Raw genomic sequence first — 94015 nt, 5'->3', positions numbered from 1 at the left:
GGGAACGACTGCTGCACTGCAAAAAACCGTCTTGCCTCCGGGCGGCCGAATCAGCTAAAGGAATGTCAGCGAGTTAGCGCCGTCCACCGTAGGACGATTTCAGCGCCTTGCTTCAGATTTACAGACGCGTGGCAATGAAGCCGCCCGTGCCTTTCCTTCAAGGAACAGGCTCGAGGCGGGTTTTTTGTATGCGCGTCACGAATGGAGACGTGACGTGAATGCACCGATGAACTTCGAGAAGGGCGACCTTCCCGGCCAGAGCAAGGAAAGGCTCGTGGTGATCGGCAACGGCATGGCCGGCTGCCGCGCTGTCGAGGAAATCCTGGCCCGCGATCCCGGCCGTTTCGACGTCACCATCTTCGGCGCCGAGCCGCGCGTGAATTACAACCGCATCATGCTCTCCCCGGTCCTCGCGGGCGAGAAGACTTTCGACGAAATCGTCATCAATACGCAGGCGTGGTACGAAGAGAACGGCATCACGCTGGTCTCAGGCGACAGGGTCGATCACATCGACCGCACTTCACAGACAGTGATTTCCGCCTCGGGTCGCGTCGAGCCTTATGACCGCCTGCTGATCGCCACCGGCTCCGATCCCTTCATCATTCCCGTTCCCGGCAACAACCTGCAAGGCGTCGTCACTTTCCGCGATCTGGATGACGTGGACAGGATGCTTGAAGCGGCCGGGAAGGGCGGCAACGCGGTCGTCATCGGCGGCGGGCTGCTGGGGCTGGAGGCGGCGCACGGCCTTTCGCTGAGGGGCATGAAAGTCACCGTAATCCACCTCATGCCCACGTTGATGGAACGCCAGCTTGACGAAGCGGCGGGCTGGCTGCTCAAGCATGAACTGGAGCGGCGGGGCCAGACCGTGCTGACCGGGGCGAACACCAAGGAAATCGTCGGGCGCGACGGCAGTGTCGCCGCCGTGCGCCTGGAGGACGGAACGGAAATCCCGGCTGACATCGTGGTCATGGCGGTCGGTATCCGTCCGGCCACCGGCCTTGCCAAGGCAGCGGGCCTCGAGGTCGAGCGCGGGATCATGGTCGATGACCACATGGTCACTTCGGACCCGGCGATCCTGTCGGTCGGTGAATGCGTCCAGCATCGTGGCCTGTGCTACGGCCTCGTCGCCCCGCTCTGGGAAATGTGCCGGGCGTTGGCCGATTTCGTGACCGAAAGTCCGACTGGCTACGAGGGCTCCGTCACCTCCACCAAGCTGAAGGTCTCGGGCATCGACGTATTCTCCGCCGGTGACTTCTCGGGCGGGGAAGGCTGCGAAGACATCGTCATGCGCGACGCTGCCCGCGGCGTGTACAAGCGGGTGATCGTCAAGGACAACAAGCTGCTGGGCGCCGTGCTTTACGGCGATACCGCGGACGGGTCCTGGTACTTCGACCTCATGAAAAAGGGAGAGGATGTCTCCGACATCCGTGAGGCGCTGATCTTCGGTCAGGCTTTCGCGTCCGGAGGTGCGCTCGCGGACCCTAATGCCGCCGTTGCCGCCCTCTCGGACGAAGCCGAGATCTGTGGCTGCAACGGCGTTTCCAAGGGCACGGTGGTCAAGACGATCTGCGATGGCGCGCATTCGTTGGATGCGGTGCGTTCGCAATGCAAGGCTTCGGCCTCCTGCGGCTCGTGCACCGGGTTGGTCGAGCGTCTGCTGGCGCTGACGCTCGGCGGCGAGGTCGAGAGCGGCCCCAAGACGATGTGCAAGTGCACCAGCTTCACGCATGACGATGTGCGCCGCCTGATCGTGGAGAAGCAGCTGAAGGAAATCCCGGAGGTGATGCAGGAACTGCACTGGACGACGCCTGACGGCTGCGCCTCGTGCCGTCCGGCGCTCAATTACTATCTGCTCTGCGCCTGGCCCGGCGAATATGTCGACGACCAAAAGAGCCGCTTCGTCAATGAGCGCATGCACGCCAACATTCAGAAGGACGGCACGTATTCCGTCGTCCCCCGCATGTGGGGCGGCCTCACCAACCCGCGCGAGTTGCGCGCGATCGCGGACGTGGTGGAGAAGTACAACGCGCCGATGGTCAAGGTGACCGGTGGCCAGAGGCTCGACATCTTCGGCATCAAGAAGGAAGATCTGCCCGCCGTCTGGGCCGATCTCAACGCCGCCGGCATGGTCTCGGGCCATGCTTACGGCAAGTCGCTGCGGACCGTGAAAACTTGCGTTGGCTCCGAATGGTGCCGCTTCGGCACGCAGGATTCGACCGGCTTGGGCGTCAAGCTGGAGCAGATGACCTGGGGCAGCTGGATGCCGCACAAGTTCAAGATCGCGGTCAGCGGCTGCCCGCGCAATTGTGCCGAGGCGACGATCAAGGACTTTGGCGTGATCTGCGTCGACTCCGGCTACGAACTGCACATCGCCGGCAATGGCGGCATCAAAGTGCGCGCCACGGATCTGCTGTGCAAGGTGGAGACCGAGCAGGAGGTGCTGGATGTCTGCGCCGCCTTCACCCAGCTCTATCGCGAGGAAGCGCATTACCTGGAGCGGACCGCGCCGTGGGTGGAGCGCGTCGGCCTGCAGTACGTCAAGGACCGGCTTGCGCAGGAGGGCGCGGTTCAGCACTACGCCGCCCGCTTCCGCTATTCGCAGCAGTTCATGCAGGACGATCCTTGGGCCAGGCGTGTGGCGGGCGAGGATGAGAAGCTGCACCAGCACCTCGCCGAGGTGCGCCCCTTCCCGCAATTTCAGATGGAGAACGCGTGATGATCGGCAACTGGCTTGATGTCGGCCCGGTGACTCAGATCGAACCGGGCACCGCCCGCACGCTGCCGGTCGCGGGCGGCGAGGAGATCGCCGTATTCCATACCATGCGGAACGAGTTCTTCGCGATCGTCAACAAGTGCCCGCACAAGCAGGGCCCGCTCAGCCAAGGCATCGTCCACGGAGATGTAGTCACTTGCCCGCTGCACAATTGGAACATCTCGCTGCGGAGCGGCAAGGCGCTGGGCGATGACGAGGGCTGCGTTCCCACCATCCCGCTGAAGGTCGATGCCGGGCGCATTTATTTGCTGCGCTCCGCCGTTGTGGGCGGCGGCGTTACGGTGGCGGCGGCCTGAAGGTTATGGGGGCGATCCGCACGACTTGCGCCTATTGCGGAGTGGGCTGCGGTATTCGCGCCGAAGTTTCCGGCGGCAACGGGATCGAGGCCGCCGGATCCGGTGATGGCGATCGGGGGGTCGCCATCACCGGTGATCCCGATCACCCGGCGAACAGGGGCCGTCTCTGTTCCAAGGGCACGCATCTGGGCGAAACGGTCGGGCTGGAAGGGCGGCTGCTTTATCCCGAGATCAATGGAAAGCGCGTTTCCTGGGACAAGGCGATCGATCGCGTTGCCCGCAAGTTTGCCGATACCATAGAGCGCCACGGCCCGAACAGCGTTGCCTTCTATGTCTCGGGCCAGCTCCTCACCGAGGACTATTACGTCGCCAATAAGCTGATGAAGGGCTTCATCGGCTCGGCCAATATCGACACCAATTCACGCCTCTGCATGTCCAGCGCCGTCGCCGGCCACACTCGCGCCTTCGGTGAGGACGTGGTGCCTGCGACGTATGAGGACCTCGATCAGGCGGATCTGATCGTGCTGGTCGGCTCGAACACCGCCTGGTGCCACCCGATCGTCTATCAGCGGATCATGGCCGCGCGAGCCGAGCGCGGCGCCAAGCTGGTCGTCATCGATCCGCGCAGGACGGAAACCTGCGAGGAGGCGGACCTGCATCTGCCCCTGCGGCCAGGCAGCGACGTGGCGCTGATGAGGGGCCTGCTCGCGCATTGCCGCGAAGCGGGGGTGATCGACGAGGCATTCCTGGCCCGGCGTGTCGCCACGCCGGAGGGTTTCTGGGAAGCGCTGGGGGAGGGGGCCGATCTCTGGTCGACCGCCGCCACTTGCGATGTGCCGCCGGCGGACTTGCGCGCCTTTTATGAGCTTTTCGCAAAGACGCCGCGCACGGTCACGCTGTTCAGCCAGGGCATCAACCAGTCGATCCGCGGCACGGACCAGGTCAATGCGATCATCAACGTCCACCTTGCCACGGGCCGGATCGGCAAGCCGGGCGCGGCGCCGTTCTCCATCACCGGCCAGCCCAACGCCATGGGCGGGCGTGAAGTAGGCGGCCTTGCCTCGACCCTGGCCGCGCACATGGATTTCGCTGCCGAGAACGTCGCCACCGTCAAGCGCTTCTGGGCCGCGTCGCATATGGCGACGCAGCCGGGGCTGAAGGCGGTCGATCTGTTTCGCCAGGTGCGCGAAGGGCGGGTAAAGGCGCTTTGGATCATGGCGACCAATCCGGCCGTTTCGCTGCCCGATGCGGGTCTGGTCCGCGAGGCTTTGGACACCTGCCCCTTCGTGGTCGTCTCCGATTGCATTGCCGATACGGATACGAACCGCTTTGCAGATGTGAAGCTGCCCGCCGCAGGCTGGGGGGAGAAGGACGGCACAGTCACTAACAGTGAACGCCTCATCAGCCGCCAGCGCGCGCTGTTCCCCTTGGCGGGAGAGGCCAGGCCCGACTGGTGGATCATCACCCGCGTGGCTCAGGCGATGGGCTGGGCCGGGCACTTTGCCTATGACAGGCCGGCAGATATCTATCGCGAGCACGCCCGTCTTTCCGCTTATCAGAATGACGGCAAGCGCGTGTTCGACCTCAAGTCTCAAGCCGCGATTTCGAACGCCGATTACGAGGCAATGGAACCGTTCCGCTGGGGCGGCGCACCGTTCGCGGACGGGCGTTTCTCGACGCCCGACGGCAAGGCGCGACTGGTGCCCGTCACGCAGATGGTGCTGGAGAACCCGCTCGCCAAATGGCCGCTGACGCTCAACACCGGGCGCTATCGCGACCAGTGGCACACGATGACCCGCACCGGTCTTTCGCCCAGGCTTTCGCAGCATCGTCGCGAGCCCATGGTGGAAATCCACCCGGAGGATGCAGCCGAGCTTGGGATCGCCGCCGACGATCTGGTGCGGGTGGCGACACCGCAGGGCGAAAGCCTGTTTCGCGCGCTGTTGTCCGAAGGGCAGCGGCGGGGCGAGGTCTTCACGCCGATCCACTGGACGGATCGCCAATCCACAGGCGGCCGCACTGGCCTGCTGCCGCGTCCGCTGGTCGATCCGATCTCCGGCCAGCCCGGCTTCAAGTCCACGCCCGTCCGGATCGAGAAAGTCATACCCGAATGGCGCGGCTTTGCGATCGCGCGTACGCTGCCTGATGTGATCCCGGCGGCCTATGCGACGCGCATTCGCGTGCCCCAAGGGTGGCTGGTCGAAGTTGCCGGAGAAGGGGATCCGGCGTCAGTAGCCAAGGCGGTGCTTCCGCGGGGCGAGAAGATCGAGATCGTGGACAGCGCGCGCGGCGGTTTGCGTGCCGCGGTGCTGGCGGAAGGTCAACTCATCGCCGCGCTGTTCATCACCCGTGACGGCCGCCTGCCTTCGCGCGAATGGTTGATCGCGCAATTGGCTTCGGCCGACACTGCATCGTCGATAGAACTGCTTGCCGGGCGGCCCGCTACGCCGCAGGTCGATCGCGGGCCAATCGTCTGCGTCTGTTTCGATGTCGGGATGAAGACGATCGTTGAAGCCATCGCCACGCAAGGTCTGATCTCGGTCGACGCGGTGGGCGCGGCGCTCTCCGCCGGTACGAACTGCGGCTCGTGTCGCCCCGCCATCCAGCGCCTGATCGTGGAGCACAAGGAGGAGGCCGTTCATGCCTGATCGCGCAAGCATCGCTGCCGGTGAAGTCTGGCTAGTCGGCGCAGGTCCGGGTGATCCGGAGCTGCTGACGCGTAAGGCTGAGCGGCTGCTGGGCCAGGCAAGCGTGGTCTTCTATGACGCGCTAGTGGGGGAGGGCGTGCTCGACCTTGCCGCGCCCGGCGCGCGGCTCGTCCATGTCGGCAAGCGGTCCGGCCGCCATTCGAAGGATCAGGGGACGATCGACAAGCTGATCGTGCTGGCCGCATTGGCTGGCGAGAAAGTCGTGCGGCTCAAGGGCGGCGATCCGGCGATCTTCGGACGCGCGACTGAGGAGCTGGACGCCTGCCGGGCCATGGGCATTCCCGTGCGCATCTGTCCCGGTGTCACGGCTGCCAGCGCCGCCGCCGCCAGCCTGGGCGCGTCACTGACGTTGCGGGGTCTCGCCCGCAAGCTGACTTTCGTGACGGCGCATGCACGGGCGGGCGAGGAACTGAACCTTGACTGGCAACGCCTCGCCGATCCGGAAGCGACGCTCGCGGTCTACATGGGCAAGGCCGCCGCGCCGGAGGTGTCGGCCAGGCTGATCGAAGCGGGGCTTCCCGCCGATACGCCGGTTGCTCTTGTCGAAAGCGCCAGCCTGCCGACTGAGCGCCACTTCCACACCCGGCTGGATTTGCTACCCTTGGCCGCACGCACGGCCCTGGGTGATGGACCCGCGCTGCTGCTGATCGGTGCGGCGATGGCGCGGCCGGAGGGGGTGAGCGAGATGATGGAGGCGGCTTGCGCGGGCGGTGCGGCTGTTACGCAATAACCGTCCCCAGCATTCGCCGGCATGAAAAAGGTTAAACTGATTTCGGGCCGTTGCCGTCTTACTTCCAACCCTTCGCCACGGCCGCCTTCTCCTGCCCTGCATCCAGCGGCTCTCCCTTCGCCATGTTCTGCGCGGCGACCATAAGCTCGCTGTCCGCAGAGCCCGCCTGCCGGTAATCGCTCGCCTGCCGGGCGCCGCTGGCCATCGTGCGTTCCAGCACCCAGCCGCCCTGATCCTTGCAGGCGATGCCGGAGGTCGAGGCGGCTTCGAACACGCGGCAGTAATCGCCGCCCTCGCGCTGGAAGCTGGTGAGAATGCGCAGCGATCCGGCCTGGCCCTGTGCCGAGGCGAGTTGGGTGTCGAGGCCCTTCGCCAATGCTCCCGAGGCCACCAAGGCGCCGTTCCTTTCGCGGATCGCCCCGCCCGATTGAAGCTGCGTGCCCAGCATCAGGCCCAGCACCAGCGAGGCGGCGATGGCCAGGCCGCCCCAGCGCTGCAGGAGCGGGCGCGACGGTGCTTTCGCCTCACGCTCGGCACGGGCAGCGGCAAGGCTGACCACGTTGGGCTCATCCTCCTGCGCTGCGGCGGCGATCATCGCCGCCAGCGCATCGGGCACCGGCTCTTCCGCCACAGGATCGAGATGGTCTTTCAACGCCGCGCGCAGCCGCTGCTCTGCGGCCAGTCGCTCGGCCAACGCGGGGTCCGCGGCCACCGCGGCTTCCACTCGCGCGGCATCGGCGGGAGAAAGTTCCCCGTCGGCATAGGCCAGGAGTTCGTCGCTCGACACGCTCATGCGGCTTCTCCCAATTCCTTGAGCAGGGCCTCGCGTCCGCGCCCCAGACGAGAGGTCAGAGTGCCCTGCGGCACGCCCACGATTTCCGCCGCCTCCTTATAGGAAAAACCCTCCACCAGCACGAGCACGACAGCCTCGCGCTGCTCCTCCGGCAAGCGGGCGAGGGCGCGGCCGACATTGCCAAGCTCCACCAGGTTCTCGGCCGCCTGGTGCCCAGCCACGCCTACCTTCAATCCCTCGTCCTCGTGAACGAAGGTCTGCGACCGTCGCGTCCTGGCCCTTGCTTCATCAATCCACTGGTTGCGCATGATCCTGTATATCCAAGCATCGAGCCGCGTCCCGTCCTGCCACTGCTGGCGGGCCTTGAGCGCGCGCTCCACGGTTTGTTGGCACAAGTCGTCAGCATCGGCCGCATCATGCGTCAGGCCGCGCGCGAAACGCCGCAGGCGCGGCAGCAGCGCGGTGAGTTCCTGGCAGAAGCGGTTCGTGTCCATCAACTTGTCTTGCCTGGGGATGAAACGGATGGTCAGTGACGTTTCATCCCTGAGTGCTACGAAATTTGCTATCGGACAAGACGATGCGCGGAAAAGTGAGGAAAGGACTGGCGATTGCGGCGGCGCTGATCGTGCTGGCGGCCGGGCCAGCGCGCGCGCAGCTTGGCGGCGTGCTTTCTTCGCCCACCCTCCCAATCGATCCGCTCGGCACTGTCGGCAAAGTGCGCGATACGGTGAGTGATGTCGCCGATTCCGCGCTGCAGCCGGTGGAGCGTGTGGTCCGCGATGCGGGTGCGCTGGCGAGCGAGCGCTTGCGCCGGCTTTCCGATTACGTTTCCAGACACAGGGCGTCTGTGGAATGGGACGATCGGCAGCAGCCGGCCGTACGCGGCGAGGTCCTGTTTCTCGATCCCGACGCCGCGGCGCTGGGCCTTGCGCGCCGGGCGGGATATGCCGTGCTGGAGCAGGGCACGATTGATGGCCTGGACGTGCATTACGCGCGGCTGCAAGTGCCGCAAGGAACCTCGCTCGCGGCCGGGCTCAAGACCTTGCGCAAGGTGCTGCCGGGGCGAGAGATCAGCGCGGACCAGCTTCATTTTCCCTCGGGGCGCGCGGCGAACGGCGCCAGTGGCGGCGGGCTTGCTTCGGACCTGCCGCGTGGCGGAACCGTGGGTGTGATCGATGGCGCGATCACCGGGTCCGATCGGCTTGCGGCCCAGCGGGGCTTTGCGAACGGTGCGCCCAAGCCGAGCGATCACGCCTCGGCGATTGCTTCGCTGTTGGCGGGGGCAGGCACCGCGCATGTCTATGGCGCGGATGTCTACGGATCGGACCCCACGGGCGGCAATGCGCTTGCCATCGCCAGAGCGCTTGGCTGGATGCGGGGAGAGGGGGTTCCGGTTGTCTCCATCAGCCTTGTCGGCCCAGCCAATCCGCTGCTGGCCCGCGCGGTCGCGTCGGCACAGGGCAAGGGCATGATGATCGTCGCCGCGGTGGGCAATGACGGCCCGGCCGCTCCTCCTGCCTATCCCGCATCCTATCCTGGCGTAATCGCGGTGACCGGCGTCGACGGAGCAGGCCGCGTGTTGATAGAGGCGGGCAGGGCCACGCATCTCGACTATGCGGCCCCCGGCGCGGACTTGTCCGCGCTGGTGCCGGGCAAAGCCCGGGTGAATCTGCGAGGCACGTCCTACGCCGCGCCTCTCGCCGCCTCGCGCATCGCCGCTCGCAGACTTGCCTTTCCCGCCGCCGGGCAAGCGCTCAAGGCCGTTGATGCCGAAGCGGTCGGCCCTTCCCGCCGGACCGGGCGCGGCGTGCTGTGCAACATCTGCCGGTCGGGGCTCTGAAAAAATTTTGCGCCCGCAAGGATGAAAGCGAAAGCGCCACTCGTTCCTTCCACCAGATACCCTCGAGGCAAGGCCCGGAGGGAAATGAAGGAAGGAGCAGTACCATGAACAAGCTTACTCTCACGACCGCTATCGCCACTGTCGCCCTTGTCGTCATGCCCGGCGCGGCGAATGCCCAACTGCTGGGTGGCGGGGGCGGCCTTGGCGGCATGGTTGGCGGCACTTTGGGTGGAACCCTCGGTGGCGGCATGGGCGATGTCGGCAGCACGATTGGCGGCGCGGTGAACGGCGCGGGCGACATTGGTGTTTCGCACGCGCAGCGCAGCGTCAACTCGACTGTCAATGGGGCGGCCAATGCCTCCGCACATGTCAGGAAGCGGGGTCACCAGCCCGCGACGCCTGACAGCTCGTCAGCGAGCAACACCGCTTCCGGGGCGCACTCGGCCGCCGGAAACCTGGTTGGCTCGGCGACTGGCAGCGTCAACGGCACGCTTGGTTCGGTGACGAACGGAGCTACCGCCGCCGGCAATAGCGCTGCTGCCGGTTCCGGTTCGGCCAGCGGATCGGGCAGCCATGGTTCGGCTTCGGGATCCGGTTCAGGCAGTCTGACAGGCGCTGCGAACCTTCCGGTCAATGCTGGTGACGCCACTTCCCAGCTCACCGGCACTGCGACCGGCGCTGTTCATGCGGTGAAAAATGCCGCGGGCGAACAGGTCTCGGCGGCGCGCGGGAAGGTCGACAATGCCGCCAGCGGTGCCTCGAACGCCAACGCCAGCGGCTCGGGCGATGGTTCGGCCAGCGCCAATGCGGGCGGGAAGAAAGCCTCCGCCAATGGCGCGGCATCGGGCTCGGCAGCCGGTTCGGCCTCGAAGAGCGGCGGCAGCGGCTCCGCCAATGTGGGCCTCAATGCCGGCGCTAATGCGGGCGCTGATGTGAACTGATCGCTTCCTATACCGTCGCACTTATTTCCACCGAGTATGCGACGGCGCGGGACGCCTCTGAAGAGCCAAGCTCTTCAGAGGCGTTTCCTTATGGGGAATTGCGTGAACGGCGCAAACCGCCGCGCATTCAGAACTCGGACCAATCCTGCGCATCGGCGTTCGCCGCGAGCGCGACATTGCCCAGCGTGGGCATTGCAACACTCCGCGCCGGACGACTCGTTTCCGGGCGCGGTGATGATCGGCCCACGGATTGGCGGTGAGAGCGCCCCAACTGGAAGCGCGCGATCTGCTTGGTGAGCGCGTCGGCTTCAGAGGCCAGGTTGCGGGCGGCGGCGGTGGTTTCCTCGACCATGGCCGCGTTCTGCTGCGTGAAGCCGTCGATCTCTGAAACGGATGCGTTGACCTGCTGCAGACCCGTCGCCTGCCGCTGCGCCGAAGCGCTGATCGAGGAGACGATATCGTTGATTTCGCCCACGCGCGTACTGATGCGATCCAGCGCGTCGCCGGTCTCGCCCACGTAACGCGAACCGGCCTGGACATGCTCCGTAGAGGCGAGGATGCGCGTCTTGATGTCCTGTGCCGCCTCGGCGCACCGTTGAGCCAGCGCTCGCACTTCCGAGGCGACTACGGCAAAACCCTTGCCGGCGTCACCGGCGCGGGCGGCTTCGACACCGGCGTTAAGGGCCAGCAAATTGGTCTGAAAGGCAATGCCATCGATCACCGTGATGATCTCGGAAATTTCCGCAGAGGAGCTTTCGATGCCGCTCATCGCCGCAATCGCCCGGCGCACGATTTCACCGGACTCATGCGCCTCGACCTGAGCTTCCGACACCGCCGTGTGGGCGCGCGCCGCATCATGGGCGGCCGCCTGCACAGTGCCGGTGATTTCATCCAGCGTGGTCGCGGCCTGTTGCAGCCCTGCCACTTGCCGTTCGGTCCGTTGCGCCAAATCGTTCGAGGCCGAACTGATCTCGACAGAGCCGGTATGTACGCTTTCCGAAGTGTGGACCACTTGGCCCAGCGTGGTTTCCAGTTCCGAAACCGCGCGGTTGAAATCGTCCTTGAGCTTGGCGAACATGCCATCCAGGTTCTGTTCGACACGCACGCCAAGGTCGCCCATCGCCAGGCGTTCCAGCGCGCTGCCGATGCTGGATACCAGCATGTCCATCTGCTCATGCTTGGCGCGATCCGCTTCGGCAAGCTGATCGCGAAAGCTGGCCATGGCGGCGGCAAGCTGCGCCAGCTCGTTGGCTCCGCTGGCGACAGGGATGGCGACGTCGCGGTGCCCTTGAGTCAGCTTCTCCAGGATCTCGGTCATCGCGGGGAGCTTGCGCATGTCGCTTGTCGCCCACCAGATCGCGAGGCCGCCGATGGCAAGGCTGGCCGTGCACAGCAACGCGATCAGCAGGGTGAAGCCGCCAGTCTTGTCGCGCGTGTCAGTGCCGATTTCCTTGTTGTGCGCCTCTTCCAGGTCGATGAATTGATTGATGACTTTCAGCCATTGGACGAACTGTGGCCGGGCCTTAGCAAGCACCGCTCTAGCGCCTGCGGCGTCGCCGCTTTGCCGATGGGCGATCAGGCTTTCGACGAGGGGGTTGGTCTTGCTTTCCACATCCTTGATGCTGGCTAGAATGCGGACTTCCTCAGATAATGGCGACGGGTCGTCCGCCAACATCTTGTCGAGCGGCCCGGCGGAATCGCGGTATTTGGCCTCGCGATCGGCAATGGTGTCGAGCGCTTCCTTCAACTCGTCCGGCGTGGTCGAAAGAACTACGTCGCGAATGGCGATCGAACGGTCGTGAACGCTGCCGCGAAAGTTGATCGCATAGCGCTGTTTCACCGAGTTCAGGTCATTAATGGTCCTGAGGTTCCGATCGACATCCCCGACACGAAAAATGGCTATGGCGGCAAGCATGACCATGAGGACGATTATCACGCTGAAGGCGGCCGCGACCCGGCCGGTCATCTTCATATCACGCACGATTGCTTCTCCAGGCTTGGTAAACGCTTGTTAGCGATGCGGCATGTGCGAAATAGATATCAGGCGGCTAGGTACATTTCCGGGGCAGCAAAGCTAAAGAGAGCAAAGGCGTGGCATCCTTCATCGGACTTGACTAAGGCGCGTGCAGTCATGCGCTATCGGAGGTGTTCCGGTTGGTCGGTTTTCAGTTGTTGCCCAGTTATTCGCCCAAAACCGCGTGGATTTTTCGGATCGTCATTCGTCCCGCTCGGAATCCCGTGTTTGGCGGAATAGTGCGGGCCGCATCGGTCGAAACAGACGTTCGGTAAATGTCGATGCGCAAAGTTGCCCGCGAATATCTTCTGGATGTCAGCCGGTTGATCTGGCGGCAGTGGGTTGGTGGCTTGCCGACAGGGATAGACAGGGTGTGCCATGCTTATCTGGCCCACTTCGGCGCGCGGTCTCAACTGGTTATCCAGCGGGGCACCAGGCGCCGCATTCTCACGCCCGCACAGTCGGATGATCTGGCCGATATTATTCTCGCCAACGGTTCCGATTTCCGTCGCCGGCTTTTGCAGGGTGGGGCAAAAGCCATCTTCAGTCGCGAGGCAGACCAAGGGGGGCATGAGCGGATTTATCTGAATGTCGGGCACACCGGGCTTGACGCGCCGGATCTGCCGCGGTGGGTCGGGGGATCGGCGATCCGGGCCGCGTTCATGATCCACGATCTTATTCCCTTGACGCACCCGGAACACTGCCGCGCCCCGGAATTTAGCAAGCACCGGTTGCGAATGGAGAATGCCCTCCGCTGTGCATCAGGCATTATCAGTGTGTCGTCCGCAACGGTGAATGATCTCGCCCGGTTTGCTTCGCAGCGCGACATCCCCCTGCCTCCGACATTGGCGGCGCTCATCGCGATGCAGACGGATCGGGATATCGTGACGCCCAAAGCTCTCGACCGCCCTTATTTCGTTACGGTCGGAACCATAGAGAGCCGAAAAAATCACATCCTGCTGTTGCAATTGTGGAAGCGCCTTGCCGAAACGCTGGGCGAGAACACACCGCAATTGGTCATTATCGGCCAGCGTGGATGGGAAGCGCAGAGCGCCTTTGCGATGCTGGATCGTTGCCAGGCTTTGAAGCCGCACGTGCTTGAACTCAATCACTGTGGTGATGATGAGAAGTTCGAGTATCTCGCCGGCGCTCGCGCGATGCTGATGCCCTCCTTCGTGGAAGGCTATGGCATACCCGTGGTGGAGGCGCTCCAATATGGAACGCCGGTGATCGTCAGTGATTTGCCGGTGTACCGGGAAATCGCCGGCGATATCCCGCTGTACCTGGACCCTTGCGACCTATCGGCCTGGCAGCTGGCGGTGCTGGATTACCTGGGGGGGCAGGGTGACCGGAGACGTCAGACCGAAATGATCTCGCGGTTCGAACCTGTGACCTGGCCAGCCCATTTCATGCAAGTAGAAGATTGGCTCAGGCAATTATAATAAGAAACGCAGTGTGCCGCGAACACGGACGCACTGCGGCGTACGATCAGAGGGAGGCGAGGCTGGATTTCTGATCCAGACGAAGGCTTCCAAGGTATCTCTATCGTTCCCGGCCCACCTGCTAGATTGGACTTGTAACGGTTTTGCGCCGGTCACCTATCTCATTATGCCACCTTGGCCTCAAACGCGAGCGGGCTGATGCCGCCCAGATAAGAATGGCGGCGCTGGCCAATCAGACACGTCCACAGATGAACGGGGGACGCTCACGGATCTTTGGCAATCCAATCGATATATTCCGCCATGGCCTGATCAATTCCAAAGCGCGGCTCGTAGCCCAGTTCGGCGCGCGCGCGATCAATGGCCATCCACCTTCCTTCCATGGCCCCAGGCATCTCACCGGCAGGACGCGAAGGCAGATCAAGCGTGAAACCGGGCACAGCCTTGCGCGCGGCTGCTACAAATTCCCCGTAGCGCGGAGCCCGGCCCGCGCCGATATTGTAGACCGGGTGCTGCAACTGCCCGGCCAGCATCACCAGGCCGATGCCGCGCGCCATGTCTTTAACGTAGACTTGATCATAGCCGTCCTCGTCAAAAGCCGGTGGGCCCGAGAACTGGCCGCCACCCGCGGCGGCGCGGGCTATGCGGCTGGGAACATTGAGCCAGGTGCGATAATGCGGGCCGTAGATACCGCTGGCCCGGACGAAGACGATGTTCATTCCGTGCTGGCGGCGATAGAGATTACCGATCACCTCCAGCGATTTCTTGACCCATGACTGAACGATGAAATGATCGTCCTGTTCAAGAAGCGGAACCGGATCATCCTCCCGAAAGGGGCAATCGGCGGTATCAATACCCCAATAGGCATCCATTGAACTCATGAGGACAACACGTTCGACCTCGTGAATGCGCGCCGCTTCCAGCATGTTGAGCAGCGCTGAGGTGCGGAACTGGACGTCGCGGACTGGCGAAAGCGCCTTGGGATGATAGCCGGTGATATCCATCACCACCTTGGGGCGCACTTTGCCGACCAGTTCCATCACCGCAAAGGGATCAGTGATGTCTACCTGCGCGCTGCATGCCTGGCCGCACGCCAGCGCTTCAGCCAGCAGCGGCGAGCCAAGGGGACGGGAAAAGCCGGTGACCGTAACTCTTTCGCCCTGGTCGACCAGTTCACGCGTCACGTGTTGGCCGACAAAGCCGTTACCGCCGAAAATCAGTATCATGAACAAAGCTCTTTCTGTCTGATGGGGATAATAAAGCCGGCGGCCGCGGGGAATATCCGGCTCAGGTAAGTTTAAGGATCATCTTGCCTTCGTTCGTTCCTTCGAACAGGCGCAGGAACGCGGGCAGAAAATTTTCCAGTCCCTGCTCGATATGTTCGTCAACGCGCAATTTACCTTGCCCGACCCACGCGGTGAGATCGGGAAGCGCCTCTGCCCCGCGGTGAAAAAAATGCGTCATGATGAAGCCTTCCATTCGCGCGCCCTTGGCGATGAGTTGCCAAACATTGCGCAGTGGATAGGGCTCTGAATTATACTGACTGATGAGACCGCACAGGACGATCCGGCCATACGGATTGAGCGTTACCAGTCCCGCATCGAGAATTGCGCCGCCGACATTTTCGAATTGGAGATCAACACCGTCGGGCGCCGCCTCCCCGATCGCCGCGATCAGCTCAGGGTAGGACTTGCCGCGATAATCGATCGCCACGTCATAGCCATAGTCGCGCAGCAGCCGCGCACATTTGGCCGCCCCGCCCGCGATGCCGATAGTGCGGCAGCCTTTCATTTTCGCAATCTGCCCGACCAGCGAGCCAACGGCGCCAGCGGCGCCGGATACCAGTACGGTCTCGCCGGCCTTGGGTCGGCCAACGTCGAGTAGGCCGAAATATGCCGTCATGCCGACCGTGCCTATCGCCGAAAGATAATTCGTCACCGATGGCACCCCATCGGGATCGACAAGCCGCGTACGCCCGCCGCCGTCACACAGCGAATAGTCTTCGATGGCGTTGTGGCTGGAAACCCACCGCCCCACCGGAAAATCGGCATTTCGCGATTTTTCTATCACGCCGATCGTTCCCGCGCGCATCGAAGCGCCAAGCGGAATCGGCGGCAGATAGGACGGCCGGTCGTCCATCCAGCCCCGCATCGCCGGATCGAGCGAGGCATAATGGTTGCGCACAAGAAATTGACCCTCCGCAGGCTCGGGAACCGCCTCCTCGACCAACCGGAAATCCTGAGCCGCCGGCATGCCCTGCGGACGACGCACAAGCTTGTAGCTTCTGTTCAACCGGTCAACAGCCATTAAATTCTCCCTCGTGCGCCGCGTGGATACCCCCGAAATCGGACCCGTACGGCGCTATGCTTTCTGCTTCACTGTGCCCAGCCCGCAAGGCCGCCGCAAGCAATGTGATCACGGTCGAGCTGGCGGAATAGCCGCCGCCATGAAGAATGCAGAAAGCTTGACCAATATCAGGATGAAGCGGCTGATGAATGCCGGCCGATGATCGTGTTCCTACCTGTATATGTATCAACTGGCCAAGCCCCCCTGATCTGATCGACAAGCGCAAGCGGATCGGACGGCAGCGTATCTCCCGACCAAGCTATCTGGTGGTCCGGGCGGATGAGGACGAGAGCGCGGTGATAATCGGCCGGGTAATCGGTAAGCCGAACGACTGTCAAAGGAACGCCGCGCGCCAATGCTGCCTGCTCGAGCGGTTCCGATCCTTCTCCCCCGAACGCCAGGAGAATGAAGCCCTCACCCAGCGCATCATAAAGCGAGCGGCCATCGGGCAAGTAGAAATGGGGCGCCCGCCCGCCTGCTTGATCCGAAGGGATATAACGATCCCACAGATCGGCCAATTGTATGTCGCCGGCGTTGGCTGCGATGACGGGTGAAACGTAGCGCTCTCCGAGCTGCACGCCGATCGTGGCGTATTCCTGAAGATCATCCACCTCCACATGCGCGCCGAGCGCCTTGCGCTTCGCTTCGGCCTGGGGGGTATCCTCTTCGATATCCTGTGGTATTTCCCAACCGTCCTTGCGTGCCGCACAAGCAACGCCAAGGCGCGTGTTGCGCCAACCGATAGGCTGCCGTTCATCATGGTAAGTGGCGAGCAATCCGGGACCGGCCCATCCATCGTAGGCCGCCGCCAATTTCCAACCGAGATTGATGACGTCACCCACGCCCGTGTTCAGGCCGAAGCCGCCCAGCGGTGTAAACAGGTGGGCCGCATCGCCCGCGATGAAGATGTCTCCCTTGGCATAATATTCAGCCACGCGCGCGAGACCGCCGGTCCAGGGGCCCTGCGAAATAATTTCGTAGTTGATGCCCGGCCCAAGCATGCGTTCAAGCACATCGGCGCTTTCAACCGTCTGCCAGTCGATATCGCCGGGCACTTGGAAGTGCGCGACGAACCGGTTTCCTCCGCTCTGCGTCATGACATAGCCGCGCGCGTCGTGATTCATGATCCAGGTCATCAGCGCCGGTTCGTGCCCGGCCCGCTGAAGCAGATTGTCGGATCGAAAATAGTAGGCGATCATCGTCCCGGAGACAAACTTACGGATAGCGGTTCCATCCTCTCCCACCATGCCGGTGCCGATGAGATCACGCACCGTAGAACGCGCACCATCGCACCCGACAGCATAGCGTGCGCGTACCGTCCGCCGCTCACCGCTGGCCGCTTCCTCGATCGCCGCCTCGACGCCCTCGTCGGTCTGGCGCAGGGAAGTCGCTTTCCATCCGAAGCGCACGCTAATCGCAGGCTGCCTTTCGGCTGCCTCCTTCAGCACCGGCTCAATGTCGATCTGCGAAACATGGCATGGATTTTCGGGGCCGGGCCATCCCGCCTGAGCTAGAAACGACAGGTCGATGCGGCCGATCTCGAAACCGCAAAAACGTGTGCGATAGGCAACGGCCCGCGGAAAGTCGCTTGCATGACCAACTGCGCGGATAGCGTCGGCAACGCCGAGGCGGCGATAGTGCTCCATCGTCCGCCCGTTGACCATGTTGCATTTGGGATGGCGCGCCGTACCCGGATGCTCGTTGACAACGATCGTGGGAACGCCGCGTTTCCCAAGATCAATGGCAAGCGTCAGTCCGACCGGACCGCCGCCGATGATCAGAACATAAGTTTCGTCAATCATTGTGGCTTTGATCCCTGCCGTTTTGGGAAGAGATGCGGTGACCGGTTCATCAGAACTGAACGCCCAGTGTGAGCGCGCCATCGATGGTGAGCGTCGCGCCGGAGGTGAATGAGGATCGGGGGCTAGCGAGGAAGACCGCGGCGTTGGCGATCTCTTCCACGGCAGCCATGCGGCCAGTGGGGCTGCGGGCAATGGCGGATGCGTAACGATCGGGCATTGCCGTCTTGAGCTTTTCCCAGATCCCGCCCTCGAAATAGACGAGGCCCGGCGACACTGTGTTGATCCGCACTTTCTTGGGGGCCAGCTCGCGCGCCTTGGCCTTGCACAGATTGGCTATCGCGGCTTTGACCGGACCGTAGGCGGCGCTGGTGATCGCCTCGCGCGCGGCAGTAGTGGAGATGTGGATGAGAGCCGCGTCGCCGTTCATCGCGGCGGCTTCGGTGAGTGCCGGGACGAGCGCCTCCATTGTGCGGACAGTCGCGAGCAGGTCGACATCGATCGATTTGCGCCAGTCCTCCTCGCTCCCGCCGGTCACCAGCGCGCTCACGCACAGCACAGCGGCATCGATGCCGCCACCCGCCACCAGGTGGGCGATCCAGGTCGCGACAGCGTGCGCGTCAGTAACATCGAGCGCGCGCCCCTCAATGCTTGCGCCATCGGTCTTGAGGCAGGCAACCAGATTTGCGATATCATCGGGATTGCGGGCACATACCGCGACATGCGCCCCTTCAGCTGCGAAGGCCTTGACGATCGCCAGGCCGATGCCACGCGATCCGCCGAACACGGCGATGCGCTTTCCCTTCAGTTGCAGATCCATGTTTATCCCCGTTCATTCCTTGAGGTTGGCGTAATAGGGCATGATCACTTCGCCGGTGATGGCGGTGATCATGGCTTCGGTGCGCGGTGACATGACCTGCGCGTTGGTTTCCATCACCACGTTGACGCAGGCGGGCCTGCCCGACGCCAAGGCGCGTTCATAGGCGGGCATAAGCTCGACGGGGTCGGTGACAAGCTCGCCATGGCCACCACATGCCTCGGCGATAAGGTCGTAGCGTGTCGCCGTGTTCAGGCGCGCGGCGATGTCGCGGCCCTTCCACATCACGTGCTGGCCGGAAATGCTCATGCCCCAGGCCGAATTGTTCAGCACCACGGTCACGATCGGGAGGTTGTGGCGGACATAAGTATCGAACTCCATCGCCTGGAAGCCGATCGATCCGTCGCCGGTCACGCACACCACACGTTTGCGAGGGAAGGCAAGCTGCGCCGCGAGCGCCCAGCCCTGATGCATGCCCAGGTTGCCGAGATACCCGACTGAGGCATAGCTGCCCGGTTCGCCGGCGAGGTCGGACAGGCCGATCTCGCACCAGCCGCTGGTATCCCCGCCATCGCTGATGACCAGCACGTCATCCCGGATCACGTCGCGCAGGCGATGGACCGCCTGCCAGGGGTGTACAGGGCTGCCCACCTTTTCGGAGAGGTTGCCGAAGCGCTCGGCGATCCAGCCGCGCGCTTGCCGTGCTTCAGCAAGAAAGGAGGAACGGTCGGGCCAGCGGGTGGTGGCGGTGGCGGAAAGCAGGGCTTCCGCCGTCGCCTTGCAATCCGCGACGATGCCGACGTCGGCATTGCGTTCGCGCCCCATCTCGCGTTCGTCGATGTCGATCTGAATCAGCTTGGCGGCAGCCGGGATCACGCCGTTGGCGCCGCCCGTGTACATACCAATCCGCGCACCGATCAGCAATGCGGCGTCGGGCGCGAGCGAGGCACGCGTAATATCTGCGAACGTACCGCAGGCATTGGGATGCCCCCGCCCAAGGACGCCTGCCGCCTTCACGTTTGTGAAAACAGGAATGCCCGCGGCCTGCGCGAACTGCCCTAGGAGCTCTCCGGCCCGCGACAGGACAACGCCAGTTCCCGCCATGATGACCGGGCGTTCAGCCTTGGCGAGAATCGCGATCGCTTGCTTGATCGCGTCGGCGTCTGGAGCGGGCGGGGCGGCGCGCTGGATTTCCGGCACCTTGTCCTTGATGTCCTGGGCATCGCCGAACAATATGTCGATCGGTAGTTCGAGATAGACCGGACCGGGCACGCCAGACTGCGCGGTGCGGATGGCATGGGCGGTCAGCCGCATCGCAGTCTCGGCGCTGGTCGCGCGGCCTGCCCATTTGGTCACAGGCCCGGCCATAGCGACTTGATCGATCCCGCCCTGAAGGACGTTGGTTTCAATGTCGCGCAACGGCGGTGCGCCGGCGATGAACAAGACTGGAATACGATCGAGCCAGGCGCTGGTGATTGCGGTGATGACGTTGGTGAAGCCTGGCCCCGCGGTCGTCAGGCTGACCCCCAATTTACCCGTCATGCGCGTGGTGGCGTCGGCTGCATAGCCGGTCACGGCTTCGTGCCGGGTATCGATCAGGCGGATACCTTCGTTCTCGGCCGCCAGAATGATCGGATCGATATGCCCGCCGTGCAGCAGAAAGATTGTCTCAACGCCCGCTGCCTTAAGCACGTCTACAACCGCGGCGCCGCCATCATAGCGTGCGGCAGGGGAGGGCTGCGTCCGCCCTTGTGCAACTGCTGCTTCCTTCAAGCCCGATATTGTCACGTCATTTCTCCGATCTCGCGGGTCCGGCTGATCAGCCGATGTATGCGGTCTTGACGATGGTGTAGAATTGACGGGCATAGCTGCCCTGCTCGCGCGGCCCGATCGAAGAGCCTTTGCGTCCCCCGAATGGCACATGATAGTCGACGCCTGCTGTCGGCAGGTTCACCATCACCATTCCCGCGGCAAGATCGCGCCGAAAGCGCCGCGCTCGGCTGAGCGAGGTCGTGCAAACCCCAGCCGAAAGGCCGAACTCGGTGTCGTTGGCGGCGGCCAAGGCCTCGTCATCGGTTTCGACCCTGACCACCGAGGCGATGGGCCCGAAAATCTCCTCGCGGTTGACCCGCATGGTGTTGCTGGTGCCCACCAACAGTGCGGGCTGCATGAAGAAGCCCTCGGTGGCCCGATCCAGCCGCTCGCCGCCGACCACCTCTGCGCCTTCTTCGCGCGCGATAGCGACATAAGAGAGATTCTGCGCGAGCTGCTTTTCGTCAACCACTGGCCCGATCTGGGTCTCGGGCTCCAGCGCATGCCCGACCTTGAGCGCCAGCATTGCCTGGCTCAGCTTCTCGACGAACGCATCGTGAATGCCTGCAGTGACGATGAGCCGCGAGGATGCGGTGCAGCGTTGGCCGGTAGAGAAGAAGGCACCGTTAAGCGCCACATTCACTGCCACATCGAGATCCGCGTCGTCGAGGATAACCAGCGGGTTCTTACCGCCCATCTCACACTGGATGCGCTTGCCTATCTCCACGCATCGTGCGGCGATCGACCGACCGGTGGGAACAGATCCGGTGAAGCTGATTGCATCGACTTCGCGCGATTCCACCAGGACATTGCCCACCACCGATCCGCGCCCCATAACGAGGTTGACCACACCGGCGGGCGCGCCAGCCTCGTGCAGGATGGACACCAGCGCATGCGCGCAACCCGGTGTCAGGTCGGCGGGCTTGATCACGCAGGTATTACCGAAGGCTAGGGCAGGGGCGAGCTTCCACGCCGGAATGGCGATCGGAAAGTTCCACGGCGTGATGAGGCCCACCACGCCGACCGGCTCCAAGCTGATCTCGACATCGACACCTGGCCGCACTGATGACAGAACGTCACCCGCACCGCGCAGCGCCTCGCCTGCGAAAAATTTGAAAATCTGCCCGGCACGAACAACTTCGCCAATTCCTTCGGCCAGGGTCTTACCTTCCTCACGGCTGAGCAGTTCGCCAAGCTGCTGGCGCCGCTCAAGGATCAAAGCGCCTGTCCGATCGAGCAGGTCGAAGCGTTGCTGCGGCGTGGTCCTGCTCCAGGTGAAAAAGGCAGCCCGCGCGGCCGCTATCGCTTCCTCTGCTTGAGCTATATCTGCCTGCACATAGTCGCCCACGACGTCAGCCAGGTCAGAAGGGTTGATGTTCGCCTTTGCCGCCGTGCCGAAAATCTCGCGCCCGCCAATCCAGTTTAGATGCATGTCGCCCATCGTGCTTCAAACCTTGCCGCGCGCCATGCTGACGACTGCCGTCTGCGAAAATTCCGCGAGCCCCTCTTGTCCGAATTCAACGCCAAGACCGGACTGCTTGGCGCCGGGAAAGGGAACATGCGGCGCGAAGTGGAGATGATGATTGATCCAGGTCGTGCCTGCGGTCATGCGCCCGGCGAGCGCGAAAGCTCTCGCCTCGTCGCCCGACCAGATCGAACCGCCCAGGCCATACTCGCCTGCGTTCACCTGATCGACCACACTATCCAGATCGTCGAACGGGAGGACCGGCAAGATCGGCGCAAACTGCTCCTCAGTCACCAGCGGACTGTCGGGAGCGATATCGCGCACGATGGTCGGTTCCACGAAATAGCCGCCTCCGTCCGGAAAGCCCCCACCAGCGACAATGGCACCGTCCCGCTGCGCAACATCTATGTAATGGCGCGCCTTGGCGTACTGCTGGGCGTTTTGCAGAGGGCCGAGCGTCACGCCTTGCTCCAGGCCATCTCCCACCACTGCCTCGCGCGCCAGCGCGGCCAACTGCTCCACCAGCGCGTCATATATGCTGCGATGCGCATAGACGCGCTTCACCGCGATGCAGACCTGCCCGGCATTGAAGAAGGCCCCGCCGAAAATGCCGGGAGCCACTTTGGCGACATCAGCATCGTCCAGAACGATGGCGGCGTCGTTTCCGCCAAGTTCCAGTGTCAGACGCTTCAGCGTATTCGCTGCAGCCGCCATCACCTTGCGCCCGGTTACCGTCGATCCTGTGAAGGATACTTTCTGAACGTCCGGATGCCCCGAGAGCAACGCTCCGAGGTCGTTATCATCGACAAGGACGTTGACGATTCCCGGCGGCACCAGATCGGCGACCGCCTCGGCCAGCATCAGCGCGGAAACGGGCGTCGTCGGGGCGGGCTTCAGGATGAAGGCATTGCCCAGCAGCAGCGCCGGCGCAAGCTTGTAGGATGCGATCAGCAGCGGGAAGTTCCACGGCGTAATGCCGACCACGATCCCGAGCGGGCGATGATGTACCTCGATCAGATAGTCGGCGTCGTCCTGCACGACTTCCGCTTCCAGGGACATTTCCGCGAACGCGCGCAGGAAGCCGCTGGCATGAACAACTTCAAGGCTTGCCTCGGCCAAAGGCTTGCCCTGTTCCTGAACCATCGCGCGCGCGAATGCCTCGCCATTCGTTTCAATACGATCAGCCAAAGCCCGCAGCACTTTACGGCGCTCATCTATCGGCCGGGCCGCCCATGACGGCTGTGCCCGCTTGGCTGCAGCAATGGCCACCTCCGCCTGCATCGCGGACGCTCGCGGTACGGAGGTCCAGGGCTTGCCGGTTGCGGGGTTCACCACTTCCAGCCGCAGGTCGCTGTCGGTCAACTCGCCGTCAATCAAGAGTTTGTAAGCCATCACATCACCCCTCGCTCGCAGCGCGGACAGCGGCGGCAACCATCGGCTCGAGCTCCGGCCGGACAGCCTGGGCAAATCCGGCAAACGTCTCTGCCAACGCCGCCGGCATCCATTTGGTATAGGCTTGGGCATAACTCGGCCGCGCACGGCACCGCGCCAGCCAGTCACTGACGCGCGGCCCATTTCCTTCATCCCACAGACCGCCAAGACCGATCGCTTCGAACCGGTCGAGATAAGGCAAGACCCCAGCGTCAGCGATGCCGAAAGCCCGGCCCGCGAGCCAGTCGCCAAGGGCAAGGTCCGTGTCGACACGGCGGACAAATCGCGCGAGCGTGATCAGTGCTTCACACATCTCCGGCGCGTGAATGCCGTTCCTGATCAAGCTGGTGCGCAGCGCGCGCTCATCCGGATCAGGAATCGCCGCCAGATATGCATCGATCTCGGGGTCCGTACGGCTTGACAGCATCCCGCGGGTGAGGATCGCGTGGGCCGGCACTCCGCTCACTTTTCCATGAACGCGCGTATCGGTGAAGCGGGTGATTGCTGCAGCCCGGTAACGCTCCACGCTATCCGCCGGGCGAAGCGGAGGTCCATCGTAATGATCGTCGATAAACTCGCAGATCAGCGTCGATTCGAGCACAACTTCCTCATCCGCCACCAGCGTCGGCACCAGATGATCGGGGTTCAGTTTTACATATCCGGGCGCATGCTGTTCGCCGGCCAACAGGTTCACCACCCGCGATTCGAACTCAACACCCTTTTCAGCGAGAACCTGACGCACTTTCTGCGAGCAAGTCGATGCGCCGAAGTGATAGAGAATGGGCTGTGCCATCGCGAAATGCTCCTGGATTACGATGCCCGATTGGGCGGGTTGAGGCTCAAGCAGGCTCGATCAAGTCGAGCTCGACTTTGTGACCCCAATCGCTCAATTGCGGATAAGTCTTGGGCACCCAGGTCGCGTCATCGATCTCGTGAGTGCCCCAGCTGAATTCGAAATCGAGCCCCGACGGTGTGCGCCCGTAGAATGAGAAACTGTCGCAGTTCGGATGATGCCCGAGAGTCATCGCGACAGGCGTGCCTGCAGCCAAAATCCGATCATAGGCCAGGCCCACATCGGACATCGATGCTACTTGAAGCGCGAAATGTTGCATCTTGCGTTTCGGTTGGAAAGGAATCTCGGCAAAGGCGAGTGAGTGATGGCGCGGATTGGCGTGCATGAAAGTTACTAACAGCTGCGGCCGATCCGGATCCTCCGACCGAATATAGTCCGACAGCTTGAGGCCCAGAATATCGCGGTAGAACGCCAGGGTCTTCTCGCGATCGCGCACCAACAGCACATGATGGCCGGCGCCATTAGGCGCACCGACAAATCCGCTTGGCACCAGCGACGAGACGAAGGCGCGCGCGGCGATCTCCGGTCCCCAGAAAATTTCCGTCCGCACGCCGTCGGGATCATCCACGACGATTACCCCTTCTGCACAGCGGGCCTTGGCCAGGGCTGCATCACCCGGTTGGACGTTGTATCCGCCTTGCTGCAGGGCCTGCGCCATCGCTTCAAGCTCCGCAGGCCCGGAAACCTCCCAGCCTATGAAGGCGATATCGTCTGCCGCCCCTTCATAGACACGCAGGCGCGACTGATACCGGTCAATACGGTAGACGTATGCGCCATCGCTGCCGTTCTCTGCGCGCATCAGGCCCATCTGATCGACAAGAAGTTGCTGCCAAGCAGAACGGTCGGAAACTTCAAAACCCCAATAGCCAAGACTGCGAACCGCCATCTCTCTCTCCCAGCGCTGACGCTTCCGTTGTGACGGACTCTATAGGCCCCCATATTTGTTGATTCAACATAAATTTGAAGATATCGTCATATTTGTCGATAGCGGGATACCGCCTGTTTTCCGGTGAGAGATCAATGGGTTCTGAACACGCGCGCGGGCAGTCGTTGTCGCTTCTTTTGCGGAGGTCGGCCCGGCGACATCGCAGCAAGACAGCGCTGATCTGCGGCTCGGAACAGCTCAGCTATTCTGACTTGGATCGCCTGGCCGACTCGCTGGCGAATGGACTGTTGCGCGAAGGGGTGAAGCCCGGCGACAGGGTCGCGATCCTGGCGCGTAATAGCCACGCCTTTGTTACGATTCGCTTTGCCGTGGCACGAGCTGGGGCAGTTCTCGTGCCGATAAACTTCATGCTCGGCGAAGAGGAGGCCCGTTACATTCTGGACCATTCCGGCGCGTTCATGCCCTTCGTTGATGCTTCAACATCAACGATAGGTCGCGTGGCGGCTTCGCCGAACCTCCTCATTTTCGGCCTGCCCGGGGGAGCACACCGCCGGTCCTGATGAGCACGGCATCCGTTCGTGGAAAGCGCTGATGATCACCGGTGACCCCGTGGAAGATCCTGTAAATCCGCGGGATCTGCTTCAGATCATCTATACGAGCGGGACGGAATCGCGCCCGAACGGACCACGCCGCTTATGGTGCGTCATGGCGTGACCTCGTTCTTTGCACCGCCCACCGTTTGGATCGCGCTGTTGGGCGCCCCCATGTTCACCCAGCACGATCTTTCCAGGTTGGAGAAGGGTTATTACGGGGCATCGATCATGCCGGTGGGGGTGCTGCAGGACATTCGCCGCAAGCTGCCTCGCATCAGATTGTGGAACCTGTACGGCCAGACCGAAATCGCGTCGGTAGCGACGGTCTTGTTTCCGGAGGAACATGAGGAACGCCTCGGTTCGGTCGGACGGCGACCCTCCACGTCGAAACTCGGATAGTCGATGAGGCCATGCACGACGTAGCGGTTGGTCAGGTCCGCGAAATCATCCATTGCTCACCGCAACTACTGACCGGTTACTGGCGTGATGAGGAGCGGACGGCGCAAGCCTTCGAGGGCGGCTGGTTTCACAGCGGCGACCTGGGCATGATGAATGCAGAGGACTATATCACCGTCGTTGACCGCAAAAAGGACATGATCAAATCTGGCGGCGAGAATGTGGCGTCCCGCGAGGTTGAAGAAGTCATCTACGCCCATCCAGCGGTGTTCGAAGCTGCAGTCGTCGGCCTGCCGCATCCGAAATGGATCGAGATGGTCACCGCTTTCGTGGCCGTGAAGCCGGATCATAACCTCGATGAAGAGGCATTATTCGCCCATTGCAGGGAAAAACTCGTAGGCTTCAAATGCCCCAAGCGTGTCCTGTTCCTAGATCGGCTGCCGCGCAGCGCCAGCGGCAAGATATTAAAGCGAGAGTTGCGAGAATTGGCGCCTGACATGGCAGCGCCGCCCAGCCATTGATCCAATGAAAGTCCCAGGCGCAGCAACACAATCGCGCGAACCGCCGCCGGCACTAGGCTGTCCCGTCGGAACTCCGCCCATCCCACGAAATATCAACAGCGGTAATCGGCCGAAGCGAGGCTTCACGAGCCCTCTCAATGCCCACGCCAAGCACGCGCAACTGCATTTCAGCCACACGCTCACCTGTCTCAGGGCCTGTCGCGCCAGCCAATCGTGAACGAACCGCACCAAACAGCATGGAGCACAGCATGTGCAGGGTGAACTCGTCCTCATCGCTGAATTGACCAAGTTCATGGCCGATGTGGACGGTGTTGCCGATGTAGCGATAGATTTGCGGCCGTAGATTTGGCAGGTAGTCCACGGCCCGCAAAACGGCCCAGGCCCATGTCGGATGATTATAACAAATGTCAACGAAGCGACGCGTGCCTGCCGCCAGACGAACAACTATATCTTCCTCAGATTGTCCCTTCAAATTGATCTTGGAAGAGAGCTGCTCGATAATCCGAATGGCCGTTTCAGCAATAATTTCCGATCTATCATTGAAATAATTATAGAACGTCCCGCTAGCCAGACCTGCCGTATTGGTAATCTCCAACACTGTCGCGCTGTCCGCACCGCCTTTGGCGATCAGTTCTGCCGTTGCGTCGATCAATTGCGCACGTGTGCGCTCACGTTTGCCCCGGCCCCTAGCCTGAGTGGTGAAGTTCGGAGGTGGTGTCAGCGGAACTGCCGGAGGTCGGGGCGTTTCCGTTTTCGGTTCCCATCCTTCGGAGATTTCGTTTCGTTGGTTCCTCATAGGCGGATACTATCGACAAATGTGTTGCTTACAAAGACCCTTGGGCGGCCACAAAGCGAAAAGCCGTCGACCAGTCACTCAGTGTGCTCTGGTTGGGCTGGCCGCCGAGTCCGCCATGTTGAGCGTGATCCAGCGCAACTCGGTGAATTCGTCGATCCCGGCCCGACCGCCGAAGCGGCCATAGCCCGAGTTCTTCGTTCCACCAAAGGGCACCTGTGGTTCGTCTTGCGCGGTCGGACTGTTGATATGGCAGGCGCCGGACTTGATCCGCTGCGCCACTTTGAGCCCGCGAATACCGTCCCGCGTAAAGACAGACGCTGACAGGCCAAACTCGGTGTCATTGGCCAACTCGATCGCGTGCTCATCATCGCGCGCCCTGATTATCGCTACGATCGGGCCGAAGCTTTCTTCACGGAACAGGCGCATCGCAGGCGTGACGTGATCGATAACGATCGGCTGGATAATTACGCCCTCACACCTTTCCCCGGCGACCATCACCGCTCCGTCACCTACCGCCGCTTCTGCCAGCGCATTGATCCTGGGCGCAACATCAGCATCGACAACCGCACCCAGCATGGACGTCCTGGCGCGTGGATCCTGTGCTTTCATCATCGCAGTCCTGGCCTTCAGCAACCCGGTGAAACGGTCCGCGACAGCCTCCGCCACGATGATGCGTTCGGTCGACATGCAGATCTGACCCTGATTCATGAAGGCGCCGATAGCTGCCGTTTGCGCAGCGTCTTCCAGGTCGGCATCGTCAAGCACCAGCAGGGGCGCCTTGCCGCCCAATTCGAGCAGGCACGGCTTCAACTGTTCGGCGGCGCGGCGCGCTATGATGCGGCCGACATGGGTAGATCCGGTGAAGTTGATCCGGCGAACCGCCGGATGATCGATCAGTGCGCCCACCACGTCAGCCGCATCGCCGGGTGCGTGGGTAACGAGATTTACCACGCCTTCCGGAAAGCCTGCATCGATGAACAACTCGGCCAGCATACCCTGCACGCCGGGACAGATTTCCGATGCCTTGAACAGCACGGTGTTCCCACAGGCGAGCGGTGTCGCCACCGCACGCAGGCCAAGGACAATAGGCGCGTTCCATGGCGCAATGCCCAGAACCACACCAGCCGGCTCCCGCACCGCCATGGAAAGGCGCTCCGGCCGGTCGGAAGGGATGACCTCACCTGTAACCTGGGTGGTCAGCGAGGCCGCTTCCTGAAGCATAACGACGCCGTGATCCACGTTGATGCGCGCCCAGACCTCGGTCGCGCCAAGCTCTTCGATCATCATGTCGACAAAAGCGTCGCTCCGCTCGGCCAGATACCCGGCGGCTTTAAGCAGGAGCGCGCGCCGCTCAGCGGGCCCCTTTGCCGCCCAGGCCGGTAAAGCAGCAGCGGCGCGGTCGGCCAAAGCACAGGCTTGTCCCACTGTCATCGCTTCACCGCGCGTGACGACCTCGCCGGTGGTGGGGCTGACCCGCTCAAAATAAACTTTGCTGTCGTCCGGCAGCACAGCGTTCGGCATTGCAACTTCTCTCACGCTGCTGTCCCCTGACACGTGACGGTTTCATATCTCATGACGCCGCACCTTTTTCGTAGGCACCGAGGCCCGGCTTGTAAGTCTTGTCGTCGACAAACTGCTTGATGCCCTCGGTCTTGGCCTCGTCGTTGTAGTAGAATGCCGCTTCCTGGGCACGCAGCAGATAGTCCTCCGCATCATCATAGCTCATCAGGCCGACCCTGCGGATCGCGTCCTTTGTGGCCTTGAGAGCGGTCGCGTTCTTCTTGAGCAGCTCATTTGCGATCTCGGTCACACGCGCATGCAGTTCCGCCGCTGGCACGGCTTCGTTGACCAGGCCCCATTCGGCTGCCATTTTACCGTCGATCGCTTCGCCCAGCATGGCGTGGAACATGGCACGGCGGAAGGATAGAAGCTCCACCGCTACCTTCGCCGCGCCGCCGCCGGGCAATATGCCCCAGTTGATCTCGGATAGACCGAACTGCGCGTCGTCCGCGGCAAAGGCTAGGTCGCAGCCGAACAGCGGGCCATAGGCGCCACCGAAACACCAGCCGTTGACCATCGCGATCGTCGGTTTCTGATACCAGCGCAGGCGCCTCCACCAGCCATAGGATTCACGCTGCGCCTCGCGCACTCCGCCAAGGCCGCGCGATGCCGGCTCGCGGATATATTCCTTCAGGTCCATGCCCGCCGAAAAAGCACTTCCTTCTCCCGTCAGGACGAGGACGCCCACATTGTCGTCGAACTCCAGTTCGTTCAGTACCTGCATCATGCGGCGATTGAGGGCAGGGCTCATGCTGTTGCGCTTATCAGGCCGGTTGAAACGGACCCAAGCGATCTTGTTTTCGACGGTATAGCTGACGACGGCATCAGTATTCATTGCAGGTCTCCGGAAAAGCGATGAGTGAAGAGATGCTGCGGCATCAGGCCGGTACGCGCGCCAGAGCGTCCGTTTCCGTCGCGGCATCCGCGCCGAGCGCAATCAAGGCATCAAGGGCGATTACACCGCTGCCCTTTCCAAAGGCTACAAGTGGATTGATGTCGATCTCGCTGATCTGCGGGCAACTCGCCATAAGGCAGCCAATGGCGGACACGACCTGGGCCACGGCGGCAAGGTCAGGAACATTGCCTCCGCGAAAGCCATCGAACAGGCCCGCGCCTTTCAGCTGCCTCAGCTCCGCCTCGATCTCCTCAGGCGTCAGATCGACCGGCAAGAGACGCACGTCGCGCAGCAATTCGACATAGATGCCGCCAAGACCCACCAGCAGGGCGGGCCCCCATTGCGGATCGCGCTTCGCGCCAACCACGAATTCAAGCCCCTTGGACGCCATGCCTTCCACCAGTACGCCGTCGATGACGATATCGGGATGATGGCGCCGCACGCGGTCCACAAGATCGGCATGGACTCGGCATAGCGATTTTTCATCGGCAATATCGAGCGCAACCGCGCCCGCTTCGGTCTTGTGGGCAAGCTGGGCCGATTGGACCTTCAACACCACCGGATAGCCAATGTCGGCGGCGATGCGGGTTGCTTCGTCCGCCGATGCCGCCAGCTTGCCTAGCGGGACATCGATTCCAAGTGAACGCAACAGCGCTTTGCCTTTCCACTCCGGCAGGATAGCGGATGCCCCTTCCAAGTGATCGCCGAGGTCAGCGGGCACCAGATGACTGCGTGAGCGGGTGAGCAATCTGCCATAGCCCGTGACTGCAGCGATCGCCCGCAGCGAACGCTCCGGCGAGCGGGTGAGCAGCAATCCCTTAGCGCGGATCAGGGCCATGAAATCGTCGGGAAGCGGTTCCTCTTCACCCAGAACGGAGATGAAAACCGGTTTATCCAGCGTCGGCAGTATCTCTGTGAGTGGCCGTAGCCAGCCGATCGCCATGTTCCCGCCACCCGCTGGAACCGCAATGAGCACCGATCCGACCGCCGGATCGTCGGCCAGAGCCTTGGTAGCATCTGCGATCAGGCGCAGATCAGGAAGAGATGTCAAGTCCACCGGATTCTGGACCGGGGGTGAGAAGGGCGGCAGGCGCGTCATGATCGCACTTTGCGCCTGAGCGGAAATGACCGGCAGGTCGAGGCCTACGTCGTCGCAAGCATCGAGCGTAACCGCGCACATCGCGCCTGATGTCGTTACGACAGCGGGGGCCAGAGAGGGCGGAACCGGGTAACGGTGCAGTACCTCTGCACAGTCGACCAGTTCTTCCACGGTGCGGACCAGAAGGACACCCGCATCACTTACAAGCGCCGCCATAACGGCGTAGTCACCGGCGATCGCGCCGGTGTGTGAGGCTGCCGCCTGCTGCGCGCGCTGGCCTCTGCCGGCATGCAGCATAACCACGTTCTTATTCGCATCCTGCGCCAGCGCGACGGCATCGAGAAATTGGCGTGGCCGCCGGATATGCTCTGCATAGAGCGCGATGGTGCCGACCGCCGCATCGCCGGCCAGATAGGCTACATAGTCGGCCAGATCGAGATCGGCTTCGTTGCCTGCCGACAGCCGGTATGAGATCGGAACGCTGCGTGCCGCCAATGCAGACTGCGCATGCACCAGCATAGCCCCGCTCTGGGCAATGATAGCCACGCCGGGCAGACGATCTGCCGCCAACGGTTCAAGCCGGCGACCGGGGATGAAACCGATATCGATCGCATCGACATAGTTGGTGAGGCCGAAAGAATTTGGCCCGGCGATGCCGAATTCGGCGCCGGCGACCGCATCAGTCAGCGCCTCCTGCGCCGACTTGGCATCCCCGCCGGCCTCGGCAAAGCCCGATGCGAATACGACTGCTCCGCCTATTTCCCGCGCCACACATTCGCGGACCGCGTCGGCCACACCGACTGCAGGCATGGCAAGCACGGCAAGGTCTATCCCCTTTGGAAGATCGCCGATGTTTGTGATGGTTTGCCGCTTGCCGACTTCCGTCACATTGCGCCCGACCAAATGGACTGGCCCGGAAAAGCCATCCCGTTCCAGCAGCGCAGCGCAGACCTGCCCCGGAGCGCCGGGTTTGGACGACACGCCGATCACTGCGATCGATCTCGGCTTTAGCAGCCTTTTTACTAGATGAGGCCGCAGATCGGGCCTGCTATTGTTCGTCATAAATTCCTCGTCCAATTCTTCGCCAGTCAGGCATCGATCAGGTCACTGTTTCGCCGGACCACCTCGATCCCCGCAATTTCCGGTAAACCGCTGCGGATGCGGGCATGATGAAGGCGACCGCGATCCGCCAAATCCCCAAGCCAGAAGCGCGCCGCCGCCTGAATCGTCTCCGTAGCGGGCGAGTTCGCGGGCTTGGCGAGAAGGCCTGCCGCAATCCATCCGGTCGCGCCCAGAATGGCCAGCTGGAGAAAGTCCATAGCCACCCGCCCGACGATCGGCGACTTCGGCTCCAGCCCCCGCAGGAACGCCACGGCATCCTCCAGCAGATCCAGACATGCGGACAGCCCGTCGCCACCCTCGACGGCACGCGCCTGTGCGAGAAAGGCCTCGAAGCTCTGCGTGCGCAGCACGCGGCGATGGACCAGATCGAGCGCCTGGATACCGCTCGTGCCCTCAAAGATCGCATGGATGCGGCTATCGCGCAGCATTTGCTCGACCGGCCATTCAGCAGTGTAGCCCGCCCCGCCCAGCACCTGGATCGCCCCGCTGGCGCTATCGAAACCGCATTCGGCACCGAACGTCTTGGCGATCGGCAAGAGCCACGCCAGTTGATCGGCCGCCGACGTCCGGGCAGCCTCATCCGGCTCCGCTTCGGCCAGATCCGCCAGATTGCCTGCCGCAAAGCACAATCCGCGCAACACGTGCGTCCGAGCGGTGATTGTCATAATCTGGCGTTGCACGTCAGTATGTTCGATAATGAGCAGCGGCTGGTGCGACGGTCCGCCCTGTCTGCGTTGCCCAGCGTAGGACAGGGCAACATCGGCGGCTGCGCTTGTCACCGCAAGCCCGCCGACCGCGACCGCCAGTCTCATGCTGGTGATCATCACGAACATCTGGGAAAGACCCCGCCCGCGGGCTCCCAGCAAGGTTCCTTTTGCATCCTCAAAACGCAGTTCGCAGGTCGGCGATCCGTGCAAACCCATCTTTTCCTCGATGCGGACCACCTTCACGGCACCTGGCTGCGCGGCGCCACCCTCGACCAGAATGATGGAAAACTCGGGCGGCTCTCCGGGAGGCGCGGTATTTGCAAGCACGCAGTGGACGATGCGATCACACAGCTGATGGTCGCCGAAGCTGATCCACATCTTGCCGCCGTTGACCAGCCAGCCGTCACCTGTCTCGCTGGCGCGGGTACGTAGCTGAGAGACGTCAGAGCCTACCGAAGGCTCCGAAACGCAGATCGTCGCCGCCAGCGAGCCGTCAACCAGCCCTTCAAGCCAGACCGCTTTCTGCTCCTCGTTTGCGAAAGCGCTTATAAGTCTTGCAGCTGTGCGCTGGAGTACCGGCAGCATGCCAAAGGCAGGATTGGCCCTGTCGAACAGTTCCTGTACCGCCAGCATCACGGACAGGGGCAGACCGGTTCCCCCCAGGCTCTCGTCATGGGGCAGGCGCGGCCAACCCAGTTCCTTCCATTCTTCCCAGGCACCGGGGTGACTCGGCGCCCTGCAAGTCACACGGCCGTTTTCGATCGAGCAACCGTGCCGGTCCATCTCCGCATTCAGGGAAGAAAGAACCTCGTCGGCGAACCGGCCGGCCTCACGCAGGACAGAATCCACCATGTCAGCGGTCGCCGCCGCAAAGGATGGGCGCAAGGCGCGCACCCGCTCGTAACCCGGTGCGCCTTCGAGATGTTCAAGAATGACCGCCAGATCGGCCGATGGGACCGTCGCTCTCAACGCCCTGCTCCCTTCAACGCTTTGGGATCGGGCGCGACCACATAGTTGCTGAAGCCACCGTGACGGCAGCCCATGCCATCCAGCACGTCGTTGATGGCATCGAGCGCAAAGACCTCGTGCTCGAACATATCCAACTTCACCGTGCCGGTCTCGACCAGATCCGCCATATCCTGGCCCTGGCCAGTGGTGAACCACAGCGAGCCCACCAGAGTCTTGTGATCGTTCATCAACTGAAGGAAGTTGATGCCCACCTCCTCGCTTACGCCGCCGATGTTGACATGCCGCCCCCCGCGCGCGAGTCCGGCCAAAGCCGAGCGAAATGCCATCGGATCGCCGCCCGTTGGCAAGGCATCGATCACCACGTCAGCGCCATCACCATCAGTGAGCGAACGCGCCCATGCTCGCACCTCGTCGCCGCCGGAAAGCGAAGCGACGTGAATCCGCTCCGGGCACAGCGCCCGCACGCATTCGAGCAGGTCGGCATTGCGGCCAAGACCCAGCACCTTTCGGGCGCCCAATGCGAGCGCGAAAATCGCCGCGCCCAAGCCCAAGGTGCCGGTGATGCCGTTGATCAGCACCGTGCTGCTCATGTCCACCCCGCCGCGCCTGAGCGCCGCGTAGGCGGTACCAAGATAGCCCCAGCGCGCAGCCATCTCGAAGCTGAGATTGTCGGGGATTTTGACGATGCCGTACTGCGGGGCCGACATGAAATCGGCGAAGCCGCCATAAACATAATCGTCGTACAGCGTCTGTGACGCTTCACCCGAGCCAAAATAGCCATTGAGCATGAAGTACTTGCAGGCAGTGGGATTGTCCGAGCGGCAAGCCCGGCAGGAACCGCAGTACCGGGCAGGATTGACGTAGACCCTGTCACCCACAGAGAGACTGTGGACCTGCGATCCGACCTCCTCGATCACGCCGGAAACGTCCAACCCATAGATCGCCGGCAGTGCCGGCTGGTGCATGTCCGGCCATTTCGCCAGATGGTGCAATACGTTGATCATGTTCGGTACGACGCCACAGGCCATGACTTTGACGATCACATCGGTTGGCCGTGCAGATGGACGCTCGATCATTTCGATGCGCAACTTTTCGCCCGGACCGTGCAACCGGGCGGCACGCATCATGGGCTGTCCGGCAACGTCCTTCACGCTCTTCATCGCTTGTGCACCGCGGTCGGATTCGGCAGTTAATTGGGGCATTACAGCTATTTCTCCTCCGCTTCGGTCCGCTTGCAGATTTCCTTCGGCCATAGGTGAATCACGCGGCGATCAGGCGCATGGGCAGCGCATCGATGCCGAACAGGCCGCGATTGGTTCCTAGGGTCGGCTCATCCGCCTCGATCCGGTCGACGTGCTGCACAAGGGCTTCCAGCAACGTTTCCATTTCCATTCTCGCCAGGTTCATGCCGGCGCAAAGATGCGGGCCAGCACCCCAGCCCAGTTGATCTCTGGGGCTGCGCCGTACATCGAAACGATCAGGATTTTCGTATTTGCGGGGATCGCGGTTTGCCGATCCATAGAGGATCATGACCCGCGCGCCCTTCGGAATGAAAACGTCGCCCTCTGCATAGTCCTCTACGGCAACGCGCGCGAACCAGCGCACCGTCGCACTATGACGCACGCCTTCAAACACGGCGCCCGGGATTAGCGAGGGATCCTGACGCAGCAATTGATACTGATCCGGATGACGCGCAAGATTGTACAGAAGATTGCCGGTGGCGTAGATCGTCGTATCCAAGCTCGGAATCACGAAGGCACGGATGCTCGATCTGGCGTCGCCAATCGTCATCCCTCGCGATCTGACCTGATCGAACTGCGCGGCGGCCCAAGAGCCAGGCCTAAATGTGTCCGGATTAAGGTTCGTCAGATAGTCTCTGACTTCGGATGCGGTGGCCAGATCGTCGCGCATTTCCGGCATGATCTCCCCATCGCGTTCGATCACCCCCACCGTGTTGAAGCTGGCTGACGCCCAGCGCAGCATTTTTGCCCGGTCTTGCTCCGGCAGCCCGACCAGTTCCGAAACAGCGCTCAACGGAAGATGCATGGCGATTTCGGTCACGCCGTCGAAAGTGCCCGTGTCGACGATATGCCGAATCTGCTGATCGATCATGTCTTTGAGCATCTGCCGCAGCGGCGAAAGCGCGGCGGGCGAAAGCTGCTTCATCAAGGCCGATCGCAATGCCTTGTGCCGCTCGCCGTCCGAGTTCAGAATCCCAGGCTCGGGTATCGGCTGGTTGACGAAATCGTTGAAGCCCACGCCCTTCCCCGAAACCAGGATGGTTGGAGATTGCAGAGCCTTGACCACATCCTGATACCGCCCAATCACTAGGACATCCGGGGTCTTCAAACGGACGACGGCGCCCAAGTCCCGGATGGCGGCATAATGGGGGAATGGGTTGCGAAGAGCTTCCGGCGCAAACAGATCCGCCCCGAAAAGGGGATATTGTTCAGATTGCGCCACTAATTCAGACATCAAATTTCTCCCTCGGCTTACACCGATAATGAGACATCAATTCCGGCGTTCGGCACCCACCATAAAAACCGACCGTCCGTTTTTGTGGCCTGTTACGACGCAGCGCTGCATGCCGTCATCTTCACCTCAACGGTCTAGCGTGATCCGATGGAGGCGGCACCTCCGTTGCAATCTGGCCGATACGCCCGGTAAGGTGCCACGTCCGCATGATCAGTACTTGAAGCTCAATGTCGCTCCGTAGGTAGCAGGCCTGCCGGTCGTTCGGGTTATGGTGTCAATCACGTGGGCGGCATTGGTCAGATAGAACTTGTTGAATATGTTGCGCCCCCAGACCTGCAGATGCCACCGGGCGTTCTCGCTGCCGATTCCGGCGCGCAGGTCAACCAACGTGTATGCCGGCAAGATGTATTGCGATCCTCCGCCGAAAGTCGCCGGCGTGCTGCTGCGATAGGTGAGGTTGGCCCCAAAATCGGCCGTCAGGCTTTCTGAAACCGGAAAGCCATAGTCGATGCCGCCTGACGCCTGCCAACGCGCCGTGATCGGAAAACGGTAGCCCTGGATGTTGATGTTTTGCCCATTGGGATCGCGCGTGTTGTACAGAGCCGCGTTAGCCAAGTCGTGATTGACCTTGGCATCGACGTACGTGACGCCCCCGTTTATCGTCAGTCCGTTGACGGGACGCCAGTTTGCGTTCAATTCGCCGCCGGTGACATGCGATTTCGGGATGGTGACCAGAGCCGGCAGATTGCCGAATAGCGGAACCTGGAGATAGCCCAGAATCTGCTTATCCTTGTAATCATAATAGAAGACTGCTCCTGACAGATCGAGCGTACGGTTCAGAGCAGAGACTTTGAAACCCGTCTCATAAGCCAGAACCGATTCCTGCGGCACCGGAGCATAAATGCTCTGGAAAACGTCGGGCAGGCGTGGAAACGAGCCCGACTTATAGCCCTTGGTGACGTTGACATAGAGATGGACGTCGGAGTTGGGCTTCCAGCTTAAGTTGACGCGCCACGAAGTGTTATTTTCGGACAGCGTCTTGTGAACCAGCCCTCCGAGCGGTGTGAAAGGCGGAAAATCGGTGGGGTCGGTGTTGGCGAAAGTCACGCATTGGCCTGCGCTGAACGGCGCGGTCGAAAGCACGCTGAACGCCGTGGCGATCGTGCCGTTTCCACCGTCCGCCAGGCAACCGGATCCCTTTTGCTTCTGATCGGTATAGCGCGCTGAAACCTGTGCCAGCAGCGTTTCGGTCAGTTTGTAGTCCAGACCGCCGAACACAGCATAGGCATTGCTGACAACGTCGTCGATATTCACGATATGTGTATAGCGGAAGGGGCCGACCCCGGCGTTGCTCGCAATAAAATCAAGGAACGAATGGTCGACGGAATTGCTGTAGGCGTAATTTCCGCCAAGCATCCACGACAGCTTGTCATTGAGAAGCTTGCCCGAAAAACGGACTTCCTGGTTGAACGTGTCGATCTTGCCGATAACGGTGTCATACATATTCTGGAAACTTGTGCCGTCGGCGTCGTAGGGGCTGAATTCCTTCAAGTGGGAGTACGCCGTGATCGTGTTCATGGTGACACTATCCGACAAGTCAAATTGGCCGGTTAGCGCAAACTGGTAGAAGGAGCTGTCCCTCCGCAGATTGGTGTCAGCGTCCCAATTCGCCAGTCGTGGGTTTTCGCCAGGAACCGGCTCTGCCTGTATCGGCGCCGCCTGCGCCGTGCCGCCAATAGGCGGCGGCACGGTAGCCGCGTAGGCCAGATATTGGGCAGCCTGCGTCTCGCTTTTGTCAACCCAGCCATTCACGCTAAGCTCGAGATGGACTGCACTGCTGGGATCCCAGTCGAGCAACAGCCGTCCGGTCGTGAAATCGCGATCACCCAGCTTATCGCCCGGCCGCGTAGTGCTCCGCTGCCAGGCGCCGCCCTGTTCAGTCCGGCCTGAAAGCCGCGCCTGCAAGGTGCCCGAGAGCGAGCCACTAATATAGCCCTCGGCGTTGAACTGGCCGAATCTCGCATATTCCAGACTACCACCGGCAGATAGTGCGGCGGTAGGCTTCGCGGCAATGAAGTTGATGGCACCGCCTGTCGCGTTTTGGCCGAACAGCGTTCCCTGCGGCCCTTTGAGCACTTCAACGCGCTCCAAATCCAGCGTCGCGCCTCCAACCATCGCAAGATAGGGAAGCGGAATCTGGTCGACATAAACCGACACAGTTGGCGATGCGGCGAGCGTGTTGTCAAAGAACCCGATGCCGCGCAGCGAGAACACCGGCGGCCCGTAGTTGCTGGGCTGATAAGTGAAGCCGGTGACGATTTTGCCCAGATCGGCAGCCGTAACCACTCCGGCTTTAACGAGTTGCGGGCCTGTCGCCGCTGCGACCGAAAGTGGCACGTCACTTAGCCGTTCGGAACGCTTTTGGGCCGTTACGATAATATCACCGATACCAACCGCATCTGTGCCTGCTCGTTCATTTACGGGTTTGGGGGCGACAGTTTGTGCGATGGCCTGAGGGGCTATCAATGCTCCTGCAGCCACGCAGATCAGCAGAAACGCTTTAGGCGAAGCATTCATTATTTCTCTCCCTAGCGCCGACCTAAATCTTATGAACTTGAGCGCTCCCTCAAGCTTCCAGAGCCTCGTGCGGGCTTATGGGCCGTACACCGAAATCGGTTGCCTCCAGCCAATACCAAGGAAAAATGCCTTTGCAAGTCATTTTTGATGATATAGTCATATTTGAAGGTATGACAGCATTGCTGTGCGCTGCGGGCGTCGGACAGGATCTCGTGGAAGGAATGAGAGGATGTTGATGGCCGTACCTTGCAATCGCAAGCCTATACCCCCGCAGAATTCTAATCTTCGGGCTGGGGATCAAGGTCGGCAAGTCGCGCAAGCAGTGGCGCACAGCTATGCAGATGCACGCAGATCTCGTGGCTTTAGGCTATGATGGTTCCGCAACCGCGTTGCGGCCTTCGCGCGGGCCTGAAAGGCCGACCGTCGCTGCGCGCTTCGCCCCACGATCTGTCGCGCGTGTGAAATCCATCGATTACGAAGGTTTCCCCCCGCGGGACAAGCTCTCCACGAGTTGCGTGATATGGCCGCCATTGTGCCGACATGCCGGGGGCATGGTCGCCTTGAGATGGAGACGCAGTCGCGTTTCGCTTGAAGGATCGTCGAAGCTGACTTCGAATTCCTCGCGCGGTGCGATCATCTTGACACGCACGCCATTGGCGTAAGTGCAGTCGGTTATGTCCTCCGGCATAGGCATGACCATGCGATAGTCGGTGTAGGCGGCCGCGATCTGGTTGTCGTTCACACCGCGCCAGATGGAAATGCCGCCATATGCCACTTTAAACGTTGGATGCATCCAGAAATAGACGATCGCGTCAATGCCGTGCTCGGGAATATTGAACCCGAACATGCTTGTTTCGGTCCATTCGAAGGAGGCGGCCGACGGAACCGGCTGAAGCTTTTCCTCGCCCGGCTTCATTTCGGAAAAGAAAGACTGGGTCGGCACAAAAGTCGGTACAGTCCCGGCACATCTTCGTGCGCTTCAGATTCCATGATTTGCGCCACCTTTTTGCGGTCAGATTCCTGCAAAATGGCGGCTCAATCTACGCACTTCAGGGGATAATGGGGCGCACCAGCGTCAAGACCACGGAGATATATCTGGCCCACCTGACGCCGGATCAGCAGCTCAAGTCCAAGATGGGGTAGGCACAAAAGTCGGCACAGCGCCAACGGTTTTACGCCGGGTGGTGCCAAGAGCGAGGAAAGAGGCTGATGGAAAAATGGCCTAAATCAACGATCTTGGCGGAGACGCCGGGATTCGAACCCGGGGTGCCCCCTTAAGAGCACGACGGTTTAGCAAACCGCTGGTTTCAGCCACTCACCCACGTCTCCGGATGCGGCTCAGGGCGGTCCCTATAGCGGCGGCCTACGGGGGCAGCAAGGGGGCGATGTGTGCTTAATGCCGAATTTTACTGCAAACCTGCCGGAAGACGCCGCGCCCGATTCGGTCCACCGCAAAACCGACTCGGTCCATCGCCCGTTCATTGCGGGCTAAGGCGCTGTGGATTCTTCTGGTGTTCGCCGTTCGTGCCGCTTCGGATAAAGGGGATCCCGAACGTCATTGGACGTGATTCATTGGACCAGACACGCGAGGGGAGGGTCACCACATGCCGGGCAACACAACTGAGGCGCGTAAACAGCATTGTCGCCTCCGCCGACCGCTTACGGCTTTGACGACCGCCTTTCTGGCTTTGGCGGCGCCGCTAACACCCGTCTTGGGACAGGTTTCCACGGTTGATCCCGACGCGGCGATCGATGCGGATATCAAGCATGGTTCCACCAGTTCACCCGCCTCCGCGCCGCAACCGTCAAGCGTGCCTTCGGGGCCCGCTACGGGCAACGGCACCCCGATGGACACCGGCACCGGCGCTGCCGGGAATGCCGGGCAAGCCGCGAGTCCGGCCGCCACGCCCACCGCGCCGGGCGCCACCACCGGCGAAACCTATCATGAGGACGATCTGATCGGTGCGGCGGAGGGTGTGTTCGGCAAAGGCGCCAAGGGCCTTGCCGGGCTGATAAAGGACCTGCTGGCCAAACAAGGCGAACCCAACGCCTATATTGTGGGCCGCGAGGCGGGCGGCGCCATCGCCGTGGGCCTGCGATACGGCTCCGGCACGCTTTACCACAAGGTGGAGGGGCAGCAGCCGGTCTATTGGACGGGCCCTTCGATCGGTTTTGATGCGGGCGCCAATGCCGGAAGCGCTTTCGTGCTGGTTTATAATCTCTACGATACCGAGGATCTTTTCCATCGCTTCGGCGCCGGTGAAGGGCAGGCATATCTCGTGGGCGGGTTCACCGTCAGTTACCTGCGGCGTGGCAATGTCGTGCTGATTCCGGTTCGTTCCGGCGCCGGGCTGCGGCTGGGCGCGAACATTGGTTACATGAAATTCTCGCATAAGCAGCGGTGGTTGCCGTTCTGACCCGATCGCGGCACTCCGCTGTTGCGCCTCGCGGCGGGCGGGGCTAAGGCGCGGCCCGCCATGCTTATCGACCTTCAGCAACAGCCCGCCGATGCGCTGCTCGCGCTCATCAAGCTTCACAACACGGACCCGCGTGCCGACAAGATCGACCTTGGCGTCGGCGTTTATAAGACCGGGCAGGGCGATACACCTGTGTTCGGCGCCATCAAGGCCGCGGAGAGGAAGCTTGTCGAGGAACAGGATTCCAAGGCGTACCTTGGCCCCGAAGGCGACATGGGTTTCGTTGCGGCGCTGATGCCTTACATCTTCGGCAAGGAAACCCCGGATATGGGCGGCCGAATCGAAGGCATGCAGACGCCCGGCGGCACCGGGTCGCTGCGCCTTGCGCTCGCGATGGCGAAGCGCGCGGGTTATGAGCGGATCATTGTTGGCAAGCCGAGCTGGCCGAATCACGCGCAGATCTGCGCAGACCTTGGCTTGGGGGTCGTCGAGTTCAATCATGCGGCTTCGGACGGCACGACGGATATGGATGCTCTGCGCGTCGCCGTCGCTGACGCCCGGCCTCGTGATGCGATCCTGCTTCATGGCTGTTGCCACAACCCGACCGGCATCGATTACTCCAACGCCGAGTGGGATGAGATCGCCGGTCTGCTGGCGGATAGCGCTCTGCTGCCGATCCTCGATCTGGCTTATCAGGGCCTTGGCGCGGGCATGGAAGAGGACGCTTACGGCTTGCGCCGCGTCCTGGCTGCCGTACCGGAAGCGCTGATCTGCTACTCCTGCGACAAGAACTTCGGTCTCTATCGCGATCGTGTCGGTGCTCTTTACGCCATGGTTGCCGACCCGGCGGATTTGCCCAAAGTGATGTCCAATGGCCACTCGCTGGCCCGCGCCAATTGGTCTCAGCCGCCAGACCATGGCGGTGCGGCGGTTCGCCTGGTGCTGGAAGATGAGAAGCTTACTGTGCAGTGGCTTGACGAGCTTGACCAGATGCGAGACCGCATGCGCCAGGTCCGCGCGAAACTGGCCGCGGCGGGCAAGACTGGTGGCGTCGATCTTACGCCGATCGGCAATCAGAACGGCCTGTTCTCGATCATTCCGTTCACCCCCGAACAAGTGCAGGCGATGCGGGCCAAACACGGCATCTATTTCGCCGGGTCGGGCCGTATCAATGTGGCCGGGCTGACGCTGGGCAATATCGATCAGTTCATCGCCGCCGTCGCGGATGTGACGGCCTGATGTTCGATCGTCAGCCGGTCCTGGACGGGGATCGGCTGACGCTTCGCCCCCTTCGCACTGACGACTGGCGCGCCCTTTACGCGGTCGCTCGCGACCCTCAACTGTGGGCCTTGCATCCCGCACATGAACGTTGGCAAAAACCGGTATTCCGCCAGTTTTTTGCCGATGCGCTGGCGCGTGGCGGTGCGCTCGCAATTTTGGAAAAGCACACCGGCGAGATTATCGGTTCGAGCCAATTCGCCCAGCCCGATCCGGATCATCCGGATGAGGTCGAGATCGGCTGGTCCTTCCTCGCGCAGCCGTACTGGGGCCGGGGCTACAACGCCGAGTTCAAGCGGCTGATGCTGAACCATGCATTCGCGCATTTCGAACGTGCGATCTTCCAGGTTGGTGAGGACAACGTGATCTCCCGCAAGGCGATGGCGAACATCGGCGGGATGTTGACACAACGCACTCGCTTATCCGAGCGGGCAGGAGTGATGGTAAGGCACGTCATTTACGAGATCGCGCGAAAGGGCTTGGGGCGCTAAGCATCGTTCGACCCATAGGCCGCACTATACTGTATTTCGCCAAAGAGCCTTAGCGTTCAAAGTCGCAGCATTATTTGCGGCCGAGCCCTTGTTTGGGCTAGGCAATCGCTGCTTTGCCAGAGGGACCGGTAATTTAACCGGCCGGACGTGATAACTCTCCGTTGGATATGTAGGCACTTGGCCGTGGGGGGCTGTGGCGCCTGATAAGACGCTTGCAAGTATGTTGCTCTTCACATGTCTCGAAATGTAATTACAGCAGACATTCCTCATATGTCTGTGAAAAATTTTTATTGCAATTTTGTTTGTTAACTCATTAACTGCCAAATAGCCAAACAAGCTCCTGCCCCGTTGATGTTTTCACTTGAGGTAAAAACTCATGGCGTCAAACGAATTGCCCGCAGAGCCGTATAATGGACAAGGCATAGAAGTTCCGCTCGCATCATCGGCGGAGCGCCGAATCGAAAATTTGTTTGAACATTGGGCCAGGGCAACGCCTTTGGCGCCTGCAGTTCAGCATCGTGGCGTGACCTTAAGTTATGGGGATCTTGATCGGCGCGCCAACCAGATTGCTCAAGGCTTGCAAGCGCTGGGCGCAGGGCCAGGGCAACTCGTTGGGCTGTGCCTTCAGCGGTCGATCGATCTGATCGCCTCCGTACTTGGCATTTTGAAGGCCGGAGCAGCTTACTTGCCGCTCGATCCAAGTTATCCTGCCGACCGGCTTGCCTATATGCTGGAAGACAGCGGCGCCCAATTCTTGGTCACGTGCAATGAACTTACCGAGCATTTGAAATTTTCGGGCAAGATATTCGATCTAGCTCCCGACACGGGGGTATTCAAACTTGGTTGTGACAACGCACCCAGCCATTCGGGCACGGCGCAGGATCTCGCCTATGTCATTTACACCTCCGGCTCGACGGGAAGGCCGAAAGGGGTAGAGATTCGCCACACTCCAGTAGCACTGGCTGAGTGGATGGGTTCACTTCTGCCTGAGGGGGTGCCGCTGCGCGTTCCGTTCGGTGGTTCTATATGTTTCGACATTTCGGTGATGGAGGTCTTGTGCACGCTCTGCAACGGCGGCGTCGTGATTGTGAAGCAGAACATTCTCGAACCGTTTTCGCCGGACGAACGGCCGACGCTGCTCCTAACGGTGCCTTCGCTTGCGCGTGAGCTGTTGCATCTGCATCATGTTCCCGAGAGCGTTCAGACGATCATGTGTGGGGGGGAGGTCCTGAAGAACGATCTCGTGCGCGACTTGTATGCGTTGCCGCATGTGGAACGGCTTTACAACGCCTATGGGCCCACCGAGGCGACCGTGACAACCACTGCTGCATTGGTTCCCCGCGTCGCGGATGACGCAGAAGGCGATCCCTGTATCGGGCGGCCCATCTGCGGAGCAAGAGTTTACGTGCTGGATGAAGACCGGCAACCCGTGGGCCCCGGTGTGGAGGGGGAGCTGTATATTGCGGGTCCGCTACTAGCGTGCGGTTACCGCAACGATCCTGAAAGAACCGCCGCATCCTTTTTGCCGAACCCGTTCGGGCAAGAAGGAGAACGAATGTATCGGACAGGCGATTTGGTACGGGTTCGACCCAACGGTGAGATTGAATATCGTGGACGCCTGGGTGAACAGGTCAAGCTTCGTGGCTTGCGCATCGAATTGGGCGAAATCGAGACTGCGCTGTTGCGATTGCCGAATATTACGGCCGCCGCGGCGCTAGTGAAACCTGACGAGCAGGGGCGGGATCGATTGCGTGCCTACATCGCGGTCGACGGTGCGTTTGAGCCGAAAGAGGCGCACGAGAAACTCTGTGAATGGCTGCCCAAATACATGGTGCCGGCATCATTGACGCTGTTGCCAGCCATGCCACTAAATCTATCCGGCAAGATTGATCGCGGCGTCCTGCGCGCAATCGTCGATAAGGTGGAAGGGCGAAAAAATGAACGCGAATGGTTGTTGCCGGTAGAAGACATCATAGCCGACATATTCGAAGACGTACTTGGGGTTTACGTCACGACCGCTGATGATGACTTTTTTGAACTGGGTGGCGATTCGCTGCTTGCCATTCAGGTCGCCGTTCAGCTTGAGCAGGTGCTTGGAAGGCCGATCCCTCCCGTCCTTATGGCGCATGGCGCCAGCCCGCGCCAACTTGCAGCAGCTATTGATGAGCTTCCTGAGAGTCAGGCCGAGTACCTTACTGACGTACAACCTCTTGGCGATGCGCCTGCGCTTTTTTGTGCGCCTGACGTCTATGGTCGCTCGCTCAGTTTTACTTCTCTGGCACGCCGATTTAGACCCCATGTTCCTATTTTTGGTCTCTCAACCGGGCCGCAGGATTTTGGGACGGACAAAAAGCTGAGCATCGAGGACCTCCTCTCGCAATGGGCGCACGTGATTCGCGAGAAACAGCCGGAAGGACCTTATCATCTCTGCGGCTTTTCATTTGGAGGGCCAATTGCCTGCGCCCTGGCCAGCTTCATGGAACGCGAGGGCGACGAGGTGTTGCTATGCATCATTGACTCACCTTTGTTTCGTCATTTCCCGTCATTTGGCTATTTCAGCCGATGGGCAATCCGAGAATGGCGAAAATCAGTAGCGCGGTTCGGCGTTCTCGATACCTTGCGCGCGATCGGGCGAACGCGCCATACTTGGCTGCGTTGGTTCTTTCCCGGAAAACCTTTTGGAAAGAACGATGTGGCGAACTGGATTCCCAAGGCATATTTCAAAACCTCGCTCGCTTTGATCGAAGCTGTGGCGCGCCATGATCTTTGTCCTTTTGGCGGCAAGGCTCTCTTGATTCAGTGCCGTGAGCAACCGGCGCTCAGTTCCATTACCAATGAAGACGGTGTATTCGGCTGGCGGGGTTTGCTCGCAGGTGATAGCGAATGCATCACCGTTGACACCACGCACTACAGATTGATGCAGGAGCCAGCTATCGAAGGCGTGGCGTCAGCCCTGTTTTGGCAACGAGCGTCGGCGAGTACCCGAACCCCTGGTTTCTCCGGAAACGCCTGTGCCGGACAAGAAGGGGCGGTTGGGTGGATTTCGGTACGGCAACAAACTTCAGGTTAATTGACTTCTTTCGACCCGTGGTTGTTTCAGCGCACGTCCGCTCGACTAAGCAGCTTCCCGCTCCACTGATGTCGCGGTTTCTGAATTGACTATGTCAACCTGTTCAAGGCGCTCTGCTGCTTCGTAGCGGAGGCAGTCGAGGATTTTGGCTCCGGCCATGAACACCGTTCCGGTGCAGGCCAGAAACAATAGTTTGCCGCCCAGGCCGGGAAAGCGGGTCAGATAGGCGCTGCCGCGCTCGACCGCCCCGGTCGCGAGGGCATAGATAATCATGAACGCTTCCCAGCGCGTCTTTATCTTGAACAGGCGACCGATCTTGCGGAGCATGCCATCCCTCTGGTTACGGTTCTGTTACAGCAATGATCGTGCCAATGGCCCGTTCCCGCCGATTCCCATGCTTAACGACGGATCGAATGTAAGCGATTCCGACGCCGAGTGTAAGTTACGCCAACATACCGGTTCGGGGTGCTGGGCTTGGTTGCTGTTGCCTTAGGTGCGGTCTTGCGCCATAGCTTGGCTTCTTCCCCAGAGCCGTTTCAGGGCAGTTTTGGTTATTGTCATGACAGCACATCCTGACAGGGTGCGCGCTTGAATCAGTGCGAGGAAAGATGACTGACAGGGTTGAACGTTCGGGCCTCCAAGTTGACGCCGGATTGGCGAAGTTTCTTGAGGAAGATGTGTTGCCGCCTATCGGGCAGGATGCGGCTGCGTTCTGGAGTGGATTTGCCGCGCTGGTGGCGGAAATGGCGCCGAAAAACCGGGCGCTGCTTGCCAAGCGTGATGACTTGCAGGCAAAAATCGATGCCTGGCATCTCGGGCGCGCCGGCAAGCCGATCGACCAGGACGAATATCGGGCGTTCCTGACCGAGATCGGTTATCTCGTGCCTGAGCCGGAGTCGTTCACGATCGGTACTGAGAATGTCGATCCTGAAATCGCGACAATGGCCGGGCCGCAGTTGGTGGTGCCTGTGCTTAATGCCCGCTTCTTGCTTAACGCAGCCAATGCGCGCTGGGGCAGCCTCTATGACGCCTATTACGGCACGGATGCGCTCGAAGCGGCGCCGGCGCAAGGTAAAGGCTACGATCCGGTGCGTGGAGCGGCGGTGATCGCCGCAGGCCGCAAGTTCCTTGACCAGGCAGTCCCGCTCGCTTCGGGCAGTTGGGCCGACGTGACCGGTGTTGACGTCGCACTGGCCGACTCTTCGCAATTGGTCGGGACGACGGAGAAGGGGCGTCTGTTCAAGTCGAACGGCTTGCACATCGAAGTCGTGGTTGATCCCGCCAGTCCGGTCGGAGCGACTGACAAAGCAGGTATTGCCGACATCGTCCTGGAGGCGGCGATCACCACGATCGTCGATCTGGAGGATTCGATTGCCGCCGTCGATGCCGAGGACAAGGTGCGCGCCTATGCCAATTGGCTGGGGGTGATCCGCGGCGATTTGAATGACACGTTCGAGAAGGGCGGCCGGACGGTGACTCGCGCCCTCGCCGATGACAAGGTGGTGACGCTGCCAAGCGGCGAAGAGGTCGAATTGCCAGGACGCAGCCTGCTGTTTGTCCGCAATGTAGGCCATCTGATGACTAATCCGGCGATCCTGCTGCCCGATGGCGGCGAAATCCCGGAAGGGATCATGGATGCGGTCGTCACCAGCGCCATCTCCACGCAGGACGTGCAGGGCCTGACCAAGTACGGCAACAGCCGCGAAGGCTCGATCTATATCGTCAAGCCGAAGATGCACGGTCCTGAAGAATGCGCTTTTGCCAATGCGTTGTTCGACGCCGTTGAAGATCTGCTTCAACTGCAGCGCAACACGCTGAAGGTCGGCGTAATGGACGAAGAGCGCCGCACCTCCGCCAATCTTGCGGCCTGTATCCATGCCGTGAAGGACCGCATTGTCTTCATCAATACGGGCTTCCTTGACCGCACGGGGGACGAGATTCACACCTCGATGCGCGCCGGCCCGATTATCCGCAAGAATGACATGAAAGGCAGCGCCTGGATCGCCGCTTACGAAAAGCGCAATGTCGCCATCGGTCTTCGCCACGGCCTGTCCGGCAAGGCGCAGATCGGCAAGGGCATGTGGGCCGCCCCCGATAAGATGGCGGATATGATGGTGCAGAAGATCGGCCATCCCAAAACCGGCGCCAACACTGCCTGGGTGCCTTCTCCGACAGCTGCTACGCTGCACGCTACGCATTATCATCTGGTTGACGTGTTCGGCCTGCGCGAGGCGATCGTTGGCGAACCGGTGCCCGGTCTCGAACAATTGCTGGCGGTGCCGCTGGCGTTAGGCGTAAACTGGTCGGACGAAGAAGTGCGCGAAGAACTGGACAACAATGCGCAAGGGTTGCTCGGCTATGTGGTGCGTTGGATCGACCAGGGCGTCGGTTGCTCGAAAGTTCCCGACATCAATGACGTGGGCCTGATGGAAGACCGCGCGACATTGCGTATTTCCAGCCAACACATGGCGAACTGGTTGCTTCACGGCGTCTGTACGCGGGAGCAAGTGATGGATTCGCTGAAGCGCATGGCCGCGAAAGTCGATGCTCAGAACGCCGACGATCCGCTTTATGAACCGATGACGGGCAATTGGGACTCCAGCTTTGCGTTCCAGGCGGCTTGCGACCTGGTGTTCAAGGGCGTGGAGCAACCTAGCGGCTATACCGAGCCGCTGCTTCACGCATGGCGCCGGAAGAAGAAGGCGGCGCTGGTTCCTGCCTGAAGCGGTCGTTCATTTCGTCAGGACTTTGGCAATCGTCACAAATTCCCCAACGCTGAGTGTCTCGGCTCGGCGTTGGGGATCTATCCCGAGCGTTTCCAGCGCCGCAAGTGCGCCGGGCATACCCTTGAGGCTTTGACGAAGCATCTTGCGCCGTTGCCCGAAAGCGGCTTCGGTCAGACGTTCCAGGATTCGGATCGAAACCCTTTCCGGCGCCTCGGTTGGAGTGACATAGACAATGGCGGACATGACCTTGGGCGGCGGGGTGAAAGCGCTGCGATGGACCTTCATCGCCAGCTTCGCCTGCGCGCGCCACTGCGCCAGCACGGCTAGGCGACCATAAGCGGATGTGTTCGGCGCGGCGATAATGCGGCGCGCGACTTCCTCCTGGAACATCAGTGTCAATGAGCGCCATTGCGGCGGCCAGTGCTCGCTAGAAAGCCAGCCCGTGAAAAGCGCCGTACCCACGTTGTACGGCAGGTTAGCGACAATGTGATATGGCCCATCGAAGAGGGATGCAGGTGCGATCTTCATCGCATCGCCTTCAATCACCGTGAGCCGTCCTGGGAATGCGGCTTCAAGCTCAGCCAGCGCCGGCAGGCAGCGGCGGTCCATCTCGATGGCGGTGACCTTGGCCCCAGCCCGCAGCAGCGCACGGGTCAGCCCGCCGGGGCCGGGGCCGACTTCCAGCACTTGCTCGCCCTCCAACGGTCCTGGAATGGCGGCGATGCGATCAAGCAAGTGCTCATCGAACAGGAAGTTCTGGCCCAGCGCCTTGCTGGCGGACAGGCCATGTCTTGCGATGATTTCGCGCAAGGGTGGGAGGATGGAAGTGGGACTATTCACCCGATTTTCCCTAGCCGTTCGTGCTGCGCGAAGTCGAGAGACCTTTGGGGTCGACGGGGTCAGCCGCTCATGCTTCTCCGCACGGCGCATTCACCGGCCATGCGCAAGGCCGCGATCATCGCCCCGGCGCTTGCCACGCCCTTTCCGGCAATGGCGAAGGCCGTGCCATGATCGGGCGAGGTGCGGACGATCGGCAGGCCCAGAGTGACGTTCACGCCCTGGTCGAAATCCAGCGTCTTGATGGGGATCAGCGCCTGATCGTGATACATGCACAAGGCCACGTCATATTTTTTGCGTTCATGCGCGGCGAACAGGGCATCCGCCGGATGTGGGCCGCTGATGGTCAGCCCTTCGGTCTGCAGAGCGGCGACGGCGGGGCCGATCACTTCGGCGTCTTCCCGCCCGATCCGGCCGCTTTCCCCGGCGTGCGGATTGAGGCCGGTCACCGCGATGCGCGCGGCAGGCAGATCGAAGTCGCGGGCCAGTGCGCGGGCGACGACGCGCGCCTTGTGCTCGATCAGTTCGCGCGTGATGAGGCCGGGCACGGCCGCGAGCGGTTCATGGACTGTAAGCGGTACGGTGCGCAGCGAAGGTCCGGCGAGCATCATGACCGCATCCTCATGCGGAAGGCCGCAAGCATCGGCGAGGAACTCGGTCTGGCCCGGCTGCGTGAAACCCGCATCGGCCAGGTTGGCCTTGGCTATGGGGCCGGTAACAACCCCTGCCGCTTCGCCGGACAACGCCAGCGCCGCGGCGCGCGCCAGCGAGTGCAGGGCCAGCGTGGCGCCTTCGATGGAAGGCGAACCGGGGGAAGGCGCACAATCCATGTCGCCAAGGACCGGAAGCCCGGATGAGAAGGCGGCGGCCGCCTCGTCCGGGGCGGAGATCGCGATAAGGTCCAACTTGATCCCGCGCGACGCGCCGGCTGCCGAAAGGACACTGGCGCCGCCAATGACGAAGAACGGCGTCAGGCCCATTTCGCCTCGCCGCGTCCATGCCTCCGCAATCAACTCGGGCGCGACGCCTGCGGGGTCGCCCAGCGATACGGCAAGGGCTTGCGCTTTCCTCACGTCAAGCGCTGCCCCGCCGTTCAGTTGTATTCGATGACAGCGTCACGTCGAAGGTCGCGCAAGTACATTTGCGCGCGCTTATTGATGCGGTCGTCTTCCATCTGGGCCTGAAGCTCCTCAAAGCTGGGACCGGAGCCGACTTGCGGATCGTCGCGCCCGCACAGCATGAGAATGCGCACTCCATCTTCCAGGGACCCGAACGGGGGCATCGTTTCGCCCGGCGAAAGCTGGAGCACGGCGTTCTGGATCTGCCCCGGCAGATCGCGGGCCTTGACCTGGTCATTGGCGACGACTTGCGCGCCAAGACCGCCGGCCACCTTGTCCACGTCGCCGCAGCCTTTGGCAGACTTGATCGCTTTGGCGAAAGCTTCGGCTTTCTGGCTGGCCTGCGTCTCCGAGATGCCTTTCGGGAAGCTGAGCGAAATCTGCTTGAGTGACAGCACCGCGTCGCGTGGATCGGCGGTCAGGACTTGCCGCTTGTCGATCAGGTAGAGGATATCGAAGCCGCCGGGAACCTCAATGGGCCCCACAAGCTGGCCCGGCTGCATTTCCCGCGCGGCGGTGGCGAGTTCGCCGGGAAGCTGAGCCAGGCGAATCCAGCCCAAGTCGCCGCCGACCGCGGCTGTTGATGCCTGTGAATATTGCCGGGCATAGGCGACGAAACTGCCCCCCTGCTTGAGCTGCTGCACGATCTGAGTGGCGTTTTGGTAGACTTGCTGCCGAGCGTCAGCGGTGGCGGCCAGATAGATTTCGCCCAGGCGGTATTCATCAGTGCCCTTCGCCGCCTTGAGGCGCGACAGCATCTCATTCACTTCGTCATCCGAGATGTTGATGAAGGGCGCGACGTTGCGCTGCAGCAGTCGCTGCCATGAAAGCTCGCCGAGAATCTGGCGTTTCAGGGAGGCCGGGGAAGAGCCAATGCGCTTCAGATAAGCATCCATCGCGCCGGTATTCTGATTGAAATTCTGGGATGCGACGCGGGCGTAGGACTGGTCCACCTCTGCCTGGGAAATATCGATCTTGGATGCTTTCGCTTCCTGGATTTCCAGCGTTTCATCGATCAGGTTGCGCAGCACTTGCAGGCGCAGGCGCTTCATTTCGTCATCGCTGATCTTGCCCTGATTTGCGGCAACGATCAGAGCGAGGCGTTGGTCCACGTCAGTGCCCGTGACCACATCGCCATTGACCACTGCGGTGGCGCGGCGGACGTTGGGATTGTCGTTGCCGAAAATCTTGACGTTGTCGGGAATGACGATTTCGCCCTGCGGAGCTTGTTGCGCCATGGACGCCGGCGCGACCAGCGCTCCCGCAAGCGCTGCCAGGCTGCCGATATGCATGAACGAGCGCCTGATAAACCTGCTGCGATTGAATGCTTGCACCGTGATTTCGATCCCGTCTTCAACCGGCCGAGGCCGGATCGTTCAAGGGCAGGAACCCGTTGCGGAAGCCTGCCTCACCCATCCCGCGCTTCTGCCCGGCTGCGGGTTAACTGAAAATGAGCACACCCGATAGCGGCTTTGAGCCCGCCTGCCAACGGGCGCGGCCATGGCGTGAGCTAAGCAATCCACGGGATTGGTCGGTCTTATCGCCGTCCGATGTTTTTGAGGCTAAAGTGTATCTGGAAAGAACTTCCCTTTTTTGCGTCGCCCGTGGTCTGGTAATCGCGCCGCCAGGTCACGGCGATCTCCAGGCAATCGTCTTCGTAGGCCGCGCCAAGGCGTGTGCGTAGCGGCTGGAAGCCATTGGAGCCGAAGACCGGGTCTTCAGTGCGATCGGTAAGGTTGACGACTGCCGATCCGAAGAGAGACCAATATTTGGCAAAGGCGATACGGCCGGCGGTGCGCACTTCCTCGCGGTCCTGAAGATCCTCTATAGTGGACGAGATGCCGCGGTTGAGCTTGGTGTAGCCGATCTCGAAATATGTCTTCGTATTGCCGACCACCGCGTCGAATTCGTTGCGACGCACCGCCAGGGTGTCCTTGTCGATCCGGAAGCGGTGGACCAGGTTGAGGAAGTCGCGATAGCGGACCTCTACTCGACCGACGATGTCGGACACCTTGTCTGTCAGACCCGTCCCTTGGGGGAACAGGGAAGGCTTGTCGCTCAGGCGGATCGACTGGCCGACGGTGGCCTTGATCCGCCACCGAGGCGCCTCGAACTGCCAGTCGAAGCCATAAGTAAAACGCGCGCCGTCCTCTACGCGGTCATAGCCGGGGAAGCGGTTGAGGGCGAAGATATTGCCGGTCTCCAACTCGATCGCTCGCGAATCCTCATTAGGAACCTGCAGATTGCGAATTGGTGGGGAGGCTACGAACTGTATGCGCGGCGTTAGCACTTGCGTGCCACCGAAAACCTGGCCCACCAGTGGCCACTTCACATCGACGGCCGCGAGGGCGATGCCGCGCGTTTGCCAGCCGGGATCGCCGCGATAAATGATCGTGCTGGTGGCAGCGTTATCGTCCGAGTGATAGAGGTCGCCGCGCAGGAGCCCCGTCACCGTGATTTCTTGGCCAAACCCGGTCAGCCGTCGCAATGACCATTGAGCACTGGCAAAAGCGCGCTGCGTATCCTGTCCGTCCGTGCGCGAGATGCCGAGCGTGTTGAGCTGCGTCTCTATCCGGCCGCCGAGAAGCGGTTCGTCGAAACGGCGGCGATAGTCGATCACCGGGAATGCCACCGGAATCATTCCCTGATCGCGACCCGCCTGCATGGTCTGTGTGGCGTAGCCCGCGAAGGAAAAGTAGCTGTCCTGATCGATCCGCTCGACATCGACCAGGGAGCGAAGGCGGTCGTCGCGGCTGATGTAGTAACGACGCAGGAACGTGCGGTCAGTGGCGCGCCTCAGTGAGAAGGTCACGCTCCAGTTGTCGTCGAGCTGAAACTTGCCGTTGGTGAAAATATAGCCGCGAAAGGCGCTGACGCTGTCGTTGGAGATATTGGAACTGGAGCCGAAGACCGGTATCTTGTTGCTGGCCGTGGCATAGCCGGTGACCTGATAAGCGCCCTTGTCCGTCAGTGCCCGATATTCGACCGACGCCATTGGCGGCGCTTTGGTATAGGCTGAAAGGCTGGCGGTAAGGTCGCGGTTTTCCCCGATCTTCCAGTAATAGGATTCGCCTATTTCCAACCCGTTGGAGGGGCTGGAGCTCAAATCCGGCACCAGAAAGCCGGACACCGCATGGCCGTCCGTGCTGACAGTCAGACCCAGAAGCGGCAACTGGACGATGCCGAACAGTTCGAGGCGAGCGGATTTGAACCGCACCCGCTTTTGCGCTTCGCTGTAGATCACCTGCTTCGCCAAAACGCGCCACGTGGGCTTCTTGGGGCAGCCGTCTTCGTCCACGACGTCGCAGCCGGTGTAAGCCGCCTGCTGAAGGATGACGTCGCCGTTGGCGATCCGTTCGCCTTTCAGCGCCGCGAGGCGGCCGCCTTCGCGCATGACCAGCAGGAGATTTTGCATCATCCCGGTCTTGAGCTCGTCGGTCAGTTCCACGCTTTCGGTGAAGACCTGGTTGCCGTCCTCATCGACCATGCGGACATTGCCGCTAGCGACGATTTGGCCGGTCTTTCTGTTCCAGGTGACCGTATCGGCCCGGACCGACTGCTTGAGACGTCGCAACACGACGTTGCCGGTTGCGGTCACTTGCTCCGCATTCTGGTCATAATCGACCGTGTCGGCTTCGAACGCGACATGCTCGTCACCATTGGTCGAAGCCGGTGGAGCGGACGGCTGGCCGCCTATCGGGTTGGAGGTGGTAGGCCGCGTCGCATCCTGGGCCAATGCCGCATGCGGCATCGCGCCGGCCGCAAAGCCCAGGGCGAGGGCGCTCAGGAAGGCGGGGCGCAGACGGCCGGCCGGGGCTTGCAATGGGATCTGCGCGGCAGGGAGCATGGCTTGCCTATCGCATCGCCCGTGCCTAACTGCAATCCAGTCATGCGGTGAAGCGCACAGGTTCGGCGTCTCACCGGGAAACTCCAGGAGAATCCATGCAGATCCAATTCCTTGACGCCTCGGCCTCCCCCGCAGCGCGCCTTGTCGCCCGCCTCGTCAATCAGGACGCGGTGCCTGCCGACTTGGAACCGATGCTGGCCGAAGCGGCGAAGATAGCCCGCTTTTCCGGCAAAAGCGGCCAGACTTTCGAAGGATTCGTGGAACGTAACGGCAAGGTCGTGCGCGTTGCCCTTGCCGGCATCGGCGCATCGGACGCGCAGGACCGGATGGCCGCGATCGAGAAGGCCGGCGCGGCACTCGTAGCCAAATACCTCACCTCGGGCGAAACGACGCTTACTTTCGACCTTACCGGCGCTGGCCTTTCCGCCGAGGAAGCCGCCGGCGCGCTGCTGGGCGCGGAACTGCGTTCGTGGCGGCATGATGCCTATCGCACGAAGCTGACCGATGACAAGAAGCCGAGCTTGCGCGAAATTTTTGTGATGGGTGCTCCCGAAGGCACAACTAAGCAATGGGGAAGCGCACAGGCGGTGGCCGCCGGCGTCGCCCTCACGCGTGAACTGGTGACGGAACCGGCCAATGCAATCTATCCCGAAACCTTCGTGGCGCGTTGCCGGGAACGGATGGAGGGCACTGGCCTCAACATCCGGGTGCTGGACGAAACCGAAATGGCCGCGCTCGGCATGGGCTCCCTGCTCGGTGTCGCGCGCGGTTCGGCGCGGCCGCCTCGTCTGCTGGTCCTGGAATGGAACGGGGGAGCCAAAGGGACAAAGCCGGTTGCGTTCGTCGGCAAAGGCGTCACTTTCGATACCGGTGGCATCAGCCTCAAGCCGCCGGCCGGAATGGAGGACATGAAGTGGGACATGGGCGGCGCCGGGGCGGTCGCGGGGGCCATGCTGACACTCGCGTTGCGCAAGGCAAAGGCCAATGTCGTCGGTCTTTGCGGCCTTGTCGAAAACATGCCCGATGGGGATGCCCAGCGACCGGGCGATGTAGTCACCTCGCTTTCCGGCCAGACCATCGAAGTCATCAACACCGACGCCGAAGGCCGGCTGGTGCTGTGTGACGTGCTGACGTGGGTGCAGCGCGAATATGCACCGGTAAAGATCGTCGATCTCGCCACCTTGACCGGCGCGATCATCGCTTCGCTGGCGCACGAATATGCCGGAATGTTCTCGAACAATGACGATCTTGCGGCCTCACTAGCCGCCGCCGGCGAAGCGACGGGCGACCGGCTGTGGCGCTTCCCGATGGGGCCGGTCTATGACAAGCAACTCGAAAGCGCGATCGCTGACATGAAGAACGTCGGCTCGCGTTTCGGCGGGTCGATCACCGCCGCACAGTTCCTCAAGCGTTTCATCGAGAACGATACGCCCTGGGCGCATCTTGATATTGCCGGCACCGTCTGGGCGGACAAGCCCGGCGCGACGTGGGACAAGGGGGCGACCGGCTTCGGCGTGCGCCTGCTGGACCGCTTCGTGCGCGATACGCTCGAAAGCTGAGGGCAGGGCGGGCCACCGGTGCGCGCAGACTTCTATCAACTCAGCCGCGACCCGGCGGAGGCTGCTTTGCCGTTGATCGCGCGCAAGGTGCTTTCGGATGGGGAGCGGCTGTTGATCGTCTCCGGCGATCCGCTGCAACGCCAGCGCATCAGCCAGGCGCTCTGGTCGCTGAACGAGGAGAGCTTTCTGGCCAACGGCATGGCGGGTGAAGGGCATGAGGATCGGCAGCCAATCCTCCTTTCCGAAATGCCCGAACCGGTGAACGGCGCCCGGTTCATGGCCATTGCCGATGGCCTATGGCGCGAGGGCGCATCCTCCTTCACGCGCATCTTCTTCCTGTTTGACGATCGCACCCTGCAACACGCGCGCGAAACCTGGCGAATGCTGCGTGGGCGCGAAGAGGTGGAGCACTATTACTGGAAACAGGATGGAGGACGCTGGGTGCAGGCGGGTTGACATCACCCCGAAGCAAGTCCGGGGTAGCGCAATCTTGCGATGCAGCACAAACCTCGCTAGGGGCGCGCGCAAAGATCTGACAACAGCCCAAATCGCAAGGAACATACCATGGCGGTCACCCGCACCTTCTCGATCATCAAGCCCGACGCCACGCGTCGCAATCTGACCGGCGCGGTCACCAAGATGCTGGAAGAGGCCGGCCTGCGCGTCGTCGCGTCCAAGCGTATCCAGATGACGAAGGAACAGGCCGAGGGGTTCTACGCGGTGCACAAAGAACGCCCGTTCTTCAACGACCTCGTCTCCTTCATGATCTCCGGGCCGGTGGTGGTCCAGGTGTTGGAAGGAGAGGATGCCGTGAAGCGCAATCGCGACGTCATGGGCGCCACCAACCCGGCGGATGCAGCCGATGGCACGATCCGTAAGACTTACGCCGAATCGATCGAAGCAAACTCCGTTCACGGTTCGGACTCGGATGAGAATGCGGCTATCGAGATTGCCTATTTCTTCAAGTCCGAAGAAATCGTCGGGTAATCGCAATCAGTTCCTGTTTGATGTGAAAAGGCCGCCGGCTTTGGCGGCCTTTTCCGTTGGCGCTTACGTAGCGCATGGACCCGAGGCGCTTTCTATCGAGCGCGGACCGGATTGACGGGCGGGTGCTATCCCTCCTAGGGCAACGCCTCATGAGGGGGATACGGGCCTTTATCCTTGCCAGGCGGCGCAGCGCGTTGGCGGCCATGCTGCTGGCCCTCGCGCTGCGTCTGCTCTTACCAGGCGGGCTCATGCCGGAATTCGAGGGCGGTCAGCCCGGCCTCGCCATCTGCCACGGCGTGGCCCCGGCGTCGTCGCCGCATCGGGACGCCGAGCATGGGCGGGAGATGCCGTGCGCCTTCTCAGGTCTTGCCCTTGCGGCATTATCCGGCGACGCTCCGCCTCTCTTCCAGCCGCTTCAGGCGTTGGCGCAGCCGGTTGAACCTCGCCGGCTTGCCGCGCTGCGACTGAACGCACGCGCTTATATCGTTCCGCCCGCGCAAGGACCACCCCAGGCCCGCTCCGCCTGAAATCAGTCCCTTACTTGCGGCCATGAGCTTTGCGCCTGGCCGCTGGAGCATCATTTATGAAACCGATCCGTTTCGCGGCCGCGCTGGCTGCGCTTGTTCCCGCCCCGGCACTCGCCTGCGCTTCGTGCGGCTGCACCTTCACCTCCGATTGGCTGGCCCAGGGTCTTGTAACTCAGCCTGGCTCAGCGCTGACGATCCGCTATGATTATGTGCCGCAAACCGAACTTCGCACCGGCACGGACAAAGTCGATACTAGTCGGATCGCCCTTCCTCCCGATCGCGAGGTCGAACGCAAGACCTACAATCACTACGTCACGCTGGCTTATGACCGGCAGTTCGCCAACGACTGGGGTTTCAACGTCTCGATCCCCTTCATCAGTCGCCCGCATCGCACGATCGCCGAAGATACCGTGAGCGAGAGCCGCTCGACCGGCAGCGGAATTGGCGACGTGCGGCTGATAGGCCGCTGGCAGGGGTTGTCGACGCCGGGCGGCGTTACCGGATTGCAGTTCGGGGTCGTTCTGCCCACCGGCTCGACGCACCGCACTTTCAAATCCGGTCCCGAAGCGGGGGAAGAGATTGATCGGGGCCTTCAGCCCGGCGCGGGCACCGTTCAAGCGATTGCGGGCATTTATCATTACAGCAGGGTAAGTTCGTCATTGGCGCTGATCCTGCAGACGCAAGGGCAAACCCCTGTACATTCGCATCGGGCATTCAAGCCTGGAGCCGTGGGAGAGCTATCTGCCTCTCTGCAATATCTGGCCGCACGCGTGATTACGCCCCAATTGCAGGTGAACTTCAGGGTCAACGGCCGCGATAGCGGCGCTGCGGCGGATCGCGAGAACAGCGGCGGCGAACAGCTTTACGTGTCGCCGGGTTTCAGCGCGAAGCTGAGTTCCCGCCTCTCAGCCTTCGGGTTAGTGCAGGTGCCCGTCTATCAGCGTTTCAACGGCTGGCAGTTGGCGCCCAAGGTGATTTTTTCCACCGGGCTGCAGACGCGGTTCTGAGCGATCAACGCTCTGCGAGCAGGGGAGGGAGAATGCGCTCGAGCGTCTTTGCATCGAGCTTCTCCGTCCCTGCTCGAAAGATGTACCGTAGGCGCCCGTCGCGGCTGTAGACCCGCGTTTCCGGCAAGGCGCCGGGGGCCTGCGAGGGCTTGATCGACGTATCGGCCAGCCGTGCCAGAGGAAAGGAAACACTGCTCGCATCGCGAACTTTCGCGCGAGAAGCGCCCGCGTCCAGCGCGATGCCCAGCATTTCCAGCCCGGCACCGTGATAGCGTTTATAGGCTGCGTCGAGTATGGGCATCTCGATCCGGCAGGCCGCGCACCAGGTTGCCCAGTAGTGAACGATCACCACCTGACGCTCATTTCCGGCTAACGTGAACGGCCACCCTTCAACTGAGGAGGCGTTCAGCGGGGCGAGCCGAGGATCAGGAGCCGCTGCCGCGAGCAGCAGGGCGGCAGCCGCAAGTGTGCATTTCCAGACGACGGCCGGTTTCCGGGTCGCCATCAGAACGCATCCGCCGCGTCGATCAGGGTTGTCAGCTTTCGAGGAGCGACCGCCCTCCAGGACCGGGCAACCCGTTCGCCGATGGCGTCCCAATCATTGTCGCCCAGATCGAGCCGTATGCCGATCCAGCCGTCGCCGAAATAAGCAGGCCGAAAATAGCGCGCTTCGTCCTGTTCTATCAGCAGGGCCTGTTCATCCACGCCGCTGATCTTGACGATCAGGGCGGTGCGACCATCGCCGTGATGATCGCTTGAGAAATAGGCGAACTTTTTGCCTTTCGCGATTCCGAAGCAGGCCATGCCATGGCTGAGCGTCTCCTCGGCGTCGGGCAACACGCTGGCGCGCGAGCGCACCTGCTCGAGCAGCCATTCAGGGCTTTTTTCGCGCGTGACCAGCTTGGCGAGGCAGCGGGAATAGAGCTGGTGCTCTGCGATCAAGACTCGGGCAGCCAAGCTTTCCGGCGTGTCGTCAGGCATTATCGCCACAGGGGTTTGCCCCAGGATCGGCCCCTCGTCGAGTTGAGTGGTGACGAGATGAACGGTAACGCCGCCATGGGCGTCGCCCGCGGCGATAGCGCGTTCATGCGTGTGCAGGCCGGTATATTTCGGCAGCAGCGACGGGTGGATGTTCACCATCCGGCCTTCCCAGGCGGCAACAAATTCGGGCGTGAGAATGCGCATGTAGCCGGCCAGCGCGATCCACTGCGCGCCGCTGCCGCGGACCGCCTCGTCCATCGCGGCGTCATGCTCGGCCCGGGGCATGCCCTTGTGGGAAAGCGCGAAGGTGAGAATCCCTTCCGCTTCGGCCAGGCGCAAGCCCTTTGCCGCAGGGTCATTAGCGGCCACGAGCGCGATTTCGTAAGGACAGTCTTCCGCGCGGCTGGCGTAAAGCAGCGCGGCCATATTGGTGCCGCTGCCCGAGATCAGGACTGCAACCTTCGCCCGCTCAGGCAAGATGCACGGCCTCCCAGTCTTGACGCGCGGACCAGTCTTCCGCGCTTCCCTGCACCGTGCAGCCTTTGTCGCCGGGTTCGATCGCGCCGATCACGAAGACGGTCTCGCCCGCCTCTTCCAGTTCGGCCTGCAGTGCGACGGCATCGTCTGCCGGCACGGCCAGCACCATGCCGATGCCACAGTTGAAGGTCCGGGCCATTTCAGTCGGTTCGATGTTCCCCTGTGCTTGCAGGAACGCCATCAGGCGCGGCTGCGGCCAGGCGCTGGCCTCGATCCGGGCGTGGAGCCCTGTGGGCAGCACGCGCGGAACGTTCTCCAGCAGGCCGCCCCCCGTGATGTGCGCCAGTGCATGGATTCGCCCCGCACGAATGAAGGGAAGCAGGCTCTTCACATAAATCCGCGTGGGGGCGATGAGGGCGTCTATCAGGAAGGTGTCCTGATCGAACAGCGCAGGGCGATCGAGCTTCCATCCTTTGTCGGCGGCCAGCCGGCGCACGAGCGAATAGCCGTTCGAATGGACACCTGAGGACGCCAGACCCAGCAGAACGTCGCCCGCGGCCACCTTGTCCCCGGTCAATTGTTCGCCTCGCTCCAACGCGCCCACGCAAAAGCCGGCAAGGTCGTAGTCGCCGGCGGCGTACATGCCCGGCATTTCCGCCGTTTCGCCCCCAATCAGCGCGCAACCCGCCATGCGGCAGCCTTCGGCAATGCCGGCGACGACGCGTTCCGCGATGCCGTTTTCCAGTTTGCCGGTTGCGAAATAGTCCAGGAAGAACAGTGGCTCGGCGCCCTGCACGATCAGATCATTGACGCACATTGCCACCAGATCGATGCCGATATGGTCATGCCGGTCGTGATCGATGGCGAGCTTGACCTTGGTGCCCACACCGTCATTCGCGGCGACCAGGAGCGGGTCCTTGTATCCCGCCGCACGCGGATCGAAGAAACCGCCGAAGCCGCCAAGCTCCGCGTCAGCGCCAGGGCGCGCGGTTGCCTTTGCCAACGGCGCGATGGCTTTTACCAGCGCATTTCCGGCCGCGATGGAGACGCCGGCCTGCTCATAGCTATAGCTCTTCGAGGAGTTATCATCGGACATTCGCGCCGCCTAGCCGTTTACGGCTTGGATTTCCATCGCCGTTTGGGCAAAAGGCCCCCGGTTTCGACATGGCAATCACGATCTCCCCCAAATTCCTGCGGAGCTTCCGCGACGGGCAGAGCCGCAAAGGCGCGGCCGCGGTCCTGGCCGGGGTGGCCATACTGGCGGTCGCCGGAATCGGCGGGGCGCGGTTGATTGCACAGATAGAGGGCGATCGCGGGATCGCTCCGCTCGCCAACTCCTCCGACATTCAGGTCAACGGCGTGGATGTGGACGTCACTGGAAAAACCGGCGCCGAAGCACGGCTGCTGGGCTGGAAAGAGGCGGAGAAACTGGCCTGGAAAAAGCTCGGCGGGCCGGACATGCCGCCCGAATCGATCGATGGCATGGTCTCCTCCATAGTCATCGAGCATGAGCAGGTCGGCCCTCGTCGTTACGTCGCCCGTCTGGGCGTGATTTTTGATAAGACCAAGGCTGGTCAGTTTGTCGGCGCCTCCGCAGGCACCGGGCCGCGCTCCGCGCCGATGCTGGTGATTCCGGTGTTGTATTCGGGCGGTGTGCGCCAGGTGTTTGAAGTGCGTGGGCCGTGGCAGAGGGCCTGGGCCGAGTTCCAGGCGGCCGCGAGTCCGGTCGACTACGTGCGTCCGGTGGGCGCCGGTGGAGATTCGCTGGTCCTCACCGCCGGTCAGCCGGGCCGCCGCAGCCGCTTGTGGTGGCGCACCTTGCTGGATCAGTTTGACGCCGCCGATGTGGTGATTCCTGTCGCGCGACTGGAGCGGCAGTGGCCCGGCGGCCCGATCAAGGGCACTTTCACCGCTCGTTATGGTCTGGACAACACGTTCCTTGGCAGCTTCACGATGACCGCGAAGAGCGAGGATGAATTGCCCGCGATGCTCGATCAAGCGGTGCTGCGGGTTGATGGGCTTTATCGCGATGCTCTGACGCAGGGACAATTGATGCCGGACCCGACGCTTAATGCCGGACGCGCCGCGCTTGATCGCGCGTTCGATCAGTTGCGCGCAGCATTGATGCCTCAAGGCGACCAGATCGATACCGGCGCGGCGCCTCAAGCGAATCCGACCCCGCCTCCGGCGCAAGCCCCGGTGAGTGGACCGGCGGAGACCGTTTCGGTCCAGTTCGCCACTCCCGACGCCGCTGCGGTCGATGCTGCCCTTGCTGCCGTGCGCGGTGCGCCAGGCGTTCAGGGCGCGGCCACGGTTAGCCTTGCGATTGGCGGCACTTCGGTCATGCGGGTAACGGTTGCGGGTGGGGCAGATCGGCTGGCTGCAGCCCTGCGCGCGCAGGGCTGGAAAGTTTCAAGCGGCGGCGGCGCGCTGAAAATCAGCCGATAAGCATTGCGTCATGAGGCAGATCGCCCTCCCGCTTTCCGCTGCCAGAGAGGACCCGCCGCGCATCGTGGTGGGCAATGCCAACGGCGCCGTGCTGGATGCGCTGATGGAACCGGACAAATGGCCCTTTCGCACCGCTATCCTGTTCGGTCCGCCGCGTTCGGGAAAATCCCTGATGGCGCGCTGGTTTGTCGAGAGCGGGAGGGGTGATGCCCTTGATAATGCGCCTGACATGGATGAGGCGGAGTTGTTCCACTGCTGGAACCGCGCACAAGAGAATTGCCGGCCGCTATTAATCCTAACCGATCGCAGGCGCGGCGCTGGCGAGGGGCGTTGGCACGTGGGCCTTCCCGATCTGGCTTCGCGCCTGGGGGCTGCGCTTGAACTGGAAATCGGCGAGCCGGACGACGAGATGCTCATAGCCCTGATGGAAGTTCACGCCGAAATGCGGAGCCTGATTCTTGACCATTCCGCAACACAATACCTTGTAGGACGGTGTGAGCGTAGCCATCTCGGCGTGGAACGCCTGGTCGCCGCGATCGATCGGCTCAGTCTGGAACGAAAACAGGCGCCGACAATGGCGATCTGGCGCGACGCGTTGATTGAGACTAAACGCGGCGGTTGGGGAGAGGATTGAACACCGCTGCGTCGAGCGATTGCAACGCGCGGATTGCTGGGAGTGTACGGACAATGCTGGGTAACCTTGTCCGCTATCTGGATTCCATTGTCGCGCGGGATCCGGCGCCTCGCTCGCGCTGGGAAGTGCTGCTTTATCCCGGCGTATGGGCGCTGTTCTGGCATCGCCTCGCACATCGCTTGTTCAACGCGCGGCTGTTTTTTCTGGCGCGGGTTGTCAATCACCTCTCGCGCTTTCTGACCGCGATAGACATCCATCCTGGCGCAAGGATCGGCAGGAACTTCTTCATTGACCATGGTTTCACCGTCATCGGCGAAACTGCGGAGATCGGCGATAACGTTACGATCTACCAGTGCGTGACGCTTGGCGGATCGAACCCCACCAACGGTGTGGGGGGCAAACGTCATCCCACGCTGCTCGACAACGTGATCGTCGGATCGGGCGCACAGATTATCGGACCCGTCACCGTGGGCAAGCGCGCCCGCGTCGGCGCCAGCGCGGTCGTGACGGAGGACGTGCCCGAAGGCGCGACGATGATCGGGGTCAAAGCGCGCTCTACATTGGTCAGCGCGGAGACCTGGGCCAAGGAATTCATGCCTTATGGCACACCCTGCAAGGAACCCTGCGAGCCGTCAGGCATTCAGCGCGTGGACGAGCTGGAGGAAGAGGTTGCAGCCCTGCGCGCGCAGGTCGAGACGTTGCTGGCCGCGTATGAGGCTTTGGCCCGAGAGGCCGGCAAGCCTGTCGAGCCTGCTTGCAAGGGCGTCTGATCTGAATGGCGGCAGGCGTGACCGGCTCGGCCAGCCCCATCTCGGCAGCCATCGTTGCATTTCCTTGCCATGTCCCGCTGCAAGTCGGGTTCGAGCGAATGGAACTGCAGCGCATCCTGGATCTCTACGGCCGCATGGTGGCAGCCGGACTTTGGCGCGATTACGCCATGAACTTCGACAAGGAAGCCGCCCAGTTCTCTGCCTTCCGCCGCGCGGCGGAGCGCCCGCAGGCCCGGATTGAGAAGCGCCCCAGTCTACGTGGCAAGCAAGGTATGTGGACCCTTTTCGGCGAGGTCGGCCAGGTGCTCAAGCGCGGTCACGAACTGGCCGGCGTGCTCAGCCCGTTGGAGCGCAAGCTGTTGAAGGTGGTGGAAGATTAGGTGTTTGGTCGCCGCATTTACTCAGCGCTCCGGCTTAGCATTTCCAGGGCATGATGCGATTGCTCCATGCCGTTCTCGAACACATGATCGCCCCGGCGTTCACGGATGCGGGGCCAGGCGGCGGCAAAGCCTTCGGCAGTGCGCTCGCTCTCCGGCAGCAGCACGCCCTCATTCATCGTGACGAACGCGCTCTGGAACACGCCGCCACCCGCCGCGACGATGGCGTCAGTCGGCGCATTCGCTGAGACCAGGTATATCGCAGCAGGCACCACGCCCTCGGGTCCGAACGCTCGATAGGCTTCCTCGGGAAAGATGTCGGCGGTCATGCGAGTGCCGGCGGTAGGTGCGACGCAATTGACCCGGATGCCATGCTTGGCGCCTTCCAGCCGAAGGGTGCGGGCCAGGCCGAGCACGCCGGCCTTGGCCGCGCCATAATTGGCCTGGCCGAAATTGCCGCCAAGTCCGGTGGAGGAGGTGGTCATCAACACTCGCCCATAATTCTGCCGGCACATCGTGTCCCACACCGCTCTGGTCGCAAAAGCTGCGCCTAAGAGGTGGACGCGCAGCACAAGTTCGAAATCGGCAGCCTCCATTTTCGCGAAAGTGCGGTCGCGCAGGATGCCGGCGTTGTTAATGAGGACATGGATCCCGCCCCATTTCTCAACCGCCCGCGCGGCCATTGCCTCCATCTGGACGAAGTCGGACACGTCGCCGCTATCCGCGAGGGCCTCGCCGCCGTTCTGGCGAATTTCCTCGACCACGGCCTGCGCCGCGTCGGAATGGCCGGTTCCATCGCGCGCGGCGCCCAGGTCGTTGACCACGATTTTCGCGCCGCGCCGCGCCAGTTCCAGCGCGTAGGCGCGACCCAGACCGGAACCCGCTCCAGTGACGATGGCGACCTGGCCGGCGAAGGAAATCGACATGCGTAACTCCGTCAGGGGCAAAGCCCCGCGCTGTTTTCCGCCGCAGTCCATAGCACGGCTTGCTCCGGCGCGCCTCTGGAGTCATAGGCGCATCGAGCGAATCTGCCCGCGCCCAAGCGAAAGGCCCTGCCATGAAAGTCTGCGTCCACGTCAGCCTCAAGCCCGGCGTTCTTGATCCGCAGGGCCGGGCGATCCATCATTCGCTGGAAGGGCTGGGTTTTTCAGGCGTCAATGATGTTCGCGCAGGAAGGCTGTTCGAGCTGGACGTGGCGGACAGCGTCACGGATGAGGTGCTTGACGACATGTGCCGCAAGCTGCTGGCCAACATGGTGATCGAGAATTATCGCATAGAGAAGGTGGCCGCCTGATGGCTTTTCGCTCCGCCGTCATCACTTTTCCCGGTTCCAATTGCGACCGCGACATGGCGGATGCGTTGGAGAAAATTTCGGGAACTGCTCCATACCGCGTCTGGCACGGTGATGCCGATCTGCCGGAAGGGCTGGATTTCATCGCGCTGCCGGGCGGGTTTTCCTATGGCGACTATCTGCGCTGCGGCGCCATCGCCTCTCGCTCTCCGGTGATGCGCGCGGTGATTGCGGCGGCCGATCAGGGCGTGCCGGTTCTGGGCGTGTGCAACGGCTTTCAGGTCTTGACTGAAAGCGGTCTGTTGCCGGGCGCGCTGCTGCGCAATTCGGGCATTCGCTTCGTTTGCCGCGATGTGAAGCTGCGCGTGGATAATGCACAGTCTCTCTTCACCAACGCTTATGGGACGGGGCAGGAGGTATCCTTTCCGGTCGCGCACCACGACGGCAATTACTATGCGGATGACGCCACGCTCGATCGTCTTGAGGGCGATGGCAGGGTGGCGTTCCGCTATGTCGAGAATGTGAACGGTTCTTCGCGTGCGATCGCGGGCGTACTCAACGGGGCTGGCAACGTGCTTGGCATGATGCCCCATCCCGAACGCGCGATCGAGGCCGCCCATGGCGGCACCGATGGCCGCGCGCTGTTTGAAAGCGCTGTTCGGGGATTGATCGGCGCGTAAGCATCCGCGGAATCAGGCGACGCTTTGACCTGCGAGAGTGGCCGGGCTTCTGAACAGCGCTCTGGCGTCCATCGCGGACATGGGCCGCCCGAAGTAATAGCCCTGCACCTTACGGCAGCCCAGCCGGCGGACTGTTTCAAGTTCCTTCTCGGTCTCCACCCCTTCGGCGGTGGTGGACATCCCCAGACTGTCGGCCATGGCCACCACGGCGCGAATAATGGCGAGGCTTTCAGCGTTGTCGGTCGCGGCGCCTTGCACGAATGAACGGTCGACCTTGATCGTGGAGAAACGCAGCTTCCTGAGATAGCCGAGCGACGAATAGCCGGTGCCGAAATCGTCCAGCGCAACCTGGCATCCCAGCGCCATGATATGTTCAAGCGTGACCTTGGCCTGCGTGGCGTCTCGCAGAAAGATGCTTTCGGTGACCTCTATTTCCAGCCGGCTGGCAGCTAGGCCGCTTTGGGCAAGCGCGTTGACTACACTGGCGCTGAAATCTTGATGGAGCAATTGTTCGCCCGACACATTGACTGCGACGCGCACGTGATTGGGCCATTTCATCGCTTCGAAACAGGCATGCTGCAACACCCACTCGCCGATTGGCACGATCAGCCGGGTATCTTCCGCGAGCGAGATGAACTTGGCCGGACTGACCGGGCCGTGTTCTTTGCTGTTCCAGCGCAGCAGGGCTTCGAAGCTGACAACGCCCTCATCCTGAGCATCGACCACGGGTTGATAGACCAGGGCAAATTCGTTGCTATCCAGCGCGCGCCTTAGCGAAAACTCGAGCTTTCTGCGTTCTTCCGCCTGAGCGTGCAAAGCTGGCTCGTACGTGAAATGGCTGTTGCCGCCGCTGTCCTTGGCCCGATAAAGCGCCAGATCGGCGTTGCGCATCAGCGTCTCGACCGTGGCCCCGTCGCGCGGGCCGATCGCCGATCCAATCGAGGTGCCGACATAGAGCGTGTGGTGATCGACTTCGTAAGGCTGCGAAAGGCTTTGAATTACTCGTTGAGCCACATCGTTGACGCGTTCCAGGTCGGAAGCGTCGCAAATGACGATCGCAAATTCATCGCCTCCCAATCGGCCGCACAATTCGTTTTCGCCCAACTGCTGCTTGAGCCGGTCCGAGACGCGTGCAAGAAGCTGGTCGCCGACGAAATGGCCAAGCGTGTCGTTCACGGCCTTGAAGCGATCCAGATCGATCATCATGAACGCGCAGCGCGTGCGCCATTGTTCGGCATGAGCCAGTGCGTCGCCCAGCGCCTCCGTCAGCATCATACGGTTCGGCAGACCGGTCAGCGTGTCGTATCGGGCGAGCCAGGCGATCTTGTCCGAATTTTCACGCGCCAAGGTAACGTCTGACCCGACGCCCCGAAAACCATCGAAGACGTCGTTCTCATCGAACTTCGGAGTGCCTGACAATTCCCACCAGCGGGGCTCGCCGGCAACCGTTACACGCACGAGCAGGTTGGAGAAGTGTTCGCGCTGCTTCAAGCGATCGGCGAGGTCATGAAGGCTGGAGGGAAATTGACCGGTGTCCCAAGCGGGTCCGGCGATCAGCTGTATAAAGGGCTTGCCCTCTGCTTCCGACGCATCGCAAGAGAGCGCATAGGCAAAGCGCGGAGAAACTGCTCGCACGCGGCGAGTCGCGTCGATCTGCCAAAGCCAGTCCGCTTCGCCTTCCTCGAACTCGCGCAGGAGCAGCGAAACGACCTGATCCTGTTCGAGAATGCCGACTTCCGCGATCCTGGCGGCGACATACCACCGCGCCCCCTCCACCGCGCCTACGAATATGATTCCGATGTATGCCAATGTGATCGCCGCCGGATACCAGCTTCCGACTGCTGCGAAGTGGAGCGTAGACGATGCCCCCACCGCGCCGGAAAACAAGAGCGTGCTTATGGGAACGGCGGGTCGGAGGATAGCCGAAGCAGTCATCAGCAAGGCCAGGATGGTCCAGACTTCCAACTGAGACGGCAGGTCGATGAAAAACCCGAAACCGCCGAGCGGCACCGCCCAGGCAAGGCCGTTGAGTACAGCGCTGATCGCCTGCGCCCGCATCTCCTGCCGCGACACGCGCCTCCGGTCCGCATCTCGCAAGGATCGCTCGATACGGTGCGCGTGCCAAAAGGTTATGGCAGCGACCGCGATCCAGCCGAGAATGGCGGCGAGGGGGATCTGCCGTTGCAGCAGCGCTGCCGTGGCCAGCAGGGCGGCAACCTGCATGGCGAGTCGAACGGCGGTCCCGTTTCCAAGGCTCGCATATTGCAGTCCGCACACGCGCGCCCAGTCGCCATTCGTGGGGTTTGAGAGCCCCAGCAAAGCCAGGACCGGCAGTTCTCTTGGAAGAGTTCTGTTAGGAAGCGAGCTTGCGTTCACACCTGTTGAAATACTGGAGCAACGGTTATCACCCGGTAAAGGTCCGGGCCTCGACATCGCTTTTCCGGTGAATGGATCGCCGCGGCGAGAGTGTGCGTTTATTCGACGGTGACGCTCTTCGCCAGATTGCGCGGCTGGTCTACATCCGTGCCTTTCACACAGGCCACATGATAGGCCAGGAGTTGAACCGGAACCGAATAGACAATTGGGGCGATCAGTGGATGCACTTTGGGCATCTCGATCGTGGCGATGCAGCCTTCGCCCGCTTCGGCAATGCCTTCCGCATCGGAAATCAGCACGACTTTGCCGCCGCGCGCGCGCACCTCCTGCATATTGCTGACGGTCTTTTCGAACAGAGGCCCGGATGGGGCGAGAACGATCACCGGCACCGCTTCATCGATCAGCGCGATCGGACCATGCTTCATTTCGCCCGAAGCATAACCTTCAGCATGAATGTAGCTGATTTCCTTGAGCTTCAATGCGCCTTCTAGAGCGAGCGGATAATCCAGCCCGCGGCCCAGGTAAAGCACGTCCCGCGCCGGTGCGATCAGAGGCGCCATGGCGGCGATTTCCTCATCGTGCGCCAGCGCAGCGTTAAGGCAGGACGGCGCCTCGACGAGGTGCTTGACCACCACCGCCTCTTCCGCCGGGTCCATCCGACCGCGCTTGACGGCCAGATGCGCCGCCAGCGCAGCCAGCACCGCAAGCTGACAGGTGAAAGCCTTGGTCGAGGCGACACCGATCTCGGGCCCGGCGTGAGTCGGCAGAAGCAGGTCCGCTTCTCGCGCCATAGTGCTGGTGGGAACGTTGACCACCACGGCGATGGTCTGACCGGCCGCCTTGCAGTGGCGAAGGGCGGCAAGCGTGTCCGCCGTCTCACCCGATTGCGAAATAAACAACGCCAGACCGCCCGGCTCCAATACTGGATCGCGATAGCGGAATTCCGACGCCACATCGATGTCGACCGGCAGGCGCGCGAATTGCTCGATCCAGTATTTTGCCACCATGCCGGCGTAGAAGCTGGTCCCACAAGCGACGATGGTGATGCGGCTGATGCTGGAAAGATCGAAATCGATCTGCGGAAGCGCCACCGACTGGTCAACTTGCCGCACATAGCTGCGCAGGGTCTGAGCGACCACGGTTGGCTGCTCGTAGATCTCCTTCTGCATGAAGTGGCGATAATTGCCTTTCTCGATCGCCACTGCGGAAGCGCCTGAACTGACGATTTCGCGCTCTACAGACCGGCTGTCGGTATCGAAAATCTGCGCGCCGTCGCGCGTGATGATGACCCAGTCGCCTTCTTCGAGATAAGTGATTTTTTGAGTGAGCGGGGCCAGCGCGAGTGCGTCCGATCCCAGATACGTCTCGCCATCGCCGAAGCCCACGACCAGCGGCGAGCCAAGGCGCGCGCCGATCAACATGTCGGGATAGCGGCGGAAGGCTATGGCAAGTGCGAAGGCGCCGCGAAGCTGCGGTAGAACGGCCTTGACCGCGTCCTGCGGCGCAAGCCCTGCCTCAACCTGTTCCGACACCAGATGTGCGACGACCTCGGTATCGGTCTGGCTTTCGAACGTCCGCCCGCGCGCCTCCAGCGCTTCGCGCAGCGGTTTGAAATTCTCGATAATGCCATTGTGAACAAGCGCCAGCTCGGCGGTCGCATGGGGGTGGGCATTGGCGGCCGTGGGCGCTCCGTGAGTTGCCCAGCGGGTGTGTGCGATGCCGGTAAGTCCGGGAGCCGGATCTTGGGCCAGCTCCCTGACCAGGTTGGCCAACTTGCCTTGCGCGCGGCGGCGGACGAGCTGACCATCATGAATGGTGCATAGGCCGGCGCTGTCATAGCCGCGATATTCCATGCGCCTGAGGCCGTCGACCAACCTGTCAGCCACATCTTCCTTGCCGACGATGCCGATGATTCCGCACATGAATGCACACTTTCGCTAGAGGGTGGAGGGAGCGCGGATATCCGGCATCGACCGATCCGATATCGCGTCATGATATCATGCACAAGGCTTCGGCAGTCAGACCAAGCAGGACGACAGGATGATGCGACAAGCGACTTGCGGCAATCGCGGCGCGGTTTATCACGAAGGTTCGGGGTTTGCCTCGATCAGAAGGTATCTGGCTATGAAAATCACTGTTTTGCATAAGTTTGCCCTGGGTCTGGCGATTGCCGGCCTTGCGGTTTCCGCCCCCGCCGAAGCTCGGCATCGGCATCATTACCGGCACGGCGATCCTGGCCACGGGAGGTGTCTGCGTTTCAACAAGACGACGGGCGCCGTTGCCGGCGCCGCAGGTGGCGCCTTGCTGGGCAAGGTGGTCTTCGGCGGTCCGGTCGCTGTTATCGGCGGGGCCGCCGCCGGCGGCATTGCCGGAAACAAGCTTGCCCGCAACGGTAGGAAACACTGCCGCTGAGCCAGGAATGGCGCGGGCGGCTCGCCACCGCCCGCGCCCGCTTGTCGAGACGGTCAATCGTCGTCCAGTATAGTCGCCACGCCGCCAAGCACGCCTAGCCCCAGCAAGGTGCTTTCGCCCCGGTTCTGCCCGCCGTAAGGCGTCGCGGCCGCCATCATCCGCCCCGCCAAGTGAATGAGGATGTGATTTCGGCGCTCCGGCTTGTCAAATCGCGCCGGTCGGATATTCTGCGCGCTTCAACGAACACTATTCTGACGAGCAGCCCCAAAAACAGGGCTCGGCACAGACCGGCGCAGCATCAGTGTTTTGGGAGAGGAAAAACACTGATGTTCAAGCAAAGTCTATTTGCGGGAGTAGTGTGTCTGCTGTCTGCTGGCGCGGCTCATGCGGCCACCGTTTCCGAAGTGCCTCAGGTTGGCGTTGTTCAGCAATCCCAGGCTCTTGGGGCCGCCTTCGGCCGAGACATCAAGCCGGCCCGGTTCGATGCTGGCAGTCAGGTGAATGAGGCGTTCGATCTGATCCGGGAAGGCAAGCAGGCTCAAGCGGTGAAGCTGTTCGATCGGGTCATAGCATTCGCGGAACCGGCCGAGGGTGATTCGCGTCCGCGTCTATGCCGCAACGATAAAGCCGCAGAGGTCAAGGGCCGGGGGCAAGCGGTGCTGCTGGACGGCGCGGTGTGCGACGCTCATTTCGGCAAGGGCTTCGCGCTGATCGATCTCGGGCGCGGGGATTTGGCCGAAGCGGAATTGCTCAAAGCGACCCAGCTGGCACCTGCCAATGCTCATTATGCCAACGAGTATGCGGAACTGTTCAAGGCAAGACGCCAATGGCAGGAAAGCTACGATCTCTTCGCTCGTGCCTGGGCGATCGTTGACAAGGAAAAGACCGGCCCGGACGCCGCCGTGGCGGCGCGGGCTTTGCGTGGCATGGGCTACAACAAGATCGAGCTGGGCGCATTCGACGAGGCGGAGCGGCTGTTTAGGCAATCGCAGGAATATGATCCGGGGAGCGAGGCCGCGAAGGCCGAGATCGGCTATATCGCCCGCAAGAAGGCGATAGGTTCCTAGGCACCGGAAGGGGATGGCCGAGACGGAGGAAGTTATTTCCTCTGCTCGGCCTTCTTCTTTTTCATGGCATCATGGAAGCGATCGGCCCAGCCAGGCTTGACCAGTTGTTCGCCGCGTACCAGCCGGAGTTCACCGGCGGCGACATCGCGCGTGACGGCGCTGCCGGCGGCGACGATGGCGTCCGCGCCGATCTTCACCGGCGCCACCAGCGCGCTGTTGGAGCCGATGAAGGCACGTTCGCCGATCACGGTCTTATGCTTGAAATAGCCGTCGTAATTGCAGGTGATCGTGCCCGCGCCGATATTGGCGTTCGCGCCGACCTCGGCATCGCCGACATAAGAGAGGTGATTGGCCTTGGCGCCTTCGCCCAGCACTGCGTTCTTCACTTCGACGAAATTGCCGATCTTTGCCCGCTCCTTGAGAACCGCTCCGGGGCGTAGCCGCGCATAAGGCCCGATAGCAACGCCGCTTTCCAGCGTCGCGCCTTCCAGATGCGAGAAGGCGTGGATGACGACGTTGTCCGCCACGGTCACGCCGGGGCCGAACACCACGTTCGGCTCGATCGTGACATCGCGGTCTAACCGCGTGTCCCAGGCGAAAAACACCGTTTCAGGGGCGATCAAGGTGACGCCGTCCGCCATGGCCTGTACCCGGCGCTTCCTCTGCCAGCGGGCTTCGGCTTCGGCCAGCTCTCCGCGGCTGTTGATGCCGCCCACCTCGTCAGGATCGTCCGTGATGATGACCGCACAGGGGCGACCTTCGAGAGTGGCGATGTTGACGATGTCGACGAGGTAATATTCGCCTTGCGTATTGTCATTGCCGACTTTGCCGAGCAATTCGAACAAGTCCGCCGATTTTACCGCCATGAGACCCGAGTTGCACAAGCGGCACGCGCGCTGTTCGTCATCGGCATCCTTGTATTCAACCATCATCACGATCCGCCCATCGTCATGAGCGAGCACGCGGCCGTATTGCAACGCGTCTTCGGGTTCGAAACCCAGCACGACCACGGCGGGCGCATCGGGCGCGTGAAGCCGCGCGATCATGGCGCGCATCGTCTCCACGCGCACAAAAGGCACATCGCCGTAAAGGATCAGCACGTCGCCGTCGAAGCCCTGCAACGCCTGCTCTGCCTGTTGCACGGCGTGGCCCGTGCCCAGTTGCGGTTCCTGCACCGCGATGGTCGCACGCGCGCCTAGCGCCTGCTCAAGCTGTTCTCGCCCATGCCCAGCCACCACGACTTGCCGTTGCGGAGCCAATTCCTGCACGCTGCTCAGCAAGTGCTCAAGCATTGGCCGTCCGGCAATGGGATGAAGCACCTTATGCAAGTCGCTTTTCATGCGAGTGCCTTTTCCGGCGGCGAGGACAATGATGGCGAGAGGGGAGCTGGCGGAAGTCATGCACTTCCTCTGCCAGCAAATTGTTGCGGTTTCCACAGGAAGGAGCCATCGGGCCGAGAATGACTCGCGTTCCTTTTGCTCTTGTCGGCTTCGATCTTGATGGAACGTTGCTGGATACGCACGGCGATCTCGCCCATGCTGTCAATCACGCGCTCGCGCACGAAGGCAGGCCCGCCGTGCTTTTCGCGGATGTGCGCGCCATGGTCGGCGGTGGTGCGCGTAAGATGCTGGCAAAGGCGCTGAACGCGACCGGCGGACCGGTTGACGCGCTTCGCTTCGAGGTTTTGCACGACATGCTCCTTGCCTACTACGAGGCGAATATCGCGGTCGAAACGCGGTTGTTTCCCGGCGGTGAGGCGATGCTGGGCGCGATGGCCGCTCAAGGCGTCAAGCTGGCGGTGGTGACTAACAAGCTGGAGCGGCTGGCCGTCAAGGTCCTTACCGAGTTGGGCCTGTCCGACCGGTTCGTGACCGTGATCGGCGGCGACACGCTAGGGCCGGGCCGCGCCAAGCCTCATCCCGATCTGCTTCACCTGATGTTGGAGCGTGGCGGCGGCGGCCCCGCTGCTTATGTCGGCGATTCGACTTACGACACGCGCGCCGCCGCGGCCGCAGGTCTGCCGTGTGTTGGGGTAAGCTTTGGCTTCAACGACCTTCCTGCCGCAGAGCTTGGTGCGACTGCGCTGATCGATCATTTCGACGAACTTGTTCCCACGCTTGCCGCCATTCGTAGTGTGCCGGCCGGCCGATAAGCTGCCGGGGCAAGCGCTCTATTTCGGCATTGGCACGCCCTCAGGAAGCACCAGAATTTCCAGCCCCGCGTCAGGCACAAGATAGCGCCGGGCGATCATCTGGACATCGGCCGGGGTGAGTTGCAGCAGTCGGGCGCTGGCCTTGCGATAACGATCGATCCGGTCGGCTTCCGATTGCGCGCGATCGACCAGCGAGAGCCAGCCGGCATTGCTCTTGAGCGCGTTTTCGAGCGCTTCAAGCAGCGGCTGGCGAGCGCGGCGGAATATGTCTTCGTCAACGGGCCTTGCGTTCAATTCGGAGATCACCTGGCGAATTGCGGCGCGTGCGGCCGGTACGTCGGTCACATTGAGGGAGGCGGTGATCGAGAACGTGCCGTATCCTTTCCAATACCGCGAAAGATTGCTGTTCGCAGAAGGGGAGTAAGCTTTCCCCAGCACCTCGCGAAGCTGGTCCGTCAGGTCGATACGCATCACTCGCTCCAGCATTTCCAGAGTTAGCGTGTCCATCGGATCCGTATCGTCGCGAGTGGGCCATGTGATCCGCAACACCGCCTGGTCGGCCGGGCCGGTGTGGCGGACCACACGTTGCGATCGCTCGGCGGTGAAGCGGCGAGGCGGCTGGTCTTCGTGAGGGCGAAATGCCGGCTCGCGATGGGGAAGGGCGCCTAGTGTCTTTGCCGCCGACGCGATCACCAGGTCATCGTCAATATCGCCGACCACGCCGATTTCGATCGCGCCATGCGCCAGCCGGTCGCCGATGTCCTCGCGCAGCTTGGCGTAAGTAAGGTGGCGGTAGCTGTCGATCTTCTGCAAACTGAAGCGCGGGTCGTTATCGGAAAGGACCGCGCCAATGTCCGCCTGCAACGCGGAGGAGGGGGTTGCCCGGCGTTGCGCGAAGTAGTTGTTGACGGACTGACGGTACTGTATTTCACCTTCGGGACGGTAACCGGGGTCCGTAATGAAGGCTGTCAGCAATTGCAGCTGTAATTCCAGATCGCGCGGCGTGGTCTGGACATCCGCGTTGAAGCTATCTTCTGCGCGTTTAAGGCCAATGCCGACCGTCCGGCCGGCGAGGATCGAATCCAGTTCGTCGCGGCTGTGCTTCCCAAGTCCGCCCTCCTCCAGATAAGGGACCATTTCACTTGCCAGTGGATTGGCCGTGGTGTTCAGCATATCTCCGCCGTCGAGGGAAAGGCTGACCAGGATTTTGTCTTTATCGATATCAGTCCGCTTCAGGTTAAGCATCACGCCGTTGGCGAAGCGTATCTCCCGGATGCCCAGTTCCGGTTCGCGCATGTCGCTCACGATATTTCCCGGCGGCCCGAAATCGGCATAAGCAAAACCAGTCGCAAGGCTCGCGCTTTCATCTGCGACAGGCTCGTGCATGGCGTCTCGCCAGGTTTCACGGATGGCCTTTTCGCCGCCTTCAGGCGCAATGCGACCTTCGAACCGGATCAGCGGTTTGTCGAGCGGCAAAGCCTCTCGCTTCATTGCCGCAAGCACCGTCCCAGGCGTGACGCTTGGCGCGAAAGCTTCGAACCGCTGGAGAACGGATGACGGCGTGGAGGGGACGATCTCATCATCGACCAGCGAGAGCGCCATTTGCGCCAACGCGTAATTGGTGCGCGTCTGGGCTGAACCGGCCGCATTCACCAGCGCTTCGCGCACGTCCGCCAGCTGTTCCGCGACCTCGCCCTGCGCAAGACCGAATGTGAGAGCGCGGCGATATTCGTGTGCCGCCGCCTCAAGCCCCTGTCGCCATTTGCCGTCCACGGTATCAACGATCAGCCGCGTTGAGCGAGCTATTCGGAACACTTCTCCGGTGCCGAGGCCAGCCCCCCGGAATGGCGGCTCCGCGCTGCGCGAGAGGCGCTGTAATCGGCGGTTGACGATGGCGTAACCGATTTCCCGCAGCAGGTTCTCTCGCCGGTGAGCCACTGTATCCGGTTCTTCCAGGTAGCGTCCATTGCGTTGCAGCGTGACCCGTTCGGAGAGGGCCGGATCGATATAGATCTCAGTGCGGTCGGTATCGTGATGATCGACGGGGCCTCCATTGGGCTGGCGCTTGGCGCCGGCCTGAGACCAATCATTGAAATGGCGAAGAATGCCAGCCTCGACGGTGTTTACATCGAAATCGCCGACCACCACCAGCGTTACATGTGCAGGCACGTATTCGCGTTTGTAGAATGCGCGCAGCGATGCGCCGGTCGCGGTGTTCAGCGTTTCCACGGTGCCGATCGGGAAGCGCCTGGAATAGAGCGCCTTGGGGTAGAAGAACCGGGCGGCGTCGACAGCGTTGCGATAGGCCCAGGTGTTGCGATCGCGCATTTCCGACAGCACCACGCCGCGCTCTCGCTCAACCGCGCTTTGCGCCATGGTGAGGTTGCTCGCCGTCTCGCGCATGAGCATCAGCGCGGTGTCGAGCAAGACCGGATCACTACGCGGCAGGTCGAGCTTGTAGACTGTACGATCAAAACTGGTTGAGGCGTTGGTGTCCGCGCCGAAAGCCAGACCGTCACGCTCCAGCAACTTGACCATTTCGCCTTCGGGCACCCGGGCGGAACCATTGAAGGCCATGTGCTCCACGAAATGGGCATAGCCCTGTTCGGCATCGCTTTCGTCCAGCGACCCCACGGCCACATCCATTCGCACCATGGCCGTTCCGGCAGGCGTGGCATTGTGACGGATCACATAGCGCATGCCGTTGTCGAGCCGGCCGAAGCGGAAATCCGGATCGACGGGAATGTCGCTCTTCTCGAACGCCCAGCGGATGTCTTCAGGGTAGGGGGCCGGCCTCGCGGCGAGCGGCGCGGGGGCCAGCACCACGAGGAGCGCGATCAGCAGTCCTCTCATTACCGCAGAAGTGCCTCAGCGGCGGAAATATAACAAGAGGCTGGGCCGCATTGATATCGCGATCCGGCCCCGGTTTATCCCCGAATTGGAAGAGGTTACTTGCCCCGAAGCTTACGGTGTTTGGACAAGTCCAACACTTCGCTTGGCCCGCTGTCATCCTGCAGCAGGCCCAGGCGGCGGGCCACTTCCTGGTAAGCTTCCTCCTCGCCGCCCAGATCGCGGCGGAAGCGGTCCTTGTCCAGCTTTTCACCCGTGAACATGTCCCACAGGCGGCAACCATCCGGGCTGATTTCGTCCGCCAGGATCACGCGGCTGTATTCGCCATCCCAGATGCGGCCGAATTCCAGCTTGAAGTCGATCAGGCGGATGTTGATCGCGGCGAACATGCCGCACATAAAATCGTTCACGCGGATCGCCATGTCGGCGATGTCCTGCATCTCGTCATGAGCGGCCCAGCCGAAGCAGCGAATATGCTCTTCAGCAACCATGGGGTCGCCCAGCGCATCGTCCTTGTAATAATATTCGATCAGCGTGTGCGGCAGCATTTCGCCCTCGGCGATGCCTAGGCGCTTCGAGATTGAGCCCGCGGCGACATTGCGCACAACTACCTCGATCGGGATGATCTCCACCTGACGCACGAGTTGTTCGCGCATGTTGAGGCGGCGTATGAAGTGATTGGGTACGCCGATGTGATTAAGGCGTGTAAAAACGTACTCGCTGATGCGGTTGTTGATGACGCCCTTACCCTGGATCGTACCTTTTTTCTGCGCGTTGAACGCGGTGGCATCATCCTTGAAATACTGGATCAGCGTGCCGGGCTCCGGACCTTCGTAAAGGATCTTGGCCTTGCCTTCATAGATCTGGCGGCGACGGGACATCGGTTTCGTCCTTAAGCGTTAAAAGAGCAAACCCCGGCACGATGGAGTCGCGGGCGACTTTACGGCCGGGGCGTTTGACGGCGCATATAGTGCAAGCCGGTTCAAAAGCAAATCGGACGGTGCCCGCTGCGGTGGACTGGGCGTGCGGACCATGCGTTGCCCGGCAGGGGGCGGGGGTTTATCCAGGCGGCCATTCTCCCTGCTAAGGACGATCGACCCGCCATGACCGTCACCATCAAAGTGCTAATGGGCGAGGACGTCCTTGCCGCCATCGACGATCTCGGAAGGCTGCGCATGACGGTTTTTGCCGAATGGCCTTACCTTTACGATGGCGATCCGGCTTATGAGGCGCACTATCTGCACGAGTTCGCGTCCACGCCGGACGGCATCCTGGTAGCTGCGTGCGATGAAAACCGGATCGTCGGCGCCGCCACGGCCTCACCGATGCATGGGCAGAAGGCGGAGTTTCGCGCACCTTTCGAAACACGCGGGCTGGATGTGTCAAAGGTGTTTTACTTCGGCGAATCCGTCCTGCTGCCGGAATACCGGGGGCAAGGCATCGGCCATGCCTTCTTCGATCACCGCGAGGCGCAGGCGTCAAAATGCGGCGCGAAGATCACGACTTTCGCGGCAGTGGTTCGCCCGTTGGATCACCCGGACCGGCCGACGAACTACCGCCCCCTTGACGCCTTTTGGCACAAGCGCGGCTACGCGCCGGTGAAAGGCTTTGTTACCGAGTTCGAGTGGAAAGACCACCGGGACGAGGGAGAGACGGTGAAGACGATGCAGTATTGGGTGAGGGAGGCTTAAGCGCCTTCTAGCCGAGCGTGGCTTACGTGAAGGAGTGTCGATGGCGGATGGCTCGTGCCGATCAAGGTTCATTTTGGACTGGTCCTCGCCTTTGAGAGAACGTTAAGGGATTAGCTGTATCGTTAGTTAGTATCGATCGATTTCTCGGTCGAATTTAGCTTGGTCAGCACATGTATAAAGCCATCACCCTCCTGCGCGGACTCGTTCGCGATACTGCTGGTAATGTTCTGCCGCTGGCGGCGATCGGAATGGTCGTTGCAGCGGCCATTGTGGGATCGGCGGTGGACATGAGCCAGGCATATCGTGTCCAAAGCCGTCTGCAGGCCGCTTGTGACGCTGCCGTGCTGGCGGGACGACATGCGGTAACTACGAGCGGTTTCGACGCGGCGGCAACGACCACGGCGAACAATTACTTCTATACGAATTTCAGCGACAGCGTTGAAAAGACAAGCGGCACGACGTTCACGCCATCGTCGGATGATAATGGAGTGACGGTAAAAGCCAGCGCCAGTACAATTTATTCAACTGCGATCATGCGCCTGTTCGGCTTCATGACTTTCCCGCTTTCGGCTTCTTGCACTTCTTCGATGGGCATGGGCAATGCCGATGTCATGATGGTGCTGGACACGACCGGCTCCATGGATTCCGCGCTTGGCAGCACGACCCGCATTCAGGCGCTGCGGAACGCCATGAACAATTTCTATTCGACAGTGTCGACGGCGACTAAAGGTTCTAACGCGCGAGTACGCTATGGTTTTGTGCCATTTTCGACGACGGTGAATGTCGGGCATCTCTTGTACGACCTCGACCCGTCCTATCTGGCCGATAGTCCGACGTATCAGACGCGTGAGGCGACTTTCATAGATTACAGTAAGGCATCCAGTTCATCGAGCAATCCCGTTTACCAGAACAACCAGACCTCGTTCTGGACTTCCTACAACGGAACAAAATACAACAATTCGAGCTCATGCGCTGCGGCTCGCCCGCCAAACGATACCACTTATTCCAACAATGGCTCTGCGTCCTCCACCACGAGTTCCAGTGTGAACTCCAGTGGTCAGGTTGTTGTAACCATCACTTCGACACAGCCACAGGCGAAGGCTTCATATCAGTGCGCCCAGCAAGGGAATAAGTACCTCGTACAGGTTCAATACCAGACCCGCGATGCCGTCTCGTCTACGATTTACACCGGCGCTACATATACAAAAGTGCCGACGTCTTCGACGATCTTCGGTTTCTGGACATACGCGGCGTTGAGCCGGGACACGAGCGTCTACAAGACTTTTCAACCCGTCAGCACTTATACCGGCGATAACGGCACTGCCGTTTCCTCAACATGGGAAGGCTGCATTCTTGAGCGCCAGACCGTCAACACCAGCAGCACGTTCAGCTATTCGTCGGTCACCGGTATCTCCCCCTCAGGTGCTCTGGACCTCGATATCGATAGCGCGCCGACCTCCGATCCAAAGACGAAATGGAGCCCGCTCTGGCCCGAAGTGAGCTACGTTCGCCACAGCACGTACAACCCGACACTTTCATCCACTACTGATGGTGATCCGGTGAGTTCGGCCTGCCCGGTGGCAGCTCAGCAATTGCAGGAAATGGATGCGACGTCGTTCGCCGATTATGCCAATTCGTTGAGCGCGGGTGGCAATACCTATCTTGATATCGGCATGATCTGGGGCAGCCGGTTGCTTTCGCCCAGCGGCATTTTCCAGAGCAATGTGAATCAAAAGCCATCGAATGGTGCTGAGGTCTCCCGCCACCTGATCTTCATGACGGACGGTTTCATGGAGCCGAATATCTCCGTGCTGCAAGCTTGGGGTATTGAGTGGTGGGACCGCAAGGTGACCACCGATGGTTCCACGAACGATGCAGCGCGTCACTCGTCGCGTTTCCGCGCCGTGTGCGATGCCATTAAGGCCAAGGGCATTCGTGTCTGGGTCATAGCTTTCACTTCCGCGCTCAGCACCGATCTGACTTATTGCGCTTCGGACGACAGTTCGTTCGTCGCCACGGATGCGACGGGTTTGAACACGGCATTCCAGCAGATAGCGAAAAAGGTCGGCGAACTGCGGGTGACGTCATGACACGGGCCCGGCATTGGCGAACCATGGGTTCCTGCCGCAGGCTGGCCCAATTATGGAAGGCATCGCGCGGAGCCACGATCGTTGAATTTGCGATCGTCGCCCCGGTGCTGCTGCTCCTGCTGTTCGGCATATTCGACGTAGGGTATATGGTTTACGCAGAGGCGGTGCTGCATGGCGCGGCCGAGCAGGCTGCGCGAAGTTCCTCGCTGGAAACCGGCGATACGGCGAAGGCGGATGCCTATGTGAAGTCGATGATACAGGGTTTGCTGCCCGGCGCCGCAGTCACCACGTCGCGCAAAAGCTATTATGACTTCAACGATATCGCCCGGCCTGAGGTGTGGAACGACAAGAACAACAACAACACCTGCGACAATGGCGAAGCCTACACTGACGAAAACGGCAACGGACGGTGGGATGCCGACATCGGCAATTCCGGCAACGGCGGTGCCGACGATGTGGTGGTCTACACCGTCACAGTCACTTACACGCCTCTCTTTCCAAACCCGTTCGTGGGTGGGACAGGAAAATCGCGGACTCTCACGGCGTCGACCGTGCGCAAGAACCAGCCTTATGCGACGCAGAAGGAATACGGGGCATCGGCAGGAACATGTTGATGATCTTAGGCAACTTGTTGCGCCGCGCGGGGCAGGACACGCGCGGTATCGCTCTGACCGAGTTCGCGCTTGCGCTTCCGATCCTGACCGTGCTCGGGATGTACGGCATTGAGCTTGCGTATATGACCGTGGTGAACATGGAGGTGGCGCAGATCGCGACGTCCGTCGCGGATAATGCCTCGCGCTTGGGCCAGACCGAAAATAGCGCAGTGACGCCAACCGTAACCGAAGCGCAGGTCGATTCAGTGATGGCCGGTGCTTTGGCGGAGGGAAATTCATTCAACTTCCAGACGAGCGGCCGGATCGTGCTCTCCAGCCTCGAAGTGAATGCCGCCACCGGCAGTCAATACATTCACTGGCAGCGATGCCGAGGCAGTCTTGCTGCTACATCCGCTTATGGGAAAGAAGGGGCGACTGTTACCGGGATGGGGCCGACAGGCCACAAGATCACGGCGGGTAATGGCTCGGCGGTCATGTACGTGGAAGTCTTTTACCAGTACAAGCCGCTGTTTGGCACCATGTTCGTGCAGAATACGACATTCCGCCGAGAGGCCGCGTTCCTCATCAGGGACAATCGTAATTTGACGCCCACCGGTTCGACTGATGGTGTGACGGGCACCGGCGGCCAGTCCGCCTGTACGTAACCCGTGCTCGCAACCGTTGGGCCGGCCGGTCTTATTCTACCGCTCCTGCTGGGTTTACTCCCCAAAAAAACCGGACGCGCGCACCGCCATGAAGTCGATGAAACTGCGGACCTTTGCTGAGAGATATTTTCGGCTGGGGTAGACGGCGTGCAGCGTTACGCTGAACTTCAGCGTATCAGGCAGAGCGACCTCCAGCCGTCCCGCGGCGATATCGGGTTGGGCCATCCACATCGGCAGGAACACGAGGCCCATGCCCTCCAGCGCCGCCAGATGCAGCAACGTCTCGTTCCCGCTTTGCAGCAAGGTACGGATTTTTGGCGGCTCATCCTCCCGAGGACCCGCTAACGCCAGGATCCGATCGGCATTCATTCCGCTGTAACTCAACAGCTCATGACCATTAAGATCAGCGGTGACTAGCGGTTTGCCAGCGCGGGCGAAATAAGAGGGGGCGCCCATCAGGCGGAACTCGATCTCGCTCAGGGGTCGGGCGATCAGGCCGGGATCGAGCCGTCCCGGCGCCGTCGCTCGCAAGGCGAGGTCGAAGCCTTCATCAACCAGGTTCACGATGCGGCCGCTGAGATCGAGGTCGAACGTCACGTCCGGATAAAGCCGATGATATTCGGCCAGCAACCGCGTGCCCAACGTGTTCGCCACCCACACCGGCGCGCTGAGCCGCAACGTGCCGCGCGGCATGACGGTGACATTGCTGATCGCCGCCTCCACTTCTTCCAGCCCGTCAAGCATCTGCCTGACCTGGTTGAAATAGAGCTGGCCCGTTTCGGTAAGGCTGACATGGCGGCTCGTCCGGTTGAGCAGCCGGTTTTCCAGCCGGTTTTCCAGGTGCATCACGTGCTTGCTGGTCATTGCGGGCGAAATGCCGAGCCGCGCTGCCGCCGCCGTGAAGCTTTTCAACTCCGCGACCGCGCAGAACACGCGCAGGCTCATCAATTTATCCATCAATTATCAATCCAGAGGAAACGCTGCTTCAATAACAGGCGCGTTGATAGATTGAAGCGAAAAGATCACATTCCACTTAAAGCCGCTCGTGCGGCCGTTCATCCGCATTCAGCCGGAGCATGACGTGACTGAACCGCTACTCCCGACCTATTTCATCAGCCATGGCGGTGGTCCGTGGCCTTATATGACCGGCGATCGCCGCCGGAACTACGACCGGCTTGAGCAGTCGCTGATCGACATGCGGGCGGAGCTTCATGATCGGCCGCGCGCTGTCCTCGTCATCTCGGGGCATTGGGAGGAGCGGGGGCTTGCCGTTTCCTCAAGCCCGAATCCCGGCATGGTCTACGACTATTACGGCTTTCCCGATTATCTCTATCATATCCGTTACGGCGCACCCGGATCACCGGAACTGGCGGCCCGCGTGCGGCATTTGCTGGGCACGGCCGGAATCGGGGCAAGGCTCGATCCGGATCGCGGTTTTGACCACGGCACTTTCAGCCTGATGAAGCCGCTTTATCCCGAGGAAGAGATGCCGATCGTGCAACTGTCGCTGGACGCCGGGCTCGATCCGGCGTTCCACCTGGCCGTGGGGAGGGCGCTGGCTCCGCTGCGCCGCGAGGGCGTGCTGATTATCGGCAGTGGCCTCAGTTATCATAACCTGCCGGCTATGCGAGGAACCAGCGGATACGAGCCTTCGCGCCATTTCGACGATTGGCTTCAGCAGACGCTGGTTCTGGCTTCCGCCCAGGAGCGTGAGCAGCGCCTGATCGCCTGGGAACAGGCCCCTAGCGCCCGAGCTGCGCATCCGCGTGAAGATCATCTCATCCCCCTGATGGTGACGGTCGGCGCGGCCAGTGAGGAGCCGGCGGCGGTCACCTATCACCAGACCGATTTCATCGGCGGGCTTACGGTGTCGAGTTTTCGCTTCGGCAATCCGCCAATTTCCGCCGAGCTTTTAGGGAGAGGCTGACGATCATTGCGGCGGCGTCTGCCGCCTGGAGGGGCAATCAACCATTTTCGGAGCAATATACCATGTCGATTTCTTCCCCTTGGGCGCTGCGCGCCCTTGCACTTCTGCGCATTGTCACCGCCTTGCTGTTTCTTGAGCATGCGACGATGAAATTCCTGCAGTTTCCGGCGCCGATCCCAGGTTTGACTTATCCATTACCGCCCCTGATGGTGGCGGCCGGCGCGATCGAAGTCATCACCGCCATCCTGATTATCGTGGGCTTCCAGACCCGCATCGCCGCCTTCGTCGCTTCGGGCGAAATGGCTGTCGCCTATTTCATGGCGCACGCATCGCAAGGCTTCTGGCCCGTGCTGAACATGGGCGAACCGGCCGTCCTGTTCTGCTTCATTTTCTTCTATCTCGTCTTCGCGGGCGCTGGCGCCTGGGCGCTCGACAACGTCATCGGCGCGAAGTCGAACCCGACCGGAGCCTGAACCGCTGACTTCGTGTGAAGATCGAATCATGCGACTTCGATCTTCGTTCGGTGAGTGCTGCCACAAGACCCCGAAGCCCGCGTTCCCGCCTTGCAAGCGGAGCGCGGGCTTTTCCCGCTTTCCCTACCCGGCATTGAAAGCGGGACGCTGGACCAGCGTGACATGATTGGCGTGGTCTCTGCCCTTCTGCCCTTCGCCGTTGGGAAGCGCTGTATACTCGCTGACGGTGCCTCCGCGTGGGGTAGTATGGCGCGACCGCGACAGTCAGCGCCGAAGGCAAGGTTCGCGCAGCTTTGGTCGATTGCTCATTAGTGCTGCGGTGCTCAAGGTAAATCCATTTCCTTGATTTGGACTCAGGACCACAAGAAAATCTCTGTCACCTCTTATCTGCCCGTGGGCGATGCTACTGGCTGGAACGACAGACCGACGCTCCGTGCCCCGGACGACGCGCTTGATGCGAACTTGAAGGCCAAACTCACTCAGCCAGCCGGGGAGTGGGTCTTGAGGGTCGGTGCTGGCGTGTTCAGCAATGCTCGTTGTAGCTATTCGACCAACGACGACCAAATCATTGCAAGCATATTGCAGTTCGTGATCTTCCCCCTGGTCTTGCGTCGTTACGCATCCGGCAAGAAGGAATAGGAGAAGGGGTGTCAAACGGCAGAGCATTCCCCACTGTAGTTCGAACTGGAGCCTCTTGCCAGCATTACACTACCAGCGCCCTGCCTGGCGATGTGGGGCGTTGCTGCGAGGGTAGCGATTCAACGGCGCAGCTTACGGTCTGCTTATGCAGGGCGCGCTTACGGAAACGAGCAGCTTTTTCTGCCAGCTAAGTGCTTGTTAAAGCTGGTAATTTTGGTCGGGACGAGAGGATTCGAACCTCCGACCCCCACACCCCCAGTGTGATGCGCTACCAGGCTGCGCTACGTCCCGACCGGAGCCGCGGCCTATAGGCACCTCGCGAACGATGTGCAAGCGCTGCCGCAAAGAGTTTTGCCGGCGCTTGAACGCTTCACGGACGATCCTATCTGTCAGCGCAACCAGGCGGGCCGGGGATGCGCTGCAGGGCGCGCGTTGCCAGCGTGGCGCTTTGTTGCTAACCGCCCGCATCCGGTAAAGTCCGGTTGCGGATTCCGGGCGAGGCGTGCGGCAAAACGGATGCCGTGCGCAAGTCGCCCGAGCCGCGATCGGACCGTTACAAGCGTTACAAGAAGGCCCTTCAGTTCAATGCAGACCTCGATCCTTAACCAGCTTGCCGTTGCCGCCCCAGCGGGCGCGCCTCCGGTATGGGTGCAGTATCTGCCGTTCGCGGCGATGGCGCTGATTTTCTGGTTCCTCATCATGCGCCCGCAGATGAAGCAGCAAAAGGACCACAAGGCCAAGCTTTCGGCGTTGAAAAAGGGGGACGAAGTGCTGACCGGCGGTGGCCTGATCGGCAAGATCGTCAAGGTTGATGAGAATTATGCTGAGGTGGAGATTGCGCAGGGCATAAAAGTCAAGGCACTGAAATCCACGATCACGGACGTGATCCCGCCCGCCGGCTCAAAGCCCGCTAACGACTGAAGCGCCCGCAAGGCAGCAGTTTTCCCGGGCGGTCGTGAAACCGACTCGCCCGATTGGAGAGAAGCCACAGGCAATGCTCGAATTTCCTACCTGGAAAAGGCTCTGGTTCTGGGGATTGACGCTGGTCATCGCCGCCGCCGCGTTGCCTTCCCTGTTCGCCGTCTCCAACCTGCCCTGGCCCAGGGTGCTCCCCGATCCGCAAGTCAGCCTCGGGCTGGACCTTGCCGGTGGCAGCCATATCCTGCTGGAGGCCAATGAAAAGCAGGTGGGTCAGCAGCGGCTGGAGAACATGGAGGAATCGGTTCGCGGTCGTCTCAAGCTGGCCGAGCCGCGCATCGAGATCGGCGATATTTCGAGCAGCGGCGGCAGCTTGAGCTTCATGCTCAAGGATCCGTCGCGGGTCGATGCTGCGCGCGAGCAGATTCTGCCACTGACCAGCGGGGCGGGCCTGACCGGTCAGCGCGACTGGGACATTCGCGTGGAAGACGGCAGCCGCTTCGTGTTGACCCCGACCAAGGAAGGGCTCGATCAGGCGATCTCAAACGCCATGGACACCGCCGTCGAAGTGGTTCGCAAGCGTATCGACGCCCTTGGCACGCGCGAACCGACGATCATCCGGCAGGGGGCGAACCGCATCGTCGTGCAGGTTCCCGGTCTTAGTGATCCCACCGCGCTCAAGAATCTCTTGGGCCAGACCGCGAAGCTGGAGTTCAAGCTCGTTGACGAGGCGGCTTCTCCCAGCGACGTGGCTCAGGGCATTACCCCTCCGGGCGATGAGATCGTTCCTTATGCCGATCAGAAAGCCGCGGAGGCCGGTGGCGCGCCTGCGATCGCCGTCAAGCGGCTGGGCGGCATCAAGGGCGACCAACTTACGGACGCCAAGCAGTCGTTCGACAATCGCAACAATACGCCGGTGGTCTCCATCACCTTCAATCAGGAAGGCGGCTCCAGGTTCGCCAAGCTGACCAGTGAGAACGTCGACAAGCGCTTTGCGATCATCCTGGACGGCAAAGTGCTTTCCGCGCCCAAGATCAATGAACCGATCATGGGCGGCAGTGCGCAAATCTCGGGCAGTTTCTCCGTCCAGTCTGCCACTCAGCTGGCCATTGCGCTGCGCTCCGGCGCTTTGCCCGTGGACCTTACGGTCGTCGAAGAGCGTACCGTCGGGCCTGACCTTGGCGCGGATTCGATCAAGAAGGGGCTGATCGCCATGTCGATCGGCTCCGGCCTCGTCGTGCTGTTGATGATCGCCACGTATGGCCGCTTCGGCATTTATGCGACGATCGCACTGGTCTTCAACATCCTGATGATCCTGGGCGTGATGGCGGCCATGGGCACCACGCTGACCCTGCCGGGCATCGCCGGTTTTGTGCTGACCATCGGCGCCGCGGTGGACGCCAACGTGCTGATTTATGAGCGCATGCGTGAGGAACGCAAGAAAGGCAGGCGGGTCGTGGCGGCGGTTGAGAATGGCTACAAGGAAGCCAGCCGTGCGATTTACGATGCCAACATGACCAATTTCATCGCTGGCGTGCTGCTCTTCGCGTTCGGCTCCGGCCCGGTGCGCGGCTTTGCCGTGGTTCTTATCATCGGCCTTTTCACTTCGGTGTTCACCGGCGTCTCGCTGACCCGCATGTGGGTTGCCAACTGGCTGCGCAAGGCGCGGCCGGCCGAATTGAACGTCTGAGGACAAGCCCAGGACAAATCCATGCGTCTGCTCAAACTCGTCCCTGACAACACCAACATCCATTTCCTGCGCTGGCGGGTGCCGTTCTACACGGTCAGCATCCTGCTGATTATCGCCAGCTGGACTCTGGTGATTACGAGGGGCCTCAATTACGGCATCGATTTCGCGGGCGGCCAGGAGATCGAGGCGACCTTCACGAAATCGGCCGAGGCGCCTGTCGCCAGTCTGCGCGAAGAAGTGACGAAGCTCGGTTTCAATGATCCGGTGATTCAGCGCTTCGGGGGGGCCAACCAGGTTTCCATCCGCACCAAGTTGCCGGCCGCGGCCGAAGGCAATCCAGGCATGGCCGAGGCGATCAGCAACAAGATCGTCGCAGCGATCCGCGCCGGTCATCCCGATGTGCGCATCGACGGTGTCAGCACGGTTTCCGGCAAGGTCTCGGGCGAGTTCCGCACCATGGCGATCTACGCGCTGGGCGCGGCGATGCTGGCGGTCGCGATTTATATCTGGGTGCGTTTCGAATGGCAGTTCGGCGTGGGCGCGCTGTTTGCGCTGTTCCATGACGTATCGCTGACCTTGGGCATGTTCGCGCTGTTCCAGATGGAGTTCAGCTTGCAGATCATCGCCGCATTGCTCGCGCTGGTCGGCTATTCGCTCAACGACACCATTGTGGTTTATGACCGCATCCGTGAGGACTTGAAGAAATTCCGCAAGATGCCCTTGCCGGAATTGCTCGACATGTCTGTAAACGAGACGCTGGCGCGTACGGTCATGACTTCGGCCTCGATGCTGCTGGCGTTGATTCCGCTGCTGTTATTCGGGCCGGAAAGCCTTTTTGGACTGACCGCGGCGATCGTGTTGGGTATCTTCGTGGGCACGTACAGCTCGATTTACATGGCGGCGCCGATCCTGATCTGGCTGGGCGTCAGCGGCGACAGTTTCGTGCCCACGGAATCGGCGGTGGAACGTCAGGAACGATTGGCAAGGGAACGCAGCGCCCGGCTGTAAAGGCCATTGCGTTACCCGACGGCGCGCGCGGGCTCCTGAGCCAAGGGCTCGCGCTCCAGCACGTTTCGCCAGAACTGCACGATGTTCTGTGCGTTCACGCCCCAGCTGAAACGGCTGACATTTTCCGCCACTTGGGCCTGCGTCGGCGGATCGGAAAGAATATCCAGAACCGCTTCGGCAATGCCGTCAGGCGAGCGGGGCGCGAGCCGGCCGGCGCTGCGATCCTTCATGATCTCGCGCGCGCCGCCGATATCGGGGATGACGATCGGCGTGCCGCATGCCAGCCCTTCGACCCAGGCATTGGCAAGGCCCTCACTAGCGGAGGGCAGGACCAGCACGTCAGCGGCACACAGCAAATGCGGCAGAGTGTCATGATCGACTAGGCCGAGAAAATGAATGCGCTCATCGAGGCCCAGCCGTCTAGCCAGCGCTTTCAGGTGGGCTTCGTCCTCTCCAGCGCCCGCGAGCGCAAGCCGGGCTTCGGGCAGGCGCGTTAGCGCCTCAATCACCAGTCGCTGGCCCTTGCGCGGAATAAGCGCGCCGGGCGTCACCAGCAGCGACCCTTCCGACCATATGTTGAGATTGGGCATGGCCGAAACCAGCGCGCGCGCTGCGCCGCGCTCGATCGGATGAAACTTCTCGCGGTCAAGACCGGTGTAATGCACGCCGATGCGCTCGGCGGGCATTCCCAGGGCGATCATGTCATTGCGCAGAGCCTCGCTCACTGCCAGCAGGCCGGCCGCCTGGCGCGCTGCCTTCCTCATCTGGGCGAGGGCGCGAGGCCGCTGGCCCCAGAAGTGGATGTCCGCGCCGCGTGACTTGATCGTCAGCGGCAGGCCCAGTTCGCGCGCCACGATCGCCGCGGCCGGGCCGTCCGGAAAGAAGAACTGCGCGTCGACAAGATCGAACGGCCGTTCTTCGTGAAATTGCCGCGCCAACGGAAGGATGGAGGAGGCCATGCGCCTTGGGTTGGAATCCCCGCCGATCTTCGGAAACAACGTGAAGCGGGGATAATGCACGGGCAGCCCCACTGCGTCGCTCGCTTGCGGCACTTCGCGCAGGCGCGCGTAAGGCTGGCGCATCGAAAGAGGCCATAGCGGCATGCCGATCGGGCTGAACATCGTCAGGTCGACATCGCCGCGCGTGGCCACGGCGCGCATCTGATTGCCGACGAAGACGCCGAATGAGGGCTTTACCGGGTTCGGAAACAAGGTGGAGATCGAAAGGATCCGCATAACCGATTTTGCAGCCTCAGAGTTTCCGTACCAGCATTTCCGCAACGGCAACCCATGCCGGATGTTCCACCGTCAGCTGGCGTTGGCCGCTGGCCGGAGGCAGCAGAACGACGCGATCGCCGTCAGCATCGATGAGGCGGCCGAAGGCGAAGCGGCCGCCTGCGCGGGGAGAAAGCACGTCCCGGTTCAGCAGCTTGGCCGCGTCTTCGGCCTCGTGTTGCTGCAGCCAGACCTGGTCTCCGGCACGATATTCGCCGCTGGACGCCTCAACCACCATGACGAGCCAGGGCGTATCAGTGGAAAGGGCATAAGGCGGCACAGCTTCCAGTTCGCGGCGCGGGCTTTCCGCACCCTGATCGCCCAGCATCGCGACGATCCGGGGCGGCTCGACTCCTTCACTGCGCAGCAGCGTCTCCGGCTCTACCTTTAGGGCCGCCGCGATGCGGTTCATCCAGGCGAGCGAAAGGTTGCGCATGCCGGTTTCGAGGCGGCCGATGGTCTGCGCGGTTGTTGGCGGCTCACAGGCTGCCGCCACATCGGCCAGTGTCAGGCCCTTTTGCAGGCGGATGTCGCGGATGCGGTTAATCATGGCTCGTCCTACTGATAACCAATCTGGTTTTTCTGCTTTCCTACAGATGGGTTCGTTTGGCAAGCCGTTCATCCATTTGGAGGACCGGATCATGAAGCAGCACCTTGTCGAACGCGAACTCACCATTGAAGGACCGGCGCGCTCGCGTCCGCGCCGGGGAAAGCGCAGCGTTACCGTAAACCTCGCGGAATCCGCATTGGCCTGGCTGCACGCGCGGGGCCATTTGACCGATCGCCATCTTGTCGCCGGCGAACTGCTCCGCGCCGATTGGGAGCGGGCTCAGTTGGCTCCCCGTGTGACCATGCGCTGGGACCCGGTGCGCATTTCGGGCGGACCGGAGGCTGAGCTGACTCCGGCCGAACGTCAACTTGCGGCCAAGACCCGCTTCGACGGCGCGATCGCGGCAGCCGGAGCGGGGCTATCCGATATCCTGTGGCGCGTGGCCTGCGCGGGGGAAGCGGTGCCTTCCGCGGAAAAGGCTCTCGGTTGGCCGGTCAGAAGCGGAAAGCTGGTGCTGGGGCTGGCGCTGGACCGCGTCGCCGACTTCTATCGAGTGAGGTGACTCTTTGTGTTCTGGACTGTGTCAACTGTGTCAACCGCACGGTCTTGCAAGGTTGTAGCCTTATCCTTCCACTTGCTCCGCCAGTTCCAGCCAGCGCTCTTCGGCGGCCTCCTTCTCGCCGCGCGCTTGCTCGATAGCGGCGGTGAGCGCGGCGAACCTGCCGGGATCACGGGTATAGAGAGCGGGATCGGCCAGGGCCGCCTCGTCACGGGCAATGGCTGCTTCCAGTTCCCCGATCCGCTTGGGCAGCAGCTCGTAATCGCGTTGGTCCTTATAGGAGAGCTTGGCCTTGCGAGGCGGCTGAGTTACGGGCGCAGGCGCGATTTCGGGGTCCTTCGCCCTGGCGACCTTGGCCGGCGCGGTGCGCTGCCTGCGCTTAGCTTCCCAATCGGCGTAGCCGCCGGCGATCACGTCGATATGGCCCGAACCGTCAAGCCCCAGCGTGACATTCACGGTGCGGTCCAGGAAGTCGCGGTCATGGCTCACGATCAGGACAGTGCCGTCATAGTCGGCGATCACTTCCTGCAGGAGGTCGAGCGTTTCGAGATCCAGGTCGTTGGTTGGCTCGTCCAGCACCAGCAGGTTCGACTTGCGGGCAAATTCGCGGGCCAGCAGCAGACGCGAGCGTTCGCCGCCGGAAAGCGTGCCGACCCGCGCATCGACCAGACCGGGATCGAACAGGAAGTCCTTGAGGTAGCCCTGCACGTGCTTGCGCACGCCTCGCACATCGATCCAGTCGCCGCCTTCGGCAAGAACGTCGCGAACGCGCTTTTCAGGACTCATCAGGCTGCGCTGCTGGTCAATCACTGTGCCGCTCAGCGTGTTGGCCAGAGTGATGCTACCATCGTCGGGCTCTATCTCACCGGTCAGGAGCTTGAGCAGGGTGGTCTTGCCCGATCCGTTCGCGCCGACGATGCCGATCCGGTCGCCGCGCTGGATGCGCAGGGAGAAATCCTTGATGATGGTGCGCTGATTGTCTCCCGCTCCGAAACGCTTGGTCACGTGCTCGGCGACGATGACCGACTTGGTCTTCGTATCATCCGCGGCGATCGCCAGTTTGGCTGCACCTTGCGGAGCCAGCATCGCTGCCCGCTGAGCGCGCATTTCGTAAAGCTTTTCGAGCCGACCCTGATTACGCTTGCGGCGGGCGGTTACCCCGCGTTCCAGCCAATGCGCCTCGATCTTGAGCTTGGCGTCCAGCTTTTCGGTGGCGCGCGCCTCCTCGGCATAGACTTGCTCTTCCCATGCCTCGTAACCGCCGAAGCCCACGTCCCGGCGTCTGAGGGAGCCGCGATCGAGCCACAGCGTCGCTCGGGTCAGGCGTGTAAGAAAGGTGCGGTCATGGCTGATGACCACGAAGGCGCCGGTATAACGTTGCAGCCAGCTTTCAAGCCAATCGATTGCGGCAAGGTCGAGGTGGTTGGTGGGCTCGTCCAGCAGCAGCAAGTCCGGTTCGGAGGCAAGAGCGCGGCACAGCGCAGCGCGGCGTCGCTCACCGCCCGAAGCGCTGGCCGCCTCACGCGCGAGATCGATGCCGAGTTGATCGGCGATCGCTTCCACCTCATGGCGCGGCGGCGCACCCTCGCCGTGGATGGCGAAATCGAGAAGGGTCGCATAACCGGTGAAGAACGGGTCCTGTTCCAGCATCACCACTTTGGTGCCGGGCTGGATCGATCGCTTGCCCCGATCCGCCTCGATCTGGCCGGCGATCAGCTTGAGCAGGGTGGTCTTGCCTGCGCCATTACGGCCGATAAGGGCTAGCCGGTCACGCGGGGCGATGTGGATGTCGAGTTCCCGGAACAGCCAGCCGGAACCCTGAATAAGCCCAAGGTCTTCCCAGCTCAGGATCGGTGCGATTGCCATGCGCGGCGCTCTAGGGGCGGCCGGGAGGGCTGGCTAGTGGGAAATCGGCAACAGCGAAACCTGTCTGACGCCTTCCAGCCACATTCAGCACTTGTTCAATGCCGTATGCTTAGGCACCTGAGCCGTGATGAAGATGCTTCTTGCTCCTTTAGCCGTTCTGACGCTCGTGGCGCTTGGCGCCGCTGCACTGCCCGCTCGTGCCGAAAATGGGGGCGAGCAGGGAGAGGCCCGTCGGGAGCGCCAGGCGGGAAATATCCTGTCCATCCGTCGCATCGAACAGATCGTGCTGCCGCGGATGGCCGGCAAGCAGTACCTGGGTCCCGATTACGATGCGGCGGCCATGGCTTACCGACTGAAGTTCATTCAGGACGGCAAGGTCTATTTCGTTGACGTCGATGCCCGTTCGGGACGCATCATCGGCCAGACGCCCTGAGGTCCTTCGCTTGACGCTCAAAGGGTTTCGGCCCATCTCAGCCTCGTTCATGAAGGGAGACCGGAATTGCGCATCCTGATCGTCGAGGATGAACCCACCCTAGGCAACCAGCTTAAGACCACATTGGAGCAGAACGGCTATGCCGTAGACCTCTCTGCTGACGGCGAGGACGGCCATTTTCTTGGTTCGACTGAAGATTACGATGCCGTGGTCCTGGATCTGGGCCTGCCGGAGATCGACGGCCTTACCGTCCTGGGAATGTGGCGTCGTGAGGGGCGCAATTTCCCTGTCCTCGTACTCACCGCCCGCGACAGTTGGTCGGACAAGGTGGCCGGCCTTGACGCCGGCGCGGACGATTACCTGGCCAAGCCGTTCCAGACGGAAGAACTGATCGCTCGGCTGCGCGCGCTGATTCGCCGCGCTTCCGGCAATACGTCCAGCGAACTGACCGCGGGCGATGTGCGGCTGGACACGCGCTCGGGCCGCGTCACGCTTTCGGGAGAGCCGGTCAAGCTGACCGCGCAGGAATACAAGTTGTTGAGCTACCTCATGCACCACAAGGGCAAGGTGGTGAGCCGCACCGAACTGATCGAGCATATCTACGACC

General features: G+C 61.8%; 82 protein-coding genes and 2 tRNA genes. 43 read left to right on the top strand and 41 right to left on the bottom strand.

Annotated elements, in window-relative coordinates; all coding sequences use genetic code 11:
• The first annotated feature begins 226 nt into the window (after positions 1–226).
• The 4 genes from nirB to cobA are packed head-to-tail and all read left to right on the top strand — an operon-like array spanning position 227 to position 6507.
• Complete coding sequence (nirB, locus tag V7D69_RS03305) at positions 227–2716, top strand: nitrite reductase large subunit NirB (protein WP_333605058.1); 2490 nt, start codon at positions 227–229, stop codon at positions 2714–2716.
• Positions 2716–3069 carry a nitrite reductase small subunit NirD gene (gene nirD, locus V7D69_RS03300; protein WP_333605056.1) on the top strand — a complete coding sequence of 118 codons (354 nt, stop codon included), beginning with the start codon at positions 2716–2718 and terminating at the stop codon, positions 3067–3069. Before nirB ends, nirD begins: the two co-directional genes overlap by 1 nt.
• 5 nt (positions 3070–3074) lie before the next feature.
• Complete coding sequence (locus tag V7D69_RS03295) at positions 3075–5717, top strand: molybdopterin-dependent oxidoreductase (protein WP_333605055.1); 2643 nt, start codon at positions 3075–3077, stop codon at positions 5715–5717.
• Positions 5710–6507: a uroporphyrinogen-III C-methyltransferase gene (cobA, locus tag V7D69_RS03290; protein WP_324063207.1), complete on the top strand. Its 798-nt coding sequence runs from the start codon at positions 5710–5712 to the stop codon at positions 6505–6507. Before V7D69_RS03295 ends, cobA begins: the two co-directional genes overlap by 8 nt.
• A 58-nt stretch (positions 6508–6565) precedes the next feature.
• Here the strand turns inward: cobA and V7D69_RS03285 are convergent, their stop codons facing one another.
• Together V7D69_RS03285 and V7D69_RS03280 are read right to left on the bottom strand one after the other, a co-directional pair.
• Positions 6566–7300: a hypothetical protein gene (locus V7D69_RS03285; RefSeq protein WP_324063208.1), complete on the bottom strand. Its 735-nt coding sequence runs from the start codon at positions 7298–7300 to the stop codon at positions 6566–6568.
• Entirely contained in the window at positions 7297–7794 is a 498-nt protein-coding gene (locus V7D69_RS03280) for an RNA polymerase sigma factor (RefSeq protein ID WP_324063216.1), read from the bottom strand. Before V7D69_RS03280 ends, V7D69_RS03285 begins: the two co-directional genes overlap by 4 nt.
• Before the next feature lie 83 nt (positions 7795–7877).
• Here V7D69_RS03280 and V7D69_RS03275 point away from each other — a divergent pair, with 83 nt between their 5' ends.
• Positions 7878–9140 (top strand): S8 family serine peptidase, encoded by a 1263-nt coding sequence (locus tag V7D69_RS03275; RefSeq protein WP_324063210.1) that lies wholly within the window; start codon positions 7878–7880, stop codon positions 9138–9140.
• A gap of 104 nt (positions 9141–9244) precedes the next feature.
• A complete protein-coding gene (locus V7D69_RS03270; protein WP_333605054.1) occupies positions 9245–10081 on the top strand; it encodes a hypothetical protein in 837 nt (278 codons plus the stop codon).
• A 127-nt stretch (positions 10082–10208) separates the two neighbouring features.
• Here V7D69_RS03270 and V7D69_RS03265 read toward each other — a convergent pair whose 3' ends face one another.
• Complete coding sequence (locus V7D69_RS03265) at positions 10209–12053, bottom strand: methyl-accepting chemotaxis protein (protein ID WP_333605057.1); 1845 nt, start codon at positions 12051–12053, stop codon at positions 10209–10211.
• Positions 12054–12370: 317 nt separating this feature from the next.
• On the opposite strand from V7D69_RS03265, the gene V7D69_RS03260 reads away from it, so the two are divergent.
• Positions 12371–13537 carry a glycosyltransferase family 4 protein gene (locus V7D69_RS03260; RefSeq protein WP_333605053.1) on the top strand — a complete coding sequence of 389 codons (1167 nt, stop codon included), beginning with the start codon at positions 12371–12373 and terminating at the stop codon, positions 13535–13537.
• 263 nt (positions 13538–13800) lie between these two features.
• On the opposite strand, the gene V7D69_RS03255 is transcribed toward V7D69_RS03260, so the two are convergent.
• From V7D69_RS03255 to V7D69_RS03215, 9 genes are all read right to left on the bottom strand, one after another.
• Complete coding sequence (locus V7D69_RS03255; protein ID WP_324063128.1) at positions 13801–14760, bottom strand: NAD-dependent epimerase/dehydratase family protein; 960 nt, start codon at positions 14758–14760, stop codon at positions 13801–13803.
• A gap of 61 nt (positions 14761–14821) precedes the next feature.
• Positions 14822–15841: an NADP-dependent oxidoreductase gene (locus tag V7D69_RS03250; protein ID WP_324063126.1), complete on the bottom strand. Its 1020-nt coding sequence runs from the start codon at positions 15839–15841 to the stop codon at positions 14822–14824.
• Between the two features lie 167 nt (positions 15842–16008).
• A complete protein-coding gene (locus V7D69_RS03245) occupies positions 16009–17682 on the bottom strand; it encodes an FAD-dependent monooxygenase (RefSeq protein WP_324063124.1) in 1674 nt (557 codons plus the stop codon).
• Between the two features lie 49 nt (positions 17683–17731).
• Positions 17732–18499 carry an SDR family NAD(P)-dependent oxidoreductase gene (locus tag V7D69_RS03240; RefSeq protein ID WP_324063122.1) on the bottom strand — a complete coding sequence of 256 codons (768 nt, stop codon included), beginning with the start codon at positions 18497–18499 and terminating at the stop codon, positions 17732–17734.
• Positions 18500–18511: 12 nt separating this feature from the next.
• Complete coding sequence (locus tag V7D69_RS03235) at positions 18512–20284, bottom strand: thiamine pyrophosphate-binding protein (RefSeq protein ID WP_324063120.1); 1773 nt, start codon at positions 20282–20284, stop codon at positions 18512–18514.
• Between the two features lie 31 nt (positions 20285–20315).
• Positions 20316–21749, bottom strand: a complete 1434-nt coding sequence (locus V7D69_RS03230; RefSeq protein WP_324063119.1) for an aldehyde dehydrogenase family protein — start codon at positions 21747–21749, stop codon at positions 20316–20318.
• Positions 21750–21755: 6 nt separating this feature from the next.
• On the bottom strand, positions 21756–23165 hold the full coding sequence (locus V7D69_RS03225; protein WP_333605052.1) for an aldehyde dehydrogenase family protein: 1410 nt from the start codon (positions 23163–23165) through the stop codon (positions 21756–21758).
• Positions 23166–23169: 4 nt separating this feature from the next.
• On the bottom strand, positions 23170–23997 hold the full coding sequence (locus V7D69_RS03220; protein ID WP_333605051.1) for a glutathione S-transferase family protein: 828 nt from the start codon (positions 23995–23997) through the stop codon (positions 23170–23172).
• Positions 23998–24043: 46 nt separating this feature from the next.
• Positions 24044–24943 carry a VOC family protein gene (locus V7D69_RS03215; RefSeq protein WP_324063113.1) on the bottom strand — a complete coding sequence of 300 codons (900 nt, stop codon included), beginning with the start codon at positions 24941–24943 and terminating at the stop codon, positions 24044–24046.
• Positions 24944–25077: 134 nt separating this feature from the next.
• On the opposite strand from V7D69_RS03215, the gene V7D69_RS03210 reads away from it, so the two are divergent.
• From V7D69_RS03210 to V7D69_RS03200, 3 genes are all read left to right on the top strand, one after another.
• Positions 25078–25503, top strand: a complete 426-nt coding sequence (locus V7D69_RS03210) for an AMP-binding protein (protein ID WP_333605050.1) — start codon at positions 25078–25080, stop codon at positions 25501–25503.
• Between the two features lie 150 nt (positions 25504–25653).
• Entirely contained in the window at positions 25654–25935 is a 282-nt protein-coding gene (locus tag V7D69_RS03205) for an AMP-binding protein (RefSeq protein ID WP_333605049.1), read from the top strand.
• A gap of 11 nt (positions 25936–25946) precedes the next feature.
• The gene (locus V7D69_RS03200) at positions 25947–26453 is read left to right on the top strand and encodes an AMP-binding enzyme (RefSeq protein WP_333605048.1); all 507 of its coding nucleotides are present in this window, start codon (positions 25947–25949) and stop codon (positions 26451–26453) included.
• Between the two features lie 52 nt (positions 26454–26505).
• Here the strand turns inward: V7D69_RS03200 and V7D69_RS03195 are convergent, their stop codons facing one another.
• From V7D69_RS03195 to V7D69_RS03155, 9 genes are all read right to left on the bottom strand, one after another.
• Entirely contained in the window at positions 26506–27105 is a 600-nt protein-coding gene (locus V7D69_RS03195; RefSeq protein ID WP_324063103.1) for a TetR/AcrR family transcriptional regulator, read from the bottom strand.
• 222 nt (positions 27106–27327) lie between these two features.
• Complete coding sequence (locus tag V7D69_RS03190; protein ID WP_324063101.1) at positions 27328–28770, bottom strand: aldehyde dehydrogenase; 1443 nt, start codon at positions 28768–28770, stop codon at positions 27328–27330.
• Positions 28771–28819: 49 nt separating this feature from the next.
• Positions 28820–29644, bottom strand: a complete 825-nt coding sequence (locus tag V7D69_RS03185) for a p-hydroxycinnamoyl CoA hydratase/lyase (RefSeq protein WP_324063099.1) — start codon at positions 29642–29644, stop codon at positions 28820–28822.
• 43 nt (positions 29645–29687) lie between these two features.
• Entirely contained in the window at positions 29688–31865 is a 2178-nt protein-coding gene (locus V7D69_RS03180) for an acetate--CoA ligase family protein (RefSeq protein ID WP_333605047.1), read from the bottom strand.
• A gap of 26 nt (positions 31866–31891) precedes the next feature.
• The gene (locus V7D69_RS03175) at positions 31892–33601 is read right to left on the bottom strand and encodes an acyl-CoA dehydrogenase family protein (protein ID WP_324063095.1); all 1710 of its coding nucleotides are present in this window, start codon (positions 33599–33601) and stop codon (positions 31892–31894) included.
• Positions 33598–34803, bottom strand: coding sequence for an alcohol dehydrogenase catalytic domain-containing protein (locus tag V7D69_RS03170; RefSeq protein WP_324063093.1), 1206 nt, complete (start codon positions 34801–34803; stop codon positions 33598–33600). Before V7D69_RS03170 ends, V7D69_RS03175 begins: the two co-directional genes overlap by 4 nt.
• A 58-nt stretch (positions 34804–34861) precedes the next feature.
• The gene (locus V7D69_RS03165) at positions 34862–36076 is read right to left on the bottom strand and encodes a cytochrome P450 (RefSeq protein WP_333605046.1); all 1215 of its coding nucleotides are present in this window, start codon (positions 36074–36076) and stop codon (positions 34862–34864) included.
• Between the two features lie 210 nt (positions 36077–36286).
• The gene (locus tag V7D69_RS03160; RefSeq protein WP_333605045.1) at positions 36287–38653 is read right to left on the bottom strand and encodes a TonB-dependent receptor; all 2367 of its coding nucleotides are present in this window, start codon (positions 38651–38653) and stop codon (positions 36287–36289) included.
• 472 nt (positions 38654–39125) lie between these two features.
• A complete protein-coding gene (locus V7D69_RS03155) occupies positions 39126–39500 on the bottom strand; it encodes a hypothetical protein (protein ID WP_324063087.1) in 375 nt (124 codons plus the stop codon).
• Between the two features lie 125 nt (positions 39501–39625).
• Between V7D69_RS03155 and V7D69_RS16170 the strand changes: the two genes are divergently transcribed.
• Positions 39626–39796: a tyrosine-type recombinase/integrase gene (locus V7D69_RS16170; protein WP_414690983.1), complete on the top strand. Its 171-nt coding sequence runs from the start codon at positions 39626–39628 to the stop codon at positions 39794–39796.
• Between the two features lie 94 nt (positions 39797–39890).
• Here the strand turns inward: V7D69_RS16170 and V7D69_RS03145 are convergent.
• Positions 39891–39982 (bottom strand) — tRNA-Ser (locus V7D69_RS03145).
• A gap of 275 nt (positions 39983–40257) precedes the next feature.
• On the opposite strand from V7D69_RS03145, the gene V7D69_RS03140 reads away from it, so the two are divergent.
• From V7D69_RS03140 to V7D69_RS03125, 4 genes are all read left to right on the top strand, one after another.
• Entirely contained in the window at positions 40258–41070 is an 813-nt protein-coding gene (locus V7D69_RS03140; protein WP_333605044.1) for a DUF1134 domain-containing protein, read from the top strand.
• A 60-nt stretch (positions 41071–41130) separates the two neighbouring features.
• On the top strand, positions 41131–42309 hold the full coding sequence (locus V7D69_RS03135) for an amino acid aminotransferase (RefSeq protein WP_333605043.1): 1179 nt from the start codon (positions 41131–41133) through the stop codon (positions 42307–42309).
• Positions 42309–42839 (top strand): GNAT family N-acetyltransferase, encoded by a 531-nt coding sequence (locus V7D69_RS03130; RefSeq protein ID WP_333605042.1) that lies wholly within the window; start codon positions 42309–42311, stop codon positions 42837–42839. Before V7D69_RS03135 ends, V7D69_RS03130 begins: the two co-directional genes overlap by 1 nt.
• A gap of 376 nt (positions 42840–43215) precedes the next feature.
• A complete protein-coding gene (locus tag V7D69_RS03125; protein WP_333605041.1) occupies positions 43216–45909 on the top strand; it encodes a non-ribosomal peptide synthetase in 2694 nt (897 codons plus the stop codon).
• A gap of 45 nt (positions 45910–45954) precedes the next feature.
• On the opposite strand, the gene V7D69_RS03120 is transcribed toward V7D69_RS03125, so the two are convergent.
• Complete coding sequence (locus V7D69_RS03120; protein ID WP_324064737.1) at positions 45955–46236, bottom strand: hypothetical protein; 282 nt, start codon at positions 46234–46236, stop codon at positions 45955–45957.
• Between the two features lie 281 nt (positions 46237–46517).
• On the opposite strand from V7D69_RS03120, the gene V7D69_RS03115 reads away from it, so the two are divergent.
• On the top strand, positions 46518–48632 hold the full coding sequence (locus tag V7D69_RS03115) for a malate synthase G (protein WP_324064736.1): 2115 nt from the start codon (positions 46518–46520) through the stop codon (positions 48630–48632).
• A gap of 9 nt (positions 48633–48641) precedes the next feature.
• Here V7D69_RS03115 and rsmA read toward each other — a convergent pair whose 3' ends face one another.
• From rsmA to V7D69_RS03095, 4 genes are all read right to left on the bottom strand, one after another.
• The gene (gene rsmA / locus V7D69_RS03110; protein WP_333605040.1) at positions 48642–49475 is read right to left on the bottom strand and encodes a 16S rRNA (adenine(1518)-N(6)/adenine(1519)-N(6))-dimethyltransferase RsmA; all 834 of its coding nucleotides are present in this window, start codon (positions 49473–49475) and stop codon (positions 48642–48644) included.
• Between the two features lie 59 nt (positions 49476–49534).
• Entirely contained in the window at positions 49535–50545 is a 1011-nt protein-coding gene (gene pdxA, locus V7D69_RS03105; protein WP_333605039.1) for a 4-hydroxythreonine-4-phosphate dehydrogenase PdxA, read from the bottom strand.
• Positions 50546–50565: 20 nt separating this feature from the next.
• The gene (locus V7D69_RS03100; RefSeq protein WP_414691023.1) at positions 50566–51882 is read right to left on the bottom strand and encodes a peptidylprolyl isomerase; all 1317 of its coding nucleotides are present in this window, start codon (positions 51880–51882) and stop codon (positions 50566–50568) included.
• A 245-nt stretch (positions 51883–52127) separates the two neighbouring features.
• Positions 52128–54437, bottom strand: coding sequence for an LPS-assembly protein LptD (locus V7D69_RS03095; protein WP_333605038.1), 2310 nt, complete (start codon positions 54435–54437; stop codon positions 52128–52130).
• A gap of 95 nt (positions 54438–54532) precedes the next feature.
• Here V7D69_RS03095 and V7D69_RS03090 point away from each other — a divergent pair, with 95 nt between their 5' ends.
• The 5 genes from V7D69_RS03090 (at position 54533) to V7D69_RS03070 (ending at position 58517) form a co-directional block, all read left to right on the top strand.
• Entirely contained in the window at positions 54533–55996 is a 1464-nt protein-coding gene (locus V7D69_RS03090) for a leucyl aminopeptidase (RefSeq protein WP_324064731.1), read from the top strand.
• Between the two features lie 18 nt (positions 55997–56014).
• On the top strand, positions 56015–56452 hold the full coding sequence (locus V7D69_RS03085; RefSeq protein ID WP_333605037.1) for a DNA polymerase III subunit chi: 438 nt from the start codon (positions 56015–56017) through the stop codon (positions 56450–56452).
• Positions 56453–56560: 108 nt separating this feature from the next.
• Positions 56561–56983, top strand: a complete 423-nt coding sequence (ndk, locus tag V7D69_RS03080; protein ID WP_324063780.1) for a nucleoside-diphosphate kinase — start codon at positions 56561–56563, stop codon at positions 56981–56983.
• 149 nt (positions 56984–57132) lie between these two features.
• Positions 57133–57510: a hypothetical protein gene (locus V7D69_RS03075; RefSeq protein ID WP_333605036.1), complete on the top strand. Its 378-nt coding sequence runs from the start codon at positions 57133–57135 to the stop codon at positions 57508–57510.
• Between the two features lie 56 nt (positions 57511–57566).
• Positions 57567–58517 carry a hypothetical protein gene (locus V7D69_RS03070; RefSeq protein WP_324063782.1) on the top strand — a complete coding sequence of 317 codons (951 nt, stop codon included), beginning with the start codon at positions 57567–57569 and terminating at the stop codon, positions 58515–58517.
• 4 nt (positions 58518–58521) lie between these two features.
• Here V7D69_RS03070 and V7D69_RS03065 read toward each other — a convergent pair whose 3' ends face one another.
• The 3 genes from V7D69_RS03065 to purM are packed head-to-tail and all read right to left on the bottom strand — an operon-like array spanning position 58522 to position 61071.
• The gene (locus V7D69_RS03065) at positions 58522–59022 is read right to left on the bottom strand and encodes a TlpA disulfide reductase family protein (RefSeq protein WP_333605035.1); all 501 of its coding nucleotides are present in this window, start codon (positions 59020–59022) and stop codon (positions 58522–58524) included.
• On the bottom strand, positions 59022–59975 hold the full coding sequence (purN, locus tag V7D69_RS03060; protein WP_324063784.1) for a phosphoribosylglycinamide formyltransferase: 954 nt from the start codon (positions 59973–59975) through the stop codon (positions 59022–59024). Before purN ends, V7D69_RS03065 begins: the two co-directional genes overlap by 1 nt.
• Positions 59968–61071 (bottom strand): phosphoribosylformylglycinamidine cyclo-ligase, encoded by a 1104-nt coding sequence (purM, locus tag V7D69_RS03055; protein ID WP_324063785.1) that lies wholly within the window; start codon positions 61069–61071, stop codon positions 59968–59970. Before purM ends, purN begins: the two co-directional genes overlap by 8 nt.
• Before the next feature lie 68 nt (positions 61072–61139).
• Between purM and V7D69_RS03050 the strand changes: the two genes are divergently transcribed.
• The 4 genes from V7D69_RS03050 to V7D69_RS03035 are packed head-to-tail and all read left to right on the top strand — an operon-like array spanning position 61140 to position 64207.
• Positions 61140–62423: a heavy-metal-associated domain-containing protein gene (locus V7D69_RS03050; RefSeq protein WP_324063786.1), complete on the top strand. Its 1284-nt coding sequence runs from the start codon at positions 61140–61142 to the stop codon at positions 62421–62423.
• A gap of 10 nt (positions 62424–62433) precedes the next feature.
• A complete protein-coding gene (locus V7D69_RS03045; RefSeq protein ID WP_324063787.1) occupies positions 62434–63057 on the top strand; it encodes an ATPase in 624 nt (207 codons plus the stop codon).
• Between the two features lie 53 nt (positions 63058–63110).
• On the top strand, positions 63111–63827 hold the full coding sequence (gene epsC / locus V7D69_RS03040) for a serine O-acetyltransferase EpsC (protein ID WP_333605034.1): 717 nt from the start codon (positions 63111–63113) through the stop codon (positions 63825–63827).
• 5 nt (positions 63828–63832) lie between these two features.
• Positions 63833–64207 carry a DUF2794 domain-containing protein gene (locus tag V7D69_RS03035; RefSeq protein WP_333605033.1) on the top strand — a complete coding sequence of 125 codons (375 nt, stop codon included), beginning with the start codon at positions 63833–63835 and terminating at the stop codon, positions 64205–64207.
• Between the two features lie 17 nt (positions 64208–64224).
• Here the strand turns inward: V7D69_RS03035 and V7D69_RS03030 are convergent, their stop codons facing one another.
• Entirely contained in the window at positions 64225–65130 is a 906-nt protein-coding gene (locus V7D69_RS03030; protein WP_324063790.1) for an SDR family NAD(P)-dependent oxidoreductase, read from the bottom strand.
• Positions 65131–65261: 131 nt separating this feature from the next.
• Between V7D69_RS03030 and purS the strand changes: the two genes are divergently transcribed.
• A complete protein-coding gene (gene purS, locus V7D69_RS03025) occupies positions 65262–65498 on the top strand; it encodes a phosphoribosylformylglycinamidine synthase subunit PurS (protein ID WP_324063791.1) in 237 nt (78 codons plus the stop codon).
• Positions 65498–66175: a phosphoribosylformylglycinamidine synthase subunit PurQ gene (gene purQ, locus V7D69_RS03020; RefSeq protein ID WP_324063792.1), complete on the top strand. Its 678-nt coding sequence runs from the start codon at positions 65498–65500 to the stop codon at positions 66173–66175. Before purS ends, purQ begins: the two co-directional genes overlap by 1 nt.
• Before the next feature lie 12 nt (positions 66176–66187).
• Here purQ and V7D69_RS03015 read toward each other — a convergent pair whose 3' ends face one another.
• Both V7D69_RS03015 and glmS read right to left on the bottom strand, forming a co-directional pair.
• Positions 66188–68398, bottom strand: a complete 2211-nt coding sequence (locus V7D69_RS03015) for a putative bifunctional diguanylate cyclase/phosphodiesterase (RefSeq protein ID WP_324063793.1) — start codon at positions 68396–68398, stop codon at positions 66188–66190.
• Positions 68399–68649: 251 nt separating this feature from the next.
• Positions 68650–70473 (bottom strand): glutamine--fructose-6-phosphate transaminase (isomerizing), encoded by a 1824-nt coding sequence (glmS, locus tag V7D69_RS03010; RefSeq protein ID WP_333605032.1) that lies wholly within the window; start codon positions 70471–70473, stop codon positions 68650–68652.
• 202 nt (positions 70474–70675) lie between these two features.
• Between glmS and V7D69_RS03005 the strand changes: the two genes are divergently transcribed.
• On the top strand, positions 70676–70963 hold the full coding sequence (locus V7D69_RS03005) for a hypothetical protein (protein ID WP_333605031.1): 288 nt from the start codon (positions 70676–70678) through the stop codon (positions 70961–70963).
• Between the two features lie 326 nt (positions 70964–71289).
• Entirely contained in the window at positions 71290–72030 is a 741-nt protein-coding gene (locus V7D69_RS03000; RefSeq protein ID WP_324063565.1) for a tetratricopeptide repeat protein, read from the top strand.
• Positions 72031–72062: 32 nt separating this feature from the next.
• Here V7D69_RS03000 and glmU read toward each other — a convergent pair whose 3' ends face one another.
• Positions 72063–73430: a bifunctional UDP-N-acetylglucosamine diphosphorylase/glucosamine-1-phosphate N-acetyltransferase GlmU gene (gene glmU / locus V7D69_RS02995; protein ID WP_324063564.1), complete on the bottom strand. Its 1368-nt coding sequence runs from the start codon at positions 73428–73430 to the stop codon at positions 72063–72065.
• Between the two features lie 59 nt (positions 73431–73489).
• Here glmU and V7D69_RS02990 point away from each other — a divergent pair, with 59 nt between their 5' ends.
• Positions 73490–74182: an HAD-IA family hydrolase gene (locus V7D69_RS02990; protein ID WP_333605030.1), complete on the top strand. Its 693-nt coding sequence runs from the start codon at positions 73490–73492 to the stop codon at positions 74180–74182.
• Positions 74183–74200: 18 nt separating this feature from the next.
• Here V7D69_RS02990 and V7D69_RS02985 read toward each other — a convergent pair whose 3' ends face one another.
• On the bottom strand, positions 74201–77035 hold the full coding sequence (locus V7D69_RS02985) for a M16 family metallopeptidase (protein WP_333605029.1): 2835 nt from the start codon (positions 77033–77035) through the stop codon (positions 74201–74203).
• 95 nt (positions 77036–77130) lie between these two features.
• Positions 77131–77913 (bottom strand): phosphoribosylaminoimidazolesuccinocarboxamide synthase, encoded by a 783-nt coding sequence (gene purC / locus V7D69_RS02980; protein ID WP_324063559.1) that lies wholly within the window; start codon positions 77911–77913, stop codon positions 77131–77133.
• Positions 77914–78135: 222 nt separating this feature from the next.
• Here purC and V7D69_RS02975 point away from each other — a divergent pair, with 222 nt between their 5' ends.
• The 4 genes from V7D69_RS02975 to V7D69_RS02960 all read left to right on the top strand — a co-directional run bounded on the left by V7D69_RS02975 (position 78136) and on the right by V7D69_RS02960 (position 82071).
• On the top strand, positions 78136–78723 hold the full coding sequence (locus V7D69_RS02975; RefSeq protein WP_324063557.1) for a GNAT family N-acetyltransferase: 588 nt from the start codon (positions 78136–78138) through the stop codon (positions 78721–78723).
• A gap of 170 nt (positions 78724–78893) precedes the next feature.
• A complete protein-coding gene (locus V7D69_RS02970; protein WP_324063556.1) occupies positions 78894–80813 on the top strand; it encodes a pilus assembly protein TadG-related protein in 1920 nt (639 codons plus the stop codon).
• Positions 80810–81427 carry a TadE/TadG family type IV pilus assembly protein gene (locus V7D69_RS02965; protein WP_324063554.1) on the top strand — a complete coding sequence of 206 codons (618 nt, stop codon included), beginning with the start codon at positions 80810–80812 and terminating at the stop codon, positions 81425–81427. The genes V7D69_RS02970 and V7D69_RS02965 overlap by 4 nt, the downstream gene beginning before the upstream one ends.
• Complete coding sequence (locus V7D69_RS02960; RefSeq protein WP_324063553.1) at positions 81427–82071, top strand: TadE/TadG family type IV pilus assembly protein; 645 nt, start codon at positions 81427–81429, stop codon at positions 82069–82071. The genes V7D69_RS02965 and V7D69_RS02960 overlap by 1 nt, the downstream gene beginning before the upstream one ends.
• Positions 82072–82125: 54 nt before the next feature.
• On the opposite strand, the gene V7D69_RS02955 is transcribed toward V7D69_RS02960, so the two are convergent.
• The gene (locus tag V7D69_RS02955; protein ID WP_333605028.1) at positions 82126–83016 is read right to left on the bottom strand and encodes a LysR family transcriptional regulator; all 891 of its coding nucleotides are present in this window, start codon (positions 83014–83016) and stop codon (positions 82126–82128) included.
• Positions 83017–83152: 136 nt separating this feature from the next.
• On the opposite strand from V7D69_RS02955, the gene V7D69_RS02950 reads away from it, so the two are divergent.
• From V7D69_RS02950 to V7D69_RS02940, 3 genes are all read left to right on the top strand, one after another.
• Positions 83153–83998: a DODA-type extradiol aromatic ring-opening family dioxygenase gene (locus V7D69_RS02950; protein ID WP_333605027.1), complete on the top strand. Its 846-nt coding sequence runs from the start codon at positions 83153–83155 to the stop codon at positions 83996–83998.
• Positions 83999–84060: 62 nt separating this feature from the next.
• Positions 84061–84471: a DoxX family protein gene (locus tag V7D69_RS02945; protein ID WP_333605026.1), complete on the top strand. Its 411-nt coding sequence runs from the start codon at positions 84061–84063 to the stop codon at positions 84469–84471.
• A 342-nt stretch (positions 84472–84813) separates the two neighbouring features.
• On the top strand, positions 84814–85110 hold the full coding sequence (locus V7D69_RS02940; protein ID WP_333605025.1) for a hypothetical protein: 297 nt from the start codon (positions 84814–84816) through the stop codon (positions 85108–85110).
• 214 nt (positions 85111–85324) lie between these two features.
• On the opposite strand, the gene V7D69_RS02935 is transcribed toward V7D69_RS02940, so the two are convergent.
• Positions 85325–85401: transfer RNA gene (locus tag V7D69_RS02935), tRNA-Pro, on the bottom strand.
• A 294-nt stretch (positions 85402–85695) separates the two neighbouring features.
• Here V7D69_RS02935 and yajC point away from each other — a divergent pair.
• From yajC to secF, 3 genes are all read left to right on the top strand, one after another.
• A complete protein-coding gene (gene yajC, locus V7D69_RS02930) occupies positions 85696–86031 on the top strand; it encodes a preprotein translocase subunit YajC (protein ID WP_324063544.1) in 336 nt (111 codons plus the stop codon).
• A 73-nt stretch (positions 86032–86104) separates the two neighbouring features.
• Complete coding sequence (secD, locus tag V7D69_RS02925; RefSeq protein WP_333605024.1) at positions 86105–87718, top strand: protein translocase subunit SecD; 1614 nt, start codon at positions 86105–86107, stop codon at positions 87716–87718.
• 21 nt (positions 87719–87739) lie between these two features.
• Positions 87740–88726, top strand: a complete 987-nt coding sequence (gene secF / locus V7D69_RS02920; RefSeq protein WP_333605023.1) for a protein translocase subunit SecF — start codon at positions 87740–87742, stop codon at positions 88724–88726.
• Positions 88727–88737: 11 nt separating this feature from the next.
• On the opposite strand, the gene V7D69_RS02915 is transcribed toward secF, so the two are convergent.
• Both V7D69_RS02915 and V7D69_RS02910 read right to left on the bottom strand, forming a co-directional pair.
• Positions 88738–89961 (bottom strand): glycosyltransferase, encoded by a 1224-nt coding sequence (locus V7D69_RS02915; RefSeq protein WP_333605022.1) that lies wholly within the window; start codon positions 89959–89961, stop codon positions 88738–88740.
• A gap of 16 nt (positions 89962–89977) precedes the next feature.
• Complete coding sequence (locus tag V7D69_RS02910) at positions 89978–90550, bottom strand: helix-turn-helix domain-containing protein (protein ID WP_324060993.1); 573 nt, start codon at positions 90548–90550, stop codon at positions 89978–89980.
• Positions 90551–90641: 91 nt separating this feature from the next.
• Here V7D69_RS02910 and V7D69_RS02905 point away from each other — a divergent pair, with 91 nt between their 5' ends.
• Positions 90642–91112: a DUF6456 domain-containing protein gene (locus tag V7D69_RS02905; protein ID WP_333605021.1), complete on the top strand. Its 471-nt coding sequence runs from the start codon at positions 90642–90644 to the stop codon at positions 91110–91112.
• Between the two features lie 60 nt (positions 91113–91172).
• On the opposite strand, the gene V7D69_RS02900 is transcribed toward V7D69_RS02905, so the two are convergent.
• Positions 91173–92975, bottom strand: coding sequence for an ABC-F family ATP-binding cassette domain-containing protein (locus V7D69_RS02900; RefSeq protein ID WP_333605020.1), 1803 nt, complete (start codon positions 92973–92975; stop codon positions 91173–91175).
• 127 nt (positions 92976–93102) lie between these two features.
• Between V7D69_RS02900 and V7D69_RS02895 the strand changes: the two genes are divergently transcribed.
• Both V7D69_RS02895 and V7D69_RS02890 read left to right on the top strand, forming a co-directional pair.
• On the top strand, positions 93103–93408 hold the full coding sequence (locus V7D69_RS02895; protein WP_333605019.1) for a hypothetical protein: 306 nt from the start codon (positions 93103–93105) through the stop codon (positions 93406–93408).
• A gap of 66 nt (positions 93409–93474) precedes the next feature.
• A partial coding sequence (locus V7D69_RS02890) for a response regulator transcription factor (RefSeq protein WP_333605018.1) occupies positions 93475–94015 on the top strand: 541 nt, incomplete at its 3' end.

The sequence above is a fragment of the Novosphingobium sp. genome (genome assembly GCF_036733805.1).
In the GTDB taxonomy this organism is placed as follows: Bacteria; Pseudomonadota; Alphaproteobacteria; order Sphingomonadales; family Sphingomonadaceae; genus Novosphingobium.
Note: the sequence above shows the minus strand (reverse complement) of the source record. Positions and strands in the feature narration are given on the sequence as shown.

What these genes read in the sequence shown, in the direction of transcription:
- nirB (WP_333605058.1), top strand. Translation starts at nt 227, where the DNA reads ATGAACTTCGAGAAGGGCGACCTTCCCGGCCAGAGCAAGGAAAGGCTC.
- nirD (WP_333605056.1), top strand. Translation starts at nt 2,716, where the DNA reads ATGATCGGCAACTGGCTTGATGTCGGCCCGGTGACTCAGATCGAACCG.
- V7D69_RS03295 (WP_333605055.1), top strand. Translation starts at nt 3,075, where the DNA reads ATGGGGGCGATCCGCACGACTTGCGCCTATTGCGGAGTGGGCTGCGGT.
- cobA (WP_324063207.1), top strand. Translation starts at nt 5,710, where the DNA reads ATGCCTGATCGCGCAAGCATCGCTGCCGGTGAAGTCTGGCTAGTCGGC.
- V7D69_RS03285 (WP_324063208.1), bottom strand. Translation starts at nt 7,300, where the DNA reads ATGAGCGTGTCGAGCGACGAACTCCTGGCCTATGCCGACGGGGAACTT.
- V7D69_RS03280 (WP_324063216.1), bottom strand. Translation starts at nt 7,794, where the DNA reads ATGGACACGAACCGCTTCTGCCAGGAACTCACCGCGCTGCTGCCGCGC.
- V7D69_RS03275 (WP_324063210.1), top strand. Translation starts at nt 7,878, where the DNA reads ATGCGCGGAAAAGTGAGGAAAGGACTGGCGATTGCGGCGGCGCTGATC.
- V7D69_RS03270 (WP_333605054.1), top strand. Translation starts at nt 9,245, where the DNA reads ATGAACAAGCTTACTCTCACGACCGCTATCGCCACTGTCGCCCTTGTC.
- V7D69_RS03265 (WP_333605057.1), bottom strand. Translation starts at nt 12,053, where the DNA reads ATGAAGATGACCGGCCGGGTCGCGGCCGCCTTCAGCGTGATAATCGTC.
- V7D69_RS03260 (WP_333605053.1), top strand. Translation starts at nt 12,371, where the DNA reads ATGTCGATGCGCAAAGTTGCCCGCGAATATCTTCTGGATGTCAGCCGG.
- V7D69_RS03255 (WP_324063128.1), bottom strand. Translation starts at nt 14,760, where the DNA reads ATGATACTGATTTTCGGCGGTAACGGCTTTGTCGGCCAACACGTGACG.
- V7D69_RS03250 (WP_324063126.1), bottom strand. Translation starts at nt 15,841, where the DNA reads ATGGCTGTTGACCGGTTGAACAGAAGCTACAAGCTTGTGCGTCGTCCG.
- V7D69_RS03245 (WP_324063124.1), bottom strand. Translation starts at nt 17,682, where the DNA reads ATGATTGACGAAACTTATGTTCTGATCATCGGCGGCGGTCCGGTCGGA.
- V7D69_RS03240 (WP_324063122.1), bottom strand. Translation starts at nt 18,499, where the DNA reads ATGGATCTGCAACTGAAGGGAAAGCGCATCGCCGTGTTCGGCGGATCG.
- V7D69_RS03230 (WP_324063119.1), bottom strand. Translation starts at nt 21,749, where the DNA reads ATGGGCGACATGCATCTAAACTGGATTGGCGGGCGCGAGATTTTCGGC.
- V7D69_RS03225 (WP_333605052.1), bottom strand. Translation starts at nt 23,165, where the DNA reads ATGGCTTACAAACTCTTGATTGACGGCGAGTTGACCGACAGCGACCTG.
- V7D69_RS03220 (WP_333605051.1), bottom strand. Translation starts at nt 23,997, where the DNA reads ATGGCACAGCCCATTCTCTATCACTTCGGCGCATCGACTTGCTCGCAG.
- V7D69_RS03215 (WP_324063113.1), bottom strand. Translation starts at nt 24,943, where the DNA reads ATGGCGGTTCGCAGTCTTGGCTATTGGGGTTTTGAAGTTTCCGACCGT.
- V7D69_RS03210 (WP_333605050.1), top strand. Translation starts at nt 25,078, where the DNA reads ATGGGTTCTGAACACGCGCGCGGGCAGTCGTTGTCGCTTCTTTTGCGG.
- V7D69_RS03200 (WP_333605048.1), top strand. Translation starts at nt 25,947, where the DNA reads ATGCACGACGTAGCGGTTGGTCAGGTCCGCGAAATCATCCATTGCTCA.
- V7D69_RS03190 (WP_324063101.1), bottom strand. Translation starts at nt 28,770, where the DNA reads ATGCCGAACGCTGTGCTGCCGGACGACAGCAAAGTTTATTTTGAGCGG.
- V7D69_RS03185 (WP_324063099.1), bottom strand. Translation starts at nt 29,644, where the DNA reads ATGAATACTGATGCCGTCGTCAGCTATACCGTCGAAAACAAGATCGCT.
- V7D69_RS03180 (WP_333605047.1), bottom strand. Translation starts at nt 31,865, where the DNA reads ATGACGAACAATAGCAGGCCCGATCTGCGGCCTCATCTAGTAAAAAGG.
- V7D69_RS03170 (WP_324063093.1), bottom strand. Translation starts at nt 34,803, where the DNA reads ATGCCCCAATTAACTGCCGAATCCGACCGCGGTGCACAAGCGATGAAG.
- V7D69_RS03165 (WP_333605046.1), bottom strand. Translation starts at nt 36,076, where the DNA reads ATGTCTGAATTAGTGGCGCAATCTGAACAATATCCCCTTTTCGGGGCG.
- V7D69_RS03160 (WP_333605045.1), bottom strand. Translation starts at nt 38,653, where the DNA reads ATGAATGCTTCGCCTAAAGCGTTTCTGCTGATCTGCGTGGCTGCAGGA.
- V7D69_RS03155 (WP_324063087.1), bottom strand. Translation starts at nt 39,500, where the DNA reads ATGTTCGGGTTCAATATTCCCGAGCACGGCATTGACGCGATCGTCTAT.
- V7D69_RS03140 (WP_333605044.1), top strand. Translation starts at nt 40,258, where the DNA reads ATGCCGGGCAACACAACTGAGGCGCGTAAACAGCATTGTCGCCTCCGC.
- V7D69_RS03135 (WP_333605043.1), top strand. Translation starts at nt 41,131, where the DNA reads ATGCTTATCGACCTTCAGCAACAGCCCGCCGATGCGCTGCTCGCGCTC.
- V7D69_RS03130 (WP_333605042.1), top strand. Translation starts at nt 42,309, where the DNA reads ATGTTCGATCGTCAGCCGGTCCTGGACGGGGATCGGCTGACGCTTCGC.
- V7D69_RS03125 (WP_333605041.1), top strand. Translation starts at nt 43,216, where the DNA reads ATGGCGTCAAACGAATTGCCCGCAGAGCCGTATAATGGACAAGGCATA.
- V7D69_RS03120 (WP_324064737.1), bottom strand. Translation starts at nt 46,236, where the DNA reads ATGCTCCGCAAGATCGGTCGCCTGTTCAAGATAAAGACGCGCTGGGAA.
- V7D69_RS03115 (WP_324064736.1), top strand. Translation starts at nt 46,518, where the DNA reads ATGACTGACAGGGTTGAACGTTCGGGCCTCCAAGTTGACGCCGGATTG.
- V7D69_RS03100 (WP_414691023.1), bottom strand. Translation starts at nt 51,882, where the DNA reads ATGCATATCGGCAGCCTGGCAGCGCTTGCGGGAGCGCTGGTCGCGCCG.
- V7D69_RS03095 (WP_333605038.1), bottom strand. Translation starts at nt 54,437, where the DNA reads ATGCTCCCTGCCGCGCAGATCCCATTGCAAGCCCCGGCCGGCCGTCTG.
- V7D69_RS03090 (WP_324064731.1), top strand. Translation starts at nt 54,533, where the DNA reads ATGCAGATCCAATTCCTTGACGCCTCGGCCTCCCCCGCAGCGCGCCTT.
- ndk (WP_324063780.1), top strand. Translation starts at nt 56,561, where the DNA reads ATGGCGGTCACCCGCACCTTCTCGATCATCAAGCCCGACGCCACGCGT.
- V7D69_RS03075 (WP_333605036.1), top strand. Translation starts at nt 57,133, where the DNA reads ATGAGGGGGATACGGGCCTTTATCCTTGCCAGGCGGCGCAGCGCGTTG.
- V7D69_RS03070 (WP_324063782.1), top strand. Translation starts at nt 57,567, where the DNA reads ATGAAACCGATCCGTTTCGCGGCCGCGCTGGCTGCGCTTGTTCCCGCC.
- V7D69_RS03065 (WP_333605035.1), bottom strand. Translation starts at nt 59,022, where the DNA reads ATGGCGACCCGGAAACCGGCCGTCGTCTGGAAATGCACACTTGCGGCT.
- purM (WP_324063785.1), bottom strand. Translation starts at nt 61,071, where the DNA reads ATGTCCGATGATAACTCCTCGAAGAGCTATAGCTATGAGCAGGCCGGC.
- V7D69_RS03050 (WP_324063786.1), top strand. Translation starts at nt 61,140, where the DNA reads ATGGCAATCACGATCTCCCCCAAATTCCTGCGGAGCTTCCGCGACGGG.
- V7D69_RS03045 (WP_324063787.1), top strand. Translation starts at nt 62,434, where the DNA reads ATGAGGCAGATCGCCCTCCCGCTTTCCGCTGCCAGAGAGGACCCGCCG.
- epsC (WP_333605034.1), top strand. Translation starts at nt 63,111, where the DNA reads ATGCTGGGTAACCTTGTCCGCTATCTGGATTCCATTGTCGCGCGGGAT.
- V7D69_RS03035 (WP_333605033.1), top strand. Translation starts at nt 63,833, where the DNA reads ATGGCGGCAGGCGTGACCGGCTCGGCCAGCCCCATCTCGGCAGCCATC.
- V7D69_RS03030 (WP_324063790.1), bottom strand. Translation starts at nt 65,130, where the DNA reads ATGTCGATTTCCTTCGCCGGCCAGGTCGCCATCGTCACTGGAGCGGGT.
- purS (WP_324063791.1), top strand. Translation starts at nt 65,262, where the DNA reads ATGAAAGTCTGCGTCCACGTCAGCCTCAAGCCCGGCGTTCTTGATCCG.
- purQ (WP_324063792.1), top strand. Translation starts at nt 65,498, where the DNA reads ATGGCTTTTCGCTCCGCCGTCATCACTTTTCCCGGTTCCAATTGCGAC.
- V7D69_RS03015 (WP_324063793.1), bottom strand. Translation starts at nt 68,398, where the DNA reads ATGCAGGTTGCCGCCCTGCTGGCCACGGCAGCGCTGCTGCAACGGCAG.
- glmS (WP_333605032.1), bottom strand. Translation starts at nt 70,473, where the DNA reads ATGTGCGGAATCATCGGCATCGTCGGCAAGGAAGATGTGGCTGACAGG.
- V7D69_RS03005 (WP_333605031.1), top strand. Translation starts at nt 70,676, where the DNA reads ATGAAAATCACTGTTTTGCATAAGTTTGCCCTGGGTCTGGCGATTGCC.
- V7D69_RS03000 (WP_324063565.1), top strand. Translation starts at nt 71,290, where the DNA reads ATGTTCAAGCAAAGTCTATTTGCGGGAGTAGTGTGTCTGCTGTCTGCT.
- glmU (WP_324063564.1), bottom strand. Translation starts at nt 73,430, where the DNA reads ATGACTTCCGCCAGCTCCCCTCTCGCCATCATTGTCCTCGCCGCCGGA.
- V7D69_RS02990 (WP_333605030.1), top strand. Translation starts at nt 73,490, where the DNA reads ATGACTCGCGTTCCTTTTGCTCTTGTCGGCTTCGATCTTGATGGAACG.
- V7D69_RS02985 (WP_333605029.1), bottom strand. Translation starts at nt 77,035, where the DNA reads ATGAGAGGACTGCTGATCGCGCTCCTCGTGGTGCTGGCCCCCGCGCCG.
- purC (WP_324063559.1), bottom strand. Translation starts at nt 77,913, where the DNA reads ATGTCCCGTCGCCGCCAGATCTATGAAGGCAAGGCCAAGATCCTTTAC.
- V7D69_RS02975 (WP_324063557.1), top strand. Translation starts at nt 78,136, where the DNA reads ATGACCGTCACCATCAAAGTGCTAATGGGCGAGGACGTCCTTGCCGCC.
- V7D69_RS02970 (WP_324063556.1), top strand. Translation starts at nt 78,894, where the DNA reads ATGTATAAAGCCATCACCCTCCTGCGCGGACTCGTTCGCGATACTGCT.
- V7D69_RS02965 (WP_324063554.1), top strand. Translation starts at nt 80,810, where the DNA reads ATGACACGGGCCCGGCATTGGCGAACCATGGGTTCCTGCCGCAGGCTG.
- V7D69_RS02960 (WP_324063553.1), top strand. Translation starts at nt 81,427, where the DNA reads ATGATCTTAGGCAACTTGTTGCGCCGCGCGGGGCAGGACACGCGCGGT.
- V7D69_RS02955 (WP_333605028.1), bottom strand. Translation starts at nt 83,016, where the DNA reads ATGAGCCTGCGCGTGTTCTGCGCGGTCGCGGAGTTGAAAAGCTTCACG.
- V7D69_RS02945 (WP_333605026.1), top strand. Translation starts at nt 84,061, where the DNA reads ATGTCGATTTCTTCCCCTTGGGCGCTGCGCGCCCTTGCACTTCTGCGC.
- yajC (WP_324063544.1), top strand. Translation starts at nt 85,696, where the DNA reads ATGCAGACCTCGATCCTTAACCAGCTTGCCGTTGCCGCCCCAGCGGGC.
- secD (WP_333605024.1), top strand. Translation starts at nt 86,105, where the DNA reads ATGCTCGAATTTCCTACCTGGAAAAGGCTCTGGTTCTGGGGATTGACG.
- secF (WP_333605023.1), top strand. Translation starts at nt 87,740, where the DNA reads ATGCGTCTGCTCAAACTCGTCCCTGACAACACCAACATCCATTTCCTG.
- V7D69_RS02915 (WP_333605022.1), bottom strand. Translation starts at nt 89,961, where the DNA reads ATGCGGATCCTTTCGATCTCCACCTTGTTTCCGAACCCGGTAAAGCCC.
- V7D69_RS02910 (WP_324060993.1), bottom strand. Translation starts at nt 90,550, where the DNA reads ATGATTAACCGCATCCGCGACATCCGCCTGCAAAAGGGCCTGACACTG.
- V7D69_RS02905 (WP_333605021.1), top strand. Translation starts at nt 90,642, where the DNA reads ATGAAGCAGCACCTTGTCGAACGCGAACTCACCATTGAAGGACCGGCG.
- V7D69_RS02900 (WP_333605020.1), bottom strand. Translation starts at nt 92,975, where the DNA reads ATGGCAATCGCACCGATCCTGAGCTGGGAAGACCTTGGGCTTATTCAG.
- V7D69_RS02895 (WP_333605019.1), top strand. Translation starts at nt 93,103, where the DNA reads ATGAAGATGCTTCTTGCTCCTTTAGCCGTTCTGACGCTCGTGGCGCTT.